The sequence below is a fragment of the Nonomuraea sp. NPDC049725 genome (genome assembly GCF_040674795.1).
In the GTDB taxonomy this organism is placed as follows: Bacteria; Actinomycetota; Actinomycetes; order Streptosporangiales; family Streptosporangiaceae; genus Nonomuraea; species Nonomuraea ceibae.
Genome location: NZ_JBFANJ010000011.1, coordinates 225,973 through 336,159 on the forward strand (window position 1 = coordinate 225,973; position 110,187 = coordinate 336,159).

Below are 110,187 nucleotides of genomic sequence, written 5' to 3' on the forward strand. Positions count from 1 at the left end.
AGCTCGCCGGCCACCTCGCCGAGCAGGCGCTCGAGGTGCTGTTGCGGGAGCGGCAGCGCGCGCATCGGGGGATCGGCGAGCTCGGTGAAGTCCAGGTGCACGCCGCCGAACGGGAACCGGGGAGCCGGGACGGGGCCGGTGCATGCGGCTTCGAAGCGTCCCAGCAGGCCCCGGTAGCGCAGCAGCTCGAGGATCTGCCCGCCGAGGCCACCGGCCTTGGGGGTGTCGCGGCGCCGCGGCTGCCGCTCCAGCACCAGCGGCCGCACCCCGGCCAGGCGCAGCTCGGCGGCCAGCATGAGACCGGTCGGCCCGGCGCCCACGATGACCACCTCAGCGTCCCTTGACGGATCGTCTTCCGCGAGCCGGGCGGCATCGTGTTGCTCTGTCATCCCTGACCTTTCGATTCGTCGCGTGACACGTAGTCCTTGAGCCGCCCGAGGCCCGGGCGGGCCACCGTCGTGCGGTCGAGCCCTCCCGGCGAGGGTGCGTACGGCAGGCCGGCCAGGTCGTCCCGGAGGCTCTTCAGGCCGGTCGCGCGGATCGCCACGGCCTCGTACGGCACCGCCGTGCCGCCCAGGCGCAGGTCCAGCGAAGGACGTCCACCCACGTGCCCCCTCGACCGGGCGATTTCGTACGAATCGAGGATCAAGTACGGTGAACACCCGGAACAACGTCGAACATCGGAAGATCACCTTCAGTGGGAGTGAACGGAGCAGGTCAGGCGTGGAGCTGCGTGATATCGAGATCTTCCTGACCCTGGCCGAAGAACTGCATTTCGGCCGCACCGCCGCCCGGCTGTGCCTGTCGCCCGCTCGCGTGACCCAGGCGATCCAGAAGCAGGAACGGCAGGTCGGCGTCCCGCTGTTCGAGCGCACCAACCGCACGGTCCGGCTGACGCAGGTCGGGCGGCAGCTCCGCGACGACCTCCGGCCGCTCCACGCCGGGCTGAAGGAGAGCGTGGAGCGCGCCCAGCTCGCCGGCCAGGGCATCACCGGCACGCTGCGCGTCGGCATGCTTCCCCTCAACGCCTACGACCTGCGCCCGTACTGGGACGTCTTCCGCCTCCGCCACCCGCGATGGCAGCTGCGCATCCACAAGACCCAGCTGGGCGAAGCCTTTCCCGCGCTGCGACGGGGAGACATCGACGTCCTGGTGACCTGGCTCCCCGTCGACGAACCCGACCTCACCGTGGGGCCGGTCCTGTTCGCCGAGCAACGCGTGCTGGCCGTCGCCGTCGACCACCAGCTCGCCCCGCGCGCGTCGGTCTCCCTGGAGATGGTCTCCGACTTCCAGCACCCGAACGCCGACAACGGCCCCGGCTACTGGTACGACGCCTACGCCCCGCGCCTGACCCGGCGGGGCCGCCAGATCGAGCGCGGCCCCGTGGTGCGCGACGCGGAGGAGGCCATGACCCTCGCCAGCATGGACGGGCTCGTCGTGCTCTTCCCCGCCCACGTCACCCGCTACTGGGCGCGACCGGACATCACGTACCTGCCGGTCACCGATCTGGAGCCGCTGCCGTACGCGCTGGTGTGGCGCAGCGAGGCCGAGAGCGAGCACGTCCGCGCCCTGGCCGGGATCATCCGCGACCTCGGCCCTCTCCCGCAGGTCCCGGCATGATCCGGCACCTGCTGATCGCCGGGCTGTTACCCCTCAACGTGCCCGCCCAAGCCCCGTCGCTCCACGTGATGACCTGGAACCTCTGCGCGGGCACGAACAGCAACTGCCCCCTCTTCCGCCGCACCACCGCCGAGCTGGCCTGGCACGTCGCCGTGCTGGCGACCAAGGCGGACGTGATCTTCCTCCAGGAGTTCTGCACCGGCGCGGACGGCGACCTGAAGCGGGAGCTGGAGGCGCGTACCGGCAGGGCGTGGAGCGTCAAGTCGGCCGGGCTGGCCCGCCCCGACGGCTCCCCGTACCAGTGCCACCCGGATCGGAACGGCAGGCCGCGCGGGACGCAGAGCGTCACCCTGGCCGTGGCCGAGCGGAACGCCCGCTTCGGCGTGCACGCGCTGAGCTCGCCGCCGTGGAGTGCCCGGAGGTACGCGGTCTGTACGGCCGACCGGGCGTGGTGCACCGCGCACTTCTCGTCCGGCGCGCACTACGACGACAATCAGAAGGGCGCGCCCTACCGGCACAAGCAGCTCCGTGAGCTGTTCGAGCTCGGCCGGGGCGTCGTCGGCGGCGACCTCAACCTGGTGCCGCGCGATGCCGCCACCGCCTACAGGGGCCGCGACGAGTGCGACCCGCGTAAGCGGTGGACCTACGTCACCCGCAAGCGGAAGATCGACTACGTGTTCGCCGGCGACGGCCGCATGCGCGGGTGCTTCGTCGACTACGCCAGGAAAGGCTGGTCGGACCACGTGCCGCTGCACGCGTGGGTGGCGCGGTAGTCACCGGTCCTAGGGGTGATCGGGAAGGCGCTCAGCATGACGGCGAACCCGTGGGGATCCGAGCGCGTACGACAGGGCCACGCCGAAGCAGAGGGACAGCGAGATGCCCAGGAGGAGGTCGGTCAGGGCCGCGGCGAACCCCATGCCGATGGCCAGGCCGCAGGAGAGACCGAGGATCCAGTTGGGGGAGTTCTTCGTGTTCGTCATGGCTCACATCCTTCCGCGGGGGCCGCGGCCGGAGTAGAGACGTAGATCATCGGCACCGTATGACATCTGTCAGCCGAAGGCGCGGAGGAAGGTGTCGGTGGCGGCGCGGGCGAGCTCCCGCAGGGCCGTGTCGGCGATCTGCCGGGTGCCCATGTGGGAGCGCGCCTCCAGCGGCCCGATGAGCAGGGCCAGGAAGTGCTCGGCGGCCTGGTCGGGGTCGGTGGCGCGGAGTCGGCCGGCGAGGATGAGCCGCGCCAGCCGGTCGGCGAGGGCCTGGCTGAGGCGGTGCGGGCCGCTCTCGACGGCGAGGTCGAGGATGTCGGGGAAGTGGGTGAGCTCCGCGTACAGCAGCCGCCGCAGTGCGCAGGAGCGGTCGTCGGCGTGCAGGCGCACCAGGTGGTGGCCGACCTCCTCAAGGGTGGCGCGAAGGTCGGGACCGGGCTCGGCGAGGGGTTGCAGCGCGGCCAGCCGCTGGTCCAGCACGCTCTCGGCCGCGGCCTGGATCGCGTGCCGGAAGAGGGTCGCCTTGTCCGTGAGGTGGTTGTAGACCGTGGGTTTGGCCACCCCGGCCTCGTCGGCGATCTCCTGCACGCAGGCCTGGGCGTAGCCCTGACGGGCGAACACGGTGAAGGCGCCGTCGAGGATGGCCTGCCGTTTGTCGATGCGTCCGCGCGTGGTGACCATGCCTCGATTGTACTCATGGGTTCAACCGTATGAACGTAAGAGTTGCGATGGACCAGTCGGATAACTACTTTGAACCCGTGAGTTCAATTTCTGCTCCCGGCCGCCGCCTGGACCGGCCCCTTCTGGCGCTGATCGGTGTCGTCCTGCTCGGCGGCCTGCTGGGCATCCTCAACAGCACGATGGCCGCGGTCGCCACCAACACGCTGGCGAGCGCCCTGGACGCCTCGCTCGCCACGGTCGGCTGGGCCTCCACCGGCTTCCTGCTCGCCGTCACCGCCACCATCCCCTTCACCACCTGGGCGGTCGACCGCTATGGCGGACGGCGGCTGTGGCTCACGGGCCTGGCGGTGTTCGTCGCCGGATCGCTGGCCGCCGGGCTCGCCTGGAACGCCGGCAGCCTGATCGCCTTCCGCACCCTCCAGGGCGTCGGTGCCGGGATCCTCGACCCGCTCGTGCTGATCCTGCTGGCCCGCGCGGCCGGGCCGGCGCGCGCCGGGCGCGTCATGGGCCTGATGGGCGTGGTGCTGTCACTCGGCCCGGTCCTCGGGCCGATCGCGGGCGGCGCCGTGCTGGGCGGCCTGTCGTGGCGGTGGATGTTCCTGCTCAGCGTGCCCCTCGGCCTGATCGCGTACCTGCTGGCCGCCCGCGTGCTGCCCGCCGACCCGCCGGCCGGGCGGCGCCCGGCGGTCCGGCTCGACGCCCTGGGGCTGGCCCTGCTCGCGCCGGGGTTCGCCGCGCTCGTCCTGGCGCTGTCGCAGACGGCCGAGCACGCGGCGTTCACCGTCTGGCAGGCGCTGCTGCCGCTGGCCGCGGGCATCGTCCTCATCACCTGCTACGTGCTGCGCGCGCTCCGCTCCCGCCGCACGCCACCGCTGATCGACGTACGCCTGTTCACCAGCCGGGGATTCACCGCCGGCGTCACCATCATGGGACTCGGCGGGCTGGCCAACTTCGCCACCCTGTTCGCGCTCCCGCTGTACCACCAGCAGGCGCACGGCCACGGTGTGCTCGCCGCCGGGCTGCTGATGGCGCCGGCCGGTCTGGGGGGAGCGATCGCCATGCCGCTCGCGGGACGGCTGTCCGACCGGATCGGCGCCCGGAGCCTGGCCGCCGCCGGCGCGCTCGTGGCCGGGCTCAGCGCGCTGGCCTTCACCAGGATCGACGCCGGCACCGGCCAGGCGTGGCCGGTGCTGGCGGCGCTGACCATCGGCCTGGGCATGGGCTGCTTCAGCGCGCCGACGATGGGCTCGCTGTACCGGACCCTGCCCGGACCCCTCGTCGCGCAGGGCAGCTCGGTCCTCTACATGCTCAACCAGCTCGGCGCCGCACTCGGCATCGCCCTGGTCACCCTCGTCCTGCAGACCTCCGGCGACGTGATCACCGGCTTCCACAGCCTCTTCTGGCTCGTCAGCGCGCTCATCGCGGCCGTGCTCGCCGCGACCCTGCTGCTGCCCGGCCACGATCCCGCCCCCACCGCCCACCCGGAACCCGTCACCCCAGCGAAGGCGTCCTCATGACCAGCACCCCGAAAACCATCGTGATCAGCGGCGGCACCGACGGCATGGGCCGCGCCCTGGCCGCCGCCTACCTGGAACGAGGCGACACCGTCGTGGTCATCGGCCGCGACGCCGCCAAGGCGGCCGCACTCCCCGGAGCCCACGTCATCGCCGCGGACCTGAGCCTGGTCAGCGAGAACAGGCGAGTCCTCGAAGAGATCAACGCCCGCCACCCCGCCGTGGACGCGCTGGTGCTGTGCGCCCGATACTTCCGGTCGACCCGGTTCGTCACCGCCGAGGGCATCGAGGGCGTCTTCGCCCTGGAGTACCTGAGCCGGTTCATCCTCAGCCACGGCCTGACCGCGCGAGCCGCCGCCCCGCGCGTCATCGTCAACGTCTCCGGGCCCGGCGTCCCGATCGGCCGCATCCACTGGGACGACCTCATGCTCGAACGCGGCTACGACGGGATGGCCGCCCAGATGCAGGCGGGACGGGCCAACGACCTGCTCGCGGTCGCCTACGCCGCCCGCCACGCGACCGGCGGCACCCGGTACGTGCTGATCAACCCCGGCCCGGTGGCCTCCAGCTTCGCCGGTGAGTACGACCCGCCCCTCGCCGCCCAGGTCGCCGCGCTCAAAAGGCACGGCCGGCCGGTCGGCGACGGCATCCAGCCGATCGTCGCCCGCGTCGATGCCCCGCCGGCGGCGCCGGTGACCGCGTTCGCGCGCTTCGACCCCATCAGCCTGGACGGCCCCGCCTTCGACCCCCACGCCGCGGCCCGGCTGCACGACCTGACCCGTCGCCTGCTGGCCTCCCTGGAAACCTGACCCCGAGGACGCTCTCCTGGGACCCGCACACCCGGCGCGACGAAGCCGAGCGCGCTCTGACGGGCCCGCCGGAGGCCGAGACCCATGCCGATTAGGCTTCCGTGCCGTGCCCGTCTGTACGTGTGAGACCGACTCACAGGAGGCTGACACGATGCGGAAACTGATCTTCGGCATGAACCTGAGCCTGGACGGCTACATCGCCGCGACCGGCGACGACATCGGCTGGAGCGGGCCGCCGAACGACGAGCTGTTCCAGTTCTGGCTCGACCACGAGCGGGCCAACGACCTGGTGCTGTACGGGCGCAAGCTGTGGGAGACGATGAGCGCCGCCTGGCCGACCGGCGACCAGCAGCCCGACGCCACCCCGGCGCGGATCGAGTACGCGCGGAACTGGCGGGACACGCCGAAGGTGGTGTTCTCCTCGACGATCGACAAGGTCGACTGGAACACCCGGCTGGTCAGAGGCGACGCGGTCGCCGAGATCGCCCGGCTCAGGGCCGAGGACGGCGGCCAGATGGGCATCGGCGGCGCGACGCTGGCCGGGGCGGCCATGCGGGCCGGGCTGATCGACGAGTACGTCCTGGCCACCTACCCGGTGCTGGTGGGCGGCGGCACGCCGTTCTTCACGGCGCTGGACAGCTGGGTGAACCTCAATCTGGTGGAGACCCGGACGTTCCCCGGCGGCGTGACGCTGACCCGGTACGAGACGAGGCGATGAGCACGGGCCGGATCCTCGGCCCGTGAACGGTGTGTGCTGGGCCCGCGTCCTATGACAGCGCCGGGGGCAGGCCCAGCCACGGCTTGCCGGTGGCGTCGAACCCGGTGAGCTCGGCGATCTTCCCGTCGACGACGCGCAGGACCGCGATGGCGAACAAGCGGTGCTCCGGGTCGCCGGGGGCGCGCAGGTACAGCGCGGCGGCAGGCATGCGGTTGACCGTCGTGGCGATGCCGCGCCAGTCGTCGTGGCCGCGCCGGAAGAGCCCGCTGGAGACCCAGCCGTCCACCGCCTCCTTGGCCGACCTGACCACGGTGCCCGGGTCGGGCAGCATCGCGAAGCGCAGGTCGTCGCGGAGCAGCGACGTCAGCCCGTCCAGGTCGTTGCGCTCATGGGCGTCCAGGTACGACTTCACCACGCCGCGCTCGTCGTCCGACAGCTCGTGGGTGGCGGGGCTCCGCCAATCGAGGCGGCGGCCGGGCAACCGCTCGCGCATCGTCACACGGGCCCGTTGCAGCGCGCTGGTCACCGACGCGACGGTCACCCCGAGGGCGCCGGCGGCCTCCGACGCCGGCCGGCCGAGGATGTCGCGCAGGATGAACACCGCCCGCTGCCGCGGCGGCAGGTGCTGGACGGCGACGATGAACGCCAGCTCGATCGTCTCCCGCGCCACCACCGCTTCCTGCGGGTCCTCCGGGAGCATCAGGTCCGGGTACGGCTGCAGGCACAGCGGCTCGGAGTCGGGGTCCGGCAGCTCGGACGGCACGGGCACGCGGGCGCTGCGCCTGTCGAGGAAGTCGAGGCAGGCGTTCGTCGCGATCCGGTACAGCCAGGTCCGCAGCGCGGCGTCGCCCTTGAACGACTCCCGCTTGCGCCACGCCCGCAGGAACGTCTCCTGCGTCAGGTCCTGGGCGTCCTCGTAGTTCGCGAGCATCCGGTAGCAGTGCACCTGCAGCTCACGCCGGTGGCGCTCCGTGACATGGGCGAACCGTGTCGTGTCGCCTGAGCGGGCCGCCGCGATGAACGTGGCCTCGTCGGCGCCGAGCGGTCTGGCGTCGGTCATGGTCGTCAATCCTTCCACCGGTGCGATAGGGGCTACCAGGACTGACGACGTGGCGGAGGATTTCTGATCGGTCGCACCGGGCCGTCCGCCGGGCCCTCGCCTAGCCGGTGCGCTCGCCGGTGCGCGCCGAGCGGGTCGCGTGCAACGAGGCCAGGAGCCGCAGCCGGTCGGCGTCGGCGCTGCCCGGCTCGGCGGTGTAGACCAGCATGACCGGGCCGGGGCTGCCGGGCAGCGGGTAGGTGTCCCAGTCCAGGACGATGTCGCCGACCTCCGGGACCCGGAAGGTCTTGGCGCCGCTGACCGACTCGCGCACGTCGTGCCGGGCCCACAGCCGCCGGAACTCGGCGCTGCGGATGCTCAGCTCACCGACGATCGCGGTGGCGCGCGGATGGGTGGGGTCGGTGGCGACGGCGGCGCGCATCATGCCGATGTAGTCCAGGGCCTGCCGCTCCCAGTCGGGACAGCTCCGCTCGCCGGTCAGCGTGCCGTCGAACATCAGCAGGAGCATGTTGAGCCGGTCGCGCGGGCAGTCGCCCGGGTCGCCGAGCAGCGCCTCGGCCATCGGGTTCCAGTCGAGCAGGTCGAGGTGCCGGCCGAGCACGACCGCCGGGGTGTCCATCACCCGCAGCAGCCGCCGGGTGCTGTCCGGCACCCTTTCCGGCCCCCGGTCCACTCGGGCGGGCGCGGGCCGGCGGGCGGCGCGGGCCAGGGTGAACAGGTGCCGGCGCTCCTCGTCGGCGAGGCCGAGCGCCCCGGCCAGCGCGTCCAGGACGTCGTCGGACGGGCGCACCTCGCGGCCCTGCTCCATCCGCTGGTAGTAGTCGGTGCTCAACCCTGCCAGCAGGGCCAGCTCCTCCCGCCGCAGCCCGGTGACCTTGCGGCGTCCGCCCGGCTCCAGGCCCACGTCGTACGGACTCAGCCGGTTGCGGCGGGCCCGCAGGAAGTCCCCGAGCTCACGGGCGTACAGGTTGGTCATGCCGCAAGTCTGCCGCCTGACCGGCCTCCCAAGGTAGGTCCCGCGGTCCTAGGCAACCGGGAACGACGGAGGCGGCCCGCGTTACCCCTAACGTCGGCGGTCGACCGCACCGAGACCTCCAGGAGCAGCAGATGACCGGATGGACCGCTGATCGCATCCCCGACCAGCACGGCCGGATCGCCGTCGTGACCGGCGCCAACTCGGGCCTCGGCCTGGTCACCGCCACCGAGCTGGCCCGCCGCGGGGCCCGTGTCGTGCTTGCCGTCCGTAACACCGTCGCCGGTCAGGAGGCCGCCCGCCGCATCGGCGGCGACGTCGAGGTGCGCGAGCTGGACCTGGCCCGCCTCGACTCGGTACGCGCGTTCGCCGCGAAGCTGGCCGCCGACCACCCGGCGATCGACCTGCTGGTCAACAACGCCGGCGTGGTGCTGCTCGGCCCCCGCCGTACCACCGCCGACGGCTTCGAGCTGCACCTCGGCACCAACATGCTGGGCCACTTCGCGCTGACCGGCCTGCTGCTCGGCAACCTGGCCGCGGCCGCCCGCCCGCGGGTGGTCAGCCTCAGCTCGATCACCCACAGGAACGCCCACCTCGACCTCGACGACCTGATGTTCGAACGTGACTATCGAGCCGCTCCCGCCTACGGCCGGTCCAAGCTCGCCACCACGATCTTCGCCGTCGAGCTGGACCGCCGCCTGCGCGCCGCCGGATCGCCGATCATCAGCACGCTGGCCCACCCCGGCCTCACCCGCACCAACCTCACTCCGCGCGCCTGGGAGCACCGCGGCCGGCTCGGGCAGGTGATCGCGCGGCTCGGCCTGGTGGTCACCCAGCCGGTGGAACGCGGCGCGCTGCCGCAACTGCGCGCCGCGACCGACCCCGGGGTGCGGGGCGGCCAGTTCTTCGGGCCGTCCGGGCCCTGGGAGACCCGCGGCCCGGTCGCCGAGGCCCGGCTCAGCCGCGAGGCGGCCGATCCGGCCGTCGGCAGGTGGCTCTGGGAGGCGGCCGGGCGACTGACCGGCGTCACGTACCTCTGAACCAGCCGAGACGCGGGCGAACGCCGGGCGGCGGCCATCCGATCAGCGCCCCGAGAGGCCGGGGCGTCGTGGGGGACGGTCAGGGCCGGATGCCGTCGAGGGCGAGGCGGAGCAGGCGGAGTGCCGCCGGCGGATCGCCCTCGGTGGCCTGGGCGACCGCCTCCACCAGGGCGAGCAGGTCATCCGGGGAGACTCCGGGGCGGACGGCGGCTGCCGCGAGGGCGCGATCCGTCAGCGTCACGGTCGCCTCCCGCATGACGGCGTGGCAGGTGTCGCCGGCCGACGGGCCGGCGCCCGCCCCGGCGGCCAGCGAAGCGGGCAGGCCGCGGGTGTTCACGGCGGAGATCGTCAGCTCTTCCAGCCAGGTCACGAGTCCCGTCCGGGGGTCGCCGGCGGCCAGCTCGCGGGCGCGCAGGCGAAGCCGCTCGACCTCGTCGCGGAAGACCTCCTCGAGCAGCGCCTGGCGGGAGGCGAAGTGCCGGTGCAGGGTCGCGGAGCCCACGCCGGCCTCACGGGCGATCTCCTCCAGGGAGACCTGCGCCCCCTCGCGGGCGACGAGAGCCGCGGCCGTCGCGACGAGCCGCTCGTGGTTGCGCTGCCAGTCCGATCGCTGCGGCGTGGCCTTGGGGTTCGCCATGAGGACACCCTTTCATCTGGACAACCGGAGGGCCACCCCATATGTTGGGTGGCACGAAGTGGGGTGCCACCCCATATCGATCCCTGGAGGAGTGCCGTGCCTGAATCGTCATCGTTCGTGCTGGTCACCGGAGCGACCGGCAAGCAAGGAGGCGCCGTGGCCCGCGCGCTGCTTCACGCCGGCGTCCCCGTTCACGCCCTGGTGCGGGACCCCGGCTCCGAGCGTGCCGTCGCCCTCGGTGCTCTGGGCGCCGTCCCCGTGCGCGGCGACCTCGACGACGTCGCGTCGCTGAAAGCGGCGCTCGACGGCGCCCGCGCCGTGTTCTCGGTGCAGACCTATGATCCCGCCGACCCGACGGGCGACTCCGAGGTCCGGCACGGGCGCAACCTCGTCGAGGCCGCCCGGGCGGCGGGCGTCGGGCACGTGGTGCACACCTCGGTGTCGGGCGCGGGCACCGTCGACGTCGAGCGTTTCGACGAGCGGCGCTGGGGCGCGCACATGCGGCACTACTGGCGCGGCAAGGCCGCGGTCGAGGACCTCGTACGCGGCGCGGGCTTCCCTCGGTGGACGATCCTGCGCCCGGCCACGTTCATGGAGAACTTCGTCCGGCCGTCGTTCTACTTCGCGGACCTGACCTCGGATCGGCTCCTCGTCGGGGTCGATCCCGACGTCCCGCTTCCCTTCGTCGCGGTCGGCGACATCGGGGCGGCCGCCGCCGCGGCGTTCGCGGAACCCGGGCGTTTTCACGGCGTCGAACTCGAACTCGCCGGTGACGTGCTGAGCTTCCGCACCGCCGCCCGGGTGCTGTCGGAGGCCCTCGGCACCACGATCGAGCTTCCGGCCGGCCCGGAGCAAGCCCTCGCGGACGGCCTGATGACCGGGCTCTTCCAGGCGCAGCAGTACATGAGCGCACATCCGGCACCGGCGCGCCCCGAGTTCGCCGCGGACCTGGGGATTCCGCTGACCGGCTTCCACCAGTGGGCGCGGTCCGTCATCGCGGCAGGAGCCTGACCGCAATCGTCCTTAGCCTCCCGGCATGGAGATGACCGAGCAAGGTCCCGAACCCCGGGGCGAGAACACTGTCAACGGATTCGTCGTCGTCGACGGAGCCGAATCCTTCATCGACTTCCTCGTCGCGGTCTTCGACGCGACGGAGCGGGAGGAGGCCCGCACCCCTGACTTCCACGCCGCGGACGGAACGCTGATCCACGCCGAAGTCAAGATCGGCAACTCGTTGATCATGGTCGCTGACCGCAAGGCCGATTGGCCGTTCACCCCGGCCCTGACCCAGGTGTACGTCGCCGACCCCGAGGAGACGATGCGCAGAGCGGTCGCACGCGGCGCGACCGTCGTCACGCCGGTTTCCCCCTTCTACGGCGGATACGGCATCGCCCGGTTCCTCGACCCCTGGCACAACCTGTGGTGGCTGTTCTTCCCGGCGGCGGAGACCGGCCCGGCGGACGGGGAGGAGCCGAGCTGGGAGGAGCCCGCCGAACCCGGCCCCGTGTACGCGACGCTGCTCGAGGCGATGGCCACCCTGGCCGCACCAGCGCGATCCAGCCGGCGTTCGTCGGCGGGGGAGTGACCTTGTAGGGTCGCCGGGGGCGCATCACGGGTGAAGGGGCAGAACCGGCGTGAACGTGGGTGTCGTCGGTCAGGCGGCAGGGCTGTTCGCCGTCACGAACGTCGACGACCTCGTGATCCTGGCGTTGTTCTTCGCCCGGGGCGCCGGGAGCCCGGGTGCGGCGGCGCGGGTGGTGGCCGGCCAGTACCTCGGGTTCCTGGGCATCCTGGCCGTGGCCGTGGTCGCGGCCTCCGGCGCCGCCCTTCTGCCCGAGCCGGTGCTGCCGTATCTGGGTCTGCTGCCGCTGCTCCTGGGCCTGAAGGCGGCCTGGCAGGCGTGGCGGAGCCACCGCGACGGCGAGGACGAGGGGCCCGGGGAGGCGCCCGCCGGGGGGCCGAGGGCATGGGAGGTGGCCGCGGTCACCTTCGCCAACGGCGGCGACAACATCGGCGTGTACGTGCCGGTGTTCACCACCGCCGGGGCCGGCTCGACGACCGTCCACATCGTCGTGTTCCTGGCCCTGGTCGCCGTATGGTGTGCCGTCGGCCGGTTCTTCGCCACCCGGCCGGTCGTCGCCCGGACGCTGAGCCGGTGGGGTCACGTACTGCTGCCGCTCGTGCTGTCAGGCATCGGCGTGGCGATCCTCGTCGAGGGCGGCGCCTTCGGCCTGTAGGCCCCGCGCGCCGCCGTCCCGCGCGCCGCCGTCCCGTGGTCCGTCGAGCCGGGTGAGGAGGTCGTCGAGGGTCTGGCCGAGGGCCTGGGCGTTGGCCGGGGTGAACCAGGTGGTGCGGACGCGTTCGTTGCTGCCGTTCGGGGTCTCGTGGTCGGCCGCGAGCTGGTGCAGGGAGCGGGTCCGGTCGCTCAGGGAGCGGCCGACGCCCTGGAAGAGGCCGCGCACGTAGCTGTCGGCGGCCTCGGGGGCTATGCCGTGGCCGGTGGCCCACGACGCGATCGTGGCGAGGTAGGAGTAGTGGGCGGTCAGCGTTCCCGTCAGTGCGGAGAAGACGTTGAAGGCCGCCTCGTCCCCGACCGGGAGCACCCCGCCCAGCCGCGCGAAGAGGTCGTCGACGACCGGGTGCGCGGGGTGCGTCACGGTGACGGAACGGCGCTCGCGGACGGCGGGCAGGGGGATGGCCCGTACCAGCGGGGCGCCGGTGGCCAGCGTCCGGCGCAGGTCGTCGTTGCCGACCCCGGCCATCACGTTGACCACGACCCTGTCGTCGCCCACGGTCAGGCCGGCCAGCGCTTCGTGCCGATCGTCGCGGCGCACGGCGATGATCACGATGTCGGAGCGGTCCAGCACCTCCTGGTTGCCGGCGCACACCCGTACGCTCTCGTAGCGCCCGGACAGCTCGGCGGCCGTGCGAGCTCCCCGTGGGGAGAGGAACACCTCGGGAGCGTCGCCGGCCCCCTCGCACAGGCCCGTCACGATCGCCCGGCCGATCTCACCCACTCCGATGACGCCGACGCGCTTCATCGTGCCTCCTTCTTCCGTACGGGTCAGCGGCGGACGCGGTAGCGGAGGTGAGTGGCCTCCGGCGTGTCGATCACCCGGACGACGTCCAGCTCCACGCGCGACGGCAGCACGTCGAACAGCCGCCGGCCACCGCCGAACAGCACCGGGACCAGATGGACCCGCACCTCGTCCAGCAGCCCGGCCTCGATCGCCAGCTGCGCCGTGCGGGCGCCGATCACATGCACGTGCCGGTCCCCGGCGGCGGCCTTGGCCTGCGCCATCGCGCTCTCGATCCCGTCGGTCACGTAGGTCACCAGCGGATGGCGCGCCACGGACGGGCCGGGCGGCCGACGACTGACCACGAAGACCGGGATGCCCTGACCGTGGTGATCACCGCCCCAGTGATCGGCCTGCTCCGCGGTACGCCGTCCCGCCAGGACCGCCCCGGCCGCCGCCATCTCGCCGAGCACCTCCCCGGCCGGACCGGACCGGCGGAACTCCCCGTCCGGCGTGAGGCCCCACTGGTGCAGCCGCACGAACCCGTCGCCGCCCGGGTTGCCCGGTTCGTCGTTCGGGCCCGCGATGTACCCGTCGAGCGACATCGACATGTCCAGCACCGAAACCGGCATGACCCTGCTCCTGTTCGTCGGAGGCATCCGGACCCGGCCGACGCTAGTCGAACCCCCGATCGAACCGATGGAGAATTCTCGCCCCGACGCGCAAGAATCTTGCGCGCTGAACCTAGGCCGGGCGAGGCGCGCAGACCGGCACCGGCCGGGTCGGCACGCCGCGGGACGTCGCCGAGACCGTGCACCGGCTCGCCTCACCCGGTGCGGGCCACGTCACGGCCCAGGTCGTCCAGGTGAACGGCGGAGCCGAGCGTGGCCGCCGAGCCGCCGCGCGACGGCGCCGACGACATCCAGGACGCCTGGCTGCGGGAGCTGCCCGGCATCCCTGGCTCAGGGTGTGTGACGTGACGTTCGCGTACGTCCATGCCGCTTCCCGTCAGGCCAGGGGGAGTTCTGTCATGGCGTCCGCCAGCTGCCCGGCAGTGTCTCCGGCGGCCCACACGTGCCCGTCGGGGCGCATCAGCACGGCGGCCGTGGGCCAGGGCAGCTCGGTCTCGTACAGCTGGAGGTCCGCGCTCACGGCGAGGTCCTTCAGCGCCGGGGTGGCCTCCTGGGTCAGCAGCACCGGGCGGCCTTCGCGCAGCAGGCGCAGCTGCTCGCGGGTGGCCGGGAGGCGCCGGCCTGCCAGGGGATGGGCGCCCGGGTAGCGTACGGCCAGCGCGGTCAGCGTGTCGGCCAGCTCGGCCGCCACGTCGGGATGGGCGCGCAGCAGGTCCGCCATGAACCGGCGCAGGGACAGGCCCTCCTCGGTGGTGGCGGTGATCAGGGCGGTCTGGGCCTTGGTATGTTCGACCAGGGACTCGCCGACGGGGTGGCGTTCCTGGTGGTAGGTGTCCAGCAGGGACGCCTCCGCCCGGCCCCGCTGGACCGCGGCCAGCTTCCAGCCCAGGTTCATCGCGTCCTGCAGGCCCACGTTCAGCCCGACGCCGCCCGCCGGGAAGTGCATGTGCGCGGCGTCGCCCGCCAGGAACACCCGGCCCTTCCGGTACTGCGCCGCGAGCCGGGTGGCGTTGCCGAAGCGGGACAGCCACACGGGGGAGTGCATGCCGAAGTCCGTGCCCGCGATCCGCTGCGTCGTCTCCCGCAGGGACTCCAGGGTCGGGGCGAAGGTTGACGGGGCGTACCCGGTGACGCGGTAACGACCGCCGGGGATCGGCGCCACGATCAGCGCGCCGTGCGCGTTGTGCCAGGTGCCCGGCCGTTCCGGCGGCTCGGCCAGCTCGACGTCGCCGAGGAAGCCGAAGATGGTCGAGTCGGTGCCGGGGAAGCCGATGCCCGCCGCCTGGCGTACGGTGCTGCCCGCGCCGTCCGCCCCGACCACGTGGTCCGCGGTGATCTCGTACGCGCCGTCGGGCCCGCTGACCCGCAGCGTCACGCCCTGTTCGTCCTGGCTCAGCCCGGTCACCCGGTGCCCGCGCCGGATCACCACCCCGAGGGCCAGGGCGTGCTGTTCGAGCAGTTCCTCGGTGCGCAGCTGCGGGTGCGCGAGCATGAACGGGAACGGCGTGGCCAGCTCCCGGAAGTCCAGGCGGGCGGGCAGCATGCCGAAGTGCCCGTCCGGCACGGGCAGCCCGCCGTCGAGGAAGGCCTGTTCCTGCCCGCGCATCGCCAGCACCTCGATCGTGCGCGGGTGGATGGCCAGCGCCTTGGAGTGCGGGCTGCGCTGCTCGGCCCGTTCCAGGACCAGCGGTCGCCCGCCGCCCAGGGCCAGCTCCGCAGCCGTCCACAGCCCGACCGGGCCCGCGCCGACCACGACGGTGTCGTGTGCGTTCACAGTGATCACTCTCCGTTGCGTTGAGGTGTGGCGCGGGCGTGGTCGTGGATCGGGGTGACCGCCCCGCACGTGTTACATACTGGTAGTGCGGTTACAGCCGGATGAGAGGAAACCGAGATGGCGTCAGCGCGACAGATCGCTGGTCCGTGCCAGGCGTGGCCGGAGGACAGCGCCTTCATCCGTGAGGTGCTCGACCGCATCGGCGACAAGTGGACGGTGCTGACCATCAGCACCCTGAACGCCGGCCCGCTGCGCTATTCCGACCTGCAGGCGAGCATCCCGGGAATCTCCCAGCGGATGCTGACCCAGACGCTCAAGCATCTCGAGCGCGACGGCCTGATCACCCGGACCGCGTACGCCGAGGTCCCGCCGCGAGTGGAGTACGAGCTGACGAAGCTGGGCCGGTCGCTGATCGACGCGGTGACGGCAATGGCCGGCTGGGCCGCCACCCATCACGGCGAGATCGCCCGCAACCGGGCCGCCAGCGAGCTCATCGGAGTCGGCCGGGGCAGATCCGGCCGGCTCCGCGACGCCTGATGTGGCATCAAGGGGGCCATTTCCCTCACCTCACTCGTAGTGCGTAACACCATCATGAGTGAGTAAGAGAGGGCCTACAAAAGGCACATTCAGGTGCGTGGCACCGCCCCCCAGGCGCCACGCCTCCCGTCTACAGGTGAATCAGATGGATCAGCGGCGCACCTGGTAACGCAGGTGAAGCACCCGGTTGCCCTGGACCACCACGTCGGGATCCTCCAGCAGGTGCTGCGCGTGGACCGACCCGAAGTAGCGCTTGCCGGACCCGAACACCACCGGCACGACGTCCATGCGCACCTCGTCGACCAGCCCCGCGGCGAGCACCTGGCCACCGACGTCGCCGGCGGCGACCTCGATCACGCGGTCGCCCGCCAGCTCCTGCGCCTTGGCCATGGCCGCCTCGACGCCGTCGACGAAGTGAAACGGCGCCGCCGGGTCCCAGCCCTCGGGCTGCGGCCGGTGCGTCACGACGACCACGTGGTCGATGCCGCTCGGCGGCTTTCCGTCCCAGCCGTCCGTCAGGTCGAAGACGTGGCGGCCGACGATCGTGACCCCGATCCGGTCCCAGTACGCCTTGGTGTAGTCGTAGGACGTCTGCGACACCTTCAGCTCGCCGCTCTCGTCCAACGGGACGTCACCGCTGGTCAACCAGTCGAACAGCGGTCCGGGTTGGTCGTTCTCGTCCGCGATGAAGCCGTCCGCCGACACCGAGCTGTACATGACCACCTTGCCCACGGGGCCCCTCCTCCATTTTGGGTGCCCTCAAATTAGCGTGCCGTGAGCCGCCGCTCTTGTAAGAAATCAATCGGCCGGCAGCGGCCAGCCGTCCAGCGCGTGGCCGGGATGCTCGCGCAGGAACCGCCGCCGCACCTCGACGTACCGGGTCGGCGTGAGCCCGGTGAACGCCCGGAACTCGTGGCCGAAGTGGGCCTGGTCGAAGTAGCCTGCGCCACCGGCGAGCTCGCCCCAGTCGATCGGTCCGGCGGGGTCGATCGCGAACACGGTGGCGGTGAAGCGGTGGGTGCGGGCCAGCCGCTTCGGCGTGACGCCGATGACCTCCTTGAACCGCTGCGCCAGATGCGTGCTGCTGACACCGGCCGCCGCGCTCAGGTCGCCGATCGCCACCGCCCCGCCGGCCGCCGCGATGACGCCGCTCGCATGGCGGACCAGCCCCAGGCCGGTGGTCTCGCGCAGCCGTCGCGTCAGCGCCTGTTCGAGCAGCGTCAGCATCTCGCCCGGGCCGTCCGCCGTGGCCAGCCGGTCGCGCAGCTCGGCGACGGCGGGCCGGCCCCAGACCTGCTCCACCGTCACCGGCCGGTCGCACAGCTCGGCCGCGGGCATCGGCAGGAACGGCGCCAGCCCCCACGGCTTGAAGTGCACGCCGACGGACCGGGTCCGCGGCGGGTAGCCGAACTCCAGCGCGCGGGTGGGCATGGTGACCACGCAGCCGTCGGCGTACTCGGCCGTCCCGAGGTCGGCGCCGGCGCGGATGCGGAACGGCGCCCCGAGGTTGACGATGAGCAGCGCCGCCGGCATCGGCGGCAGCGTCAGCCGGGCGTACGGCGACGCGCCCTCCAGGTAGTAGAGGTCGTCGATCAGCCTGTCCAGCGGCGGACGCGGCACTCTGGACACGTACTCCACGCCCACAGTATCGCCGACGCTGTCCGACCGGGCGCGATGAGTTCCGCCGCCGAGAACGGTCCACCCCATGACCCTTGAAGGACGGGCCGGAACCACCGGGCCGAGCGGTAACCAGAGGAGGACCCTCATGGGCAAGGTCTTCAGCCACATGACGATGTCGCTGGACGGATACATCGCGCAGCCGGATGACCAGGTCGCCGAGCTGTTCGACTGGTACGAGGCCGGGGACGTGGTCGTGCCGAACCCGAACGAGGACATCTCGGTCAAGGTCGACGAAGCGGGTGCGGCGGCATGGCGGGACCTCACCGAGAACACCGGCGCGCTCGTCGCCGGCCGCCGCCTGTTCGACATCGCCGGCGGCTGGAACGACAGGCATCCGGCCGGCGCACCCGTGGTCGTCGTCACGCACCGGCCCCCGGCGGACGCCGCCGGGAAGTGGCCGGCGACGACGTTCGTCGACGGGGTCGAGGCGGCGATCCAGCGGGCGAAGCAGATCGCCGGCGACCGGAACGTCACGATCGCCAGCGCGAACGTGACGCAGCAGGCCCTCGCCCTCGGCCTGGTGGACGAGGTGTGCGTGAGCCTCGTGCCGGTGCTGTTCGGCGAGGGGATCCCGTACTTCTCCAAGCTCGAAGGCGGGCATCTCCTGCTCGACGACCCGATCGTCATCCAGGGCCGGCGCGCCCTGCACCTGCGCTACCCGGTCCGTCGCTGAGCGCGGCGCGCCGAGCCTCGCTCCCGTCACTTCCTCCAGTTCTCGCCCGGCGCCCGGCCCGGGGAGGGCTTGCCGACGAGGGTGATGGGGGCGAAGAAGCAGCTCCTGCCGATCGCCATGCACAGCGTCACGAGCGCCTTCTCGTCGTAGTGCGCGGACGCCCTGGCGAACAGTTCGTCCGGGACGCGCTCGCCGGACGGGTTCGGGGTGAGAATGGCGTCCACCAGCTCCAGCGCGACCAGCTCCGCGCCGGTGAAGTAGTGGGGCGCGTCCCGCCAGCTCGCCACGGCGGTGATGCGCTCCTCCGGCTCCCCTTCCTCGCGAAGATTGCCCGACTGCACGACCGTGTGGTACGTGCTGCCGATGAGCTGGCCGATCCGGAGCTGGGCCAGCAGGATCGTGGTCCGCGGGACCGAGCCGTTCTCGGCGGCTTTGGTCATTCCTCCGGCGATCGCCCCCAGCTCGGGCACGAACTTGCTCGGATCGGAGAGACGCGATTCGGGACCGCTCGGCGCGGTCGTGGCGTGTTCGGTCATGACGAGGTCGTCCTCTCGGCTATGGGGGTTTCCGGATCTACCACTGGCCGGGCCGGTAGGTGCCGGGGGCGGGCTGCGCGGTGATGATGTTCATGCGGTTGAAGGCGTTCATCACGGCGATGTGCGCCACCAGGGCGGCGAGCTGGTCCTCGTCGTAGTGCCTGGACGCCTCCGCCCACGTCTCGTCGCTGACGCCCCCGGCGGCGTCGGCGACGCGGGTGCCCTCTTCCGCGAGTGCCAGGGCGGCCCGCTCGGCGTCCGTGTAGACCGGCGCCTCCCGCCAGACCGGGACCAGGTTGATCCGCAGGGAGGTCTCTCCCGCGTGCTCGGCGTCCTTGGTGTGGATCTCGACGCAGGGCGCGCAGCCGTTGATCTGGCTGATGCGGAGCGCCACCAGCTCCTTCGTGAGCGGCGGCAGGGACGAGTCCGTGACGACCTTGCCCGCCGAGATGACGTACTTCGCGGCCTTGGCCCCGACCGGGTTCTCGGCGTAGTTGAAACGGCTCTCCATGACGATCTCCTCGCTGCTTCGGTTGTTACATCTCAGAGACGAAGGAGCCGGGACGCCCGGGACGACCGGCCGGCATGACGCACGTCACATCGGGGAGCCCCCGGAACGTGTCCCCAGCCCGGTCGGAGCCCTAGAACAGGTTGCCGGAGCGCTGCCCGATGGCGCGCTTGCGGCGGAAGTAGTCGTTGATGACGACGCGGTAGAGATCGGCGTCGTCACGCGCCCAGTCGCGCATGAACTCGCAGCCCAGGGCGAGCGAGGTGACGGGCTGCGCACCGGCCTGGATCATGCGCTGGACGGCTGTCTCGTGGGTGACGGGCGAGACCCCGCCGACGGCGTCGATGACGGGGTAGACCTCGAAGCCTTCGCGGAGCATGTCCAGAGTGGGAAAGGCGAGGCAGACCTCCGTCCACAGGCCCGCCATGATGATCTTCTTTCTGCCGGTGGCTTCGACCGCCGCCCGGAAGTCCGGGTCCTCCCAGGAGTTCACGCCTGTACGGTCGATCTCCGTGACCCCGGGAAGCTCCCGGGTGATCTCCTCGATGGTCGGCTGGTTGACGCCCATGCCGACCGCGACGGTGCTCAGTACGGTCGGGACCCGGTAGGCGTGGGCGAGCTTGGCCAGCGTGACGGCCCCGAGGTTGATCTCGTCCCGCGTCGCGGACCCCACGGTCGCGTACTGCCCTTCCTGGAGATCGATCAGGACGATGGCACTGTTGCGCGGGGTCAGCAGGTGGTCCTGGCGCGGATCGCGGATGGGTTCTGGGGCGGTCTAGGGCGGGCTGCTCTGCGGTGACATCATTCCTGTCCTCACCTACGGACCTCAAGGGCACCGGCCACGGACCCGGCACGCCAGTGCCGCACCTGCCAACTTCACCCGTTCCCGGCTCCCGAACGCGTTATGGCCGCGCACCGGTCGTGAGACCGTCATGTTTCGGGATGCTGAGGATGCCGGGCGTGCGTCCCCGGCATACCGCAGACATACCGCTCGTCCGTATCGTCCCCTCCACATCGACCCAGGAACGAAAGGGACATGAGAATCATGCGGCTATCGGTCGGAATCATCGCTCTGACAGTCTCCGCCGGACTGCTCGCGGGAGCCCAGCCGGCGAGCGCCGCCACGACGCAGGCAGCAGCGGCGTGCAGCGTCAGCCCGGGCATCCCGTACAAGGACGGCGCGCACGTCGAGGGCACGGTCACGTGGGTCGGCGACTGCGGGCAGATGACGCTGAAGGTGCAGCGCAAGCGGTGGTACGGCTGGCAGACCATGAACTCGGACACCTGGACCAAGGACTCCGACAAGAAGGTCGGACTCCCGGCGAGATGCGGTGACGGCACCTACGACTGGCGCGTCTGGGTCTACGCGGAGAAGGCCGGCGGCTTCACCAACAGGAGCAGGAGGATCACCTGCTGATCCCGGGCTCGTGAGGACCTTGCGGGGCGCGCATCAGGCGTGGCCCCGCATTCACGTCTCCGGCGGCGTTTCGCTTAAAAGCGGAACATCTTGGCGAATCGGCCCAGCAGTACGGGGTCGCCCTCGGCACGCAGGCTGCCGTCGCGGAGCAGCTCATCCGGGGTCTTGCCGCCACCCATCAGTTCGCGGACGGGGTGGCCGCTCAACCGCTCGATGACGAGGTCGGGGGCCGGGTGCGGGCCGATGCCGACCTCGAGTTCGCCATCGCTGACCTGCAAGCGGAACGTGAAGTCACCCAGGCGGATCTCGTAACCGGCCGTGACCTCCCGGGCTGCCTGCGCCCGGAATGCTGTACGGAACGACATGGCGACCGATTCGGCGGTGACGAGCTCGCCGGGGCGGGGCTCGGTGAGGGTCCGCGCGCCCCAACGGCCCAGCGCGATCAACGCGGGTTCGAGGTCGCGTCCGTAGTCGGTCAGCTCGTAGACGACGGCGCGATCGGGGTACGGGAGCGCGTGACGGGTGACCAGCGCCGCCTCTTCCAGCTGCTTGAGGCGGGCCGACAGGATGTTGGTCGGGATGGCCGGCAGGCCATTGCGCAGGTCCGTGTAGCGCTGGGCCCCGGTGAGCAGGTTGCGGATGACCAGCATGGTCCACCGTTCGCCGACCATCTCCATCGCGCGGGCCAGGCCGCAGAACTGTCCGTACTCCCTCGGCGCCATGGTGGCAATCCTAACCCAATACTTCAGTTGACAAAGCGTACTTTCAAAAGACAAGCTTGCAGCCCACGGGGTTGCGAAGCATCCCCGCTGGAGAATGGAGAAGCGCATGTCCTTCCAGGCCTACCTCGACAACATCGAGGACAAGACCGGACTTACCCCTCGTGAGTTCATCGCTCTGGCGAAGGAACGCGGCTTCGACGCCCCGTCCGTGAAGGCCGGAGTGATCGTCGACTGGCTGAAGCAGGACTACGACCTCGGGCGCGGGCACGCGATGGCGCTGGTGCACGTCATCAAGAAGGGGCCGAAAATCGACGCCAAACACGTCGGCAGCTCGGGCTCCCACCGCGACGCGTCCGACACGCTTTGGCTGGACGGCAAGGACAACCGGCCTTGACGAGCCGGATGAACATCGCACCGGGCGGTGTCCGGAACCGCCACACATGACGGAACTCGTGGCTGTCAGGGGTACACGTGAGCAGCCTGGGAACCTGCGGGACGATCTTCCTGTCTTACGGATCATGCGCAAGATCGCGACCGCGGCACTCGCCGGTGCCGGCATCCTGGTCCGGCATCGAGGACTGCGACGTCCTCACAGCGGTTTCCGAAGCGAGAACGCTGGCGAAAGGCGAGAAGTGGGTCCCGACCATGAAGGTGCTGCGATCGGGCGCCGCGCAGGTGACCGGGGTGAAGCTCGGCAACCCGCAGCAGGCGATCACGTCGTTGGCCAAGCGGGTCGGCCGATCGTTGGCCCCCATCGGCCAGACGTACCCGTCCCGAGGCCGTCACGGTGAGAACTCCTTCGGCGCCCCGGGACGGTATGTGGTCTACCAGGTGGCGCCTCACCTGGTGGACGCCGACTTCGTCGTGGAGTGCGACGGGAAGCGCCTCGGCTCGGGACACGCCACCTCCTGGCAGCACGGCGACGCCGGCGGAACGGCAGAGTGCGGCGCCAAGGCCGGGGACCGGAGCCGCATCGCCCGCATGGCGATCGAACTGGCCTGCTAGCGGCTCAACGGCCCCGCGAGGTCGGCCCGGGGGCGGTAGGTGACCAGGCAGTTGCGGCCCGGATGGTTGATCACCATGTGTGCCCGCTCGATGGGTTCGTCCCGAGCGTCCGGCGGCGGCGAGAGCTCACCACCACGCAGGATCGTGTGGAGCAGCGCGCCGCTCTGCGCCATCGTGTACGGCTTGCCGGGGCACAGGTGGGCGCCGAGCCCGAACGGCAGCCAGCTTCCCGGCGCCGGGCGCGTGTCGAGGAAGCGTTCGGGCCTGAAGGCCGAGGGCGCGGGGAAGTGACGGGCGTCGTGATGCAGCGAGCGCAGGTGGACCAGCAGCGTCGTGCGCGGCTCGATGACGTAGGGACCGAGCCGGCAGGCGTGCCGGGTGACGCCGAGGGGCTTGAAGGCGACGGGCGGGCGCTGCCGCAGCGCCTCGCAGGCCACGGCGGTGGCGAACGCCTCGCCGTCGCCGGCCAGCGCCTCCGCCGTCAGCCGCGCCAGCGCCTCCGGGTGCCGCAGCAGCCGTTCCACGGTCCAGGCCAGGCCCACGGCGGTGGTCTCGTGCCCGGCCAGCAGCAGCGCCATCATCTGGTCGCACAGCGCCGCGTCGGTCAGCTCTGACCCGGACGGGGTCCGCGCCGCCATCAGCGAGCCGAGCACGTCGTCCCCCTGCCCGGCGGGGTCGCGGCGGCGGCGTTCGATCTCCGCGCCGATCAGGCGGACGCACCGCTCACGTAGCCGGTGGAACGATCGCCATGCCGCGACCGCGCCCGTACGCCGCATCATGTAGCGGACCTGCGTCGACGGCGCGTGCAACCGCGCCCGCAGCGCGGCGAACGGCGCACGCCAGGACGCCAGCCGGTCGCCTTCGACGCCGAGCAGGACGCCCAGGAAGATGTCGAAGACCGTGTCGCTCAGGTGGGGCAGCAGCTCGAAGGGGACGCCCACCGGCCATGAGGCCATCGACCGGCTCACGGCGGCCGACATGAGGGCGCGGTGCCGTTCGAGAGCGCTGCCGCGCAGCGGGGGAAGGAGAAGCTTGCGGACCTGGAGGTGCTGCGACCCTTCCAGCGCCAGGATCGAGCGCGGACCCGCCGCCAGGTCGAGCGGGCCGCCCTCGAACGGGGCCAGCAGCCGCTCCCTGGCCGAGGACGCCTGCCTGACGTGGTCGGCATCGCGCAGCATCGCCACGCGCCCGACGCCGGGGTTCCACATGGTGAAGATCGGGCCGTACCGGTCGAAGGTCCGCTCGATCCAGGTCTCGCCCTGGCGCTGATACTCCAGCAGCGCCCGGATCCCGAGCCGCGCGGGGCGCATCTGCGAGGTCATGCGCTCAGGAAGCCGGGGCGAAGATCAGCGTGGCGTTGTGGCCGCCGAAGCCGAACGAGTTCGACACCACCGCCCCGGACGGGAGCGGGACCGGCCGGCGCACCACGTCGATGTCACAGCGCTCGTCCGGTTCGTCGAGGTTGGCCGTGGGCGGGATGGTCAGCTCGGTGAGCGTCAGCACGCTCGCCACCGCCTCGATGGCCCCGGCGGCGCCGATGGCGTGGCCGGTCACGCCCTTGGTGGAGGTCACCGGCGGGCCGTCCGGCCCGAACAGGCGGGCGATCGCCTGGGCCTCGGCCAGGTCGTTGAGCTGGGTGCCGCTGCCGTGGGCGTTCACGTGCGCGACCGCGTCCGTGGTCAGACCCGCGTCCGCGAGCGCCGCGCGCATGCTGCGGTACGCCCCCTGCCCCTGCGGGTGGGGAGCGGTCAGGTGGTGGCCGTCGGAGGTGCGGCTGTATCCGGCCAGTTCGGCATGGACGCGGGCGCCGCGGCGCAGCGCGTCCTCCAGCGGCTCCAGGACCAGGAACGCCGCCCCCTCGGCCAGGACGAACCCGTCCCGGGCGGTGTCGAACGGCCTGCTGGCCCGTTCGGGCTCGGCGGTGCGCCGCGACAGGGCCCGGCAGCGGTCGAAGGCCAGCAGCATGGTCGCCGTGATGCACGCCTCGGCCCCGCCCGCCACCACCAGGTCGGCCGAGCCGTCACGCAGCAGGCGGGCCCCCTCGCCGATGGCGTGGGCGCCGGAGGCGCACGCCGTCGCCACCGTGAAGCTCGGCCCCAGGAGACCGTGGTGCATGCTGATGGCGGCGGCCGGCGCGTTGGCCATGATCATGGGGACGAACCGGGGCGGCGGATTGCCGCGCCCCGGCTGACGGCCGTCCAGCATGCTCCGCTCGTACGTCTCGGTGCCGACGAAGCCCGTGCCCGTCACCACGGCGCGACGCTCAGGAGGCGCGGTGATCGCACCGGCGTCGGCCAGCGCGTCACCGGCCGCGCACATCGCCAGCAGCGCCACCCGGTCGAGCTGGCCCGCCTGCTTCGGGGTCAGGTAGCCGGCCGGGTCCAGGCCGCCGATCTGGCAGGCGAAGTCCACCGCCAGCCCTTCGGTGTCGAAGGAGGTGATCGTCCGCGCGGTGGAGCGCCCGCCGAGCAGCGTGTTCCACAGCTCCTTCGGGTTAGCGCCGGCCGGGGTGCGCACGCCCAGGCCCGTCACCGCGATGCGCGTCCGTGGCGGCATCAGGCCCGCTCTCCGGCGAGGTGGCGGGCCTGGTCCAGCACGTCGGCCACGGTTCGCACGTCCGCGAGCGTCTCGCGGGGGATCGGCCCCCACACCTCCTCCAGGGCGACGTGGATCTCGGCGAGGTCCAGGCTGTCGGCGTCCAGGTCCTCGCGCAGCCGGGCCTGCGCCGTGATCAGCCGCGGGTCCGTCTTCAGGACCTGCGCGCAGGTGTTCCGCACCACGGTCTCGATCTCGTCGTCGCTCACGGTCCCACTCCCGTCGCTCGGCCAGGGCGGCCACATCCGGGCCAGTCTCGGCGACGGGGGCGGCCTGCCAGGCAGGACACGGCGGGTGCGGAGCGGAGTTGATCGAATTTTGGCGGTGCGGGACGAGGCGGCGCGTCACACGCCGTGATCAACGGGGTCGTTCCTATCCTGACCGTAGTTGATCTAGAGGAGGCCGCCATGGGGGCGCCGTTGTACGCGCAGGTCACGGACGTGGCGCTGTATCTGCCCGGCACCAGCCTCACCACGACCGAGCTCGAGGACCGGCTCGCCGGCCTCAATCCCGGCGTGCCGATCCCGCGCAAGCTGATCGAGTGCGTCACCGGCGTGAGCAGCCGCCATGTGGCGGACGCGGACCAGCGGGCCCGCGACCTCGCGGTGACGGCGGCCCGCGAGCTGCTGGCGCGCACCGGACACCCGCCGGCGGCGCTGGATCTGATCATCTTCGCGGGCGTGTCCCTGGACGCGGTGGAGCCGGCCACCGCGCACATGGTGGCGGCCGAGCTGGGGGCGGGCTGTGCCGCGTTCGACGTGCGCAACGCCTGCAACAGCGTGCTGAACGCGATCGAGCTGGCCGACACGCTGATCACCGCGCGCCGCTACCGTACGGTCCTGGTCGTCTGCGGCGAGGTGGCGACCAGCGCCATCCGCTGGCGCGTGGGCTGTGAGCAGGAGTTCCGGGCCGCCATCCCGTCCTACACGGTGTCGGACTCCGGGGCCGCGCTGCTGCTCGAGGCCGCGGCCGTCCCCGGGATCATGGGGCACCGCTTCTGCGCCGTGCCGGAGTTCTGGCCCGCGGCGGTCATGCCGTTCCGGCGGCTGGAATCAGGCGGGCACGTGACCGGCCCGTTCACCGTCGACGCCGTGGGACTGGCCGTGGCCGTGCACAAGCTCGACCTCGACGTGCTGACGCAACCGCTGCGGGAGCACGGCGTCGGCTGGGACGACCTGGCCGCGATCTGCGTCCACCAGGCGTCGCTGCCGTCGCTGCGCTCGTTCTGCGAAGGCGCGGGCATTCCCCTGGACAAGGTCGTCGTGACCATCGCCGAGCACGGCAACCTCGTCGCCGCCACCCTTCCCGCGCAACTGCACGAGGCGGCGCGGAGCGGGCGGGTGCGGCGCGGCGATCTGGTCGCCCTCGTCGGGGTGGCCAGCGGCCTCAGCGCGGGAACGGTGCTCCTGCGCTGGTGAGCGGCCGGCCGCGCCGCCGTACGTCAGGCGAGGCCGCCCACGGGCTGCCCGTGGAAGCGGCCGCCGTAGCAGCTGAGACGGGTCGGGCTGGTGGCGCTCGGCACCACCACGCCCGAGCCGAGCAGGCAGTCGGCCATCGAGACCGCCTGGATCGGGGTCGCGGACGCGGCGGTGGCGCCGGCGAAGGGCAGCGCCACGGCCACCGCGAGGATGCCGAGTGCCATCGTGATCCGCGCCATGACGTGCTCCGTTACGTAGAGTGACGACCGATGTGTGTGCTAGCTACCGCATCGAGCGGCGTTTGAAACGAGGTCCGGAACGCCACTCCTTCGTGCTGCTTCGGCCGCGCCGACCGATGTGCAGTGAGTGATCGTGATAGTACGGAAAGTGTTGAAGGGTGCCGCGGCCGCATGCGTGGCGCCCGCGAGCACGCGTACGTGGCCGGACCATCAGAGGATCGACGTGGACAAGCGCACCCTGCTCCTGCTGACCGTGACCGCCGCGGCCGTCGGCATCCTCCCGGCCACGGCCGAGACCGCCGAGGCCGGCACGCCCCGGCCCTCCACGCCGCCCGCCGCGCAGCTCACCACGCCGGCGAGCCCGCCTGAGAGCACGCCTGAGAGCACGCCGCCGGACACGGTGGCCTCTCCGGTGCTGCCGGCGGCGCCCGAGGGGCCGCCGCCGGGCGCGGACGCCGCCGGGGACCCGCCGCTCATGAGCTTCTGCGTGACGCTGCAGGGGCAGGCTCTGGTCACGGCCGGGATGACGTTCATGACGGGCGGCGGCGTACAGAACGTCCCGCTCCTGGCGGTGGCCCCGTGCCCGGCCGGCAACACCGCCGCCACCCCCCTCCCGTAGCTCGACCCACCGGCACGGAGAGGTGTGCTCATGCCGCTCGGCACCGTCCGCCGTCGCAGCCGCGACGTCCCCGCACCGGGCACGGCCCGCCGGGGCGGCAGCCGCCGCGGCGCCGTCCTGGCCCGCCTGGGAGCCGCCTCGGCCGCGCACGCCCGGCTGGTCGTGGCGGTCTGGCTGGTGCTGGCCGCCGCCGCGGCCGCCCTGGTGCCCGGCCTGCTGCAACGGCTGAGCCCGCCCCCGCTGGAGCTGCGGGGTTCGGCCTCGGCCGAGGCCGCCGCCTTGATCGCCCGCAGCTTCCCGCACCAGGGCGACGAGCAGCTGGTGCTCGCGTTCGACTCCGCGACGCTCCGCTCCCGCGACCCGCGCTACCAGCGGGCGGTGGCGGCGGTGGTGGAGGCGCTGCACGCCCGCCCGGACATCGGCGGCCTGCAGCCGCTTCCCTCGCCCGCCCAGGTCAACCCCCATCACGCGTACGTGATGGCCGGCGTGCACGGCGACGAACGCGCCCGCCAGCGGAACCTGCCCGGCCAGATCGCGACGGCCGCAAGGGCGGCCCGCGACGCCTCCGGCGGGACGGTGACGGTCGCGCTGGTGGGCGTGAGCCCGGTGTTCGCCGAGCTGATCCGCGCCGACCTGGACGACCTGCGCCGGATGGAGCTGGTGACGGTTCCGCTGATCCTGTTCCTGCTCGTCGTGGGACTCGGGGCGGCCGGGGCCGTGGCCGTGCCGCTGCTCGTGGCGGGCGGCGCGGGGCTGCTCAGCCTGGGGGTGCTGGCGCTGGGCGGCGCCGCCATCGGGATCGACTCGACGCTGCTGACCGCGACCGTGACGATCTGCCTGGCCCTGGGGCTGGACTACTGCCTGCTCATCCTGCTGCGCTACCGCCAGGGCCGCCGGGAGGGCGGCGGGCCGCGCGAGGCCGCCGCTCACGCCGTCGCCACGGCCGGCAGCACCGTCTGCTGGTGCGCGACGATCATCATGATCACCGCCGCCTGCATGCTGATCATCCCCGCGCCGGCGGTGCTCAGCATGGCGCTGGCGGCCGTGCTGGCCGCGTTCCTCACGCTCACGGCGGCTCTGACCCTGGCTCCCGCGCTGCTGGTGCTCCTCGACCGGCGGCTGGAGCCGACGAAGCGGCTCTGGCGGCGTGCCCGGCGGGACGACCGCCCGCCCGCCTGGCTGCGCATGGCCGGGCACCTCATGCGCCGCCCCGGCCGGTACGCGCTCGCCGCCGCCCTTCTTCTGCTGCTGGCCGCCGTCCCCGCGCTGGACCTGCGCCTGGGCCTGCACTTCGACCGCCACACCCTGGCCAGGACCGACGTGGGCCACGGGCTCGCCCAGATGGAGGACGACCACCTCGCCAACCTGACCCTGCTGGCCCTGCCCCACGCACCCGGCGCGGGCCCGGTCGATCCCAGTGCGCTCACCGCCGCCCTCGAACGCGATCCGCGCGTGACGATGACCGGCGCCATCGACAACGGCCGGGACCTCACGCTGGTCACCATCGCCGGCCGCGGCGCCCCCGACAGTACCGACGCCGCCGACCTGGTGCGCGACATCGGCCGGACGGCCCAGGAATCGCTGCCCGCCGGCCAGCGGGTGCTCATGACAGGGGCGGCGGCCATGCTGGCCGAGGTCTACGACGAGATGCGCGGCCGCGCGTGGCAGGTGATCGCGCTGGTGCTGCTGGCGTCGTTCGTCCTGCTGCTGATCACCTTCCGCAGCCTGCTGATCCCGCTGAAGGCGATCGCGATGAACCTGCTGTCCGTGGGAGCCACCCTCGGCCTGGTCACCCTGTGCTTCCAGGGCACGGGCTCCACCGGTGACATCAACGCGGCGGTGCCGCTGCTGGCCCTGACCGTCGTGTTCGGCCTGTCCATGGACTACGAGGTGTTCCTGGTGCACCGCATCGCCGAGCACTACCGGCGCACCGGTGACAACACCGCCGCCGTGCTGCACGGCCTGCGGCACACCGCCCGGCCCATCACGCTCGCCGCCGCCATCATCGCCGTCACCTTCGCGGGTCTGCTGTTCACCCACCGGCACGACTTCCAGCAGGCGGGATTCGCCGTGGCCGTCGCGATCATCATCGACGCCACGCTCATCCGCATGGTCCTCGTCCCCGCGCTGATGCGCCTGCTCGGCCACCGCAACTGGTGGCTGCCCCGGCCGCTGGCCCGGCTGCTGCCGCCCCTGAGGCCGGTTGACGGCCCGCCGACCGGCTGACGCGCCCGCGCGGCTGGCAAGGTATCGGCACCTGTCGTGCTATTTCTGTAACTGATCAGTTACCCACTGCCAGGAGATGAGATGTTCACCCTGCCCGCCAGCGGACGGATCCGCAGCACGGCCCTCCCGGCCGCCGCCGCCGTCGTGTCCCTGCTCGCCGCCACGCCCCAGGTGGCCGCGCACACCGGCCAGAAGCTGGTGACCTGCACGGTCAGCACCACCCCCGGCCGGCCGATCACCCTCGACCCGCCCGTCAGCATGACCGTGCGCCGCATCACCGCCCGCGCCACCCTGGCGCTGACCCACTGCACCTCGCCCAACGGCGCCCACGCCCGGCTGCGCTCGGGCTGGCTGACCGCCCACGGCACCGGCCTGGGCTCGTGCACCAACGTCGACGACATCAGCGCCACCGGCCGGATCACCTGGTACGACGCCGACAAGCGGCCCGCCGGCACCTCCGTGATCAAGCCCGATCACTCCGCCATCGAGGCGGCCAGGAGCGTCAAGAGCTACAACCCCGGCGACATGCTGCTCGGCGGCAAGGTGACCAAGGGACGGCTGGCCGGGGCGTCCGTGGCGGGCAGCGCCATCCCCACCTCCGACATCACCACGTGCACCACCACCGGCATCGCCGCCGTGACCGGCACCGGCAAGATCTCCTTCATCGCCTGACGGCGGCCCCGCCCACCGGCGAGCCAGGACTGCCGCCCACGCCGACGGCGGCAGCCAGCTCCCCCACCGCCGCGTCAAGAAGCCCGGCCAGGCGCTCCGTACCGCCGAGCGAGCGCGACCAGAGGCCGGAGAACACCACCGACCCGCCGCCGTGCACGATCGCCATCACGCCGCCGCCGAAGTCCAGCGTCGGCGGCACCGCGAAACACCGGTCGACCGGCAGGCTGTCACCGGCGGCTATGGCGCTCACCACCAGCCCTCCGGCGGCGCCCCGCAACAGCAGCCGCTCCATCGCCCGGGAGCCGATCACCGCGCCCGCCCCCCAGGCCAGCAGGGGAGAACGCAGCAGGTAGCGGTCGTGGCGATACCTCGACAGCCGCTCGAAGCCGGTCTCCGCCATGACGCGGCGCAGGCGTCCCCGGGGGCACGGTTCCCCGCAGGGCAGGACGACCGGCACGCTGATGCAGCCGTTCCCCAGGCCGCCGTCGTGCAGCCGCCCGCTCAGGTTGAGCGGGAAGGAGATCGTGAGCCCCCGGCGGGCCGGCCGGCCGCGCTCCCAGTGACGCGGGTTCCACGAGCGCAGCGCGCCTGTCAGGACGGTCAGGGCCACCTGCGTGAGGCTCGCGCCGGTCTCGGCCGCGATGGCGGTCAGCGGCGCGGCGTCGCAGTGGTGGACCCGCAGCCGGGTGCCGCCGCCGGCCGTGGTGGCCGGCGGGCGCAGCCGGGCCGACCGCCCCGCCAGCCGCGCCCCGGTCGTCATCAGGCGCAGCCAGCGGCCCGCCGCCGGTTTCGCGGGCGCCCGCGAGACCGGCGTGGACAACGGCTTGCCCAGGAGAACGGCGTTGACCGTCCGCGCGGCGCCCACCCCGTCCTGGAAGCCGTGATGCACCCGGTAACACAGCACGTGCTCGTCGTCGCGATGCCCGTGGATCACCATCAGCGTCCACAGCGGCCGCCGAGGATGCAGGGGCAGCTCGCGGACGGCGTCGATCACCGCCTGCCGCACGTCCGCGCCCGGTGGCACCCGGCGGTGCGCCACGTGGTGCGCCGGGTCGAAGGCCGGGTCCGGCTCCCAGCGGGCGTGCCGCCCGGCGCCGGTCAGCCGGTAGGTGAGCACCGGGGCCCGGGCGGCCGTCTCGGCGGCCAGCCGGCACAGCTGCGGGGCGGACGGAACGGGACCCGGCAGGCGCGCCGCCAGCGCGATGTGCAGCAGCGGATCGCGGTCCGTGCCGAGCCAGGACAGGAACGCCAGGTCACCTCCGTCCAGCGGGATCGGCGCGCCGGGCCGCCGCCCCACCGGGGCGTCAGGGAGCCGGGGCCGGCTGCGCACGGTGGGCCAGCTCCGCGGCCTCGGCGAGGGTCATCGACATCCGGAAGTCGAACAGGTCGACGTGCAGCTCGTGCCGGCCGAGCGCGGTGTGCAGCTCGATCAGGGCCATGCTGTCGGCCTGGAGATCGTCGAAGGCGGTGTCCGGGGTCACGTCGGCGAGGTCGAGCGCGAAGATCTCAGCGCAGTACCGGCGGATGAGGAGCAGGATCTCTTCTTTCGGCACGGGTCGCCACCTTTCCGTTGATCTTCAGGTTTTCAGCATCTCGCGGACGCCCGCGGGCCGTGCCGTCCCGGCTCCGCGTGTCCGGTCAAGAACGGTTGTTGCCTTGGGAAGCCAGCAGCGGCCCCAACCGGGCGGCCTCGTCATCGCCGACGCGCAGCCGCCGGGCGTCGGGACTGGACACGGCGGCGACGGCCACGTCCGCCGCCATCATCCGCTCGGCCAGTGTCAGCGCCGCCTCCGACGGCATGGGCGCGAAGCCGTACGCGCTGAGCAGCGGCACCGCGCCGTGGCGGGCCACGAAGCCGGTGTCCGCGATCGTGCCCCACGCGGTGGCGTGGCCGGGAAGCCCGAGGTGGCGGCGCCGTCGGATCAGCGCCTCCACGAACACGTTGCCCGCCGCGTACGCCGCCTGCCGCGCCCCGCCGTAGGTGCCGCTGATGGAGGAGAACAGCCAGACCAGGTCCAGGTCCCGGCCTTCCAGCAGTCGATGGAGCACCAGCGCGCCGGCCATCTTGCAGCCCAGCACGTCGGCCATGTGCCGGGCGGTCAGCTGCCGCACCTCGCTCAGGGTGGGCGCCATGGCGGCGTGCACGACGCCGCGCAAGGGATGCTCGCCCGCGTCGACGCTCTTCAGCACCGCCGCCATCGCGGCCAGGTCGGTGACGTCGGCGGCGTGCACGCTCACCCGCGCCCCCAGGGCGCGGAGCCCGGCCGCGACGGCGGCGGCCTCGGGCGCCGCCTCGCCCCGGCGGGAGACCAGCGCGAGCCGGCGGGCGCCGCGCTCGGCCAACCGGCGCGCGGCGGCGGCGCCGAACCCGCCCACGCCCCCGATCACGAGATAGGCGCCCTGCGGGTCCGGGCGCAGCTCCACGGCCCGCGGCCGGGCCCGGACGGGCCCGTCCAGCGGGTCGAACGACAGCGCGACCGCCGCCGCGCGCCGCTCCGCCCACACCTCACCCACCCGGGCGGCGGGATGGACGTGGTACGGCGGCACCGGGTCCAGGCCGTCCCGTGCGGCGTCCATGACCTCGTGGAACAGCCGGGGATCGGGCGGGCCGGCGGCGTCGAGGCAGGCGTGCCGCCCGGCCGGGGCGAGCATCGCGCGCCAGCTCTCCGGCACGGCTCCGGCCAGCACGTCGGCTCCGCGCCCGCCGGTGCGGGCCAGCACCCGCGCGACCACGTCCGGATCGGCGGCGTCCACGACCTCATGGGAGCCGAGCCGGTCCAGCAGGTCCCGCTGCCCCGGATGCCGCGCGAGCGCGACGACTCGGGCGCCCTGCCGGAGAGCCAGGTGCAACGCCGCGAGGCCGGTGGCGGTGGCGTCGTGCAGCACCAGCGTGCTGCCTGCCGACAGCCCCACCGCCGCCAGCGCCCGGCGCGCCCGCATGACCGGCCCCGGCCTGACGGCGGCCTCGGCGAAGCCCATGCCGGCGGGAATCTCCCGCACCAGCCGGGCGGTGGTGCTCAGGTGGGAGCCGGGCGCGCCGCCGCCCACCCCCACGACCCGGTCGCCGACGGCGACCTCGCGCACCCCCCGCCCCACCGCCGTGATCCGGCCCGCGCACGTCCACCAGGTGTCCGGCCCGCTCCACGAGACGGCCCGAGCCTCGATGACGACCGCGCCGGGGCCGGGCGGCCGCGCCGGTTCGGCCCGTGTCCAGTACGGCGCCCGGCCCAGGTCGTCGAAGCCCAGGACGCAGGGGCCGGTTCCCGTGTCGAGGGGCTCGTACGGCATCTCCCGCACGACGAAGCGGCCCCGGCGGGTGAGCGCGACCTCGCCCTCGCCCGGCGGGGACAGCAGCTCGCGGGCCAGCCGCCGGGCGTCGGCCGCGAGGTCGCCGGTGCGGTGCAGGCTGATGCGCGGAACCCGTAGCCGGGCGTCCTCACCGGCCAGGGCGCGGGCGGCGCCCCACAGCACCGCGTCGGCGGGGACCAGCGGCTCCTCGGGCGCGGGCAGCGCGCCGCTCGGGCGGGTCACCACGGACAACGACCGTTTCAGCCCGGCGGGAAGGTCGTCGCAGGCTAGGGCGATCGCCTTGAGGACCAGCATCCGTTCGACGGCCTCGTCCAGCCGCAGGCGCGGCTCGTCGTCGCTCCCGGCGCCGTCGGTGCGCTCGGCCGCGACGAGGACGACGCCCACCGCGCCGGTGGGCGGCCCGGAGGCCAGCAGCGTCCGCCAGCGGCCGGGATCGGGCGTGCTCAGCACGGCCACGGCGCCGCCCTGTCCCGCCGCATGCCCATCGGCGGTCAGCAGGCGGGCCACCGCCTGCGCGAACGGCAGCTCACCGGCGTCCTCGGCGGCGACGATCCACCGCGTCCCGGTCGGCGGCGGCGCCGCCGCGGCCCGCGACCGGCTCCGGGGGAGTGGGCGGGCGGCCAGCGTGATCGACAGATCGTCGCGGGCGGGACCGCTGTCGTCGCCGGTCTGCACGACGCCGGTGAAGCCGCACGCGCCGAGCAGCGGCGGCCACTGCTCGCGCGTGAGCAGCAGGCTGTCGGGCCGCAGCCGGTGGTCCGCCATGGGCCAGAAGCTGTCCAGCGCGCCGAAGATGCCGATCATCAGGCGCGGGTCGTGCGTCTCGACGGCCAGGAGGTGCCCGCCGGGTGCGAGCAGGCGGCGCACCCGTTCCAGGGCGGCGCGCACATCGCGGGCGGTGTGCAGGGCGTTGGCGGTGACCACCACGTCGTACGCGTCTTCGGGGAAGCTCTGAGCGGCGGGGTCCTCGTCGAGGTCGAGCCGCCGGTAGTCGACGAAGTCGTAGCAGGCGAACCGGCGGCGGGCGGTGGCGTGGAACAGCGGCCACACGTCGGTGAAGGTGTAGCGGGTCAGGTGCGGCGGCAGCAGCGGCAGCAGCGCGGCGGTGGTGCCGCCGGTGCCCGCGCCCACCTCCAGCACGCGCAACGGCCGGTCGTCCGGCAGGGCCGCGACGATGCGGCCGAGGAGCGCCCGCGCCACCTGGTTGGCGAACCGGCTGAGCGGGGCGGTGTCGTAGAGCTGCCGCAGCAGTTCGCCGCCGCCGTCGCGGCTCAGCAGCTCGCGCGGGTCACGTTCGCCGCGCAGCACGTCAGGCAGCTCCCGGCACATCCGGCTGACCAGCAGCACCTCGGTGGAGAAGGCCGGATGGTCGCGCAGCAGGCCCCGGGCGAGCTCGCCGGGGTCGGCCGGGACGCCGAGCCGCCACCGCCCGCCGGGACACGCCCGCGCCAGGCCGTCCGCCTCCAGCATGGCCAGCGCGGTGTTGACCAGCCGGACGTGCCGGGGCAGCATCCCGGCGGCGACCAGGTCGTCCACCGTGAACGGCTCGCCCTGCCGCCCGGCCAGCGCGGCGAGCGCGGCGGCGAGGTGGTCCGCGACAGCGCGGAAGGCGCGCGGCCGGAACCGGTCATAACGCGCGTCCCGCCACGATCGGCGCACCCGGTCGAGGTCGTCGCCCGCCTCCTCCAGGATCACCCGCGGGGAGGGCAGCGGGCACGTCCCGTCCCCGCCCGCCGGGTCCGGAGCCGCACGCAACTGGGTGTGATGCCGCAGGATCGGCACCTGGTCATGATCCGATGGGCTTCGCACGCGGCTACTGTGAGTGACGGGGTGGTGGCATTCAAGGCGCAACACCGGCCCGGGGAGTCATTGCCTGTTCTGATCCACTTCTTGCCCGGACGTGGCGCGTCGCGCGCCGATCTCCCGGCCTCCGATGAGCGAGGCTGATCGGCAGGACCACCGATCAAGGGGGAGGCTCGATGACGTCGCGGGCGCGGGTAGCGGTGACGGGACTGGGCGTGCGCACCGCCGCCGGAGCCCACCCCAAACACCTGTGGGACGCGCTGATCAGCGGGCGCTCCACAGCACGGCGCATCACCTCCTTCGACACCAGCGGCCTCGGCGTCGACGTCGCCTGCCAGGTCGGCGACCTCGACACCGCGCCGTACCTGACTCCCCGGCAGGCCCGCCACCTCGACCGGGTGAGCAAGCTGGCCGTCTGCGCGGCCGCCGACGCGTTCGACGACGCCTTCGGGGCCGACGACGCCATCCGGACGCCACCGGAGCGGCGGGCCGTCGTGACCGGCATCGGGTTCTGCGGGGTCGAGACCTACGAGGACGGCATGCTCGACGTCCGCCACCCGGGGCGCGGGAACCCCGGCCCTCTCCACGTCCTGAAGATCATGAGCAACGCGTCCGCCTCGGCCATCGGCCTGCGACACCGCATCCACGGGCCCAGCATGTCCGTGACCACCGCCTGCGCCTCCGGCGCGCACGCGATCGGGGAGGCCGTGCGGCTGCTGCGCGACGGCTCCGCCGACCTCGTCGTCGCCGGCGGGGCGGAAGCCTGCGTCACCCCGACCATCCTGCAGGCGTTCGACCAGTGCCGGACCCTGTCGCGGCACACCGCCGAACCTCAGCGCGCCTGCCGGCCGTTCGACGCCGGACGCGACGGCTTCGTGCTGGCCGAAGGGGCCGCGTTCCTGATCCTGGAGACGCTCGACGGAGCCCGCGCCCGTGGCGCGCACGTGCACGCCGAGCTCGCCGGCTACGGGCGCACCAACGACGCCCACCACCTGCTCGCCCCGGCCCCCGAGGGCGAGGGCGCCTACCGGTGCATGCGCGCGGCCCTCGGCGACGCCGGGCTGTCGCCCGGCCAGGTCTCCCACGTCAACGCGCACGGGACCGGCACCCAGCTCAACGACCTGACCGAGGCGCAGGCCATCACCCGCCTGTTCGGGCCGCACGGGGTGCCGGTCACCGCCGTCAAGGCGGTGACCGGCCACGCGCTCGGAGCGGCGGGCGCCATCGAAGCGGTCGCCGCCGTGCTGACGCTCGCCCACGGGACCGTCCCGCCGACGGCCAACCTCGGCACGCCCGACCCGCGCTGCGAGGTCGACGTGGTGCGCGAGGCCCGGCCGCTGCCGGCGGGAGCGGTGCTGTCGAACTCGTTCGGGTTCGGCGGCCACAACGCCTCCTTGATCATCGCTCCCGTGACCTGAGGACACAGCACCATGCCCACGACCGCAGATCAGCCCACGACCGCCGCACGGACCACGGCGGTGCCGCTGACGGTCAACGACCGCTTCCTGCTTCGGCTGGCCCACGAGGCGGACCCGGCCAGGGACGCCGACCTGCACCTGGGCGTCGCCGTGCGCCTCCCGGGACCGCCGCCCTCCGGCCACCGCTTGCACCGCCTGATCGGCGACGCCGCCGTCCGGGCCCGCGCGCTGACCTACCGGCTGACGGGAACGGGCCGGCGGGTGCGCTGGGAGCCCGACCCCGCGTTCGACCCCGCCCATCACGTACGGCACCACCACGCCGCGCCCGGCCAGGACCCGTGCCAGGCGGTCGGCCAGGCGTTGCGCGAGCACCCCCTGCCCCGGTCCAGGCCGCTGTGGAGCCTCGTGGTCGTCGAGGGTCACGCCGCCGACGAGCACCTGCTGTGCTACCGGGCCCACCACGTCTTCCAGGACGGGCTCTCCGTCGCCCGCACGATCAGCGCGCTCGCCCTGGGCCGCACGCTGCCCCCGCCCGCCGCCGCCCCGGGCGGCGGACGCGGGCGCCCCGGCGGCGCCGCCATCCGCCAGGCCATCGGTGACATCGCCCGCTTCGCCTCCGCCACCGAGCCCTGGCATCCGCCGGCGACGGACGCCCCCGCCACCCGGCACCTCGGCTCCGTCAGCCTCGACGCCGGCGCGTTCCGCGACATCGCCCGCTCGACAGGGACCAGCTTCGCCCAGATCGCCGCGGCGCTCCTGGCCGGCGTCGTCAAGGAGTGGACGGAGGCCGGTCCCGCCCCGGCCGGCCCGCTCCCGCCCGAGCCGCGCCGCCCCCTCGGGCAGCCGGTGCTCTCCTTCCCGATCGGGCGGCGCGATCGCCGCCACGACGACGGCCTGGGCAACCACGCCGTCCTCATGCCCATCCGGCTGCCGAGCGCCGAACCCACCCCCCGTACCCGCCTGCGAGCCGTCGCCGAGCAGACCGGTCTGGCCGAACTGGCCCGACACCGGCGCGGCCCGCACGCCTCCGCGATGTCCGCCACCTTCAGCCACGTACTGGCCCGCCTGGCCGCTTCCGCCGCGCGCCGCCCGCTGCGTGACAGCCTCGGCCTGACGCTCCTCCACGGCGCCACCGCGCTCCCGCCTGCCCACGAGATCTTCGCCGTGCCCTCGCTGCTGCCCGGCGCGGGAGGTCAGGTCGCCGTCCTGCCCGGCCGGCGGACGGTCTCGTTCTCGTACGCCTTCGACGCCCGCCTGCCCGGCCTCGGCCACCTGCCCGCGCTGGTGCGCCAGGCCCTGGCCGACCTGCACGCCGACGTCGTCCCCTCCCGCCCCTGACACGACCGACCACGCCGATCACCGATCAAGGAGAACGCGTATGGAGCTGTCCGGGACGACCGCCCTGATCACCGGAGCCAGCGGCGGCCTCGGCCAGGCCATCGCCCACGCGCTGGCCCGCCACGGCGTCCGCGTGATCCTCACCGGCCGCGACACCGCCGTCCTGACAGCCCTGGCCGACCGGCTGGGCGGGCGCGCCATCGCCGCCGACCTCACCGACCACGACAGCCTCACCGCCCTGATGCGGCAGGCCGGTCCCGTCGACATCCTCGTGGCCAACGCCGGCGTCATCGCCCCCGCCGCGATCACCGACCACACCACCGGCGACATCGACACCTACCTGGCGCTCAACCTGCGCGCCCCCATCGTCATGGCGCGCACGGCCGCCGAGCACATGATCGCCAACGGGCGCGGGCACATCGTCCTCATGAGCTCGCTCGGCGGCAAGATCTCACACGCCCGGTGCGCCCTCTACAACGCCACCAAGTACGGGCTGCGCGGGTTCGGGCACGCGGCCCGGGCCGATCTGGCGCCGCACGGCGTCGGCGTCTCGGTCATCTGCCCCGGACTGATCAGGAACGCCGGCATGCTCACCCGCGCACCGGCGCCCCTGCCCTCCTGGATCGCCGCGATCGGCACGCGGACGCCGCAGCAGGTGGCGCGGGCCGTCTGCCGCGCCATCCGCACCAACGCCGCCGAGGCCGACGTGGCGCCCCTGCTGATCCGCCTGGTGGCGCACCTGGGCGGCCTGTCCCCGGCACTCGGCGCCCACCTGCAGCGCCTCGGCCGGGCCGACTCCTACGCCGACACCGTCGCGAGAAGCCTGGCCGCCACCGGCGCCCCGCGATTCCTCTGAACGGCCGACGAGGCTCGCGTCCGTGTCACGGCCGGTGAGCTACGGGTCAGGTCAGGGTGTCTTCGACCTTGATCTGGCCGTTCTGGACGACCCATTTCTGGTTGGGGTGGTTGAGGCAGGTCCAGAGGCGGACGTCGGTGTTGTCGGCCCGGCTGTTGGTGGCGTCAAGGCACACCTGGCGGGGCGCGGCCGAGGCGGCCGGGGCGGTGGTGACGGTGAAGGCCAGGGCCACCGTGGCGACCGCGGACGTGGCCAGCAGGCGGGCGACGGGACTGATATGCCGGAGCGGTGACGCCTACCTGTCCGCCCACGTCCCGTCATCCGGCCGAGCCGCACGTACGAACCAGAGCTGTGACATATCACGGAGAAAGCCGCTTATGGGATCTGATGATGCAAGAAGCGCAGATGCAGAGCCTGATCGACACATTGGCGACGCATGAGACCACATCGCAGGCCGAAGACCACGACGCCCGGAACGGGGACGACTCTCGGAATTGACAGCTCCGATGCCCCGCGACGCCGAATGGTGTGCGGGATCGGCCGCCAGAACCGTTGCCGGCGCGTTACCTTGTCCGCACAGACAGCCGACCCGCGAGGAGGCCGTTCTCGTGCCGGAGAGCGACGACAAGGGGCCGGGGAAACTCGCCAAGGTGATGCTGTGGATCGGCGCGCTGCTCACGGCGGTCGTCACCGCCTGGCTGACCGACGCGTTCAGTCTCGTCCTGCGGCCGGCCGACCTGGTGAGCGCGGCCAGGCCACCGCTGCTGGTCACCGTCCTGCCCGGCACCGGTGACGAACAGGACCTGGCCGTCGCCTCCCGGCCCACCGCGCCCCGTGACCGCGCGGTCTTCCTGAGCGGGCGCTTCGGCGACCGGGCGTTCGACGACGTGGTGGCCACCCTGAAGGGCGCGTGGGTGGGGGAGAAGGAGATGCGGGTGGTCTTCGAGTCCCAGCGTGACCTCGTCCGCGTCACCGACGTGCGGGTCAAGGAGGTCGCCCCCAGGCAGCCGATCGTCACCGGCGCCTTCGTCGAGCACCCACGGCAGGGCGGGCCGGAGAACCCGCAGCTCACCGTCTCCCTCGACGCGCGGGACGCGTTCTTCACCCAGGCGGGCAAACCCGGCCGCCCCTACTTCGGACCCCACAGCCTGTCCCTGAAACGAGGCGACCAGGCCGAGCTCGGCCTGGAGATCAGGGCGCGGAAACACAGCCACACCTTCGTGCTGGAGGTCGAGTACGTCGCGGCGGGGACCGGGAAGGCGGAGACCATCACCGTGAAGGACCCCGCCGGCCGGCCCTTCCGGGTCACCGGCGCTCCCACGGCCTACACCGCCTACAGGACGGTCTACCGCAACACCGGCGCCGGGCTGAAGGTCGTCACCGGGCGGGCGGCCTGCCGCCTCTTCCTGCCGGGGCGGGCATGCACGTCCGCGCGCTGATCGCCGTCCTGCTCGTCCTCGCCTGCGCCGCCGGGAGCGGGAACGCCCGGCAGGCGCGTCCCGCGTTCACCGCCGCCTGGAGCGCCGACCTGGGCGAGATCGGTGTGCACGGCATCAGTCTCGACGTGCCTGTGGGCACGGTCGGCGGCCGGCCCCTGGTGGCGCTGCCGTCGACGCGGCCGGCCGCGATCCGGGTCCACGACGCGGAGACCGGCGCGATCCTGAGGACCTTTCCGCTCGCCCGGCCGTACCACCCGCTGGACGACCACATGGGCTTCGTCGGAGAACTGCTCGCGGTGAGCATCTCCGAGGGGGCCGCGGAGAGGGTCACGGTCGTCGACCCGGTCACCGGCCGGACGCGGTGGACGCGGCTGCTCCCGTCCGCGGACGCGCCGATCCTCGACTACCTGACCAGGACGGCCATCACCCCCACCGGCATCGTGTGGGCGTCGGGCGCCGGCCTGCACGGGCTCGACCCGGCCTCCGGCCGCGACATGTGGGCGGCGCCGTGGCCCGACGGGTGCCCCCACTTCCGCCTGCTCGAATCCGAGGTCGCCGTCCTCGTCCAGGACTGCCGAGGCCGGTCGCCGGCCCTGCACGGTGTCGACCCGCGCGCCGGACGGCTCACCTGGACCCGTCGCATCCGGGACTCGGGTGAGGAGCTCGTACAGATCAAGGTCTCCTCCACCCGCCTGATCATCGCGCGGGAGCCCGGGCACGTCACCGTCCTGGACGCGGACGGCCGGCTGGTGGCTCGGTCGCCGATCACGTTCCCGGAGGTTGGGGGGCCGACCGTGATCCACGACGCCGAGCTGACCCTGCTGGTCCGCAGTGTGAACGGCCGCCGGGAGACGACCGCGACGCGCACCCGCGACGGGCGGGTGCTCTGGCGCCGGTCGCTCAGGCCGCGCACGTCGCCGGGCACCGCCGAGGGATACCTGGGGAACGCCGACCACCTGACGGCCACTCACGCGATGGGCGCCACGACCACCGAGCTCACCCCCCGCATGATCGAGGTCGTCTCGCGGGCGGACGGCGCCCGTGACGTGCTGCCCCTGCCCGTGAGCGAGCGCGCGAGCAGGATCGTCGGCAGCACCTCGCGCGACCTGCTGGTGTTCGAGAAGCACCCCGGCGGCGACCGGGTCACGGCCTACACCTTCCGCGACGGGCGGGGCGCCTCCTCGCCGCTGGCGGTGCCGCCGGAGCGTTGGCCTGACGCGTGCGCGCTGCTCGACCCTGCGGTGCTGCCCGGGTACATGCCGGTTCCGGGCACCGTGGAGCACCTGGGGGTCCGCTGGCCCAAGCCGAACGTGTGCGAGTTCCTCCCACCCGACGACGCGGGGGCGGTGGTGCGGGTGGCGGTCTCCTGGGTCGCTGCGACGGACGCGGACGCGACCCGGCTGGCCCGTACGACCCTCGCCGCGGATCCGGACGCCCAGCGGCTGGGGGAGGGGGCGTACCTGAGGTCCAGCACCGGCAACGACGACCTGCGTACGTTCGCGTGGGTCACCGGCGGGCGAGCGCTGGTGGACGTCCGGGCCGCGGGTGACCCGGCGCTGACCCGCCGCGCCGCCCTCGCCGTGGCTTCCTGCCTGAACGCGGTCGGCCCAGGCAGAGCTGGTTGCCCTCCGGGGCGCCCATCACGATGAGCCTGCCCCTCACCGGCCGGACGGGTCACCTTGTTCCCCTATACGCTGCGCCTGCAATCCCAGCGAGCATGCCCAGGACTTCTTCTTTCCAGACGTTCGCATCCTGGCGTGGTCTCGGTTGCGGTGCAGGTGGCTTGATGTTCACGGTTTATGGCCCGTTCACCGCTGGCGGAGGCGCGACGGGGCTCCGATCCTGGTGGGACCCACGATGCCGTGGTGAAGGGCCATGTGAAAGAGGAGCAGGATGTCGAACGACCCGCTGGTTGAGACCGGCCTGGACGAGCTGACCCCGGTGGGGGCCGACCTGGACGGCGCCGGCCCGTACGATCTCGGCGTCGACGCGGGCGGTCGGCTGCTGGCGGAGACCGCTGCACTGGTGGCGGGGCACACCGGGGAGGTCGTGCACGGCCCGGTGGCACCGGCGAGCGTCGGCACCGAGCGCATCCGTGACTGGCTGGCCGGCTTCGACTTCGCCGAGGCCAAGCCCGCCGACGCGGTGCTCGGCTCGGTCATGTCGGCGCTGCGGAAGTGGACCGTGCACACCACTCACCCGCGCTACTTCGGCCTGTTCAACCCGTCGCCCACCTGGTGGGGCATGGCCGGGGACCTGATCGTCGCGGGGGTGAACCCGCAGCTCGCCGCCTACAGCCACGCGCCCGCCGCGACCGAGATGGAGCGGCACGTGCTGCGCCTCCTGGCGAACGGCCTGGGCATGCCCTCGGACACCGACGGGAGCTTCACCGTCGGCGGGGCCGAGGCGAACCTCACGGCCGTCATCGTCGCGCTCACCCGCCGTTTCCCCGAGTACGGCAGCGCAGGGCTGCTCGGTCTGCCCGGCCGGCCGGTGTTCTACGCCTCGGCGGAGAGCCACCTGGCGTGGCTCAAGATCGCGCACATGACCGGGCTGGGCCGCGACGCCGTCCGCCTGGTGCCGGTGGACGCCGCCCTCAGGATCGACCTCGACCGGCTGCGCGAGGCGTACGCGGCGGACGTGGCCGGCGGCAGGATCCCCTTCATGATCGTCGGAACGGCGGGCACGACCGGGGCGGGAGTGCTGGACCCCTTGGCCCCGCTCGCCGACCTGGCCGCGGAATGGGGCCTGCACCTCCACGTGGACGCGGCGTGGGGCGGCGCCGCCGCGCTGTCCGACCGGCTGCGGCCCCTGCTGGCCGGCATCGAACGGGCCGACAGCGTCACCGTCGACGCGCACAAATGGCTGTCCGCCCCGATGGGCGCCGGGGTCTTCCTCACCCGCCATCCGGCGGCGCTGGCCGCGAGCTTCCAGTGCAGCACCGGCTACATGCCGGCCGAGGTCGACGGCACCCACGACCCGTACACCACCAGCGTGCAGTGGTCGCGGCGGTTCATCGGGCTGAAGGTGTTCCTGCACCTGGCCGTGGCCGGGCTGCCCGCCGTCGCCGAGCAACTGGAGCGTGACGTACGGCTCGGTGACCTGCTCGCGCGGCGCCTGGCCGAGCGCGGCTGGCAGCGGATCAACCAGACCCCGCTCCCGCTGGTCTGCGTGGTGGACCCCGAGGCGGACGCGGCGGGGGAGGAGCGGAGCGGCAGATGGCACGCGGAGGTGGCCGGTCACGTGGTGCGCGGCGGCCAGGCGTGGGTGAGCCCGGTCCGGCTCGACGGCCGCAGCGCGATCAGGCTCTGCGTGACCAGCTACCGCACCACCGCGTCGGACCTCGACCGCGTCGTGGCCGCCCTCGACGCGGCCCGCGCCGCGACGAGCCTCACGTAGCCGCCTGTCGTACGAGGTCCGGCCCGTTGCCGGTGTGAGATCCCAGCTCCGGTAAATACGTTGCGGGGCCGGAACTCGGAGGGGCATGCTGGGTCGATCGAGCGGCGGAGAGCGCTGCCTGGACTAAGGAGGGCTGACGGATGGCCATCACTGCGCTGCGGCATGTCCGCATCAGTCCCACCTCTTCGTTCAGGAGCACACCCGTTGTCTTCCGAGTACGAGGCCTCTGACCTCTACTTCTCCAAATCCGCCCGCGACGGGTCCCAGCCGGATCCGGCCACAGCCTTCGCCTTCACGTTCCATGCCGTCGACGAGGAACTGGGGCCGGACCAGCGGTGGTCCACCTGGCTGGAGGTCGAGCGCGGCTCTCGCGGCCCCGAACCACGCCCCTCGTGGGTCGTGACGGACCAGGCCGCGATCGACACCGAGCTCGGCATCCTCAAGACCGGCAAGGAAGCCGACGTCTTCCTGCTCGAACGGGCCGTCGAAGCCATCGGCGACAACCCGGCGAAGTCCTCGCTGCTGGCCGCGAAACGGTACCGCACCGACGAGCACCGGGCCTTCCACCGCAGTACGTCGTACGTCGAAGGCCGCCGCACCCGCAACAGCCGCGACGGCCGGGCGATGGCGAAGAAGACCACGCACGGCCGCGGCGTCGCGGCCGGCCAGTGGGCGTACGCCGAATGGGACGCCCTCAACCGCTTGTGGAAGGCCGGCGTCCCGGTGCCGTATCCCGTGCAGGTGGACGGCACCGAGCTGCTGATGGAGTTCATCGACGACGGCGAGGGCGGTGCCGCGCCCCGGCTGGCCCATGTCCGGCCGTCGAAGGAGCTGCTCGGCGTGTATTTCGAGCAGCTCCGCAACGGCATGCGTGAACTGGCCCGCGCGGGCCTCGCGCACGGCGACCTTTCGCCGTACAACGTCCTCGCGCAGGCCGAGCGGATCGTGCTGATCGACCTGCCCCAGGTCGTCGACATCGTCGGCAACCCGAAGGGCATGGACTTCCTGATGCGCGACTGCCACAACATGGCCACCTGGTTCACCGGCCGCGGGCTCGAGGTCGACGAACAGGAGCTGTTCGCCGACCTGCTCACGATGGTGTTCTGATCGCCTTCTGCACGACGGGCCTCAGCAAAATCTACAATGTAAAGGGATCGGGTAGGTGGCCAAACCATGACAAAGTCACAAGATGACCACAACCCCACTCATCAAAAGCGTCTGGGTATTTCACCGAACGGGTCAGCGGTGCCCTGGCCGCCGGATCGGAGAGGTCGCCGCCTACGACGTCCCCCTCTTGCCCGAGTACCAGGTGGCAGGACGACCGACCATTGATCGCAGCTTCCTGTTGCTCGATCACGGTATTCAGTTGACCAGGCCCGTCGCGTTCGAGGGCCCGGTCGAGGGTTGGTGGTACGTCGACCTGGTCGAGGTGGAACTGACCGAGGCGGGGCTTGTCGTCCACGACCTCTACGTTGACTTTTTGGTGCCACCCGGTGCTGATCGTTACTACATTCTGGACCTCGACCAGCTTGCTGATGCCCTCCATCAAAACCAGATTACGGCCGGTCAGTGCGCCACGGTCCTCAGCAGAACGCAACGCTTCATCGACCGGCACCTGCGTGCGAACGAGGAAGCCTCCGTCGATCCTCCGCAGCAGTTTCCGCCAGCCGACATCGCCGTGCTTGAATCGCTTCCTTGCTTCTTCGAATCATTCGTCCCGAATCAATCCTCAAGGGACGCACTTCTCGACGGCTGAGGAGCGAGTACTGAGGGCAGCGCTCCGGTGTAGATCTACGGGTGCCGGCGGAGTCCCTGGTCCGTCCGCGCGCGCGTGACCTTCTGCGCGCAGCTCGTTCAGGCCGTGGTGAAGGTGAGTGCGCCGGGGAGGACCGCGAAGACCGATCGCAGTTCGGCCGCGAGCGCCGCGTGGGTGGGGGTGCCGGGTTTGGCTGTCCAGGCCCGCAGGGCGGCGTGGAAGGACGCGACCACCAGGTCCAGGGCCAGCCTCGGCCGTGGGTCGGCAGGGTTCAGGCCCAGTTTGCGCTGCAAGGTCGCCTCGACGGCGGCGCTGGTGCGGTCGCAGTACTGGAGCCCGTACGCGGTGATCGACGGCGTGCGCTCGGCCAGGTCCCGGCTCTGACGTACGCGGGTCACCCAGGCGCCGCCGTCGTCGAGGCGTTCGAGCGCCGCGAGCAACGCCTCCTGCAGCATCTCCAGGACGGGCGCGTGGCCGAAGGACAGGCGCTCGACGTCGTCCCGCAGGCCGTCCCACAGCGCCTCCAGCGGGGCGGAGGCGACCTGTTCCTTGCTGGCGAAGTTCCGGAAGAAGGTGCGTTTGGAGACCTCGACGGCGTCGCACAGTTCGTCGAGGGTCACGCCGTCGAAGCCCCGCTCGGTGAAGAGGGCGAGGGCCGTGTCGACGAGCGCGGTTCTGGTCCGGAGCTTCTTGCGTTCCCGCAGGGAGAGCGTTTCCGGCGCGGAGAGGGAGGCGGTGTCGGCGGTCATCGTTCAAGTGTAATGGGAGCGCGAACGCCCTCGATAGGCTTATGCTCCTGAGTAGCACTTTGAGTTGATGTCTCATGAAGGGATCGCCATGCGCGCTCTGATCGTCGATCGTTCCGCCCCCGGTGGCCTGCGGGTGGGGGAAGTGCCCGAGCCTGTGCCCGCCGCGAACCAGGCGTTGGTCCGGGTCACGGCCACCTCGTTCAACTACGGCGAGGTCAGTCACGGCATCGAGGCAGCCGCCGAGGGGACGGTGCTCGGCTGGGACGCCGCCGGAGTCGTCGTCCGGGCGGCGGCGGACGGGTCGGGCCCGGCCGTGGGGACCCCCGTCGTGACCCTCGACGAGGGTGGCGGCTGGGCCGAGGTCCGCGCCGTGCGTACCGACTGGATCGGCGTGGCGCCCGAGCGCGCGGAGCCGGGCGCGCTGAGCACCATCCCGGTCGCGGCCGGCACCGCGCTGCGCGCGCTCCACCGGACCGGGCCCCTCCTGGGGCGCAGGATCCTCGTCACCGGCGCCACCGGTGGAGTCGGCCGCTACGCCGTCCAGCTCGCCCGGCTCGGCGGCGCGCACGTGATCGCCTCCACCGGCGACCCCGCCAGGCACGGCGAGGCGCTGCGCGCTCTGGGCGCGCACGAGGTGGTGGCCGGTCCGGCCCAGGCCGGCGGCGGGCTCGACGGCGTGCTCGACATGGTGGGCGGGGCGCAACTCGTGGAGGCGTTCGATCAGCTCGGTGAGGGGGGCACGCTGGTGGCGGTCGGGCACTCCGCGGGTGAGGGTGAGAACTTCCCGTTCGGCGCCCTGTTCAGCGGGCCGGGCCGGGACGATCGCTCGATCGTCACGTTCATGCTGCTGTTCTGCGACGGGCTGGACAGGGATCTGACCTGGCTGGCCCAGCAGGTCGCGGACGGAGTGCTGAGCCCCGAGATCACGTGGCGCGGCGGCTGGAACGACGCGTCCGAGGCGGTGGGGGCTCTCCTGGAGCGCCGGCTGCACGGCAAGGCGGTGCTCGACCTCACCTGACGGCCCTGCCGTCCCCTTGAACGGCGGTGTGACATCCGGCGCATCACGGCTGCGGCTTCCCTGGTCAGGCTCCCGGCCGACTGAGGATCAGGTCGGCGGTGGCGGCCAGCCGGTCCGCGCGTTCGCCCGGCAGTGCGCCGCCCCCTGAGACGTATGCGGTGTACGCCTCGAACTGCGCGGTGCCGCACAGGGTGAGGGCGAGCGTGTACGGCTCGACGCCATGCGGCAGCTCGCCGGCCTTCTGGCATTCGGTCAGGTAGTGGGCCACCTGGTCGAGCGCCAGGTGGGGGCCGGTGCCGTTCTCGCGGTTGGTGGCCTGGTAGGCGGCGAACAGCTCCTGGTCGGCGGCGGCCCCGGCCACCAGCGGTAGCGACGCCGCGTAGAAGGCGATGCCGCGCTCCAGCAGATCGATGATCACGGTGCGCATCGGCCGCTGCCCTGGCGGGGTGGCGGCCGCCTGCCAGGCCCGCAGTTCCGGCAGTTCCTGTGACAGCAGTGCGATCAGCAGGCCGATCTTGCCGCCGAAGTTCTTGGTGATGCTGCCCTCGGCAGCGTCCGCGGCGTGGGCGATCTCGCGGGTGGTGAGCCTGGCCAGGCCGCGTTCGCGCAGGAGCCGGGTGGCGGCGTCGAGGATGCGCTGTCGTGCGGGTGGAGCCATGGGGGATTTCTCCAGGTTGACAAGTGTGGTGAGTGCGCACCACAGTACTGGAGACGAAATGAGGTGCGTGCGCACCTCACTATTGTTGGAGAGCCTGTGAGTGTTTCCCCCCTCGTCAGCGCCGCCGTGCGCCCGCCGCGCGTGCTCGGATACTCGCTGATCCTGGGCCTGGTCTTCGCCGCGGCCTGGCTCGGCTTCACCGCGGTCAGGGCCCGGGACGGGCGCATGCCGATCACCGACTGGCTGGATCCGATGCTCGCCGGCACGACTCTGCTGGTCATGCTGGGGGCGATGGCGGCCCTGATCGCCCTGTGGCCGCAGCTGCCCGCCACCCGGCTGCGCACCGCGGTCGTCGCTCTGCTGATCGTCTCCGAGTGGGTCTACCTGGCCGGGGAGATCCTGTCCAACACCCTCACCGTTGGCGAACCGCCGTCCGACGTCGGCGGCCTGCTGGAGATCGCCGCCGGAGCCGCTGCCGCGGTGGCCCTGGTCATGGCTGCCGTCGCGCTGTCGGGACCGGCCTGGCGCCAGAACCGTCCGGCGGCCGCGGCCGTCACCCTCGCCGCCGTGCTCCTCGCCCTCGGCATGACCTGGTGGTTCACCCACCCGATCGACCAGAGCGCCCCGGGGACGCCGTCGTGCGTCCCCGGGAACGCCCTCTACAACGCCTTCCACCGGGCGAGCTGCTGATCACCGGGTAGGTCGCCCAGCTCGACGGAGCTCTTGACGCCGAGGGCCGTGCTCGTGATGTGGGCGGCCCGGCTGACGGAGGCGGTGGTGGCCGGGCGGCGCCCCGACCGGCCGGTGGTGGCCGGTCGGCCGGGGCGGTGGTGCGTCTTGCCTGCCCACGCTGTCGAGGAGGGCCGGAGCTTGTCCTCGATCAGCGCAGATGCCGGGCGAAGAACCCGGCCGCGTCCTCCCCGGCGAACTGCGGGACGCCGGTGTGCCCGCCCATGTTGGCGTGCAGCGTCTTCTCCTTGGAGCCGAAGGCGTCGAACAGGTCCAGGGCCGCCTGCCTGTCGTTCCCTTCGTCATCCCACTGCAGCAGGACATGCAGCGGAATGGTGACCTGCCGGGCCTCCTCGAACATGGTGCGCGGCACGAAACTCCCGGCGAAGAGGCCGGCGGCCACGATGCGCGGCTCGACCACCGCGAGCCGGATGCCGATGGAGATCACGCCCCCCGAGTATCCGACGGGGCCGCCGATCCCGGGCAGCGACAGGAGGGCGTCCAAGGCGGCCTGCCATTCCGGGACCGCCCTGTCGACGAGCGGGAGGACGAGGGCGTCGATGATCTCGTCGCTGACCGGCTCGCCGGCCTCCATGGCCCGGCGCAGGTCGGCGCCTGCCTGCTCGGCGCCGGCCAGGCGGGGCCGGTCACCGCTCCCGGGGAGCTCGATGGTGGCCGCGGCGAAGCCGCCCGTCACGGCGCTCCGGGCCCGCGCCACCAGCCGGGGGTACATCCTGTCCAGTCCGAGCGGGGGGTGGCCGAGCAGGATCAGCGGGACGGGTGCGGGCGCGGACGAGGGCGTCCACAGGAAGCCGGGGATCTCATCGAGGGTGAACGCGCGTTCGACGATGCCGTCGTCGAGGCGCTGCTCAGAGGTGAATCGCATGGTCGTGCCCTTCGGGAGTGCTCTTGAACGGCGCTCCCGGACGACCTATCGCCCGGCCGTGACCCCAGAGGGGAGCACCCATGTCGATACTGTGTCCACGGGTACCACCTCCTCGTTGTCTCGCACGGCCTCCAGAAAGCTAGCAGTGCCCGCCGCGGTCCGCCAACGGGTTTTCGCGAAGACGGAGAGCCGCTGAGGCGGGGCTGGCGGAGGCATGGCGGCGCATCGCCGGTGATCCAGTGGACCCCCACGGCCGGCCGTCCCCTGACGCTCGAGGAGCACGGGCGGCCTACTGCGGGCGGGTCCAGGAGTCGGCGGTGTCGGCCAGTTCGTCCAGCGCCGCCTCGACCCGATCCTTGTCACCGGTCGTCAGGTAGTCGATCTGCAGGCCCGCGTAGGCGGCGTTGAGCAGGGTGGCCTTGCGCAGCGCCGCCTCCTCGGGCACGCCGTGCGCGCGTAGCACGTCGGCCACGAACTCGGCGCGGTCGCCGAGCATTTTGGGCACGTACGGGCCGGACAGGCGGCCCGCGGCCGAGAGGCCCTCGATCTCGTGCAGCAGCCGGACCATCGGCAGGTCCTCGCGCAGGTGCCAGGCCCACGAGGCGCGCACCACGTCGCCCAGGCCCAGGCCGCCGCTCGTCCCGGGGTCGGGCAGCGCGCCCACGCGTCCTCTCTGGCGCTCGTCGAGGTGCGCGAGGATGGCGCTGATCAGCTCGTCCTTGCCGGCGAAGTGGTGGGTGAGCACGTAGGTGCTGTGGCCGAGCGCCTTGGCCAGCGGGCGCAGGGAGAGCTGGGCGATGCCGTGCTCGGCCAGGTAGCCGACGATCGCGTCGAGCAGCTCCTCGCGGCGCTGTGGATCGCGGGGCCTGGCCACGTCCGCCTTCCTTTCGCTGGGCAGGCGACCAGTCTATTCACATGACGACTGTTTTGCTCAGTTAACATGACGGTCGTTATGCTAACGGCTCCTCGCCGTCGAACGCCTTCTCGGAGGTGCCCCATGCCCCCACCCGCGCCGGGACCCTGCCGTCCGCCAGGGGATTCCGGGCATCCTCGGCGGCGGGGGATCCTGGTGGCGCTGTGCGCGGCGCTCCTCGTCATGAGCGTCAGCGTGATGGCGGTGACGATCGCGCTGCCGTCCATCGCGGTGGACCTGCGCGCCACCACCTCACAACTGCAGTGGATCACCGAAGCCGCCGTCCTGGCCCTGGCGTCGCTGCTGGTCGCGATGGGCGCCCTGGCCGACCGAGTCGGCAGGCGGCGGGTGCTGCTGGCGGGAGTGGCCGTGTTCGCGCTGGCCTCGGTCCTGGCCGCCCTCTCCCGGACGCCGGAGCAGCTCATCGCCACCCGGGCGCTCCAGGGCGTGGGCAATGCGATGATCACCCCGGCCACGCTGGCGATCGTCCGGGCCGTCTTCCCCCGCGCGGAGCTGCCCAGGGCGCTGGCCGCCTGGGGCGTCGTCGCCAGCCTCGGCGTGGTGCTGGGGCCGCTGACGGGCGGGCTGCTCGTGGAGGGCTTCGGCTGGCGTTCGCTGTTCGTGGCCAACGTGGCCGTCCTGGCGGTCGCCGCCCTCGCCATCGCGTACGTGGTCCCGGCCGACGCCCGGCCCCGCCGGGGCGCCACCGGCCGGCTGGACGTGATCGGCGCGCTGCTGGTGTCGGGGGCGTTCGTGGCCACGGTGCACACGGTGATCGAGGCCCCGCACCGGGGGTGGCTCGGCCTGGCCACCCTGGCGGAGGCGGCCGGGGCGGTGGCGCTGCTGTCCGCGTTCGCCGTGCGTCAGCGGCGGGCGCGGCATCCGCTGCTCGACCTGGGCATGGTGCGCGCCCGCTCGTTCTGGCCGGCCGCGCTCGCCGCCGCGACCGGGTTCTTCGCGCTGATGGGCGTGCTGTTCCTGATCACCCAGTACCTGCAGGACGTACGCGGGCACTCCCCGTCCCAGGCGGCGCTGCTCCTGCTGCCGGTCGCGGTGGCGCAGCTCGGGGTGGCGCCGCTGGTGGCCAGGGTGGTCGCACGGCGTGGCGTACGGTCCACGGCGGCGGCCGGACTGCTGGTGCTGGCGGGCGGCGCGGCGCTGATGGCGGCCGGGATCCGATCCGGCCAGTACGCCGCCGTGATCGCGGGCCTGGCCGTGCTGGCCGCCGGCAATGCCGTCACGGTGAACGCCTGCGCCACCGCCATGCTGGGCTCGGCCCCCGCACACCGTGCCGGGTCGGCCGCGGCCGTGAACGAGACGGCGTTCAAGGTGGGCGGAAGCCTGGGCGTGGCCGTACTCGGTGGCTTGACCGCCCCCCACTTGGCCGCACGGCTGCCCGCGCATCAGGCCGCGTCGATCTCCGGCGCCCTCGACGCGGCCCGCCACCTGGGCGGGACGGACGGCGCCCGGCTGGCCGCCGCGGCGACCGGCGCGTTCACCGACGCCTTCGCCCAGGCCGCCACCGTCACCGCGATCCTCGCCACGGCCGTCGGCGCCCTGACCGCCCTCCTCCTGCGCGATCCTCCAACCACGAAAGGACACCACGGCTCATGAACAGGATGACCGAGCACTTCACCACCGTCCGCGGCCTCCGCCTGGCCTGGTTCGACTCCCACCCCGCGACCGGCGGCGCCCGTGGTGGTGGGTCCGAGGGCGGGGCGCCGGTGGTGCTCGCCCTGCACGGGCACTTCGGCCGGGGCCGCAACTTCGCGCCGCTGGCCGCCGCCCTGGCGCCCCGCTACCGCGTGATCGCCCTGGAGCAGCGCGGTCACGGCCACAGCGATCGCGGCGACGGCGACTTCAGCCAGGACGCCTACGTGGCCGACGCCGCCGCGTTCCTGCGCGGGCTCGGCCTGGGGCCGGTCGTGGTGCTCGGCCACTCGATGGGCGGCGTCACCGCCTTCCAGCTCGCCGCCCGCCACCCCGGCCTCGTACGGGCTCTGATCGTGGAGGAGGCGGGCGCGCTCAACCGGCGACCCGAGATTCCGCACCCCGTCCTCGACGTGACCGGCTGGCCCCGCCGCGCCCCCACCCTGGACGCCCTGCGCCGCGCCATCGAGGCCCAGGGCATCCCGGACGCGAGCTACTTCCTGGAGAGCGCCGTCGAACACCCCGACGGGTGGGGGCTGCTGTTCGACTGCGACGACATGATGGCCTCGCAGGAGGCCCTGATCGGCGACTGGTGGCCCGGCTGGCTCGGCTCCGCCTGCCCGGCCCTGCTGATCCACGGCCTGGACAGCTTCGTCCTGCCCACCGCGATGGCCCGGCAGATGGCCGAGCGCCGTCCGGGCACCGTGCTGCGCGAACTCGCCGGCTGCGGCCACTGGGTGCACGACGACGCCCCGGCCGCCTTCGCCGCGACCGTACGGGAATTCCTGGACACCGCCGCAGGCGCCTGACCGCTACCCGCGCGTCCGGGCGGACGGGGCCGCGGCCAGGGCCTGGGCGCGGGCGCGTTCGATGTCGGGGACGTGGGTCTCGGCCCATTCCCGGATGGCGCGCAGGGGAATCAGCAGGGACCGGCCGAGGTCGGTGAGGGCGTACTCGACATGCGGGGGATTCGCGGGGATCTCCGTGCGGGAGATCAGGCCGTCGTACTCCATCGCGCGAAGCGTCTCGGTGAGCGCCTTCGGGGTGATGCCCCGGATGTGCGCCTTGAGCTCGGTGAAGCGCATCGGCCTGTCGTCCAGCGCGTTGACGATGAACACCGTCCAGCGCGCCCCGATCCGATGCAGAACGGTGCGACTGGGGCAGGTCGCGGCCATGATGTTGTAGGCCTTGCCCATGCGCGGCTCCCGGTAGCGTTGTAGATACCGGTATAGAATCTATACCGTCCCGGGTTGTGTCCCATCCCGATCACACGGCCCGTCCACCGGCAGCCCGGCACCGCCGCTTCCTCGCAGCGATCACCATCGACTCGATCGGCACCGGCGTCTTCGTCCCCGTCTCGATGCTGTACTTCCTGGCCACGACGCCGCTGACGCTGGTGCAGGCGGGCGCGGCGCTGACGACGGCGGGGCTGCTGGCGCTCCCGGCGGGCCCGCTGGCCGGAGGACTGGTCGACCGCTACGGCGCCAAGCCGGTCCTGCAGGCGGCGAACCTGGCCCAGGCGCTCGGCTTCGCCGGATATCTGGCCGTGGACCAGCCCTGGCAGATCGTCGTCTGCGCCTGGTTGAACAGTGCCGGGCGGGCGGTGTCCTTCAGCTGCTACGGCGTCACCATCACGGCGCTGGCCGAGCCCGGCCGGCGGGAGCGCTGGTTCGGTCTCCTCGGGTCGGTGCGCAACCTTGGCTACGCGCTCGGCGGCCTGCTGTCCGCCGTCGCGGTCGGCGTCGGCACTCCAGGCGTCTATGCCGGGATCGTGATCGTCAACGCCTCGTCCTACGTCCTCGCCTACGTCCTGATGCGCGCCGTGCCGGACGTCCGTCCCGAGGCGCGTCAGGACGCCGCCGGAGGCTGGGGGCGCGTGATCCGGGACCGGCGGTACCTGTTGCTGGTCGCGCATCAGCTGTGCTTCGCGATCTCCCTGTTCGCCCTCAACATCGCGATACCGGTCTACGCCGTGGACGTGCTGGACCTGCCCGGCTGGACCGCCGGCACGGTCTTCACGCTCAACACGCTGATGGTCGGCTTCGGGCAAGGACTCGTCCTCGGGTGGCTGCGCGGGCGGATCCGCAGCCGCGTCCTCGCCGCCGGACACGCCTGCTTCGCGGCCGGCTACCTGCTGTTCCTCGCCGCCGGCCACGTGGACGCGCTCGCCCTCGCCGTCGGCCTCGTGCTGCTCGGCGCGGCCGGTTACACCTTCGGTGAGCTCCTCGGCGGCCCCGTCACGGCGACCGTCGCCGCGGAGAGCGCCCCGGACGCTCTCCGCGGCCGCTACCTGGCCCTCCACCAGCTCGCCGTGACCGTCGCGGGAGCGCTCGCCCCGGCCGCGCTCGCCGGACTGCTGTCCGCCGGGGCGGCGGCGATCTGGCTGACCCTGGCCGGCGTGAGCGTCCTCGGAGCCGTGCTCGCCACGACGATCGGCAGCGCGGTCCCGGCGGCGCGGACCCGCATCGGAGGCTCCTAGTCGCCTTCGGCGCTGTGGGGGCGTACCCGGCGGAGGGTGACCAGCACGAGCCCGGCGATGCCCAGCAGGACGGCGGCGCTGATGACGGTCACCACGGTCATGCCCGCCACGAACGCCTCCCGGGCGGAGACGACCAGGTTCGTGCCGAGCGGGCCCGGCAGGTCCTGGGCGATGGCGGCGGCGGTGGCGAAGCTGTCGCGAGCCGCCGTCGCCGCCGCGGGCGGCAGGCCCTCCGGCAGCGCGATCCGCGCGCTGTAGACGGCGGCGCCGAGGGTGCCGAAGACGGCGATGCCCAGCGAGGCGCCGAGCTCGCCGCAGGTCTCCTGCATCGCGGAGGCCGACCCGGCCCGCTGCGGGGGCACCGAGCCGACGATCAGATCCGTGCTGAGCACGAGCAGCGGGTTGATGCCGATCGCGACGACGACTCCGCCGGTGATGAGCAGCGCCAGGCCGGACTGCACGCCGAGGAAGGCGAGCGAGCCGTAGCCGGCCGCGGCGATCACGAGCCCGGCCGCGATCACGCGGGCGGGCGGATGCCGGCGCGCGATCAGTGGCGCGGCCATCGACCCCAGGATGGTGGCGGCGGCCAGCGGGATGAACCACAGCCCCGCCGCGAACGGTGACAGGCCCTCGACGAGCTGCAGGTACTGCGTGAAGTAGAACGTGAACGCGTACAGCGTCACCATGCCCAGCAGCATGCTCGTCAGCGCGCCGGTGAAGCGGCGGTCGGCGAAGAGCCGCAGATCCAGCAGCGGGCTGGCGAGCGACCTCTGGCGGCGGACGAACACCACGCCGACGGCCGCGCCCGCCGCCACGAACAGCAGGGGTACGACCTGCGGCCCGTCCTTGGCGATCTGCTTGACGCCGTGGACGACCGGCAGGATCGCGGCCAGGGACAGCGCGGCGCTGATCAGGTCCAGCCGCCCGGCCGAGGGATCGCGGTACTCCGGCAGCAGCCAGGGCCCGCAGACCAGCAGCAACAGCATCACCGGGACGCCCAGCAGGAAGACCGACCCCCACCAGAACCGCTCCAGCAGGGCGCCGCCGACCGCGGGCCCGATCGCACCGCCGAGGGAGAACGACATCAGCCAGATCGCGATGGCCATGGACCGTTGCCGGGGATCGGGGAACATGTTCGTGATGAGCGACAGCGTGGAGGGGGTGAGCGTCGCGCCAGCGAGACCGAGCAGCGCGCGGGCCACGATCAGCATCTCCGGGCTGGTCGACAGGGCGGCGAGCACGGAGGCGCCGAGGAACGCGGTCGCGCCGATGAGCAGCAGCCGCCGCCGGCCGACCCGGTCGCCCAGCGTGCCCATCGTGATCAGCACACCGGCGATCATGAAGCCGTAGATGTCGGTGATCCACAGCAGCTCGGTGCCGGTGGCGCCCAGGTCCGCGCCGAGCTGGGGGAGGGCCATGTAGAGGACGGTCATGTCGAGCGCGAGCAGGATCGTCGGCAGCGCGAGCACGGCCAGCCCGATCCAGGCGCGCGTGCCGGCCCGCGCGGAGGGTTGTGCGTGTGTCAGCATGCCGCCACGGTGCACGAGGCCGGTTGTGATCCGGTTCTGAACGGGTTCCGGCTGTGGCGGCTAGCGTGTCGGTATGCGGTTTCGGGTGCTCGGCCCGCTGGAGGTGCGGACCGACGACGACGTGCCGGTCAAGGTGCCGGAGTCGAAGGTGCGGCTGCTGCTGGCGATCCTGCTGAGCCACGACGGCCGGCCGGTGCCGGTGGACGCGCTCGCCGAGCACCTGTGGGGCCCCGCACAGCCCAAGGACCCCGCCGCCGTGCTGCGTACGAAGGTGGCGCAGTTGCGGCGGGCACTCCAGAGCGCCGAGCCGGGCGGCCGGGACCTGGTGGAGTGGCGCGCCGGCGGCTACGCGCTGCGGGCCGCCGCCGGCGCGGTCGACGCCCGCGCGTTCGCGGCCCTGGCCGCGCGGGCGCGAGCGGGCGCGGACCCGCAGGCCAGGGCGGCGCTGCTGGCGGACGCGCTGGAGCTGTGGCGGGGCGAGCCGTACGCCGGCTTCTCCGCCGAGCCATGCCTGCAGGGCGCGATCGCCCAGCTCGCCGAGCAGCGGCTGACCGCGATCGAGGAGCGCGCCGAGGCCGAACTGGAGCTGGGCCGGCCCGCGAAAGTCCTGGACGAGCTGGCCGAGCAGGTCCGGCGGCACCCGCTGCGCGAGCGGCTGCGCGCCTGCCACATGCGCGCGCTCTACCAGGCCGGGCGGCAGGGGGAGGCCCTGGCCGACTACCACGACCTGCGCGTACGGCTCGCCGACGAGCTCGGCGTCGACCCGTCACCCGCCGTGGCCGCCGTCCACCAGGCGATCCTCCGGCAGGACGCCGCGCTGGAGCCGGCCCGCCCCCGCACGGACCTGCCGGTTCCACTCACCGAGCTGATCGGCAGGGACGAGGAGATCGCGCGGGTCGCGGAGCTCGTGCACGCCGGCCGGCTGGTGACCCTCACCGGGCCGGGCGGCGTGGGCAAGACGCGGCTGGCGGTCGCCGTCGCCGACCGGCTGGCCGCGGCCTTCCCGGGCGGGGTCCACCTGGTCGAGCTCGCGGCGCTGGACCATCCCGCGCACACCGGCGCGCCGCCTGCGCCCGCCGACGTGGCCACCCTGATCGCCGCTGCGCTCGGGCTCACCGGGGCCACGGGTCCCGGTTCGCGTGGGCAGCCCGTCCCGCCCACGGACCGGATCGTCACGGCCGTACGCGAGCGCCGGACGCTGCTGGTGCTCGACAACTGCGAGCATGTGGTCGAACCGGTCGCCGAGATCGCCGGGCGGCTGCTGGCCGGCGCGCCCGGGCTGCGCGTCCTGGCCACCGGCCGGGAGCCGCTCGGCCTCTCCGGCGAGCGGCTGCACGTGGTGGCCCCGCTGGCCGTGCCGGAACAGGACGCACCCCTCGCCGGCATCGCCGGCGCCGACGCGGTGCGGCTGTTCGCCGCCCGCGCCGCGGCCGCCGGCGGGTTCGTCCTGGACGAGACCACCGCCCCGGCCGCCGCCGCGATCTGCCGCCGGCTCGACGGCCTTCCGCTGGCGCTGGAGCTGGCCGCCGCCCGCGTCCGGTCGCTCGGCGTGGCGGAGGTCGCCCGGCGGCTCGACAGCCGCTTCCGGCTGCTGACCCAGGGACGGCGCGACGCGCCCGCGCGGCAGCGGACCCTCCGCGCGGTGATCGACTGGAGCTGGGAGCTGCTGACCGAACCCGAACGGGTCGCGCTGTGCCGGCTCGCCCTGCACCCCGGCGGCTGCACCCTCGACGCGGCCGAGGCGGTGTGCGCGACCGGCGGCATCGCCAGTGAAGAGGTGATGGACGTGCTGGCCAGGCTGGTGGACCGGTCACTGCTGGTCGTGGCCGGCCACCGCTACCGGCTGGCGGACTCGGTCGCCGCCTACTGCGTCGAACGGCTCACCGAGTCCGGCGACCTGGCCGCCGCCCGCAGCCGTCACGCCGCCTACTACACCGAGCTCGCCGAACGCGCCGACGCGCACGTACGCGGCCCGGACCAGGAGCGATGGCTGGCGCTGCTGGACGCCGAAACCGTCAACCTGCGGGGCGTGCTCGACGACGCGGTCCAGAGCGGCGACGGCGCGGCGGCACTGCGGCTGGCCACCGCGCTCGCCTGGTACTGGATGCTCCGGGGTCGGCTGGAAGAGGCGCACCGCGCCTTCACCCACGCGCTGCCGCTCGCCTCCACCGGGACCGGCAGGGCCTGGCACGCCGCCCTGTCGGTGATGACCGGCCACGACGCCGCGACGACGATCGGTGACCCGCCGCCCACGGACGAGCCGATGGCGCTGTGGGTGCTCGGCTCCAGTTTGTTCGGGAGCGGTGACCTGCCCGGGAGCGAGCGGCTGACCCGGCGGGCGCTGGCCGCGTTCGAGGCCCGCGGCGACGAGTGGGGCGTCGCCGCGGCCCGCAACACGCTGGCCTGGCACCACCTGGCCCGTGGACGGAGCGATGCCGCCGAAGGCGACGCGCGGCTCAGCCTGGCCGCCTTCGACCGGCTCGGCGACCCCTGGGGGCAGATGCTGGCCGTCGAGAGCCTGGCCGCGGCGGCCGAGGCCACCGGGCACTACCGGCGGGCCGCCGGCCTGTACGAGCGCAGCCTCGGCATCGCCGAGCGGCTCGGTCTGGCCGCCGAGATCTCGTTCAAGCTGTGCGGGCTGGCCGACGTCCACCTGTCCACGGGCGAGCACGAACAGGCCGGCCGGCTCTACGAACGGGCCAGGCGGCTGGCGGCCCGCGAGTCGGTCAGGCTGGCCGAGACGTACGCCCTGATCGGGCTGGGCCGGGTCGCCCGCCTGGCCGGCCGCCTCGAAGCCGCCGACGAGCACCTGCGTGCGGTGCTCGAACGACACCGGCGGCACGGCCACGAGCCGGGCATCGCGGCGGCGGCCATGACGGAGCTCGCCCTCACCACCCACGCTCGCGGGCACGCCGAGGACGCCCTCGCGCTGCACGACCAGGCGTGCCGCGCCGCGCGGGCCGGCGGCGACCCGCGCACGCTCGCCCGGGCCCTGGAAGGCCGGGCCGGGACGCTCGCGCACCTGGGGGATCACCGCGCCGCCGCCCGGCTGCTCGACCGCGCCGCCGAGGTCAGGGCCGCCGCGCCCCTGTCACCCGCCGACCGCGAAGCCGTCGAGCGGACCACGGCGGCCGTACGCGCCGCGCTGGGGCCTGCCACGTCCTGATGACGAACGCCCGGCTCCAGGCGTCAGGAGACCTTCCACGTCACGGGCTCGGCTCCCTCGGCGGTGGGGGAGAACGTGACGGTGACCGGCCTGTCGCCCCGGCTGACGAGGTAGACGCCGCACTGCCGGACGCTCTTGCCGGGCTTCACCATGCCGTAGGGCACGGAGGATTCGCAGCCCTTGGGGCCGTTGCTGCCGATCGCGATGAGCGTGAGCCTGGGCACGGTGCCGCCGCTCTCGGTGCGCAGGACGACCGCCTTGTCCATGCCCGGGTACAGCTTGGACGTGCCGTTGTTGCGGTACTCCAGCGTGACGAAGTACGCCGTGGCGGCCTTCTGCCGGGCGTTCAGGTCGTAACCGGCGAGCGCGTCGGCGCCGGCTCTGCGCACGCGCTTCGGCGTGACGGTCAGCGGCACGTCCCTGCCCCGCGTGTCCTTCCACGTCACCTCGGCCGGCTTGCCGGCGGGCAGCACGCCGCCGCCCAGGTCGCCGCCCTCGACCTTCCAGATCCGGGTGCCGGACTCGTCGGCGTAGGAGACGGCGGCGGGCTTGGCGTCCTGGGGGAGCATGACGACCCGGCACTCGGTCGCCGCCTGGCCGGCCGTCAAGGTGCTGGGGGCCTTCGTGCGGTTGCACGTCTCCAGCGGGCCGGCGCCGGGAGAGGCCAGGGGGTTGCCGGCGAAGAACGAGACCGGCCGGCCGGCGGTGCCGTCGGCGAGCGCCAGGCGGAAGTTCCTGACCGCCAGGGCGCTCTTGACCGTGCCGGACCCGGTGTTGGTGATCGACACGGTGAGATAGTGCGGCACCATCCCCTGCACGTCGTCGTCGAGCCGCACGCCCTTGAGGTCGTCGACCGAGCCGCGCTTGAGCCCGGCCGGGTGGAGCGTCAGCTTGTGCGCCTTGTCGTCGTCCCGGTCGGTGTAGCCGGCTCGCCGCGGTGTGGTGTCGAGCGTCAGCGGCGTCCCGGCGGACGCGGCCTTGTCCGTCTCCGGCTTGCCGCCGCTGGCGCCCTCACTGATGGCGGGGCCCCCGCAACCGGCTAGGAGCAGGGCGAGAACGCCCGCTCCGGCGATGGCGCTGGTCCGTCGGCTGACGCGCTGCACTGTAACTCCCGTCACGCTGGTGGTCCTTCGCGACTCCCGTCGCATCGGAACCACCCTAAACGCCGCACGGGAACGGGCGGCGGTCCGCACGCGATGCGCGATGTCGGGACACCGGGTGCCGTGCCGGGCCGACGGCGGCCCGGCACCTTCACACCGCCGTGCCGCCTAGCCTTGCGGCTTCTCCGCCGGGCAGCGGGTGCCCTGGGCGGGGACGGTCCGCGAGATCAGATAGTTGTCCATGGCGACCGTCGTGCACTCGGACCTGCCGTAGACCCCGTGGCCCCAGCCCTCGTACGTGAGGAGGGTGGCCTTGGGGCCGAGCTGCCGGGCCACGTTGGCCGACCACTCGTACGGCGTGGAAGGGTCGTGCACGGTGGTGGTCACCAGCAGCGGGGCGCTGCCCCGGTACCGCAGCGGGTGCTGCGGGTTGTTGACCGGGTGACCCTGGCAGATCGGCATGTCGCCCATCGGCATCGGGTTGTACCGCATGTCCGGCGCCACCGCGTTGGAGGCGCGCATCACGTCGGCGTACTCGCGGTAGCCCCGCAGTGTCAGGTTCCAGTCCGAGCACAGGATCGCGGTGGGCAGCTCGGCGTGCTTGCCGTTCACGGGCCAGTTGCCGGGAGGGCCGGGCATGTCGTCCGGCACCGGACCGCCGTCCAGCGCGCGCAGCACCTCGGCCTCCAGCCGCCAGGCGGGCCCCTCGTTGAGGATCACGCCGAGCCACAGCAGGTTGTGGCCCTTCACCGGACGGCCGTCGCCCGGCCACAGCAGCTCGCCCCGGTCGGCCTTTTCGAGCAGTTTCTTCCACAGCGCCCGGACGTCGCGACCGTGCAGGACGCACTCGCTGTCGCGCTCGCACCAGGCGGCGAACTCGTCGAAGCTGTCCTGAACGGCGGCCGCCTCGCTGACCTGGAACGCCTTGGCGTCCAGGCTGTGGTCCATGTTGCTGTCCAGCACCATGGCGCGGACGCGGTGAGGGAACAGCTCGGCGTACATCTGCTGGGCCAGCGTCCCGTAGGAGACGCCGTACGAGGTCAGCTTGTCGTCGCCGAGCGCGGCGCGGATGGCGTCCATGTCCCGGGCCACGTTGACCGAGTCGAGGTGGTCGTACACGGGGCCGGTGAGCTTGCGGCAGTCGGAGCGCAGCCGCGCGTCGTACAGGAACCACTTGAGGTAGTCGGCCTGGCTGGTCATGACCGGGTACGGCATCTTGTTGTACACCGAGGCCGAGCACGTCACCGAGCCGCTGCGGGCGACGCCGCGAGGGTCGAAGCTGACGATGTCGAAGCGCCGCTGGATGTCCTCGCTGAAGCCGGACGGCCGCAGGATGCCGTTCACGCCGGAGTTGCCGGGACCGCCCGGGTTGCTCAGCAGGGAACCGATCCGCGCGGACGGGTCGGTGGCCTTGCGGCGGGCCAGGGCCAGCTTGATCGTGGGCCCGGAGGGCTTCGACCAGTCGACGGGCACGGTCAGCGTGCCGCACTCGACTGTGGGTTCCTCCTCGCACGGCCCCCAGGTGATGCCGCGCTTGCCGACGGCATCCGTGACGTCCTGCCCGGTCACCGCCGCGCCGGCCGTCCCCGCCATCGGGACGGTTAACAGCGTCGTCATCATCATGAGGGCGGTGGCGAGCAGGGGAGTTCTTCTCAGCACATTGCTCCTATCCTCGATCGGCGCGTCGACCGGCACGCGGAGCTGCTCGCACGGCACATGATCGGCCCTGACCTCGCCGTACCGTCGCGCCTCAGTGACCCGTGGCGGGGCCGTTGACACGCCTCTCTTCGATCATGACTCTCGAATCTAACAGGCAACCGCCGCATCGTGGGCAGATCCCTCGCATTGGGACGAATATGGCGCGAAAGGTGGGCTGGGCGGCGCGGCGGGTGCGAGCAGGCCCATTGTTCGGCATGCGCCCAGGCAGCGTTCGCACAAGGCGCACCACCGTCGCGGCGGCACGGGTATGGACGGCTTGATGCCGTTCCCGCCGCAAGGAGCAGTGTGATGCCCAGGACGACCTCGGACCTCATCGTGGAACGGCTCCTGGAATGGGGCGTCGACACCTGTTTCGGGATCTGCGGCGATGCCGTCAACGGGTTCTTCGAGGCTCTGCGCACCCACCCGGAGATGCGGTTCGTCCACGTACGGCATGAGGAGTACGCCGCGATGGCGGCGGTCGGGTACGCCAAGTTCACCGGCCGCCCGGCCGCCTGCGTGGCCACGTCGGGGCCGGGCGCGCTGCATCTGATGAACGGCCTGTACGACGCGAAAATCGACGGCGCGCCGGTGCTGGCGATCACCGGCATGACCTACCACGACCTCGTCGGCACGCATTTCCTCCAGGACGTCGACAACGACAAGGTGCTGGAGCCGGCCTGCGTGTTCAGCGAGCGGGTGATGGGGCCGGCGCACGCGGTCGCGGTGACCGACCGCGCGGTGCGGGCCGCGCTCCAGCGCCGCGCGCCCGCGCACCTGACGATCCCCATCGACATCCAGTCCTGGACCGAGGAGCAGGACACGGCGTCGGAGAAGAACGTCCCCGGCCACACCTCCACCGCCGGCCAGCGTCATGTCCAGGTGCCGGCCGAGGACGACATCATGCGCGCGGCGGAGCTGCTCAACTCCTGCGCCCGCGTGGCCGTCCTGGCCGGGGCGGGCGCCCGGTTCGGCGCCGGGGAGCTGGTGGAGCAGGTCGCCGAGACGCTGGGCGCGCCGATCGCCAAGGCCGGGCTCGGCAAGGACGCCGTTCCCGACGACAGCCCGTGGTGCACCGGCGGCATCGGCTTCATCGGCACCCGCGCCTCCCAATGGGCGATGGAGAACTGCGACGGCTTCCTCATCGTGGGCAGCAGCACGCCGTTCTACGACTTCTGGCCCGAGCCCGGCCAGGCGCGGGCGGTGCAGATCGACGTGGCCGGGGACCGGATCGGCATGCGCTACCCGGTCGAGGTCGGGCTGTGCGGCGACGCCGGGGCCACGCTGGCCCGGCTCCTGCCCATGCTGCGGGTGCGCCAGGACCGCTCGTTCGCCCAGCAGGCCCGCGAGCTCTACGACGAGTGGTGGCGGCTCCAGCAGCGACGCGCCGCCGACCCCGCGGTGCCGATGAAGCCGCAGGCGGTGACCTGCGCGCTCAGCGAGCTCATCCCGGACGGGACGATCCTCACCGGGGACGCGGGGACGGTCAGCTCCTGGGGGTCGCGGGTGATGCTGCGCCGTGGCATGCAGTTCTCGTTCTCCGGCACGTTGTGCTCGATGGGCTCTGCTCTGCCGTACGCGGTCGGCGCCCAGATCGCCTACCCGGACCGGCCCGTGATCGCGGTCGTCGGCGACGGCGGCCTGACGATGTGCCTGGGGGAGCTGGCCACGCTCGCGCAGCACCGGCTTCCGGTCAAGGTGATCGTCCTGCGCAACGACACGCTCGGCCTGGAAGTCTGGGAGCAGAACGCGTACCTGGGCAATCCGCAGTACGCCTGCGACCTGTCACCCGTCGACTTCGTCAAGATCGCCGAGGGCTGCGGGCTGAAGGGGTTCCACGTCGCGGAAGGCGGCCGGGTGCGTGACGTGCTCGCGCAGGCCCTCGCCCACGACGGGCCGGCGCTCGTGGAGTGCCTGGTGGACCCGTACGAGCCGCCGTTCGGGGAGACGGTCAAGCCGTCCCAGGTCGCCAAACTGGTTCAGGCGTACGCGCGGGGCGAGAAGGCCGCCGCCCCCATGGCCGCCAACCTGCTGGCCCCGGGCCGTCCCGCCCTCTCCCCGGGCGTCGCCCGGCACGGCGACGACCTCGGCGCGTACACCCGCCCCTGACCAGCCCGCCGGCCGGTTTGAGGGGTTACCAGGCCGCGTGGATCTCCGGCAGGAATCCCAGGGCGCCGGGGGACGCGGGGCGGATCAAGGGGGTGATCCGCCCGTCGTCGACTCTGCTCAGCGGCTCCGCGTTCCCCGCGAGCAGCAGATGCTTGCCCGTGCCGTCGTAACGGATCAGGTGCCAGCGCGCGCCCACGTCGCCGTCGTGGCTCCTGTCCAGCAGGGTGCGAATCTTGCGCCCGTCCGGGACGGAGTGCTCGTCAAGGGTGTAGCGATGCGGTCGTGGTCCGTCGGACAGCCGGACGTGGCCGATCAGCATGCTGCGTCCGTCCGGGCTGATCGCCGAGGCGGTGGCGTCGTTCCCCGGGGCTATGACCTGACTGGCCGCGAGGGTGGCGCCGGAGGCGGCCGTGTCCAGGACCCGGGCCTCGGACTTGACCACCAGGCCGAGCGTGCGGCGATCGGCCGCCCAGGAGAGGCTCTGGATCTGCCCTGCGCCGGTCGTCCAGGTTCGCGTCTTCCCCTGGGGCAGGTCGACGACCGTGAGCTGGGCCCCGGGGCAGAAGCGCAACGTCTTCCCTTGGCCGCACACCTTGCCGTCGAGGCTGTAGGCAAGTCGCGTGCCGTCGGCGGTGACGGCGAGGGAGCTCGCCGTCGTACCGGTCACCTCGGGGATCACGTCGGTGACCACCTCGGCCGGTTCGCCGTGTCCGTCGACCCGCGCTCGGTGGAACCTCGTGCTGCTCGCCTGTGTCTCGCGGGACCGTACGCTCTGGGCGATGTAGAAGGTCGCACCGTCGCCGGCGCCCGCGAGCAGGTAACCGCCGGGCTCCCGGAAGCCGCCCTCCGGGGCCGGGGGGCGTCTGCCGCTCGCCGGTGAACCTGCTCATGACGGACCGGCGCCGGTGCACCATGCGGCAGCCGTTCACCACGCTCGCCCGGAGGTAGGGCAACACTCGATCATGGTGCGTCAGCCGGCTCCATCGGCGGTGCAGCGCTGTGAAGGCGTCCTGGACGACGTCCTCGGCGGTTTCCTGGTCACCCACCAGCAGGAACGCCAGCCGGACCAGGTGCAGCCGGTGAGCCAGGAACAGCTCGGCCACGACAGCCTCGTCCGTGGCCGCAGCGGGCGGCACTCCCTGCGGCGGCGGTGCCGCATCTGCCACCGCTCGTTGAATCGCGAATCGCATACCTCTTCCATGCATAGTCGCTGTGCAGGTTGCCTGGTGAGACGAAGGTCATACCGCCGAGAAGCGGTTCACCGCCTCGACCACGGGCGCCGCGCCGTCCTCCGCCGAGACCCGGGCCGCGAGGGCCTGGGCCCGGCGCCGGTAGGCCGGGCCGGTGACCGCTGTCGTGAGCGCGGCGGCCAGCCGCGCGGGCGTCAGGCGGCGGAACGGGATCGCGGCCGGGGCCACGCCGAGTGCCACCAGCCTGGACGCCCAGAACGGCTGGTCGTTCATGACCGGCACGGCCACGGCGGGCACCCCCGCCCGCACCCCGCTGCCGGTGGTGCCGCTGCCGCAGTGGTGTGCGACGGCGGCCACCCGGGGGAACAGCCAGTCGTGCGGCACGTCACCGACCGCCAGCACCTCGTCGGAGAGGCGCCCCCGCAGGCCGGTCTGCAGCACGCCGCGCAGCCCGGCCCGCCGCAGCGCGCGCACGGCCAGCTCCGTGTACTGCTCGGCCCGCGTGCCGGCCAGGCTGCCGAAGCCGACGAAGACCGGTGCGGGCCCCGACGCCAGGAAGTCGAGCAGCACCCGATCCGGCCGCCAGCCGCGCGGCCGGGGCGGCCACCAGTAGCCGGTGACCTCCAGCCCCGGCCGCCAGTCGGCCGGACGCGGCAGCACCAGCGGGCTGACCCCGTGGAAGACCGGCCAGCGCCTGCTCTCCCGCTGCCGGTAGACGGCTCGCGGGGTCATCGGGGGCAGCCCCAGCCGGGCTCGCGTCCTCGTGCTCAACCCGGCGAGCGCCGGCCCGGCGGCGGGCGACTCGAACGCGAGCCGGGCCGCCCTGCGGTTCCCCCACCGGCCCAGTGAGCGCCGGAACGGGCTCGTGACCGGCGGGAAGTCCCCGGTCGGGTCGACCGGCTGCAGGTACACCCCCATGCTGGGCACGCCCATCGCCTCGGCGAGGTGATACCCCGGCGTGCCCGCCAGGCCGAGCAGGAGCAGGTCGGCCTCCTGTCCCGCAAGCCCGGCCAGGCCCTCCACGAGCTGCTCGCCGTACTCCTTGACGGCGCTGATGGAGAAGCGGCCGGTCAGCGCGCGGAGCGGGTCCCCGGGAAGCGGCAGGTACCCCAGGCCCGCGTCCGTCACCAGCTCCGTGTACGGCTCGTGCGCGGCGATCGTCACGTGGTGCCCGGCCTCGCGTAACCGCACCCCCAGCCCCGCGTACGGCCCCACGTCCCCGCGCGTTCCGACGCCGATGATCAGAACCCGCATTGGATCCCCCCGTCTCCCTCGTTTGTCATACAGTCGCATGATAAAAGGACGCGACGGTTTTTACCATGCAGTCGCATGAGAAAGTGGTGGAACATGCCGAAGATCGTCGACCACGATGCCCGGCGGCGGCACATCGCCGAGGCCGTGCACCGCGTCATCCACGACAAGGGCATGGAGAGCGTCAGCTTGAGGGAGGTCGCCGCCGAGGCCGGCGTGTCCATGGGGACCGTCCAGTACTACGTCACGACGAAGGACCAGATGCTGCTGCTGGCGCTGGAGCGCCTCGCGAGCTGGATCGGCGAGCGGGTCGCCGCCGTCGCCGCGCGGCAGTCCACGCCGCTCGACGTGCTGCGGGCGACCGTTCTGGAGCTGCTGCCCCTGGACGAGGAGCGCAGCTACCTGAACCGCATCGGGCTGGCGTTCCAGGCGAGCTCGATGGTGTCCGAGAACCAGGCGGCCGCGATGCGGGCGGGGTATGCGTCCCTGCTGTCCTATCTCGCCGGGCAGATCAGGGCCGCCCAGGCCGCCGGGCAGCTCGCCGCCCACCTGGACGCCGGGAAGGAGGCGAGCATCCTGTACGCCTTCGCGCAGGGCATCGTGAACGCCACCCTGGTCGGGCACTACACGCCCGAGGACGTCGCGGCGCTGCTCGACCACCAGCTGGCACGGCTCGTGGCCGGTTGGACTCCGGACTCCACGTAGGCCCCGTCGTATCCGTGGCCTCGCTCAGGCGCCGCCCGGCCGGGTCAGGCCCGACTCATAGGCGGCCATCACCAGCTGAGCCCGGTCACGCGCGCCCAGCTTGGCGAGGATGCGCCCGACGTGGGACTTGACGGTCAGCGGGCTCAGGACCAGTCGCTCGGCGAGCTCGTCGTTCGACAGCCCCGCCGCGATCAGCACCAGCACCTCCCGCTCGCGGGCGGTGAGCTCGCCGACGCGGCCGGCCACCGCGAGCCCCACGTCGGGCATGCTGACGACGCGGGCGATCAGCGATCGCGTGGCGCCGGGCGACAGCAGCGACTCCCCGGCGGCCACGGTGCGGATGGCGTCGAGCAACTGGACGGGCCGGGCGCTCTTGGCCAGGAAGCCGCTCGCGCCGGCCCGCAGCGCCCGCACGACGTTCTCCTCGGTCTCGAACGTGGTCAGCATCAGCACCCGCGTGGCGGTCAGGTCGCCGTCGGCGCAGATGCGCCCGGTCGCCTCGATGCCGTCGCCGTCGGGCATGCGGATGTCCATGACGACCACGTCCGGGCGGCTCGCCCGCGTCGCGTCGACGGCCTCGGCGCCGGTCGCGGCCTCGCCGACCACCTCCATGCCGTCCGCGGCGGCCACGAGCTGGGCGAAGGCGCCACGCACCAGGTCCTGGTCGTCGGCGAGAACCACGCGGATCACTGGGTACGGTCGTCCTTCCAGGGGAGCACGGCCACCACCCGGAACCTGTCGTCCTCGGTGGCGCCCGCGGTGAGCGAGCCGGAGACCGCTCGCGCGCGTTCGGTCATGCCCAGGATGCCGTAGCCGGCCTCTCCCCGCGCGGGCCGGTTGTCGTTGGCGATCAGCAGGCGCAGGTCGCGGGGGGAGTAGGAGATCTCCACCTGTACGTCGCTGCCGGGCGCGTGCCGGGCGGCGTTGGTGAGCGATTCCTGGAGGATCCGGTACGCGGACAGTCCCACGGCCTGCGGCACGGCGGGCGGCGGCTCACCGGTGGTGCGGACCCGCAGGGCGAGCCCGGCGGCGCGGGCCCGGTCCATCAGCTCCGGCACCTCGTTCAGGCCGGGGACAGGCGCGGCGTCGTCCGCGCCAGGGCCGTGACCAGTGCCGTGACCAGCGCCGTGACCTGTGCCGTGACCTGTGCCGCGCAGCACGCCGAGCGTGGCCGACAGGCCGCCCATGGCCTCCTGGGCCGCCTCGTCGATCACCTCCACGGCCTGGGCCAGGCTTTCCGCGGTGCCCAGATGGCGTGCCACGGACGCCTGCACGCCGATGACCGAGATGCTGTGGGCCAGGATGTCGTGCAGTTCGCGGGCGATGTGCAGGCGTTCCTCCATGACCCGGCGCCTGCCTTCCTCCTCCTGCTCGCGCTGGAGACGCCGGGCCCGCTCCACGGCCGCCGCCGCCGTCTCCCTGCGCGCCCGGACGACCTCCGCCGCCACCAGCGCGAAGCCGATCCAGCCGAACGCCCCGACGGCCCCGGCCGGACCGAGCGGGCCCGCCCAGAACGCGACCGCGCCCAGCAGCCCGGCACAGGCGGCGCCGATCACCACGCCGCGGATCCGCGAACCCGCGGACACGGCGGTGAACAGGGCCACCATCAGCGCGGGTATCAGCGGCTCGTGCGGATAGCCCTGCGTCACGTACGCGATCAAGGCGGCGAACGAGGCGACGAGGACCGTCAGCGGCCACCGGCGCCGCACCGTCAGCGGCGCCACCACGGCCACGGCCAGCGCCACGGCCAGCGCCGACGGCGGGCCGCTCTCCACGCTGATCGCCATCAGCGCCGCGCCGAGCAGCGCGGGGGCGGCCAGCGGGCTCAACCACTTCACGAGCGCTTCACCCGCCCATCATGGCGCGACCGGCGCCGGGGCGTCGTCCTCCCCAGGTAGGCATCCCGCTGCTCCCACGGGAGGAACGGCAGGTGCCGACCGTGGTCGGCTGCGCCGGACCGCCCGGCAGGGAGAGCGTTGCCCCATGCTTCGACCAGTGGAAACAGTGTCCAGGGAGACCAAGCCGCTCGACGGCGTGTGGCGCTTCCTGGTGGACAAGGACCGAGCCGGGCGGCATGAGCGGTGGTGGGCGGCCGACCTGCCCGGCGCGCTCGACATCCCGGTGCCGTCCAGCTACAACGACCTCTTCCCCGACCCGGCGATCCGCGATCACGTGGGGGACGTCTGGTACCAGACCGTGGTGCGGCCGCCGGCCTCGTGGGAGGGGAAGCGGGTGGTGCTGCGGTTCGACGCGGCGGCGCACCTGGCCACCGTCTGGGTGGGGGAGAAGGAGGTGGTCACGCACCGGGGCGGGTTCGTCCCGTTCGAGGTGGAGGTGACGGACCTGCTCCAGTACGGGAGTCCGAACCGTCTCACCGTCGCGCTCAACAACGAGCTCAGCCTGTCGGCCATGCCGCCCGGCCGGCAGTACCGCACCCCGGCGGGGGCGACCGCGCAGGCCCTGACCGGCGACTACTTCAACTACACGGGCCTGAACCGCCGGGTGTGGCTGTACGCGACGCCGCACGAGCACATCCAGGACGTCACGGTGCGGACGGATCTGGACGGCCCGGACGGCCTGGTGAGCTACGACGTGTTCACGTCGGCGCCCGGCGCGGTGACGGTGCGGCTGCTGGACGCCCAGGGCACGCAGGTCGCCGCCGGCTCCGGCCACGCGGGCGAGCTCGTCGTCCCCCGGGTGCGCCGCTGGGAACCCGGCGAGGGCTACCTCTACCGGCTGGAGATCGGCTACGGCGAGGACGTCTACGAGCTGCCGGTCGGCGTCAGGACCGTGGCCGTACGGGGACGCGAGTTCCTGATCAACGGCAGGCCGTTCACCTTCCGGGGCTTCGGCCGCCACCAGGAGAGCCCCCTCCGCGGGCACGGCCACGACGACGTGGTCATGGTGCACGACTTCGCGCTGCTGGACTGGATCGGCGCCAACTCGATCAGGACCGCGCACTACCCGTACGCCGAGGAGGTGCTGGAGCACGCCGACCGGAACGGCATCGTGGTCATCGCCGAGCAGGAAGCCGGGATGATCAACCTCGCGATGGACTTCGGCCCGCGTACGGGCCCGGAGCCGCGGACGTTCGGCCCCGACGGGTTCGGCGCCGACGCGCGGGAGGCGTGCGTGACGTCGGTCCGCCGGCTGATCGAACGCGACAAGAACCACCCGAGCGTGGTCATGTGGTGCCTGTCCAACGAGCCGGACTCGGCGGCCGACGGGGCGCGGGAGTTCCTGGAGCCGATCGTCGAGCAGGCCCGCGAACTGGACCCGACCCGGCCGGTGTGCTTCACCAACGTGTTCCTCGCCCCCGCCGACCAGGACCGGGTCACCGACCTGTTCGACGTGATCTGCCTCAACCGCTACTACGGCTGGTATCTCGACGGCGGCGATCTCGCCTCCGCGGAGCAGCGGCTGGTGCGGGAGCTCGACCAGTGGGCGGCGCGGCACGACAGCCCGATCCTCATCACCGAGTGCGGCGCGGAGGCGCTGCCCGGCGCGCACGAGGTGGCGGCCACGATGTGGACGGAGGAGTACCAGAGCGAGGTCCTGGAGATGGTCGCGCGGGTGGCCGGCGCGCACGAGGCCGTGGTGGGCCAGCACGTGTGGAGCTTCGCCGACTTCCGCACCCGCCAGGAGATCATCCGCCCGGAGGGCAACCGGAAGGGGGTCTTCGACCGCGACCGGAAGCCGAAGGCCGCCGCGTACGCCCTCCGCAGGCGGTGGCGGTCGTGAGACGCCGCCACGTCGTCGGCTACGGGCTGGGGGAGGCCGCCAACCAGGCGGCCTTCGCCACCGTCACGCTGCTCCTGCTGTCCTATTACACCGACGTGGTCGCGATGAACGCCGCCGTCGCCGGGCTGGTCCTCATGCTCGTCAGGATCGCGGACGCCTTCTTCGACCTGTTCGCCGGGCGGCTCATGGACCGCACCGACACGCGGTGGGGCAAGTTCCGGCCCTTCCTGCTGGGCGGCGGGATCGCGCTGGCGGTCACCAGCGTGCTGCTGTTCACCGTGCCGGAGACGGGCGCGGGGTTGCGGATCTGGTACGCGGCCGGCACGTTCGCGCTGTTCGGCCTGGCCTTCGCCTTCAGCCAGGTGTCGCTGGGGTCGATGGCGGCGGCGATGACCCAGGACTCCCGGGAACGCGACCGGCTGGCGATGGTCCGCTCGATGTCATCGTTCTTCGTCTATCTCCTACTTTATGCGGTCATCGCCCCTCGGTTGGAGGGCGTGGCGGACCAGGGCCGCGCGTACCTGCTCGTCGTGGCCGCCGCCGCGGTGATCGCGGTGCTGCTGTTCGCCGGCGCGTTCGCCCTGACCGAGGAGACGGTCAGCCGCGCCGAACCCCGCATCACGCTGCGGCAGAGCCTCGCCGCCGTCCGGGCCAACCAGCCCCTGCTGGTCCTGTGCGGCAGCATGCTGGTGATGCTCGTCGGCTTCGAGACCTTCAACTTCGGCATGCTGTACTACGCCCGGTATCTCGCGGGCGGAGTCGACACGTTCACCGTGATGGCCATCGCGATGGCCGTCGGGCAGGGCCTGTTCAGCTGGCTCACGCCCAGGTTCAGCCGCCGTTACGGCAAGCGCGCCACCTACGTCGGCGCCGGGCTGGTCGCCGCCGCAGGTTATCTGGCGATGCCGGCCGTCGACCCGTCGCGGATGTGGCTGGTGCTGATCGTGCTCGGCGTGGCCTCGTCCGGCACTGCCGTGCTGCAGACCGTGATGCTGTCCTTGCAGGCCGACACGGTCGAGTACGGCCAGTGGCGCTCGGGCCACCGGGCGGAAGGCGCGATCTACGCGTTCTTCTCCTTCGCCCGCAAGGGCGGCAACGCCGCCGCCGCAGGGCTGGCCGGCCTCGTCCTCGCCGGGACCGGGTACGCCGCCAACGCCGCCGTGCAGCCAACCGGAGCTGAAGGGGGCATCCTCGCGCTCGTCGGCCTGATCCCCGCGGCGGGCTTCGCACTCGCCGCGGCCTGCATGGTCTTCTACCGGTTCAGCGAACGTGACTACCGGCGGGCCGTCGCCGCCATCGCCCGATCGGGACAGGAGGAGCGGCCGTGGCTCTCGCTCAAGGGCTCCTGATCGCCGGAATCCTGGTCAGCCTCATCAGTCTCGGGCAGACCGTCTCCCACCTGTGGGACGACGCCTACCTCGTGCCCGAGGCCAAGGACGGCGTCAAGCACGCCCAGTTCCACCTGCAGCGCGAGGCCGTGGGCGACCTGGGGCACATCGCTGTGATGCTGCTCGCCATCCTCGCCCCCGCAAGTCAGCGCGGCCCGCTGCTGTGGTGGATCCTGGCCGCGACCATGCTGTCCTACTACGGCGCCTACTGGACGGGCCACCTGCTGATCGGCGTCGGGGCGCCGCACTGGTACGCCAGGAGCGTCCACCTGGTCGTGACCGCCTGCGGCGCCCTGGCGCTCGCCCTGTCCTACGGCGCCTACCACTGAGCGAACCGCCGGCCCACCCGCTCGCCACGATGAAACCCCTGCTCGCTGAAAAGCGAAGGAGTCAGGCGTTCTGCAGAACGCGCCGGAGCTGGGCGGCGTAGGCACGCGGGTGGGTGGTGTTGCCGTTGTGGCCGCCGGGGAACTCGGTGACCTCGGCGCCGAGCAGCGTGGCCAGCTCCTGCGCGCAGCGAAAGTCGAAGACCGTGCGCGGGGTGGTGCGGCCGACGGCGGGGACGATGCGGGCAGGGGTGTGCGCCAGCTCGCCGACCGGCAGGGTGTCGTCGATGACGGCGGTGAAGTCGTGCTCGATGAAGAAGCCGAAGTTGGCGATCCGCCCCGAGGTCATGGGCTGCGGCGTCAGGCCGGGCTCGGCATCGGGATGGGCCGGGTCGATGCCCAGGACCTCGGCGACCGCCTTGAGCGCCGGTGGGAGCCCTTCCTCGCGGTAGAGCTGCTGGATCTCGGCCAGCTCGGCCTCATGGCGGGCGCGGTCCGGGGCGGGCAGCAGGCGAGGCGCGACCGGCTCGTGCGCGATGAGGGTGCTGAGTTGGCCGGGGTGCTGGACGGCCAGGTGAAGGCCGATGACCGCGCCCAGGCTGCAGCCCAGCATGGCCGCCGGCTCGTCGGTGAGCGCGGCCAGCAGCCGGTGGACGTCGTCGGCGTGCTCGGCCATCGTCACACCGTTGCCGGGGTCGTCCAGGGTGCTGCGGGACAGGCCGCGCCGGTCGTAGGTGATCACGGTGTAGGCGTCGGCGAGCTGGTCGACGAGGTCGGCGCTGCGTCCGGCGTCGCCCTCGCCGCTCTGGGCGATCAGCAGCGTGGGGCCGTTGCCGCGCATCTCGTAGTAGAGCCCGGCGCCCGGGACGGGCAGGTAGCCGGTTGTCGTGGTCATGGGAGGGTCCTTTCGCCTCGGCTCGCGGTCACCATATTCCATCATTTTTGATACATCAAAACTGATGCATCGTTTTGGATGTAATCTCGGTCACGTGAACGGAGTGGACCTGTTCCTGCTGGGACGCACCCTGATGAAGATCGGCGAAGAGGCCCTGCCCACCGAAGGGCTGGGCGACCAGCCCGGGAGCACCCGGAGCGTGCTGATCGTGGTCAGCGACATCCGCGCGCACCCCGGCAGCGCGATCAGCGAGATCGTCACCCGCACCGGCCTGCCGCAGAGCGCCGTGTCGGCGGCGGTCGCCCGGCTGCGGGAGGCGGGCGCCGTCGTCACGGAGCCCGACGCCCGCGACCGCCGGCGACTCCGCGTCCGGCCCGCCCCGGAGCTCTCCAGCCGCGTGGAGCAGGTCCGCTCGACCGCCATCGACGCGGCCTTGGCCAGAGCGCTGGGCAGCGACGACCCGCACCGGGTCGCCGAGATCACCGCCCTCCTGGAGGAGCTCGCCCGGCACCTGTCCCCCCAGGCGCTCAGCCGTTTGCGCGACTGACCAGTGCGGGCCGCTTCCCCCGGGCGATCAGGGCTGCTGGGTGATGTTGACCATCCAGGTGATGCCGAACCGGTCCACGAGCGAGCCGGCCTCGTCGCCCCACAACTGCTTCTCCAGCGGCAACGTCACGGTGCCACCGGCGGACAGCCGCTCGAAGTGGTCGCGAAGCACGGCGTCGTCGCCACCGAGGAAGACCGCGACGCTGTTGCCGGGAGTGTGGAGCATCCCGTCCCGGACGTCCCAGCCCATCAGCGTGTAGCCGTCCGGGGTGCGGAGCGTGGCGTGCATGATCCGGTCGGCGGGGGCGTCCGAGGAGCCGAAGTCGGCGTACGTGCCCATCTCCAGCTCACCGCCCAGGACGTCCCGGTAGAACTCCATCGCCTGCCGGGCGTTCCCGTTGAAGGCGAGGCAGGGGTTGAGCTGAGATCCCATGTGATGATCCTCCGAATGCGTGGGTTGCGGGAAAGCCTCGCAGCGAATCACGACATCCTGTGTCGCGTATTCGCGCACGTTCTCCCACGCGCGGCCCGTCCAGGGCGAGAGCGCGGCGGAGGTACGGTTCTCGACCTGATCAGGCAGGACGTCGAGCTGATCCTGCATGAGTTCCGGGGTGAGAGGTCACCCACACGGCCCCGTGCTCCTCGTGGGTAGAAGTTAGGCGCCGGCGACGATCTGGTCTGGCAGGATGGCGGCGTGCATGCCGGGGTGCAGATCGGGCGTCCCGCGGTCCGCGCGCTGCGCGCCGCGGCCTTCACCGCCATCTGCGTGCTGGCCTCGGCCGCCCTGCACATGCTGGTCGGCGGCACCTCCATCAGGCCGGGCGCGCTCGTCGTCGCCGTGGCGGCGACCTGGACGAGCGCCTACGCGCTGGGTTCGCGCCAGCGTGGCCGGCCGACGCTGCTGGCCCTGTGCGGAGCCTCCCAGTGGGGACTGCACCAGCTGTTCGCCGCCGGTGAGCAGACCGCCTCGGCCATGCAGGCGATTCCGCAGAGCGGTCACGACCACGGCACCGGGTTCGGCATGCTGCTGATCCACGTCGCGGTCGCCCTCGCCTCGAGCTGCTGGCTGGCGCGCGGCGAGAGCGCGCTGGCGTGTGTCCTGCACCTGGCCGCCGTCGGGATGACCAGGTATTGGCGCCTGCTCATGGCGGCGCTCGCCGTGCCGGCCGGCCCGCCGGTCACCACGCGTCCCCGCCTCACACCGGCCTGGCCGGACACGGCCCGGCGCATCCCGGCGGCCCTGGTCCGTGCCGTCTCCCGGCGCGGGCCACCGGCGCTCCGGCTCTGCGGCTGACGCACGCCGTACGGCCATCTCTGACATTTCCTCGACGCTTGCCCGGCGGGCGCGCGGCGATCACGCCGTGCCCGGGGCGGGCGTCCGTTCCCTCGCCCGGCATGCTGCTGGGCCCCGCATCCTTCGGAGTCCCTTTTGGCTCACCTGTACACGTTCATCCGGCGGGCTGTGGCCGCGGCAGCCGGTGCCGCCCTGGTGCTGTCGCTGACCGCGCCTGCCGCGCTGGCACACGACCGGCTCAAGTCCAGTTCACCCGCCGACAAAGCCAAGATCGAGCGCCTGGAGATGATCGAGCTCGAATTCACCTCACGCATGACCATGCCGATCGTCGTCCTGGAAGGACCCGGCGGCAAGCCCGTACCGATCAGCAAGCCGCGGGCGGAGGGCACGACGGTGTCCGCTCGCCCTGAGGGGGAACTCGCGGACGGCCGGTATCGGATCGCCTGGCGGGTGGTCTCCTCCGACGGCCACCCCATCGAGGGCGAGCTGCGCTTCACCCTCGCCGCGCCACCGACCACGGAGAGCCCCACCCCCAGCGCCTCCGACGCGTCGGAGGCGCCCTCGCAGCCGGCGCCATCCGTTGCCCCTCCTTCCCCTGCCGAGGCGCAGCCCGCTGCCGCCGAGGACAGCGCGGGCGTGCCCGGCTGGCTGCTGATCGCCGCCGTGGTGCTCCTGCTCGCGGGGGCGGCGGTCTTCCTCGTCGGCCGCCGCAACCGGAGCTCCGGCCCGGGCGGCACCTGACCGGCACCCTGACTGGCACCCTGGCCGGTTCCGGTCAGCCGGTGACGACCGGACCGGCCACCGGCAGCCGGCTGCGCCGATCCAGGTGACGGACGGCCGCCGCGGAGGCGAACCCCGCGGCGGCCAGCAGCACCCATGGCAGCCCGGCCAGCCCGACGGAGCGGCCCGCGTCGACCAGGGCGCCCGCGACCAGGTTCCCGGCCAGGATGCCCACACCGGACAGCAGGTTGTACAGCCCGTAGTAGGTGCCGACGAGCCGTTCTCCCGCCATGTCGGCGATGGTGGCCATCTCGAACGGGAAGGCGATCAGCGTTCCGATGGTGAGCAGCAGCGTGCACGCCACCAGCGGCAGCAGCGCCCACCCGGTGGGCAGGGCCAGGCCGGCTGTCATGGCCGGGTACAGGAACGCGGCCCCCATGAGCGCCAGGCCGCGGCTGATCGCCTGCCCCCGGCGCCAGCGGGCCGAGCACCAGGCGGTCAGGCGCACCTGAGCGGCGATGCCCAGCAGTGCCGACAGCGCGTACAGGACCATGACGCCCGTCTCGCCGCCGCCGAGCCGGGCCACTTCGAGCGGCAGGGCCAGATACATCTGGTACGACAGCGCGTACGAGGCGATCATCGCGGCGGCGAACGACACGAACGTCCGATCGCCGAACGCCCGGCGCCAGTCGCTCAGCACCGGCGGCCGTCCGGTCACGGGCGCACGCCGGGCCGGCAGCCACACGCCCTGCAGCACGGTCAGCACCGCGAAGATCCCCGCGGCGGACAGGCACACGGCGGTGAATCCGGCGTTCAGCAGCGCGATGCCGACCAGCGGGCCGAGCAGGATTCCGCCCTGGTAGAACACGTTGAACACGGCGAACGCGGCCACCTTGCGCTCGCCTGCCTCGCACGCCAGGCAGGCGCGCGCCGCCGGGTTGAACAGCGCCCCGGCGAACCCCGTCACAGCCGCCGCGACGAGAAGCCAGGGCAGCGAGGTGCTCAGCCCGAACAGGGCGAAGCCGACGGTACGCAGCCCGCACCCCAGCATGATCAGCGGTTTGTGCCCGAGCCGGTCCGCCAGGGTGCCGCCGATCAGGAACAGGCCCTGCTGGCTCATGTTCCGCAGGCCCAGGACGAGCCCGATCGTCCAGGCGGCCAGACCGGCGCCGGCCGACAGGTGCTGGGCGAGGTAGGGCATGAGCATGTAGAAGCCGAGGTTGATGCCCGCCTGGTTGATCTGCAGGAGCTGGACGGGCCGGTCGAAGGAGCGGAACTCCGCCAGCATGCCCCTCATCGGGTGCCCGCCAGCGGATCGGTCACGCGGGTGCAGCGCGTCCAGCGGTGCACCTCCCGCTCGGACGGCGCGTGCACCACGTCCGGTTCGTCGGCCGGGACGGTCCCGAGCAGGCCGTGAGCCCGGCAGTAGGCGTCGTCGAAGACGGTGTTCCAGTAGCGCCAGGGCCCGTCGGGAAGGACGGCGACGATGGTCCGGCCGGGCTGGGTGCGGGCCAGCCAGCGGGCCACGAGGGTGACGGCGCCGGTGCTCCAGCCGCCCGAGACGTAGTGCTGGGCGGCCAGCGTCCGGCAGGCCCAGACCGCTTCGGCCGGGGCCACCCAGTGGATCTCGCTGAAGGCGTCGTAGGCGACGTTGCGCGGATGGATGCTGGAGCCGAGCCCCCGCATCAGGCGCGGCCGGGCGGGCTGGCCGAAGATGGTCGAGCCCACCGTGTCGACGCCGACGAGCCGCAGGTCCGGGAAGTGGCGGCGCAGGACGCCGAAGATGCCCGCGCTGTGCCCGCCGGTGCCGACCGAGCACACCAGCGTGTCGATCTGCGGCAGCTGGTTCAGCAGCTCGTGGGCCAGCCCGGCGTAGGCGTCCACGTTGTCCGGGTTGTTGTACTGGTCGGGACAGTAGGCGCCTGGATTCTCGTCCAGCAGGCGCCGCACCCGTTCGCGGCGGGCCTGCTGCCATCCACCGGCGGGGTGCGGCTCGGTGACGATCTCCAGACGTACGCCGTGGGCGGTGAGCAGCCGGCACATGAGCGGCTCCATCCCGGGATCGCCCACCAGGACGACCGGATGGCCGAACACGATGCCGGCCAGCGCGAGGCCGAGCCCGAGGGTTCCGCTGGTCGACTCGATGACGGTGGCGCCCGGCCGCAGGTCTCCCCGTGCTCTCGCCTGGCGGACCATGTGCAGGGCGGGGCGGTCCTTGATGCCGCCGGGATTGAAACCTTCGAGCTTGGCCCAGAACCCTCCGCCGCCCGGCACGAACGGCTCGGAGATGAAGGCCAGCGGGGTGTTTCCGACCGAGAGAGAAAGTGTGGAGAATCCGATGGGCCGCGCCTCTTTCGGGCGCGCGAAAATCGCTGGTGATGACATGGGTACGATCCCCGAAGTGAATGGCAATGGTTCACGACATACCGCGAACAATGACGGACAGTTGACGACTCAAGACGTCGCGTGTCCTATATGCGCATCACGCAGAGATCTTCCCGATAGGGCGCGGTAAGGCGGATTGTTGCTTCTGGGGGTCCGGCGACCGAGGCGGCGGCGGGAGGGTGAGAGACGGCGGCGGCCGAGTGCGCGGGCGCGCCGGCCGGTGGGCTCGCCGGGCTGACCGCCGAGCAGTTCTGCTCCGTGCCGTGCTGGTGTCCCACCGGTAGCTGACGATGCCGGCAGTGCGCGTCGTGATCAGCGGTGACGACGCCCGCATGGGCGCTGTGGCCGGCCTGCTCGGACAACTCCACGGCCGCGCACGCGCCGCCGTGGGCGAACACCGCACCGAGGACCATGACGATCACGAGCAGCGCGTGCCCCGCCAGTCGCCCGGCGGCGGAGGTGGCCGGGCGGCGTGAACGAGCCGTTCGTGTCGCGAGCATCACCGGTGATGATGCCCGGAAAGCCGCCCGGCGCGCCCGGCGATCGCAAAGCTTCAGGTAAAACTCCCGCGGCCATCGCCATATCCCTCCGACATCGGAGAAGGTCGTCGGGCAGAAAGAAAATATCCGCTGCCGACTGCGAATTCCCGCCGATATGAGGTGGGAACGGCCCTGGACCACGGAGAACGCGAGGCGACGTATCCTTCCCCCGTGGGGCTGCGGTTCAAGACGCGCGAATCGGACTCGGCATGGGTCGACACCGTGTGGACGTGCACGAGCGAGCAGGTCACCGCGATGACGTCCGTAGCGGGCGCGCGCTGGGGCCTGGTGTTCTGGGAGCACGCCGGCCGGTCGTACGCGGGCATCACCGGTCCGGAGACCCGGACCGGCACGGCGCCGGTGCCGGAGGGCGCCACCTTCACCGGCATCGAGTTCGCCGTGGGCACCTCGCTGCGGGCCGTGCCCACACCGGCGCTCGTCGACGGCGGCATCGAGCTTCCCGACACCTCGCGCCGGACGTTCCGGCTGGACGGCACGCGCTGGGAGAGGCCCGGCCCCGACGACGCCGAGGCTCTGGCCGGACGCCTCGTCCGGGCCGGGATCGTGGTCCGTGACCCGCTCTGCGCCGAGGTGCTGCGGGGTCACCGCCCCGCCGTCTCAGGGCGCACGGTCGAACGCCGGTTCCGCTCCGCGACCGGCCTGACGCAGGGCGCCGTCCGGCAGATCGAGCGCGCCCGTACGGCGGCGCACCTGCTGACCGCGCGCGCCCCGGCCGCCGACGTCGTCGCCAAGCTCGGCTACTGCGACGAGCCGCACCTGGCCCGGGCCCTGCGCTCCTACGTCGGACGCACCGCCAGGCAACTGCGCGAGGGCGCCGGCGGCGAGATCGCCCTCGACCTGGATCAGCGCCGGACGTCGTAGACCAGCTTCAGGATCCCGTTGGAGTAGCTCTCCGATTCGCGCAGCGTCAGCATGTTCTTGTCCCGATCGGCCCGGCCGAACAGGCTCTTCCCGGCGCCGAGCAGCACGGGGAACACGAGCAGGTTGTACTGGTCGATCAGATCCGCGTCCGACAGCCGCCTGGCCAGCTCCGCGCTCCCGTGGATGAAGATCGCGCCGCCCTCACCCTTCTTGAGCGCGGCGACGTCCTCGGCCGAGCGCAGAATCGTCGTCGGCCCCCACCCGTCGACGATCGCGTCGTCGGACAGCGTGGCCGACACCACGTACTTGGGCAGCTCCTTGTAGGCGGCGTGGTCCTGCGAGCCGGGCCAGACCGCTGAGAACGCCTCGTAACTGCGGCGACCGAACATCAACGCCGTCGTTTCGGCGAGCTCCTCACCCTTCAGCGACCACGCTTCGGGGACGAAGTCGAGGTCCTTGAACACCCACCCGCCGCTGCGGTGCTCCTCTCCCGGCCCGCCGCCGGGCGAGTCCACGACGCCGTCGAGCGACATGAAACCGGTGTAGACCAACTTACGCACTGTGCTGTCTCCTCATACGCGGGCGAACTGCCGGGTCCACACGGTAGACCACGGCTGCGGTCGCCGTCTTGAACGAAACCGACAGCGGAGCCCGGCCGCGTACCTGACCACCGCCGGGCCCGGGCGGATGTCCGGAATGTGCAAGGGGTCCGGTCTCTCCGGGGAAAGACGCCGCCGGCCCCTCCGGGATGGGATTCGGGCAACCGTACGGACGGATTCGAGGCGCTGCCGCGCGGACTGGAGCGGATCGACGTTGAGGGCACGACCTGAGGAGCGGCGTACATGAGCGGAGAGTTCGCGGGGCGGCGGGCGTTCGTGACCGGGGGCACCTCGGGGATCGGCGCGGCCACGGCCGTGCTCCTCGCCGAGCAGGGCGCCGAGGTGATCGCGCTCGGACTGCCGCCCGCCGACCCCGCCGACCTGCCCGCCCACCCACGCGTCCGCGTCGTGGAGCACGACGTGCTGGACCGCGCCGGGCTGAGCGGCCTGCTGTCCACGGGCGGGCCGCTGGACGTCCTGGTGAACTGCGCGGGCGTCAGCCACGACCGCGAGGAGTACGACCTGGCCCGCTGGCAGCGGGTCATCGAGATCAACCTCACCGCCACCATGGTCGCCTGCGAGGCCGCCCGCCCGTCCCTGGCCGGGAGCGGCGGCGCCATCGTGAACGTCTCGTCCATGTTCGCCTTCTTCGGAAGCCGGGACCGGCCCGCCTACAGCGCGAGCAAGGGCGGGGTCTCCCAGCTCACCAGGTCGCTGGCGGCCGAGTACGCCTCCGACGGCATCAGGGTCAACGCCGTCGCCCCCGGCTTCGTGATCACCCCGCTGGCCAGGGGCGTCCTCGACGACCCCCGGGCCACGGCGCAGGTCCTGGCCCGCATCCCGGCCGGGCGCCTCGGTCGGCCAGGTGAGGTCGCCTCGGTGGTGGCGTTCCTGTGCTCGGCGGCGGCCTCGTACGTCACCGGCGCGGTCGTCCCCGTGGACGGCGGCTACCTGGCGGTGTGACCGCCACCGCCCGCTCGCGCTAGTGCGCTGACAGGGCCGCCTTCCCGAGCGCGGCCCGCGCGTCCGTGACGGGGTCGCCGTGCCCCACGCACGCCACCTCCGCGTCGAGGTCCGCTAGCCGCCGGAACGAGCGGAGCATCTCGTGGCGGTCCATGTTGAACACCCCGGGCATGACCTGCCCGTCGACGTGCGCCACGGTGTCGCCGGTGAACAGCACCCCCGCCCGGGGCAGGTGCACGGCGATGCTGCCGGCGGTGTGCCCGGGGGTGGCGATCACGCGGGCGCCGCCGCCGAACGCGATCAGGTCGCCGTCCTCCAGCTCCCGATCCACCCGGCACGGCGGGGCCGGCGGCAGCAGGTGGGCGCCGAGGCTGCGGTGCAGCGCCCGCTCCTCGTCGGTGAAGTTCGGCGGCGGCGTCGGCACCTCGCCCCTGATCACCGGCGCCTCCGCCCGGTGGGCCAGCACCTCCACCTCGCCCCACGCCGCGACCGCCGCCGCGCCGCCGCAGTGGTCCTCGTGGTAGTGGGTGAGCACGACCCGGCGTACGGCGTCCGTACGCAGGCCAAGCCGGCCGATCGCCTCGGCGATCTCGTCACCGCTGGTGGCGATGCCCGTGTCGACCAGCGTGAGCGCGCCCGCGTCGTTCCACAGGTACGCCTGCCCGAACGCAAGCCGCAGCAGGTGCAGCTCCGGACGGATCTCCACGATCTCCACTGTTCCGCCTCCCCACGCCGCGAGCAGCCTTCCTGCGTCGCGACGACCAGGTAACCCGGTCGGCGCCGTCCGCGTCCAACAGCCATCCGCGCCGGATTGACAACTGGTGGTTGTCAATCCATGCTCCTGGCGTGGACGCGAACATCTCCGGCATGCGCGCCTTCGTGGTGACCGCGGAAGAGCTGCACTTCGGCAGGGCGGCAGCGCGCCTGTTCGTCACGCAGCAGGCGCTGTCGAAGCGCATCCGCAGACTGGAGGAGGGGCTGGGCGCCGCCCTGTTCGAGCGCACCACCCGCTCCATCCGCCTGACGGACGCGGGGCGGAGCTTCCTGCCTGCGGCGGCCGAGGCGGTGGCGGCCTTCGACCGGGCCGTCGAGGCGGTCCGCGAGGCCGCCGACCCGGTCCGGGTGGACATCTACGACGAGCGCTTCACGCCGCTGCGCCTGGTGCGGGAGGCCAGCGAGCGCGACCCCCGGCTGCGGGTGGAGCTCAGCATGCGGCAGGGGCTGGCGGTCGCGCTGCCCGCGCTGCGCAGGCAGGAGATCGACGCGGCCTTCGGGCGGGTGCACGACCTGCCCGGGCCGTGGCCGCCGGAGCTGGCGTACCGGCTCGTGCGCGTGGAGCCGCTGGCCGCGTTCGTACCGGAGGACCACGCGCTCGCGGGACGGAGCGAGCTGCGCCCGGCGGACCTGCGGGCGGGCGGCATCGCCATGCCGGACCCGGCGGGCGCCGAGGAGTGGCGCGGCTACCTGGAACGCCTCGCCGCCAGGCTCGGCGTGCCGCTGCGCTTCAACGTGCCCGCGATCGGCGTGCGGCACCTGGTGGAGCAGTTCCTGGGCGAGAAGAGCGCCGTCGGACTGGGAGAGATGAGCATCGACGCCGCCGGGAGCGGGCTGCGCCGGATCCCGATCGTCGAGCCGACGCCTCTGCTGCCGTGGTCGGTGGTCTGGCACCGGCGCAACCCCCGCCCGCTCCTGCGCTCCCTGCTCGCCCAGCTCCGGCCCGCCCGCCTGCCCGACCCGGCCGACCCGCGCCAGTGGGTCCCCGAGATCGACCACGTCGCGCCGGGGCAGCCGGGGGCTGACCAGGGGAGTTGACCTCAACTTCGGTTGAACTGATGGGCTGTTCGCCCTCGGACCCAAGACCAGGGAGAGCGAGCAGCATGGACCTCACCACAGACGCGTCCCCCGGTTCGGCCGTCAGGGACCGGCCGTCACCGCTGACACTTCCCGTAGTCCTCGCCGGCGTCGTCCTGGTGGCGATGTCCATCTCGGGAACCGCGGTCGCGCTGCCGAGCATGGGACGTGATCTCGATGCCTCCGGATCGGCGTTGAACTGGGTCGTCGCCGGATACAACCTCGCCTTCGCCGCGATGACCCTCGTCGCGGGCTCGGCCGCCGACCGCGTGGGCCGCCGCCGGGTGTTCCTAGTCGCGGCGCTGGTCTTCGCGGCCGGGTTCCTCGTGACGGCGCTGAGCCCGGCGATCGTCGTCACCGACCTCGCCCGGATCGTCTCCGGCGCGGGCGGGGCCGGGATCATGGCGGCCGGCGGCGCCATCCTCGCCTCCAGCTACGACGGTGCCGCCCGTAACCGCGCCTTCGCGCTGATGGGGACCATGGCGGGGATCGGCATCGCCATCGGCCCCACGCTGACGGGCTTCCTGATCGCCGCCACCGGATGGCGGGGCAGCTTCGCGGTCTTCACGGCGATCGGCCTGCTGATCGCCCTCGGCTCGATCCGGACCCGCGAGTCACGAGCCGACAGCGCCGGCCCGATCGACCGGGCGGGCAACGCGCTGTTCGTCGCCGCGCTGGCCCTGCTCATGTTCACGCTTCTGGAGGCGCCCGCGCTCGGCTGGACCCACCCGGTCATCCTGGTCACCGGGGTCACCGGCCTGGCCTCGTTGGCGATCTTCAGCGCCGGGCAGCGGCGTAGCGCCGCACCGGTGCTGGCCCCTTCGCTGGTGGCCAACCGCGGCTTCCTGGGCTGGAGCCTCGCGACGCTGACCACCTCGATCGGGTTCCTCGGCGTGCTGGTCTTCCTGCCCACCTACCTCCAGGCGACGGGCGGGTTCTCCCCGGCAGCCGCAGGAGTGGTCATGCTGCTGCTGACGGCTCCCGTCCTGTTCACGCCCATGGTCGCGGTGACCCTGGTGAACAGAGGGGTCGCCGCCCGCCTGCTCATCATGGTGGCGCTGGTGCTGGTCGTGGCCGGGAACCTGCTGCTCACCGGGCTGAACGCCGACGACACGGTCACGGCTGTCGCGGCGCCGCTGCTGATGATCGGCATCGGCATGGGGGCCTCCTTCGGCATCACCGACGGCCAGGCCATGGCCCTGGTCCCGGCGGACATCGTCGGCATGGCCACGGGGTTCCTCAACACCCTGCGCGGTGCGGCCGAGGCGCTCGTGATCGCCGCGTTCGGCGCCTCGCTCGCCGGCCTCCTGACGGTCAGGCTCGGCGACGTCGGCGACGCCGCCGCGGTCAGCGCCGGGCGCCTGGCCGGCGGAGCCGGGGCGGCCGCGCAACTGGACGCGTTCACCTGGGCCTGGGAGGTGACCCAGCTCGGCGTCGCCCTGCTCTGTCTCGTCCTGTCGATCGTCGTGGGGGTGCTGCTCCTCCGCGCCCCACGCTCGCACCATCACACCTGATCACCCCTCCCTCGAAGGAGAGACGCCGTGCGCGCCAGTCCGGACGATCCCCTCACCATCGGCGAGGTCATGCGCCGGACCGGCGTGCCCGCCTCCGCGCTGCGCTTCTACGAGCGCAAGGGGCTGATCTTCAGCGAACGCGGCACCGGCAACCAGCGGATCTTCTCCCGCCACATGCTGCGCCGGATATCGCTGATCATCGTGGCCAAGCGGCTGGGCATCCCGCTGTCGGACGTCGCCGACGTCTTCGCCACCCTGCCTGCCGACCGCGCCCCCACGCACAGGGACTGGCAGCGGGTCTCCCGGGTGTGGAAGAAGCAGCTGGAGGAGCGCCGCCGGGCCCTCGAACGCCTTGAGCACGAGCTCACCGGGTGCATCGGCTGCGGCTGCCTGTCCATGAGGGCCTGCCTGCTCCTCAACCCCGACGACGCCCTCCAGGGCAGCGGGCCCGGGCCGGTACGGCTCCAGCAGTCCGGCGCCCCTGATGGCCCGGCTCAGCCGCGGCGGATCGCGCCGGTCCCGTAGGCGAGCAGCACCACGAACGCGGCCCCGAACAACACCCCCGCGGCCGCCCACAGCGGGTTTCCGGTGAGCGCGCCGAACAGCACGGCCAGCACCGCCTGTGCCAGCCCGGCGCCGAGCACGAACGCCACCGCGTCGCGCGGCCCGATCGGCCCACGCCGGACCGCCCACCACAGCGCGCCACCGCCGGCCACGGCACAGTACGCCGGCAGGGACGGCCACGGCACCCGCGAGAGGGCCAGCAGTTGCAGGACGAGGAACAGCGCCACGAACACGACCGCGCCGAGTCCGGCCGCCCACCTCGGCCGACCGGCCCCCGCGGCGGGGTCCGGCCGCGCCGATCGGCGCGCGACCGCCGCCACCGCGCACAGCGCCACCGCCGCCCCCAGCACCACCACGGCGTGAACGGCGAACGTCGAGACCGGCTGGGTGCGCACGTCCTCGCCGATGATCAGGAACCGCCCGGCCCCCAGTGCGGCGACGAGGACGCCCAGCACCCACGTGACCGGCAGCGGCAGCCACGGGCGTCCCGCCTGCCGGGTGAACACGTGCTCGGTCAGCAGGATCGGGGTCAGCACGGAGAAGAGCCCGTGCCACGGCACGATGAACACGAGCCACGGGATCCGCAGCCCGGCCACCAGGCCGTACGCCGCCCAGGTGTCGTCCTGGACGCCCAGCGGGTGGTACAGCGACTCCGTGAGCAGGCCCTCGTTGTAGAGCCCGTACACCATGCCGAGGCAGAACAGCCCGGGCAGGCCGATCCGGGCGCGGACGGCGACCTCCCGGATCACCAGCACCGGTATCCCGTACAGGACGAGGACGTAGGCGGCGAACGTGCCCGGCGCCAGGAAGCCGATCAGCGAGGTGGCCCCGCTGAGCACCTCGGCCAGCAGCGGCGCGGACACCAGCAAGAACAGGACCGGCGGCCACACGCGGCCGTTCAGCAGCGTAGGAACCTTCATGGCGCCGACGTTAGGAGTCGCACCGGCGCCCGCGCGTCCCCCTCAGGCCATACGGGGTTCGGCCGCCGGTACGCCTCAGGTCGTACGCCGGTGCCGTGGCAGGGGGCGGAGGCTCACGCGGACCAGCTGCGGCGCGCGTTCAGGGTGGCGGGTTCGAAGCCGGCCAGCCGTTTGTAGTGCAGGGCGATCTCCTCGCGTTCGGAGAGAGGCAGAACCGCTTCGATGTCGGCGAACCCGTGGGGGGCGCGCTCGTGGGCCAGGCGCAGGATGATCTCGGGGCCGTCCTGGCGGTTGGCCAGCACGATGCGGTTCGTGACAGGGCGGCGCTCGTCCTCGTAGAACTTCAGGCCCCGGCCGGTGGCCAGGGCGTAGGCGAGCACCCGGGCGTCGATGACGGCCTGGGTGCCGCCGTTGGACCCGGTGGGATACATCGGGTGAGCGGCATCGCCGATCAGGGTGGCGTCGCCGGTCGACCAGCGGGGCAGCGGGTCCCGGTCCACCAGCGGGTACTCGTACACCTTCGTCGCCGCGGCGACGAGCTCGGTGATGTCGAGCTCGTCGCAGTGCCAGTCCCGGACGTGGGGGAGGATCTTGTCCACGCTGACAGGCTGGTTCCAGTCGCCGCGCGGGGTCGATTCGGGGGCCTGGTGCTGGACGGCCCAGTTGATCAGCTGGTTCCCGTCCTCGTCGGGCGCGATCGGGTAGATGACGATCTTCGTCGCCCCGTCACCTGCCATGATCATGGATCGGCCGGTCATGAACGGGGCCCGGTAGGTGGTGCCGCGCCACAGCACGTGCCCGCCCCACAGAGGTTCGCCCTCGCCGGGGAACAGGGCCTGCCGCACGCTGGAGCGGATGCCGTCGGCGCCCACGAGCAGGTCGGCGTCATGGTGGAGTCCCGTCACGGGGGAGCCGGTGACGACGGCGCCGGCGCCCAGGCGTTCGCGGACCGCTCGCAGGAGCATGAGCTGCAGGCGGCCGCGGTGGATGGAGTACTGCGGCCAGGCGTAGCCGGCCTGCCGTCCGCGCGGCTCGCTCCAGATGCGCTGGCCGTACCGGTTGATGAAGGTCAGGTCGGCCGTCTCGACGCCGATCTCCGCCAGGCGATCGCCCAGGCCGAGTTCGATGAGCTCGCGTACGGCATGCGGCAGGATGTTGATGCCCACGCCCAGCGGCTGGATGTCCTCGACGGCTTCGTGCACGACCACGTCGGTGATCCCGGCGGCGTGCAGGCTCAGGGCCGTGCTCAGCCCGGCTATCCCGGCGCCGGCGATCTTCACGCGCATGGCTCGGCCTCCCGCGGGCGAGGCGTGGGTGGTGGGGTGGTGCTCATGACGTGCCTGCCGTCAGGAGCAAGGAGGAGACGTCGAGCTTCTCCTTCAGGTAGCCGAACTCGAGCATGAGGTCGGCCACCCGCTGGAGCCGGTCCTTGTCGACCGAGGTGGAGTAGCCGCCCAGGCGCATGAGGTCGGCCGTCGCCTTGTCGATCTTGGTGTACTTGAGGATGGCGGCCTTCGCGTCGGCGGAGTTCGAGATGGCCGTGGTCGTGGCCTGCTGCAGGCCGCGCTGGAAGGCCGCGACGGTCTTGGGATGCTGCTGGGCGAACTGGTCGGTGACCACGTAGCCGGCCATCGGCCACTTGGCCGTCGCCGCGGTGAACAGCTCCGACAACTGGCGGGCGCCGCTGTCCTTGGCCGCCGTCTGCCAGAAGGGCTCGGGCAGGACGGCGGCGTCCACGAGCCCGCTGTCGAGGGCGCCGGCCATCTGCGGGAAGGGCTGTTCGACGAACTTGACGTCGTCCGGTGCCAGCCCGGCAGTCTTCAGCAGTGCGCTGACCGCGAGGGTGGCGACGTTGTTGAGGGTGTTGACGCCGACCTTCTTCCCCTTGAGGTGGGCCAGCGTCGTGATGGGGGAGTCGCGCTTGGTCATGAGGACGAAGTTGCCGTCCTGGGCGACGTAGGCCTCGCCGATGACCTTGGGCTTGGCCACGCCGAGGCCGGCGGCGAGCATCGCCGAGACGTAGTTGCTGTGCAGGACGTCCAGCTTGCCGCTGAGCAGGTCCGGCATCGCGGCCGCGCCGCCCTGGATGATCTCGACCTTGACGGTGAGGCCCTGCGCTTCGAAGTAGCCCTTGTCGATGCCGATCTGGATGGGGGCGACTTCCGGCAGGGGGAGCATGCCGAGGGTGATGGTGCTCTTCTCCAGCCCGGCCTTTCCGGTGGTCGGGTCACCGCCGCAGCCGGCGGCAACCACGGCGATGACGGTGAGTAAGAGCGCGCGAATGCGCATGCGACAGCTTTTGGGTCCGGACATGAACGCTCCAAAGAAGGGGGAAAACGTCAGATGGCCAGCAGTTCCATTGGGCGACTTTGCCATTCGGGTCGTCTTTTCGCGACACGATTTCGGCGACGATTATTGTGTCGGCGGACGTGGCGGGGTGCCGGTCAGGTGGTGGTGTGCGCGGGGTGCCGGCTCAGGGCCCGGCGTTCCAGCAGGAGGAAGGCCTGGTTGAGGAGATAGCCCAGGACGCCGAGCAGGACGATGGCGGCCCACATGCCCGGCAGGTCGAAGGCGCGCTGCGCGGCACGTAGCTGGAAGCCGATGCCCTCGGTGCTGAAGAACTCGGCGATCACCATGAGGATGAGCGCGAGCGACAGGCTGACGCGTAACCCGGCGAGGATCTTGGGCGCCGCCGAGGGCAGCAGGACCCGCAGCAGCCGCTGCGTCCGGGACAGCTTGAAGACCTGGGCGGAGTCCAGGTGGAGCGGGTCGACGTTGCGGGCGCCGTCGGCGGCGTTGATCAGGACCGGCCAGATGATGCCGCAGGTGATGGTCGCGATCTGCATGCGGGTGCCGGTGGAGAACAGGGCCAGGAACATGGGCAGCAGAGCCGGTGGCGGCAGCGCGCGGCCGAACTGGATGATCGGGTCGAGGAACCTGGACAGCAGCGGAGACCGGCCGAGCGCGATCCCGGCGAGGACGCCGATGATCCCGGCCAGCGCCCATCCGGCCAGCAGCCTGGAGAGGCTGTGCGGAGCGTTGTCCAGAGCCATGGCGCTGAGCCAGAGCCTGCTGGGAGGGCCGTCGAACCACAGCTCCCGCATGCGCTGGGCGATCGCCGTGGGCGGCGGGAAGTACGGGTGCCGCATGAGCCGGGTGGTCAGTTCCCAGACGCCCAGGATGACCGGGACGAGCCACAGCCGCGCCAGGGCGGCGAGCAGCGCTCTGATCATCGCTCCGCCCTCGCCGCGGTGTGCCAGGGCAGGAGGCGCCGGGAGGCGAGGACGAGCAGCCCGTTGGTGAGCAGGCCCAGCGCTCCGGCCCAGATGGTGGCGGCGATGGTCAGCCGCAGGCCGTCCGGGCTGCTCTCGGCCAGGATGATGAAATGGCCGATGCCGCGCGTGCCGCCGGCCAGCAGCTCGGTGCTCACCGCCAGGATGAGGGCGATCGCCGCCGCCACCCGGATCCCGGTCGCGATGAACGGCGCCGCGCTGGGCAGGCTGACCCGCCACAGCACCGACAGCGGGCCGAACCCGAAGGCCCGCAGGGTGTCCTTGGCGACCGGGTCGGTCTCACGCAGGCCGTAGAGGGTGTTGAGGAGGATCGGCCAGGCCGACGCGTACACGATCATCGCCACCTTCATCTCCAGGCGGTCGGCGAAGACGAAGGCGGCCAGCGGGATGAGCGCCACCGACGGGATCGGCCGCAGGAACTCGATCACGGGACGCAGCGCCCGTTCGAGCGGCGGGAGGCTGCCGAGCAGCACTCCGGCGGGGACGGCGAGGGCCACGGCGGCCAGCAGCCCCAGCGCCCAGCCGGTGAAGGTGGCCAGGACGTCGGCGAGGAAGCCGGCGTCGCCGGCCAGCGCGGCGGCGGTGACGAGAATCGTCGAGGCGAGCGGGAACTGCAGGGGAGACACCAGGCCGAGCCGGCCTGCGACCTCGGCGAGGCAGACCACGCCGGCGACTCCCGCGACACCGCAGACCACGACGCTCTGAAAAGGGCGCGGGGGGATCAGACCCACGATAACGCCGTCGCACTATTCGTGAAGGATGACATTTCAGCTCTCCCGAGGAAGTGTCCAACCGGATAGGTGAGCAGGGCAGGTGTCAGCGTAACCCGAGTCGACCGTCGCGCTCCTCGTGCGATTTGTACATTTTTGCGCGGTCCGTAAATCGTTGTGACTCTTGGAGTATGAGCAGTGGAATTTCGGATGTGCTCAAATGCGCGCATCGCAGGACCGTGACCGTCATGCCAGGGTTGTGGCGAAAGTTCGGTGGGGGAGGGAAGGCGGCAGATGCGTACCTGGAGCGTGGCCGAGCGGCACTCTGTCCCCAAGGATCGGCAAGGCGGGGCAGGGGAGGACCGGCTGGTGGTCCTGCACGACAGGCACGGTGCGCTGCGCTGCGTGGCGGTCGTCGACGGGGCGACGGACAAGAGCGGACGGGACTACGGCGGGTTGAGCGGCGGAGCTCGTGCCGCCGAGCAGGTGGCCGGAACCTTGGCCCGCTTGCCGGCGGACGCCGGACCGGAATGGGCGGTCCGGGAGATCACCGCCGACCTGGCCCGATTACGCGCCCGGTGGGGGATCGCGAACGACGACCTGGTCGCGCCCTGCGCGGTGGCCGCGGTCATGCTGCCGCAGCAGGAGGTGGTGTGGCGGGTGGGTGACGTCCATGTCGCGCTGGCCCGCAGCGCGGAGGAGGACGCGCCCAGGCCGGACGGTGGGGCGGAGCTCGGGCCGGCATCATGCTGGGAGCGTCATGACGGGGACAAACTCCTGGACCGGGTGCTCGCGCAAGCCAGGGCGGCCTTCCTGCACTGCCTGCTGGCCGGCGACGGTGACGTCAGCACGCTGGCGGCCGAAGATCCCGGCCGGGCTCTGATCCTGCCGCTCCTGCGGCGGCAGAGCATCCTGGCCAACCGGGCAGGCCCTTACGGGTACGGGGTGCTGGACGGGCGGCGGGTGCCCGAGCGGTTCATCGACATCTTCCCTCTGGACGGCGTCGACCAGGTGGTGCTGGCCTCGGACGGCTACCTGAGCGCCGAACCCAGCCTCGCCTCGGCCGAGCGCCGGCTGGCGGCGTCCGTGGCCACCGACCCGCTGCGGATCGACGAGCACCCGGCGACCAAAGCGGTCCGGCCTGGTGCGGACAGCTTCGACGATCGGACCTACGTCCGCCTGATCCGGCATCCGGGGTAGCCGGCCATTGCCGGCCCGTGGACCCGGCGACCGGGCATCGGAGCTGCGAGCAGGCGGGGCGGGTGGCGGAGCGTGCCGGGCCGCCGCCGAACCGGCTGGTGAGGCGTTCGCGCTGGTCGGCGCGGGTGGCGTAACACTGGCGTAACGGGCGGCGGTTAGCGTGGCCGACATGGACCGCAGCGGAAAGGCGGCCGGTGCCCCGGCCGCGGAGTGGGGGTCGTCGCGGCCCCGGGCCGAGCGCGCCCGGCGGGTGGCCGACGTGCTGCGGCAGCAGATCACGGAGGACCGCTTCGGCGGGGCGCTGCCGGACGAGCGAACCCTCGGCCGCCAGCTGGGAGCCTCCCGCAACGCGGTTCGTGAAGCGCTCGGCCTGCTCCGGCAGGAGGGCCTGATCACCCGGCGGCGCGGGGTGGGCACCACCGTGGTGATGCCCAAGTACGGGCACGGGCTGGACCGGCTGGCGGGCCTGGCCGAGACGCTGGCCGGCCACGGCACGGTGACCAACGAGGTGCGGGTGGCCGAGAAGGTGGCGATCCTGCCGGACGCGGTCGCCGCCCGCCTGGAGGTGCCCGCCGAGGCGGGCGGGGTGCGCCTGGAGCGCTTGCGGTGGCTGGACGGCCTGCCGCTGTCGCTGGACACCAGCTATCTCACCGCCGACGTCGGCGCCGCGGTGCTCGCCGGTGATCTGGTGCGCCGGGACGTGTTCGGCCTGATCGAGGAGACCACCGGCAGCCGGCTGGGCCGCGCCGACGTCGCGGTCCACGCCGTGTGCGCCGACCCGGACACCGCGGCGCTGCTGGGCATCGCGGCCGGGGCGGCGGTGTTCGCCCTGGAGCGGCTGACCCGGCTGGCCGACGGCCGCGCCGTCGACGCCGAGTCCATCCGCATCCGCGCGGACCGCATGACCCTGCGCGCGACGCTGCACCGCGGCCTGCCACCGGCCACGGCCTGACCACCCCGCTTCTTCCTGGAGATCGTCTTGTCCGTGCCGTGTTCCACGCTGCCGTGCCGGCCCCACGTCCGGGGCGGTCGGTGATGGCCGGGCTGAGCCTGCCGGTGCTGGTCGCGCTCGGCCTGGCCGGGCTGGTCGGCGGGGTGGGGATCACCGCCGTGGGGCCCGGCGGGGTGCTGCCGACCATCGCCCTGTTCGCCCTGACCGATCTGGCGCCGGCCCAGGTGGCCGGCACCGCCATGGTCACCCACGTCGCCACCGGGGCGCTGGCCACCGCCGCCTACACCCGCTCCGGGCAGCTCCGAGACCCCCGGACCCGGCGCACGGCGCTGATCCTCGCGGCGGCGGCCCTGGCCGGCGCCCCCTTCGGTGTGCTCATCAACACGCTGGTGTCCAGGCAGGTGTTCGGCGGGGTGCTGGCCGTCTTCGTGGCGGGCGTGGCGGCCCTGATGTGGTTGCGCGAGCGCCGCCGTCCGGCGGAGACCCGGCCGCACCCGTCACCCGGCGCGGTGGCCGTACTGGGGCTGGCCGTGGCCGTCGCGGCGGGCGTCGTCGGCGTCGGCGGGCCGATGCTCACCGTCCCCCTGCTGGTCGCCCTGGGCGTGCCCGTGCTGGAATCCCTCGCCTGCGCCCAGGCCCAGTCCATCGCCATCGCCGTCGTGGGCAGCGCGGGCTATCTCGCCCACGACGCCGTCGACTGGCCGCTGGCCGTCCTGGTCGGCGTCCCCGAGCTCGCCGGTGTCCTGCTGGGCTGGAAGATCGCCCGGGCGCTGCCCGCCCGCACGCTGAAGTACGCGCTGCTCGTGACCCTGCTGGCCCTCGCCCCCTACCTCGCCCTGCACGGCTGATCCGGGGCCCGCGATCGTACGGCCGGCCTACGGGGGCCTTCCGCCGGCGTACGGGAGAACTACATCAGCTTGCCGGAGGTCAGGATGAGGTCGGCAGGGCAGGTGGCCGGGTCGGTTCTGCGGAGGTGGATCCGGAGGTCCTGACCGGGGGACATGTCGTCCGTCTTGACCTGGAGGGGTAAGTGGGCGGAGTGGAGTTCGCCTCGGAGAGGAGGGACGGGCCCGGTGATTTCGTAGCTGGTTTTCGCTTCCGGGCATCCGGCAAGCTGAAGGCGGATGACGGTGTTTCCGCCGCAGTAGGCCAGGCAGTTGACCCGGTATGTCGTGTCCGTTCGGGAGCGGCTGGCGAGTCGCAGGGTGTAGTGGTCGGTGCAATAGGCGAAGCCCAGAATTGGCCCGCATTCGCGAGTTTTGGCCGGTTTGTCGCCCTTCAGGTATTCGATATCCATGTACCCGGTGGCCGCCCGGGGGATCGTGGCTATTCCCATGATCACGGCGAGAAAGACGACGAGCGCTCCCAGGGCCTGGAGGAGCCGGAGCGCGGGACGGATGAACCGCATGAAACCGGGCAGCGACTTGTTGGCCATCGTGGCGCCCACCAGCGCCGCGACGCCGCCGATCGCTTGCATGACCTTGCTGGAATCCTCGTAGGAAACGCCGAACCACGTCGGCAGGCACGTGGCGCCGGCCAGAAGGCTGCCCAGGAGAGTGAGGGCGCCGGCGGACAACACATGCCGTCTCTTCCCGGCGTTTTCCGCAGCGTCGCGTTTGAACGCGGAGAAGGCGAGGACCGCCCCCGAGAGGACGAGCATGAGAATGCTGGTCACGCAGACGACATGGTCGGCGACCACGGCAAGCTGGAAATCCATGCCACCGTCCCGTCCACACCCAGAGGAAAGGAGACACCGAACCCGAACCCGTTAAGGGGAATGTACTGGGTGAGGAGCGGCTTGGCGATGGGCGACGCCTCACGCTGCCGGGCTACGCGGACTGAACCGCTTCGCGCACTCCGGCCGGCGAGATGCGCCAGGGAGCGCCGTGGCCGGGGAGAACCCAGGACGCCGGCAGTCCGGAGATCCGGTCGAGGGAAGAGAGCGCTTCGGCCGGGTCGTCGGTGAACGGCGCGGGCTGCGGGCCGCCGCGCCCGGTGAGGACGTGCCGCGTGGTCAGCGCGTCGCCGACGAAGAGCGCATCGGCGATCGGGACGTGCACCGCCACGCTCCCCGGCGAGTGCCCCGGCATGCCCACGATCACCGGGTTGCCGGGCAGGTCCAGGACGTCGCCATCGGCGATCGTGGTGACCTCGCTGACGTAGCGGGTGCGCAGGCCGTTCTTGCGGATGGCGTAACCGAAGAACCCGAGCGTCGGGCCGAGACGCATGGGACCCCATGCCGTCTTGGGCTTTTCTCCCGTACGGGTGCGGGCCGCGTCGGCGGCATGCACGAACACCGGTACGCCGTGGGCGCTGCGCAGGCGCTCGGCGAACCCGATGTGGTCGGAGTCGCCGTGGGTCAGCACCAGCCCGCGGATGTCGTCGACGGACTTGCCGAGGGAGCGGAGTTCGCGCTGGAGCTCCCGCCAGTGGCCGGGCAGCCCCGCGTCGATCAGCGTGATGCCCTCGTCGGTGTCGACGAGGTAGCACGCCACGACATCATTGCCGAGGCGGTGCAGGTGCGGTGCGAGCTTCATGGGCTTCCCAACGTTGACGGTCACTCGAGCGCGCTCTCTTTGGAGAGCATTGCCCTGTTGTGAGAGCAATGCTCTCGGTTTGGCGTGCTCCCTGTCAAGAGCACTGATCTCCCTCAGGTGAGGCACCGGCGCGCAGGGGGCGCTGGGTGTGATCATCGGCCCTGACCGCGCCGGACCGCCTGCGTGACTGGTCAGCTCACCTGGGCGATGACGTCGTGGAGGTACTGGACGGCGAGCTTTTCGGCGTGGCGACGGGGTACGAGCCCCGCCGCCGCGTTGTCGAGCCACTGCCGGTAGAGATCGACGCAGGCGAGCAGAGCCCGGCCGGCGTCAATGCGGTCGTAGCCGCAGAGGGTGGCCTGAAGGGCACGCGCCTCGTCCGGTGCGATGGATTCGAGGTGGCGGACACCCCGGGGTGACGCACCCACCCGCCGGGCGGCCAGCGGACCCAGCACGGCCTCGCGCAGGTAGCTGAGGAAGCCGATGACCTCGAACAGTTCGCCACGGCCGAGTTTCGTCGCGCCGTAGTGCACCCAGACCCAGAACCGGTCCTCGATCCACTGGAGGTCGAGCGACGAGTCCGCCGGCGGATGCTCCGCCAGGGAGGCGGCCAGGCTGCCGTCCCGGTCCCACAGAACGTCCGGGTCCTCGATCCGCTCGGCGAAGTCGGACGCCCGCACGAACTTGAAGTCGACATGGAGAAGGGGCGGCCCGACGAGCGTGATGATCAGACGCGGTTCGCCGACGTGCTCCCCGGTGAACCCTGCCACCAGGGCTGCCCACGAGCCGATCAGCTCAAGACGCTCCTCCATGACCCGGTCGAACGCCTCGTCGTCGATGACCACGATGAGATCGACATCGGAATAGACGTCGGGGCGCCCCTTGGCGATCGACCCCGCGACGGCAACACCGGCCACTCTCGGATCTTGCCGAATCCGGGGGAGCGCGTCGCTCAGAAAACGGTTGTGCAGGGAGAGAGAGTCCATGACGTGCCTTTCGATACGGACAAAGTCTTCGAACGTACCATGCTGTTGCGCGCGATCCGCAGCGCGGTGACCGCGGCCGAGCGGCGTACCCGGCGGGCCTCGGCGGCGCATCGCGCCCACCTGTGCCGGCCCTCGCCGCCGTGCCGGTCGTCGCCACTGAGATCAACTGGTGGCGAACCAACCACCCGTGGGCGGCATCAAAAGGAGGGATTTCCACGAACCACTGAAGAAACGGGGCGATGAGGATGAAGATGACTCCGCTGGTTGCGGCGCTGGCGGTCGCCGGCGCGACGCTGGTGATCGCGAGCCCGGCAGGAGCCGTTACCGCTCCGTCGGGCACTTTCGGCCCGTACGGCTACGGCGGCGTCAAGCTGGGGATGACGGCCAAGCAGGCCAAGGCCACCGGCAAGATCGTGCTCAAGTGGCGCGGCTACTGCTCCGGCTGGGACTACAAGGCCCACCGCAACGCTCGCGACGAGGTGGGGCTCTACCTCTCCAAGAAGCGCGGCGTCGCCGTCATCTTCGCGCCGGCCGGGGTGCGCACCCCCAAGGGCATCGGCGTCGGCTCGACCCTTCGCCAGATCAAGAAGGCCTACCCCGGCGTCAAGGAGGAACCGAGCGGCTACTACGCCACCGTGCCCGGCAACCGGAAGGCGCACTACTACTTCGGCCTCAACCGGCAGAACAAGGTCGAGCAGCTCGGCCTTGCCCTCAAGAGCCAGGACTGCGTGAACTGACATCCCTCCGATGGCCAGAGGGCCGTCCTCTCAAGGACGGCCCTCCGCGGCCAGGCCCTAGGAGGCCGCAACCGGGACGGCTGACGGGCGCCACTCCCGCCTGAGCAACCCGAACACCCAAGAGTCGGACACCTCGCCGTTGACGATGCAGTCTTCCCGCAGCGTTCCTTCGCGTACGAATCCGATCTTCTCCAGCACCCGGCCAGATGCCACGTTGCGCGTGTCGGCCTCGGCCTGGACGCGATTCAGGTCCAGTGTGTCGAACGCCCACCCCAGCAACGCGTGCGCGGCCTCCGTCGCGAAGCCGTGGCCCCACATCGCATCGTTCAGGCAGTAGCCCAGCGACGCGCTGCGGTAGTCCGGGTTCCATCCGGTCAGACCGCACCAGCCGACGAAGGCCCCGTCGGAGAAACGGTCGATGGCCACCCGGACTCCGGTGCCCTCGTCCGCTATTTTCCGGCATATCGCGATGAAACGCTCGGCGCGGGCCCGTTCGGTCCACGGCGGGGAGTCCCAGTAGTGCATCACGTGGGTGTTGCTGTGCAGCGCGAAGAGGGCGTCCGCGTCGGCGTCGGCGAAGGGGCGCAGGCGCAGGCGAGCGGTGTTCAGCATGGGGGTGGTCAGCGTCACGGGCACCATCCTGTGTCCTCGGCGGGCGGACCGGCCACCGAATATCCGGGCCGGGCCGGGCCGGGCCCGGCCCGTCGTCGTCATGGCCGGGGGCACGTCTCGTGATAGGGCGCACCCGTGACGTGACGCGCCCATTCCGTCCTGCTCAACGGGCTCCCGGCGCGGGCGCACACCGCCGCCGCGACCGCGCCCGGCTCGACGAGCTGCTCGCGCACCGTCCCGTTGCCGTCGAGCACCAGCACCTTCGTACCGTCGGCGGCGAAGGCCAGGGCCTGCACGCCGTACTGGTTGGCGTCGGCCAGCACCCCCAGCGACGCCCGTCCCGCCAGGTCGAACAGCTGCACCCGGTCGTCCCGCGTGACCGCCGCGACGACGTCCTCGCGCGGCGATCTGACCGCGTGCCCGCTGAGGTTCCCCCTGATCGCCTCCCCGGCCGGGCGGCGGGTGGCCACGTCGTAGACGGTCAGGCGCCCGCCCGCGTCCACGACGGCCAGCGACCGGCCGTCCCGGGTGAAGACGGCGTCGGTGAGCGTGATGCCCTGGCCCGCGCCGCCGAACGGGCCGCCGATCGGCCGGCCGGAAGCGGCGTCGTAGAGGCGCTCGGCGTCGGTGGCGACCGCCAGCGTCCTGCCGTCCGGCGCGAACTCCACGTCCTGAGCCCGCCGCACGTCGCGTGACCACAGCAGGCGGCGGGCCTTCCAGTCCCACATCGCCAGCGAGTACGTGCGGGCGGCGCCGTGCTCCGGCCCCTCCACCACCGTGGCCAGCCGCGTGCCGTCCGGGCTGAACGCCAGCTGTTCGGTGGCGGTGAAGGCGGCAGGGATCAGCCTGGCCAGCTCCCGCCGGGCGTTCGCGTCCAGCACGGAGATCGTCCGGGCGCCGCCGACGGCCGCCAGCCGCCCGTCCTGGCTGAGGGCGAGCGCGGTCGTCCCGTCGTCGCCGGCCCGGCGCTGAAGGATCTCGCCCGGCTCGCCGGGCGTCATCACGCGGATCTCTTCACGGCCGTCGGCCTCGACCCTCAGCAGGCGTCCCGGGGTCAGCGCGGCCTTCGCCCAGTACGTCCTCCCTGAGACCAGTGACACGTCGGCGAGGCTCACGGTGACGACCCGGTCCACCAGGAGGTAGCGCAGGACGCGGCCGTCGAAGGCGACCTGGGGGATGGCGCCCGGGGCCAGGGCCTCGTCCGACAGGCCCTCAGGAAGCGTCACCTCGGTGAGGAAGTGGCCTTCCCGCATCCACACCTGGATGTCGTCGCGGGTGGCCGTGGCGAGCAGCCGCCCGTCGGCGCTGAAGGTCACCTCGCCCTGGTTCCAGAGGGTGCCGCGGTCCCCGATCGTGTGCATGACCGAGCCGTCCCTGACCGACGTGATCACCAGGCCGTTCGGCACCGCCTGCGCCAGCCCGCGGCCGTCCGGCGTGAGGGCGAGCGGCCATCCGCACAGGTCGCACCGGCCGGCCGCGCGGCGGGTGGCCTGCGTGGCGAGGTCCGGGACGCGCCGCCGGTCGATCCGGGTGGGCGAGACGGAGGCGGAGGAGTAGACGGCCGTCCCGGTCGGGGTCATGGGGCCGAGCTTGTCGGCGGTTCTGGCGCGGCGGTTGCGTTCCACGTCCCACAGGTAGTCGTCGCGGTCGATGCGGACCACCGCGTACCTGTCCACGCTGCCGTACTCCACGCTGACCGGCAGGTCCACGCCTTGCCCGAGCTCCTTGTCGAACCGCCACGTCGCGATCCGCCGGCCCGTTCGCAGCTCCCACACCCCGGCCTGCGTGCCGGTGGCCACCAGAACCCGGCGGCCGGTCGGGGAGAGCGCGGCGCCGGCCGGGCTGCCGTCCCCGAGCCCCAGCCTGGCTATCCCGCCTTTGGACCTGCCCGTGGTCACGTCCCAGAGCCGTACGGCGTCGCCGCTCACGCTGGCCATCGTCCGGCCGTCCGCGCTGAGCAGGCGAAGGGTGTCGCCCGCCGTCGCCGGATCCCTGAACATGGACACCTCACGCTGCGCCAGCGACGCCGTCAGCGCCGTCCTGGTCCGCGGCGTGCGGTCCAGCCGCCAGGCGGCCAGGCTGAGGTGCATGGCCAGGCGGGGATCGCTGTGCCGGTACGTGTCCGCGACCTGCGCCAGCCGCGCCGCCTCCGCCTTGCCGAGCTGGACGGCGATGCGGGCCGCCTGCTCGTCGGCCAGCCTGCCCTGCTGCACCGCCAGGCCGCCCGCGACCAGCGCGATCGTCAGCAATCCCGCCAGGCTGAGCGTGACGAGGCGGCTGCGCCTGGCCCTGCGCCTGGTCAGTGCGGCGGCGGACTCCAGGAAGTCGCGTTCCGTGGGGGAGAGGGTGATGTTCCTGCGGGCGGTGGCCGCCCACTGGAGGGCGTTCTCCAGGGCCGAGCCCTGGAACAGGTCGCCGTCCCTGCGGCCCGACTGGTCCCAGCGCCGTGCCGCGGTCAGGATCTCCCGGTGCACGGCCAGGCCGTCCCGGTTGGCCTCCACCCAGTGGCGGTAGCGCGGCCAGGCGCGCGGCAGCGCGGGACGGGTCAGCCAGACCGACTCGCCGTCCCGGCCCAGCAGGTACCCGAACACCTCCAGAATCCTGTTCACCGACGAGACCTCGGGCAGCGACCTGCCCTCGACCAGCTCGGCCAGCTCCGCCCGGCACGCCGACAGCCCGCCGCTCTCACCCACCGTGACCAGCCGCAGGAACACCTCCGGCACCAGCTCCCGCTCCTCCGGGGCGAGCATCCCGTACGCGTCCTCGGCCAGCGCCCCGAGGCCGGGATCGGCGGCGCCGATCACTCCGGCCGCCTCCCTGCCGCCCTGCGCGAGCAGCTGGCCCAGATCCGGCCCCCCGCTGACCAGGGAGAGCAGCAGGTCGCGGGCGCTCGGCCGGTGCCGCGGCTCCTTGCTGAGCGCCGCCTCGACCAGCGGGCGCAGCGACTCGGGCAGCACCCCCAGGTCCGGGATGGACGACAGCACCCGGTGCATGACGGCGCCCAGGGTCGCGGCCTCGAACGGGTCCTTGCCGGTCGCCGCGTACAGCATGATCGCGCCCCACGCGAACACGTCGGCGGGCATCCCCGCCCGGTCGCCGGTGAACACCTCCGGCGCCATGTACGTCGGCGTGCCCCGGACCAGGCCGGTCGCGGTCAGCGACATCTCGGCCGTCCTGGCGATGCCGAAGTCGATCACACGCGGGCCGTCCGGGCCCAGCAGCACGTTGTCGGGCTTGAGATCGCGGTGGATCACCCCGGCGTCGTGAATCGCGGTCAGCGCGGTCGCCACCGCCGTCGCCAGCCGGTGCAGGTCACCGCCGGAGAAGCGGCGTCCCTCGGTGACGGCGGCGCGCAGGCTCGGTCCCGCGACGTACTCGCTGACGATGTATGGCCTGGCCCCGTCCAGCCGGGCCTCGATCACTCGCGCCGTGCAGAACGACGCCACCCGCTGGGCCGCCGCGGCCTCCTTCGCGAGCTGGCCGGCGTCCTGGTCGCTGTGCAGCACCTTGATCGCGACGCGGGCGCCGTCCTCCGCGTACCCCTCGTAGACGACCCCCTGGCCGCCCGCCCCGAGCCGCCCGGCCAGCCAGTACGTCCCCAGGTACTGAGGATCCCCGTCGATCAGTATTTCCACGGAGCGTTGGATGTGCGGTCAGCCGGGAAAGTTTGCGCCTTCCGCGTTGTGTGCCGGGGTTTGTCCCCTCGTCGCCACGAGCTGAGCCATCTCCCCGACCGGGGCCGGCCGATCCTCCGCCTGCAACCTTTCGCCGCGCCGGTGGCGTTGGCAACGGTTGAGAGGAGAGCCCATTGAACCGTCATGAAGGCTTCCGCGAGTTCGTGCTGGCCCGCCAGCAAGCGCTGATGCGCACCGCGTACCTGCTCATCGGGGACGCGCACCTCGCGGAAGACCTGCTCCAGAGTGTGCTGGCCAAGGTAGCCAGGCACTGGCCCAAGCTGTCCCGGGAGGGCAACCCCGAGGCATACACCCGGAAAGCGCTGGTCAACCAGTACATCTCCTGGACGCGCCGGGCACGGCCTGAGGTGGCGAGCGCCAGCCCGCCCGAGACGGGCGTGTCCTATGACGAGGCGGTGCTCGACCGGGTCATGCTGCGCCGGGCGCTGGCCGAATTGACCCGCAAGCAGCGGGCCGTGATCGTGTTGCGCTTCTGGGCGGACCTGACCGAGGCGCAGACCGCCGACGCGCTGGGCTGTTCGATCGGCAATGTGAAGAGTCAGACCCATCACGCGCTGGCCCGCCTGCGGGCGCTCGCCCCCGGCCTGGTGGAGGCGCGCCTTGAGGAGGTGGCCCGATGACGAGGTTGCGTGAGGCACTGGACGGCCTGGCGGAGGAGGCTCCGCCGGTGAGTCTGGCGGACGCCGCCATGGCCGGCTACCGGCGCGGGCGACGGGCGAGGCTGGCGGCGGGCACCGTGGCGTTGGCCGCGGCGCTCGGGGTCGTCGCCACGATGGGCACGATCGAGCTCTGGCCGGGCAGCGTCGACACGGCGGCCACCCAGGAGCGGGTGACCGTGCCCGACCTGCCCACGGGCCGAGTGGGACCCGCCGCCTACGCCTACCAGACACCCTGCGAGCTTGACAAGGAGGACCGCGGCCCGGACTGCTCGGCCGTGGAGTGGCGGGTGGTCACCCGCGACGGCAGGACGTACGCGCTGCCGGACGCGCTCACGTCGGTCCGCGGCGCCACCCGGGTCCCCGTCGCGATCAGCAGGGACGGGCGGAAGGTGGCCTACTACAGCCACGACGCCGGCACGCACGTGGTCCGCGACCTGGTCGACGGCGAGGAACTGACCTCGCCCGTGCCGATCCCGGAGAGCCGGATCGGCATCGGCTCGACGCTGGCGATCTCCGACGACGGCCGCTACCTGGCGTTCGACCCGCGCGAGGGAAGCAAGGACCCCGGGCTGCTCATCGACCTGCGCACCGGCAGGACCACGCAGGTTCCGGGCGTGTACGAGGTGGTCGGCGTCAAGGACGGCGTCGCCTCGCTGGTCCGCTACCGCAAGACCGACCTGTGGTTGATGCCGGTCACCGGGGGCGGCCGGCCGGTGCGGTTCGACGGAGTGTTCATCATGTTCAGCGAGCTCGCGCCTGACGACCGCACGGTCGTCGCCGTACGCCACTCACAGTCCGGCTCGCGCGAACTCACCGTGCTCGACGCCAGGACCGGGCGGACCCTGCGGCCGGTGCCCGTGCGCGGCCTGCCGAAGGGCAGCGCCATCGACGGGACCGGCGTGTGGCTCAACCCGAAGGAGGTCACGGTCATCGCCGCCGACCTCAGAGGGCGATACGCCTACGCCGTCGACGTGACCACCGGCCGGTCCCGGCTCGTGGCCGACTACGGGAAATCCTCCTCCCGGACCACGCTCGCCCTGCCCGGCATCAACGGCGAGTTCAAGTAGCGGGTGGTGGCGTGGCGGAAGACGTGCGCGCCTCTGCCTGTTCGACCAGGTGGAACCACTTACCCATCAATGTGGGTTACACCTGTCCGGTCATGTCCCCGACGTGAAGAGGACATGACCGGACTGGACTGCCAAGGCCAGCGAGAGCGCCTATGTCAATCGGTCGTGCCGGCGTGCACGGCGATGATTCGCCAGCCGTGCGTCTCGGTGTACAGCCACGTACGGGTGTAGCGCATCCTGGCCGAGAACGGCGCACCGGAGACGGTCCCTTCGACGGTGCCGAGAAACCACGTCACCCCGGTGTGCCCATCGGCGAGCACGGTCAAGTCCTCCTCGGCCACCTTCGTCAGCACCTGCGTCCGGGTGCGGTGCAGCTCCAGGTCGTCCGCCTTGGTCGCCACGTTCGCACCGAACGTGAAGATCAGCCGATCGTCCAGCAGCCGATCCAGCGCCTCGACATCTCCGGCGAGCTGCGCGGCCTGGAGTCGGCGTTCGGCGTCCCGCAAGTCTTCCATCATGACGCCCACCCTCCCAGCCGGGGTCGTTTCCCCGCCAGGACGTTCACGCTCGGCTGATCTTCGCAGCCCGGTCCAAGGGCCCCGGCGGCGCGGGGGCGGGCTCTCCTGCGGGGCACGGAACTGCTGGGCCGTTTCGGCACAGCCCAGCAGCGGCTCGGGTCAGCCTTCGAAGCATTTATCGGATATTACCTTGCCTGTATTTCTGTCCTTGCATACCTCGCAGTGACGGGTCTTCGTCTTTCCGTCCTCGATTATTTGGCTCGTCTTGACCGTGCAGGTGATCTGCTTCGGCCCTTCTTCCTTCTGGGGTTTGCCGGCCTTCGGCTCGCAGTACTGCTGCTTCCAGTTGCCGTTCTTCGTCTTGCAGAGCCGGCACCGGTTCTTGCTGCCTTCCATCCACTTGCATTTCGGGGCCGCGGCCGCCGCGCACGCGCCGAGTGACGCCGGTGCCGCCGCCGGCGTGCTTTGAGTAGAGCCCCCGGCCCGGACCTGCGGAGTCGCCGACACCGCCGAGGGAGCGATCGCGACCGTCACCAGAGCGCTCGCCGCGAATACTTCCTTGAGCATGAGACCACCCCCTTTTTTTATGTCGCCTCGCGCTTTCTCTTTCCATCGTCACTCCTGCTTCCGGGCCGACGTCAAGTCGCTGCGCAAGATTTCCGAAACCGCTGCCGCGCGGCGGTGCGGGAGTTTTTACGGTCGATTCAAGCTTTTACGCAAACACTGCATTGTGCGGCCTGTCCCCAAGGAGTCGTGGCCTGGTTTTCCCCAGGTACGCACCCTGGTCGAGCATGTTCGCCATCGGAGGGTGGGGGCATGGCGACGTGCCCGGTCAGGCTCGACGCTGACCGGGCACAACTCAAACCTGGGGTCCTACGGGTGGAACTTGGCGAAGTAGTCGGGCGGCAGCTTGTTGAGCCAGGCGTGCGTGACGCCGGTCCAGCCGATGCGCAGGAAGTCGGCCCTGCCGTCCCCGTCGAGGTCGGCGAAGTGGATGTCCTTGACCGGCACCTCCGCGTCACCGGCTATGCGCCCGATGTCGCGATACTTCCCGCCGGCGCCCTTGGCTCCTTCGTTGATCCAGGCCCTGGCGCCGCCCTTGGCGGTGATGAGGATGCGGTCGGCGCGCCTGTCGCCGTTGATGTCGGCGTAACGGATCTCGCGGGGGTACTTGAGCGCGCCGCTGATCTTCTGGGGCGGGGCCCAGCCCAGGTATTTGCGCTCGCCCTTGACCTGGAAGTCCCTGTTGTACCACGCGGTCGCCGTACCGTCGGGCTTGAGCAGCAGGTAGTCGTCGCGCCCGCCTCCGGTGACGTCCGCGAAGCGGATCCTCGTGTTGGGATCGATGGTCAGCTTGTCCCCTTCTGAGCCGTTGGAGAAGACGTTCGCCACGCCGTCGTACTTCTTCATGCACATGCGCTGCCCGGCCGGGGCGCCGGCGTTCCACGTGCGCACGTCCACCTGCCCGGTCAGCCATACGGTCAGGCAGTCGGGGAAGCCGTCGCCGTCCACGTCGGCGAAGCGCAGCATGTTGCCGACCGCGCCGCCGGGCGGCTTGTAGGAGTGGGTGCCCTCCACGAACGGCACCCACTTGCTCCCCGAGGGCCCGCTGTTCCACCAGAACCGGAAGTTCTGGTTCGTGTCCACGGTCACGAACTCGGCCTTGCGGTCCTGGTTGATGTCCACCATCCAGAACCTGTTGCTGGAGGGGAACTGGGTCTCCTGGATGACGCCGCGGTCCTCCCAGCCGGTGCCCAGCTTGTCCGACGTCGGCACGTGCAGGCCGGGGCCGTGGTCCACGAGACCACAGGGATTGCTGCCCGCGTTCGCCGCCATCGCGTGGGGCTTGCGGATCCAGTTCTTGCCCATGGCCTCGCGGGCCGCCTTCACGAACGCCTCGCCGATCTTGCGGTAGCCGGCGGCGTTCGGGTGGACGTTGTCGGAGCCGATATCGGACAGGTCCAGCCCGGTGGTGTCGGCGTACCCGACCCGCAGTCCCTGGCCGGCCAGCCGTCCGGCCAGCTCGGCGATCTGGGCGGTGAACGCCTCTCCGCGCCGGTTGGTGGCCGGGTCGCCGAACGGCTGCATGCCGGCCACCAGCACGGTCACGCGCGAGTCGTCCTCGATGACCTGCTTGATCAGGGATTCGAGCCGGCCGATCGCCCCGCCCATCTCGTGGTCATAGATGACGTCGTTGCCGCCCGCGATGAGCGTGATGAGGTTGGGCTGGTACGTCTTGACAGCGCACCGCGCCTTGTCGGCGATCTGGTTGATCTTGTATCCCCGCCAGCCTTCGACGTCGCGGTCGGGCATGGTCCCGACCCGTACGGATCCGACCCAGTCCACCTTGGGGGTGGTGTCCTGGGCGGCGGCCGCCGCCGCGCCCTTGGCCTCGAAGAGGTCGCTGAACCCGTGGTCGGCCACGTCTCTGTAACCGTTGCCGTCCGGGCTGCCCTCACCGAAGGTGCTGGACGACCCCAGCCCCATCACCCGCAGGGAGTCCGCGGGTTCGCCGTCGCCGCCACCGTCGTCGCCGCCACCGTCGTCGTCACGAGGCGGGGTGTTCGGGTCCGGCATCCCCGGCGGCAGGATGTTGGTGTAGATGTTGAAGTCGAAGGGCAGCTCCTCCTCCTCGTAATACTCGCCGTTGGCGACGAGCCGGCGGTCGGCCTTGGCGAGGTCGCGGGCGAATTCGTTGCCCTGGTCCTTGAGGGCGAGGGTGGCCGAGCCCCAGTCGTGTGCTGCGAGCTTGTCGCGCAGCGCGTTGGAGGGGAAGCCGCTCCAGCTGATCAGGTCCGGCTCGTGCCAGCGCCCCTCGTGGTTCTCCGGCTGCTCGCCCTTGTCGGCGAACCGGAACGAGTGCGTGTCGCCGCCCTGCAGGTGGTAGACGATCTTCGGGTGGTCGCCGTCCATCTCGATCTCGGCAGGCTCCCTGACGACGTAGCTGCCGTGCTGGGAGGCGGCGACGTACTTGACCTCGTTGTCCTTGGTCCAGACCACGATGTGTTCCCAGTCGTGGACGTGCCCGTTGTGTACGAGGGTGCCGTCGTTCTTCTGGTCCTTCTGGAAGTACAGCGCGTACTTGTGCGCGCACCAGCCGTTGGCGTTGCACCGGGTGCGCGCGTACATGTTGCTGTTCTTCAGGTCGGAGGCGTCGTGGCACGCCCCGTTGCGTGCGCCGCCGAGCTTCAGCCCCGGGTTCATGGTGCCGTCGTGGCCGATGGCCACCGACGGGTAGCAGCCGTCGTTGTCATAGTCCAGGAGCGGCCGGAACTTCAGGTGGGCGGCGCTGGCGCTCTCCGCGATCTCGGGAGGGGGCGGCTCGGCCCACGCGGGCGCGGTGACGCCCACGATGCCGAGGCCGGCGACCAAACCCATGGTCAGGGCATGGGCCGCGAGCCTTAACGATCTTCTCATGAATGCTTCCCCTCAGCATTGGCATGCCGGCCGTCGATGACCGGATCGACCTTCGCCTGGCCAGGGTCCACCACCGGCGCGATCTTCCAACAGACCACCTGCTGTCCATTTTGTGGTCAGAAGGGGGCGTCCTCCTGGGGCATCAAGACGGACGCCTGCCGGCGTCCCCGCCGAGACCGTCGTCGGCAGGGGCAGCATCACCTCCACCCGCGTCCCCCGCCCCGGTTCGCCGGTGATGACGCAGATGCCGCCCAGCTCCGCCGCCCGCTCCCGCATCGAGGAGAGCCCGACGCCGGGCCGGTGGGACTCCGGCAGGCCACGCCCGTCGTCGGTGACGGTCACCCGCAGCACGCACCGCTCCCGGCGCAGCGTGACGGTAACGGTCTCGGCGCCGGCGTGCCGCCGGATGTTGGTCAGCGCCTCCTGGACGATCCGGTAGACGGCCACCTCGACGGCCGCCGGCAGATCCGACAGCGCCCCCTCGACCCGCACCGGCACCTGCGGCCCCGCCAGCTCACGCAGCGCCCGGGCCAGGCCCAGGTCGTCGAGCGCGGGCGGGCGCAGCCCGTGCACCAGCTCGCGGACGTCACCGGCCACCGCGTCCATGCCGGTACGCAGATCCTGCAGAAGGGCGTCGGCCGAATCGGGCGAGTCCTTGAGCCGGCTCCGCGCGATGTTGATGATCATCGCCATGCTCGACAAACTCTGGCCGAGCCCGTCGTGCAGATCGCGGCGCAGCCGGCGGCGCTCCTCCTCGCGGGTGCTGAGGATCCGTTCGCGTGAGCGTTGCAGGTCGGCGGCCATGCGCACGGCGTGCGCCACGTCGGCGGCATACGGGGCGAGCGTGGCCAGCACGCGCTCGTTGTGCGCGGCCGGGAAACGCCGCGGGCCGGGCGCGCCCACCAGCAGGCGGCCGACCTGCTCGCCGTGCCAGACCAGCGGCACCCGCCGCGGCGCGGCGCCGACGCGGCCGTTCTCGACGTAGCGCGGCTCGCCGTCGGCGACCTCGACGGCCACGCCCTCCACCGCCAGCCCGTCCTTCAGCACCGCCACGACCGACGTGAGCGCCTCGGCGGGATCACCACGCCGGATCGCCTGGGTCAGCCGCTCGGCCAGCAGCGCGGGGTCACCGACCCTGCCGTACAGCAACCGGCCCACCAGCCGCCGCAACGCCATCGCCGTGTAGATGAGCGTCCACCCGACCATGATCATCACCTGAAGACACGGGCTCAGCGCGAGCGTCGCCCACGGGATCAGCGTCGCCATCCGGCCTCTGCCTCTCCTGGAGCTGGACGCATAGTGCACGCCTTCGGATGGATGAATCGTCATAAAGGCCGCTCGCTGTCACGCGAGGGCGAGGTGCCGTGCTCCCGGGACGCCGCTCCGCCATTCGGTGTCCGTCATGCGCAGTACGCGCCGTCCGATCCAGCCGTAGGCGGCCAGGTGCAGCAGGGCGCCGGTGGACTGGGCGACGGGCGTCTGGTCCATGGTCAGGAACGGCACGAGGGTGCCGGCCAGTGCGGCGGCCGGGACCCACCAGGGCACGGACTTGACCTTGGCCAGGGTCACCAGCAGCGCGGTCAGGGCGAGGTGCAGCGCGAAGCCGGGCAGGAGCATTCCGTACACGAAGCCCGGCAGGCTGTTGGCCTGCTGGGTGACCGCTTCGGCCTGGGCGTCGGGCAGGGTCTGGGCCAGGGCCAGGTCGTAGAAGTCGGTGGTGAACAAGGTCAGCCCGAGTCCGGCGCCGATCAGCCCGGCGGCGGTGGCTATCCCGCTCGTCATGGGGGCGCGCCGGCGCAGGAGGTGTCCCAGGGCCAGGACGACCGGGATGAGGCTGAGCGCCGCCCAGATGTAGAGCAGGGCGCTGACCTGGACCGCCGTCGCGCTCGTACGGAAGACGGCCGGATCGTGCTCGGCCCCCGGCGGAGAGGTGAGGAAGGCCAGGAACTCCAGCACCGGCCAGGCGAACAGGGCGATTGCGGCGGCCACCCGCCGGAACGCGTCAGGATCCTTCATCATGCTGCCAGCCAACCGGCAACCGGTCCCGGGCAGCCCGGGGCCCTGGTCCCCGATGCCCGGGAGGAATGTCCCGGGCGCCGGGGCTTGAAGCGCGGCGAGCGGTCCGGCGTAGACGCCGGGCACGGCCATCAGCGGCGCACCCCCGGCTCGCTGATCTCTACGCGACCGGCCCCCTTCTGATGTCCGGTCAGCCCATCGAGATGAGGATGGGCGCGACGTATCGGCTGCGGTCGCCCGGGTGCCGGTCGGCGCCGTGGACCATCGTCGGCAGGGCCGACGGTCCTTGCACGGGCCCCAGCCCGGTGAGCCACGGACGCAGGCCCGGGTAGGCGTCCAGCAGATCGATCCGCACGTCGCGGTCGGCGCCGTGCGCGGCGGCCAGGATGAGCTCGCGGGCGGCCTCCTCCGAAGGCGCGACCACGGGACCGATGACACGGTGGGGGCCGGCGTTCCAGGCCACGGAGAAGCCGCCGTCGGCCATGACCACGCGCTCCGCCATGGACAGCAGGGCGGACAGCGCCTTGCTCCGGTCGGCCCCGGTGATCTCCGCGTCCAGGGCGATCAGCGCGGCGTGGTCGTCCGGTGTGACCACGCGGACGGCGGCCGACGACGCCGTCTCCCGCATCGGCCCCGTGGTGATCGTCAGGCTTCCCGTCGGCCGGAAGCCCAGCCGCTCGTAGACAGGGCGCCCGAAGCGGGTCGCGGTCAGCTCCACGACGCGGTCCCCGGCAACCTCCAGGGCATGCTCCATCAGCCGGGTGCCGAGCCCCTGCCTGCCGTACCTGCCGGCGACGATCATCATGCCGACGCCGGCCAGCGCATCGCCGTACGGACTCACCACGACGCACCCGGCCAGCCCGTCCCCGTCCGCCGCGTCGACGGCGTAGACCTCGCCCGCCTCGAACATCAACCGCCACTTGGCCTCGTCGGTGGCCCAGCCGCGATCGGCTTCGAGCCGCCGGCACAGGGGCAGGTCCTCCGGACCAAGACGTCGAATATCACTCACAGGCTGAGAACCTACATCCCCCGGTTTCGCCATGAAGGCCGGGCCCGGCGGGACGGGCCTGGTCTGCACGCTGCTGCTCTGTTCCTGGAGGCGGGTTCGTGCTGAGCGACGGTCATGCGGGGGCGTCGCCGAGGTCGAGGGCGAATCCGCCGGTGGCCAGCTCGGTCAGGAACGGTACGGGGTCCACGAGCTGCTCGAT

112 protein-coding genes and 1 pseudogene (2 of these 113 cut by a window edge) are annotated in these 110,187 nt (G+C 72.4%); 51 read left to right on the forward strand and 62 right to left on the reverse strand.

From position 1 onward, the window contains the following. Together AB0J53_RS28260 and AB0J53_RS28265 are read right to left on the reverse strand one after the other, a co-directional pair. Window positions 1–329 carry the start of an FAD-dependent monooxygenase gene (locus tag AB0J53_RS28260; protein ID WP_364177816.1) on the reverse strand. Its footprint begins 1,186 nt before the window's first position, so 329 of the gene's 1,515 nt are visible here — the first part of the coding sequence; its start codon is at window positions 327–329; the stop codon falls past the left edge of the window. Between the two features lie 56 nt (window positions 330–385). Beyond that, on the reverse strand, window positions 386–607 hold the full coding sequence (locus tag AB0J53_RS28265; protein WP_364177819.1) for a hypothetical protein: 222 nt from the start codon (window positions 605–607) through the stop codon (window positions 386–388). Window positions 608–723: 116 nt separating this feature from the next. On the opposite strand from AB0J53_RS28265, the gene AB0J53_RS28270 reads away from it, so the two are divergent. Beyond that, entirely contained in the window at window positions 724–1,620 is an 897-nt protein-coding gene (locus tag AB0J53_RS28270) for a LysR family transcriptional regulator (RefSeq protein ID WP_364177822.1), read from the forward strand. Continuing rightward, entirely contained in the window at window positions 1,617–2,393 is a 777-nt protein-coding gene (locus AB0J53_RS28275) for an endonuclease/exonuclease/phosphatase family protein (RefSeq protein WP_364177825.1), read from the forward strand. The genes AB0J53_RS28270 and AB0J53_RS28275 overlap by 4 nt, the downstream gene beginning before the upstream one ends. Before the next feature lie 9 nt (window positions 2,394–2,402). Here AB0J53_RS28275 and AB0J53_RS28280 read toward each other — a convergent pair whose 3' ends face one another. Then, complete coding sequence (locus AB0J53_RS28280; protein WP_219509169.1) at window positions 2,403–2,600, reverse strand: hypothetical protein; 198 nt, start codon at window positions 2,598–2,600, stop codon at window positions 2,403–2,405. 69 nt (window positions 2,601–2,669) lie between these two features. After that, the gene (locus AB0J53_RS28285; protein ID WP_364177828.1) at window positions 2,670–3,284 is read right to left on the reverse strand and encodes a TetR/AcrR family transcriptional regulator; all 615 of its coding nucleotides are present in this window, start codon (window positions 3,282–3,284) and stop codon (window positions 2,670–2,672) included. Between the two features lie 77 nt (window positions 3,285–3,361). Between AB0J53_RS28285 and AB0J53_RS28290 the strand changes: the two genes are divergently transcribed. From AB0J53_RS28290 to AB0J53_RS28300, 3 genes are all read left to right on the forward strand, one after another. Beyond that, window positions 3,362–4,801 carry a DHA2 family efflux MFS transporter permease subunit gene (locus AB0J53_RS28290; protein WP_364177831.1) on the forward strand — a complete coding sequence of 480 codons (1,440 nt, stop codon included), beginning with the start codon at window positions 3,362–3,364 and terminating at the stop codon, window positions 4,799–4,801. Continuing rightward, on the forward strand, window positions 4,798–5,607 hold the full coding sequence (locus tag AB0J53_RS28295) for an SDR family NAD(P)-dependent oxidoreductase (RefSeq protein WP_364177834.1): 810 nt from the start codon (window positions 4,798–4,800) through the stop codon (window positions 5,605–5,607). Before AB0J53_RS28290 ends, AB0J53_RS28295 begins: the two co-directional genes overlap by 4 nt. Window positions 5,608–5,758: 151 nt before the next feature. Continuing rightward, entirely contained in the window at window positions 5,759–6,325 is a 567-nt protein-coding gene (locus AB0J53_RS28300) for a dihydrofolate reductase family protein (protein ID WP_364177837.1), read from the forward strand. Between the two features lie 49 nt (window positions 6,326–6,374). Here AB0J53_RS28300 and AB0J53_RS28305 read toward each other — a convergent pair whose 3' ends face one another. Together AB0J53_RS28305 and AB0J53_RS28310 are read right to left on the reverse strand one after the other, a co-directional pair. Further along, window positions 6,375–7,385 carry an RNA polymerase subunit sigma-70 gene (locus AB0J53_RS28305; protein WP_364177840.1) on the reverse strand — a complete coding sequence of 337 codons (1,011 nt, stop codon included), beginning with the start codon at window positions 7,383–7,385 and terminating at the stop codon, window positions 6,375–6,377. 100 nt (window positions 7,386–7,485) lie between these two features. Further along, on the reverse strand, window positions 7,486–8,361 hold the full coding sequence (locus AB0J53_RS28310; RefSeq protein ID WP_364177843.1) for a helix-turn-helix transcriptional regulator: 876 nt from the start codon (window positions 8,359–8,361) through the stop codon (window positions 7,486–7,488). Between the two features lie 131 nt (window positions 8,362–8,492). Here AB0J53_RS28310 and AB0J53_RS28315 point away from each other — a divergent pair, with 131 nt between their 5' ends. Then, entirely contained in the window at window positions 8,493–9,398 is a 906-nt protein-coding gene (locus AB0J53_RS28315; RefSeq protein ID WP_364177846.1) for an oxidoreductase, read from the forward strand. 79 nt (window positions 9,399–9,477) lie between these two features. Here AB0J53_RS28315 and AB0J53_RS28320 read toward each other — a convergent pair whose 3' ends face one another. Continuing rightward, window positions 9,478–10,035, reverse strand: a complete 558-nt coding sequence (locus tag AB0J53_RS28320) for a helix-turn-helix domain-containing protein (RefSeq protein ID WP_364177849.1) — start codon at window positions 10,033–10,035, stop codon at window positions 9,478–9,480. 96 nt (window positions 10,036–10,131) lie between these two features. Here AB0J53_RS28320 and AB0J53_RS28325 point away from each other — a divergent pair, with 96 nt between their 5' ends. From AB0J53_RS28325 to AB0J53_RS28335, 3 genes are read left to right on the forward strand one after another with little or no spacing between them, the layout of a single operon-like run. Next, window positions 10,132–11,046, forward strand: coding sequence for an NmrA/HSCARG family protein (locus AB0J53_RS28325; protein ID WP_364177852.1), 915 nt, complete (start codon window positions 10,132–10,134; stop codon window positions 11,044–11,046). Window positions 11,047–11,071: 25 nt separating this feature from the next. Continuing rightward, a complete protein-coding gene (locus AB0J53_RS28330) occupies window positions 11,072–11,620 on the forward strand; it encodes a VOC family protein (protein ID WP_364177855.1) in 549 nt (182 codons plus the stop codon). Window positions 11,621–11,669: 49 nt separating this feature from the next. After that, window positions 11,670–12,272 (forward strand): cadmium resistance transporter, encoded by a 603-nt coding sequence (locus tag AB0J53_RS28335; protein ID WP_364177858.1) that lies wholly within the window; start codon window positions 11,670–11,672, stop codon window positions 12,270–12,272. On the opposite strand, the gene AB0J53_RS28340 is transcribed toward AB0J53_RS28335, so the two are convergent. The 4 genes from AB0J53_RS28340 to AB0J53_RS28355 all read right to left on the reverse strand — a co-directional run bounded on the left by AB0J53_RS28340 (window position 12,222) and on the right by AB0J53_RS28355 (window position 15,458). Continuing rightward, on the reverse strand, window positions 12,222–13,076 hold the full coding sequence (locus AB0J53_RS28340; protein ID WP_364177861.1) for an NAD(P)-binding domain-containing protein: 855 nt from the start codon (window positions 13,074–13,076) through the stop codon (window positions 12,222–12,224). The two genes, AB0J53_RS28335 and AB0J53_RS28340, sit on opposite strands and share 51 nt — an antisense overlap. 23 nt (window positions 13,077–13,099) lie before the next feature. Beyond that, the gene (locus AB0J53_RS28345; RefSeq protein ID WP_364177864.1) at window positions 13,100–13,684 is read right to left on the reverse strand and encodes a dihydrofolate reductase family protein; all 585 of its coding nucleotides are present in this window, start codon (window positions 13,682–13,684) and stop codon (window positions 13,100–13,102) included. Window positions 13,685–13,878: 194 nt separating this feature from the next. Beyond that, complete coding sequence (locus AB0J53_RS28350; protein ID WP_364177867.1) at window positions 13,879–14,007, reverse strand: hypothetical protein; 129 nt, start codon at window positions 14,005–14,007, stop codon at window positions 13,879–13,881. Between the two features lie 53 nt (window positions 14,008–14,060). Continuing rightward, window positions 14,061–15,458 (reverse strand): FAD-dependent monooxygenase, encoded by a 1,398-nt coding sequence (locus AB0J53_RS28355; RefSeq protein WP_364177870.1) that lies wholly within the window; start codon window positions 15,456–15,458, stop codon window positions 14,061–14,063. Between the two features lie 117 nt (window positions 15,459–15,575). Here AB0J53_RS28355 and AB0J53_RS28360 point away from each other — a divergent pair, with 117 nt between their 5' ends. Next, complete coding sequence (locus AB0J53_RS28360; protein ID WP_357593883.1) at window positions 15,576–15,995, forward strand: helix-turn-helix domain-containing protein; 420 nt, start codon at window positions 15,576–15,578, stop codon at window positions 15,993–15,995. 150 nt (window positions 15,996–16,145) lie between these two features. Here AB0J53_RS28360 and AB0J53_RS28365 read toward each other — a convergent pair whose 3' ends face one another. Continuing rightward, window positions 16,146–16,727, reverse strand: coding sequence for a dihydrofolate reductase family protein (locus AB0J53_RS28365; protein ID WP_364177873.1), 582 nt, complete (start codon window positions 16,725–16,727; stop codon window positions 16,146–16,148). A gap of 66 nt (window positions 16,728–16,793) precedes the next feature. Further along, complete coding sequence (locus tag AB0J53_RS28370) at window positions 16,794–17,633, reverse strand: helix-turn-helix domain-containing protein (protein WP_364177876.1); 840 nt, start codon at window positions 17,631–17,633, stop codon at window positions 16,794–16,796. Between the two features lie 127 nt (window positions 17,634–17,760). On the opposite strand from AB0J53_RS28370, the gene AB0J53_RS28375 reads away from it, so the two are divergent. Beyond that, the gene (locus AB0J53_RS28375) at window positions 17,761–18,348 is read left to right on the forward strand and encodes a dihydrofolate reductase family protein (protein ID WP_364177879.1); all 588 of its coding nucleotides are present in this window, start codon (window positions 17,761–17,763) and stop codon (window positions 18,346–18,348) included. 26 nt (window positions 18,349–18,374) lie between these two features. Here the strand turns inward: AB0J53_RS28375 and AB0J53_RS28380 are convergent, their stop codons facing one another. The 3 genes from AB0J53_RS28380 to AB0J53_RS28390 all read right to left on the reverse strand — a co-directional run bounded on the left by AB0J53_RS28380 (window position 18,375) and on the right by AB0J53_RS28390 (window position 20,152). Further along, window positions 18,375–18,884 (reverse strand): carboxymuconolactone decarboxylase family protein, encoded by a 510-nt coding sequence (locus tag AB0J53_RS28380; protein ID WP_364177882.1) that lies wholly within the window; start codon window positions 18,882–18,884, stop codon window positions 18,375–18,377. A 37-nt stretch (window positions 18,885–18,921) separates the two neighbouring features. After that, complete coding sequence (locus AB0J53_RS28385) at window positions 18,922–19,395, reverse strand: carboxymuconolactone decarboxylase family protein (RefSeq protein WP_364177885.1); 474 nt, start codon at window positions 19,393–19,395, stop codon at window positions 18,922–18,924. A 130-nt stretch (window positions 19,396–19,525) separates the two neighbouring features. Next, a complete protein-coding gene (locus tag AB0J53_RS28390; RefSeq protein ID WP_364178175.1) occupies window positions 19,526–20,152 on the reverse strand; it encodes a hydrolase in 627 nt (208 codons plus the stop codon). A gap of 285 nt (window positions 20,153–20,437) precedes the next feature. Here AB0J53_RS28390 and AB0J53_RS28395 point away from each other — a divergent pair, with 285 nt between their 5' ends. Continuing rightward, window positions 20,438–20,809: a hypothetical protein gene (locus tag AB0J53_RS28395; RefSeq protein ID WP_219509134.1), complete on the forward strand. Its 372-nt coding sequence runs from the start codon at window positions 20,438–20,440 to the stop codon at window positions 20,807–20,809. A 74-nt stretch (window positions 20,810–20,883) separates the two neighbouring features. Here AB0J53_RS28395 and AB0J53_RS28400 read toward each other — a convergent pair whose 3' ends face one another. After that, the gene (locus AB0J53_RS28400) at window positions 20,884–21,531 is read right to left on the reverse strand and encodes a helix-turn-helix domain-containing protein (RefSeq protein WP_364177888.1); all 648 of its coding nucleotides are present in this window, start codon (window positions 21,529–21,531) and stop codon (window positions 20,884–20,886) included. A 106-nt stretch (window positions 21,532–21,637) separates the two neighbouring features. Here AB0J53_RS28400 and AB0J53_RS28405 point away from each other — a divergent pair, with 106 nt between their 5' ends. Next, window positions 21,638–21,925: a DUF4287 domain-containing protein gene (locus AB0J53_RS28405; protein ID WP_219509132.1), complete on the forward strand. Its 288-nt coding sequence runs from the start codon at window positions 21,638–21,640 to the stop codon at window positions 21,923–21,925. A 251-nt stretch (window positions 21,926–22,176) separates the two neighbouring features. Continuing rightward, window positions 22,177–22,536, forward strand: coding sequence for a hypothetical protein (locus tag AB0J53_RS28410; protein ID WP_364177891.1), 360 nt, complete (start codon window positions 22,177–22,179; stop codon window positions 22,534–22,536). On the opposite strand, the gene AB0J53_RS28415 is transcribed toward AB0J53_RS28410, so the two are convergent. From AB0J53_RS28415 to AB0J53_RS28425, 3 genes are read right to left on the reverse strand one after another with little or no spacing between them, the layout of a single operon-like run. After that, on the reverse strand, window positions 22,533–23,858 hold the full coding sequence (locus AB0J53_RS28415; protein ID WP_364177893.1) for a cytochrome P450: 1,326 nt from the start codon (window positions 23,856–23,858) through the stop codon (window positions 22,533–22,535). The two genes, AB0J53_RS28410 and AB0J53_RS28415, sit on opposite strands and share 4 nt — an antisense overlap. Window positions 23,859–23,862: 4 nt before the next feature. After that, a complete protein-coding gene (locus tag AB0J53_RS28420) occupies window positions 23,863–25,092 on the reverse strand; it encodes a beta-ketoacyl-[acyl-carrier-protein] synthase family protein (RefSeq protein WP_364177896.1) in 1,230 nt (409 codons plus the stop codon). Next, complete coding sequence (locus tag AB0J53_RS28425) at window positions 25,092–25,340, reverse strand: phosphopantetheine-binding protein (RefSeq protein WP_219509125.1); 249 nt, start codon at window positions 25,338–25,340, stop codon at window positions 25,092–25,094. Before AB0J53_RS28425 ends, AB0J53_RS28420 begins: the two co-directional genes overlap by 1 nt. A 198-nt stretch (window positions 25,341–25,538) precedes the next feature. Between AB0J53_RS28425 and AB0J53_RS28430 the strand changes: the two genes are divergently transcribed. Then, window positions 25,539–26,549, forward strand: a complete 1,011-nt coding sequence (locus tag AB0J53_RS28430; RefSeq protein ID WP_364177899.1) for a 3-oxoacyl-[acyl-carrier-protein] synthase III C-terminal domain-containing protein — start codon at window positions 25,539–25,541, stop codon at window positions 26,547–26,549. Window positions 26,550–26,572: 23 nt separating this feature from the next. Here AB0J53_RS28430 and AB0J53_RS28435 read toward each other — a convergent pair whose 3' ends face one another. Then, window positions 26,573–26,788 (reverse strand): hypothetical protein, encoded by a 216-nt coding sequence (locus AB0J53_RS28435; protein ID WP_219509123.1) that lies wholly within the window; start codon window positions 26,786–26,788, stop codon window positions 26,573–26,575. Window positions 26,789–27,011: 223 nt separating this feature from the next. On the opposite strand from AB0J53_RS28435, the gene AB0J53_RS28440 reads away from it, so the two are divergent. From AB0J53_RS28440 to AB0J53_RS28450, 3 genes are all read left to right on the forward strand, one after another. Then, window positions 27,012–27,407, forward strand: coding sequence for a hypothetical protein (locus AB0J53_RS28440; protein ID WP_364177903.1), 396 nt, complete (start codon window positions 27,012–27,014; stop codon window positions 27,405–27,407). 30 nt (window positions 27,408–27,437) lie between these two features. Further along, a complete protein-coding gene (locus tag AB0J53_RS28445; RefSeq protein WP_364177906.1) occupies window positions 27,438–29,633 on the forward strand; it encodes an MMPL family transporter in 2,196 nt (731 codons plus the stop codon). A gap of 81 nt (window positions 29,634–29,714) precedes the next feature. Continuing rightward, the gene (locus AB0J53_RS28450; RefSeq protein WP_364177909.1) at window positions 29,715–30,305 is read left to right on the forward strand and encodes a hypothetical protein; all 591 of its coding nucleotides are present in this window, start codon (window positions 29,715–29,717) and stop codon (window positions 30,303–30,305) included. Here the strand turns inward: AB0J53_RS28450 and AB0J53_RS28455 are convergent. From AB0J53_RS28455 to AB0J53_RS28465, 3 genes are all read right to left on the reverse strand, one after another. Beyond that, window positions 30,295–31,635: a wax ester/triacylglycerol synthase domain-containing protein gene (locus AB0J53_RS28455; RefSeq protein ID WP_364177912.1), complete on the reverse strand. Its 1,341-nt coding sequence runs from the start codon at window positions 31,633–31,635 to the stop codon at window positions 30,295–30,297. The two genes, AB0J53_RS28450 and AB0J53_RS28455, sit on opposite strands and share 11 nt — an antisense overlap. Further along, entirely contained in the window at window positions 31,610–31,858 is a 249-nt protein-coding gene (locus tag AB0J53_RS28460) for an acyl carrier protein (RefSeq protein WP_219517033.1), read from the reverse strand. The genes AB0J53_RS28455 and AB0J53_RS28460 overlap by 26 nt, the downstream gene beginning before the upstream one ends. Before the next feature lie 85 nt (window positions 31,859–31,943). Further along, window positions 31,944–35,423, reverse strand: a complete 3,480-nt coding sequence (locus tag AB0J53_RS28465) for an SDR family NAD(P)-dependent oxidoreductase (protein ID WP_364177915.1) — start codon at window positions 35,421–35,423, stop codon at window positions 31,944–31,946. A 170-nt stretch (window positions 35,424–35,593) separates the two neighbouring features. Between AB0J53_RS28465 and AB0J53_RS28470 the strand changes: the two genes are divergently transcribed. From AB0J53_RS28470 to AB0J53_RS28480, 3 genes are read left to right on the forward strand one after another with little or no spacing between them, the layout of a single operon-like run. Further along, entirely contained in the window at window positions 35,594–36,835 is a 1,242-nt protein-coding gene (locus AB0J53_RS28470; RefSeq protein ID WP_364177918.1) for a beta-ketoacyl-[acyl-carrier-protein] synthase family protein, read from the forward strand. A gap of 12 nt (window positions 36,836–36,847) precedes the next feature. Then, complete coding sequence (locus tag AB0J53_RS28475) at window positions 36,848–38,173, forward strand: wax ester/triacylglycerol synthase domain-containing protein (RefSeq protein WP_364177921.1); 1,326 nt, start codon at window positions 36,848–36,850, stop codon at window positions 38,171–38,173. A gap of 40 nt (window positions 38,174–38,213) precedes the next feature. After that, window positions 38,214–39,029, forward strand: a complete 816-nt coding sequence (locus AB0J53_RS28480) for an SDR family oxidoreductase (protein ID WP_364177924.1) — start codon at window positions 38,214–38,216, stop codon at window positions 39,027–39,029. 46 nt (window positions 39,030–39,075) lie between these two features. On the opposite strand, the gene AB0J53_RS28485 is transcribed toward AB0J53_RS28480, so the two are convergent. Beyond that, window positions 39,076–39,261 carry a hypothetical protein gene (locus AB0J53_RS28485; RefSeq protein WP_364177927.1) on the reverse strand — a complete coding sequence of 62 codons (186 nt, stop codon included), beginning with the start codon at window positions 39,259–39,261 and terminating at the stop codon, window positions 39,076–39,078. Window positions 39,262–39,637: 376 nt separating this feature from the next. Between AB0J53_RS28485 and AB0J53_RS28490 the strand changes: the two genes are divergently transcribed. From AB0J53_RS28490 to AB0J53_RS28510, 5 genes are all read left to right on the forward strand, one after another. Continuing rightward, complete coding sequence (locus AB0J53_RS28490) at window positions 39,638–40,468, forward strand: hypothetical protein (protein WP_364177930.1); 831 nt, start codon at window positions 39,638–39,640, stop codon at window positions 40,466–40,468. Continuing rightward, window positions 40,450–42,117 carry a PQQ-binding-like beta-propeller repeat protein gene (locus AB0J53_RS28495; RefSeq protein WP_364177933.1) on the forward strand — a complete coding sequence of 556 codons (1,668 nt, stop codon included), beginning with the start codon at window positions 40,450–40,452 and terminating at the stop codon, window positions 42,115–42,117. The genes AB0J53_RS28490 and AB0J53_RS28495 overlap by 19 nt, the downstream gene beginning before the upstream one ends. Window positions 42,118–42,361: 244 nt before the next feature. Further along, window positions 42,362–43,867, forward strand: a complete 1,506-nt coding sequence (locus AB0J53_RS28500) for a pyridoxal-dependent decarboxylase (RefSeq protein ID WP_364177936.1) — start codon at window positions 42,362–42,364, stop codon at window positions 43,865–43,867. 204 nt (window positions 43,868–44,071) lie between these two features. Further along, on the forward strand, window positions 44,072–44,974 hold the full coding sequence (locus AB0J53_RS28505) for an RIO1 family regulatory kinase/ATPase (protein WP_364177939.1): 903 nt from the start codon (window positions 44,072–44,074) through the stop codon (window positions 44,972–44,974). Window positions 44,975–45,056: 82 nt separating this feature from the next. Then, window positions 45,057–45,623 (forward strand): hypothetical protein, encoded by a 567-nt coding sequence (locus AB0J53_RS28510; protein WP_364177942.1) that lies wholly within the window; start codon window positions 45,057–45,059, stop codon window positions 45,621–45,623. Between the two features lie 98 nt (window positions 45,624–45,721). Here AB0J53_RS28510 and AB0J53_RS28515 read toward each other — a convergent pair whose 3' ends face one another. Next, a complete protein-coding gene (locus AB0J53_RS28515; RefSeq protein WP_364177944.1) occupies window positions 45,722–46,372 on the reverse strand; it encodes a TetR family transcriptional regulator in 651 nt (216 codons plus the stop codon). A gap of 88 nt (window positions 46,373–46,460) precedes the next feature. Here AB0J53_RS28515 and AB0J53_RS28520 point away from each other — a divergent pair, with 88 nt between their 5' ends. Further along, entirely contained in the window at window positions 46,461–47,390 is a 930-nt protein-coding gene (locus tag AB0J53_RS28520) for a zinc-binding dehydrogenase (protein ID WP_364177947.1), read from the forward strand. 64 nt (window positions 47,391–47,454) lie between these two features. Here AB0J53_RS28520 and AB0J53_RS28525 read toward each other — a convergent pair whose 3' ends face one another. Next, window positions 47,455–48,048, reverse strand: a complete 594-nt coding sequence (locus AB0J53_RS28525) for a TetR/AcrR family transcriptional regulator (RefSeq protein WP_364177950.1) — start codon at window positions 48,046–48,048, stop codon at window positions 47,455–47,457. Window positions 48,049–48,144: 96 nt separating this feature from the next. Here AB0J53_RS28525 and AB0J53_RS28530 point away from each other — a divergent pair, with 96 nt between their 5' ends. Beyond that, window positions 48,145–48,738 (forward strand): hypothetical protein, encoded by a 594-nt coding sequence (locus AB0J53_RS28530; protein ID WP_364177952.1) that lies wholly within the window; start codon window positions 48,145–48,147, stop codon window positions 48,736–48,738. Between the two features lie 190 nt (window positions 48,739–48,928). Here the strand turns inward: AB0J53_RS28530 and AB0J53_RS28535 are convergent, their stop codons facing one another. Both AB0J53_RS28535 and AB0J53_RS28540 read right to left on the reverse strand, forming a co-directional pair. Then, window positions 48,929–49,663, reverse strand: coding sequence for an alpha/beta hydrolase (locus AB0J53_RS28535; protein WP_364177955.1), 735 nt, complete (start codon window positions 49,661–49,663; stop codon window positions 48,929–48,931). A gap of 289 nt (window positions 49,664–49,952) precedes the next feature. After that, complete coding sequence (locus AB0J53_RS28540) at window positions 49,953–50,537, reverse strand: TetR/AcrR family transcriptional regulator (RefSeq protein WP_364177958.1); 585 nt, start codon at window positions 50,535–50,537, stop codon at window positions 49,953–49,955. Between the two features lie 123 nt (window positions 50,538–50,660). Here AB0J53_RS28540 and AB0J53_RS28545 point away from each other — a divergent pair, with 123 nt between their 5' ends. Together AB0J53_RS28545 and AB0J53_RS28550 are read left to right on the forward strand one after the other, a co-directional pair. Then, entirely contained in the window at window positions 50,661–52,190 is a 1,530-nt protein-coding gene (locus tag AB0J53_RS28545; RefSeq protein ID WP_364177960.1) for an MFS transporter, read from the forward strand. Continuing rightward, window positions 52,187–53,035, forward strand: coding sequence for an alpha/beta hydrolase (locus AB0J53_RS28550; RefSeq protein WP_364177963.1), 849 nt, complete (start codon window positions 52,187–52,189; stop codon window positions 53,033–53,035). The genes AB0J53_RS28545 and AB0J53_RS28550 overlap by 4 nt, the downstream gene beginning before the upstream one ends. Before the next feature lie 3 nt (window positions 53,036–53,038). On the opposite strand, the gene AB0J53_RS28555 is transcribed toward AB0J53_RS28550, so the two are convergent. Then, the gene (locus AB0J53_RS28555; RefSeq protein ID WP_364177966.1) at window positions 53,039–53,422 is read right to left on the reverse strand and encodes a helix-turn-helix domain-containing protein; all 384 of its coding nucleotides are present in this window, start codon (window positions 53,420–53,422) and stop codon (window positions 53,039–53,041) included. Between the two features lie 56 nt (window positions 53,423–53,478). Between AB0J53_RS28555 and AB0J53_RS28560 the strand changes: the two genes are divergently transcribed. Continuing rightward, the gene (locus AB0J53_RS28560) at window positions 53,479–54,705 is read left to right on the forward strand and encodes an MFS transporter (RefSeq protein WP_364177969.1); all 1,227 of its coding nucleotides are present in this window, start codon (window positions 53,479–53,481) and stop codon (window positions 54,703–54,705) included. Here the strand turns inward: AB0J53_RS28560 and AB0J53_RS28565 are convergent. Then, a complete protein-coding gene (locus AB0J53_RS28565; protein ID WP_364177971.1) occupies window positions 54,702–56,234 on the reverse strand; it encodes an MFS transporter in 1,533 nt (510 codons plus the stop codon). The two genes, AB0J53_RS28560 and AB0J53_RS28565, sit on opposite strands and share 4 nt — an antisense overlap. 73 nt (window positions 56,235–56,307) lie before the next feature. On the opposite strand from AB0J53_RS28565, the gene AB0J53_RS28570 reads away from it, so the two are divergent. Beyond that, window positions 56,308–59,400 (forward strand): BTAD domain-containing putative transcriptional regulator, encoded by a 3,093-nt coding sequence (locus tag AB0J53_RS28570; protein WP_364177974.1) that lies wholly within the window; start codon window positions 56,308–56,310, stop codon window positions 59,398–59,400. Between the two features lie 23 nt (window positions 59,401–59,423). Here the strand turns inward: AB0J53_RS28570 and AB0J53_RS28575 are convergent, their stop codons facing one another. Beyond that, window positions 59,424–60,518: a hypothetical protein gene (locus AB0J53_RS28575; protein ID WP_364177977.1), complete on the reverse strand. Its 1,095-nt coding sequence runs from the start codon at window positions 60,516–60,518 to the stop codon at window positions 59,424–59,426. A gap of 150 nt (window positions 60,519–60,668) precedes the next feature. Next, entirely contained in the window at window positions 60,669–62,159 is a 1,491-nt protein-coding gene (locus AB0J53_RS28580) for an alpha/beta fold hydrolase (RefSeq protein WP_364177979.1), read from the reverse strand. Window positions 62,160–62,507: 348 nt separating this feature from the next. Here AB0J53_RS28580 and AB0J53_RS28585 point away from each other — a divergent pair, with 348 nt between their 5' ends. Then, complete coding sequence (locus AB0J53_RS28585) at window positions 62,508–64,307, forward strand: thiamine pyrophosphate-dependent enzyme (protein WP_364177982.1); 1,800 nt, start codon at window positions 62,508–62,510, stop codon at window positions 64,305–64,307. Window positions 64,308–64,332: 25 nt separating this feature from the next. Here the strand turns inward: AB0J53_RS28585 and AB0J53_RS28590 are convergent, their stop codons facing one another. The 3 genes and pseudogenes from AB0J53_RS28590 to AB0J53_RS28600 all read right to left on the reverse strand — a co-directional run bounded on the left by AB0J53_RS28590 (window position 64,333) and on the right by AB0J53_RS28600 (window position 66,751). After that, window positions 64,333–64,986, reverse strand: a complete 654-nt coding sequence (locus AB0J53_RS28590) for a hypothetical protein (RefSeq protein WP_364177985.1) — start codon at window positions 64,984–64,986, stop codon at window positions 64,333–64,335. Between the two features lie 226 nt (window positions 64,987–65,212). Continuing rightward, a pseudogene (locus AB0J53_RS28595) lies at window positions 65,213–65,512 on the reverse strand (sigma factor); the annotation flags it as partial. 33 nt (window positions 65,513–65,545) lie between these two features. Then, window positions 65,546–66,751: a glycosyltransferase gene (locus tag AB0J53_RS28600; RefSeq protein ID WP_364177988.1), complete on the reverse strand. Its 1,206-nt coding sequence runs from the start codon at window positions 66,749–66,751 to the stop codon at window positions 65,546–65,548. 75 nt (window positions 66,752–66,826) lie between these two features. Here AB0J53_RS28600 and AB0J53_RS28605 point away from each other — a divergent pair, with 75 nt between their 5' ends. Continuing rightward, window positions 66,827–67,453: a TetR/AcrR family transcriptional regulator gene (locus tag AB0J53_RS28605; RefSeq protein ID WP_364177991.1), complete on the forward strand. Its 627-nt coding sequence runs from the start codon at window positions 66,827–66,829 to the stop codon at window positions 67,451–67,453. A gap of 24 nt (window positions 67,454–67,477) precedes the next feature. On the opposite strand, the gene AB0J53_RS28610 is transcribed toward AB0J53_RS28605, so the two are convergent. After that, on the reverse strand, window positions 67,478–68,143 hold the full coding sequence (locus AB0J53_RS28610) for a response regulator transcription factor (protein WP_219516947.1): 666 nt from the start codon (window positions 68,141–68,143) through the stop codon (window positions 67,478–67,480). Further along, a complete protein-coding gene (locus AB0J53_RS28615; RefSeq protein WP_364177993.1) occupies window positions 68,140–69,291 on the reverse strand; it encodes a histidine kinase in 1,152 nt (383 codons plus the stop codon). Before AB0J53_RS28615 ends, AB0J53_RS28610 begins: the two co-directional genes overlap by 4 nt. Window positions 69,292–69,448: 157 nt before the next feature. Between AB0J53_RS28615 and uidA the strand changes: the two genes are divergently transcribed. The 3 genes from uidA to AB0J53_RS28630 are packed head-to-tail and all read left to right on the forward strand — an operon-like array spanning window position 69,449 to window position 72,911. Continuing rightward, a complete protein-coding gene (uidA, locus tag AB0J53_RS28620; RefSeq protein WP_364177996.1) occupies window positions 69,449–71,194 on the forward strand; it encodes a beta-glucuronidase in 1,746 nt (581 codons plus the stop codon). Next, window positions 71,191–72,543: a glycoside-pentoside-hexuronide (GPH):cation symporter gene (locus AB0J53_RS28625; protein WP_364177998.1), complete on the forward strand. Its 1,353-nt coding sequence runs from the start codon at window positions 71,191–71,193 to the stop codon at window positions 72,541–72,543. Before uidA ends, AB0J53_RS28625 begins: the two co-directional genes overlap by 4 nt. Continuing rightward, window positions 72,519–72,911, forward strand: a complete 393-nt coding sequence (locus AB0J53_RS28630) for a hypothetical protein (protein WP_364178001.1) — start codon at window positions 72,519–72,521, stop codon at window positions 72,909–72,911. The genes AB0J53_RS28625 and AB0J53_RS28630 overlap by 25 nt, the downstream gene beginning before the upstream one ends. Before the next feature lie 61 nt (window positions 72,912–72,972). Here AB0J53_RS28630 and AB0J53_RS28635 read toward each other — a convergent pair whose 3' ends face one another. Next, window positions 72,973–73,803 (reverse strand): alpha/beta hydrolase, encoded by an 831-nt coding sequence (locus AB0J53_RS28635; RefSeq protein ID WP_364178004.1) that lies wholly within the window; start codon window positions 73,801–73,803, stop codon window positions 72,973–72,975. Between the two features lie 94 nt (window positions 73,804–73,897). On the opposite strand from AB0J53_RS28635, the gene AB0J53_RS28640 reads away from it, so the two are divergent. Next, entirely contained in the window at window positions 73,898–74,350 is a 453-nt protein-coding gene (locus AB0J53_RS28640) for a helix-turn-helix domain-containing protein (RefSeq protein ID WP_364178007.1), read from the forward strand. A 27-nt stretch (window positions 74,351–74,377) separates the two neighbouring features. On the opposite strand, the gene AB0J53_RS28645 is transcribed toward AB0J53_RS28640, so the two are convergent. Continuing rightward, window positions 74,378–74,782 (reverse strand): VOC family protein, encoded by a 405-nt coding sequence (locus AB0J53_RS28645; RefSeq protein WP_364178011.1) that lies wholly within the window; start codon window positions 74,780–74,782, stop codon window positions 74,378–74,380. Window positions 74,783–75,043: 261 nt separating this feature from the next. On the opposite strand from AB0J53_RS28645, the gene AB0J53_RS28650 reads away from it, so the two are divergent. Together AB0J53_RS28650 and AB0J53_RS28655 are read left to right on the forward strand one after the other, a co-directional pair. Next, on the forward strand, window positions 75,044–75,643 hold the full coding sequence (locus AB0J53_RS28650; RefSeq protein WP_364178013.1) for a hypothetical protein: 600 nt from the start codon (window positions 75,044–75,046) through the stop codon (window positions 75,641–75,643). Between the two features lie 168 nt (window positions 75,644–75,811). Continuing rightward, window positions 75,812–76,384: a copper resistance protein CopC gene (locus AB0J53_RS28655; protein ID WP_364178016.1), complete on the forward strand. Its 573-nt coding sequence runs from the start codon at window positions 75,812–75,814 to the stop codon at window positions 76,382–76,384. Window positions 76,385–76,418: 34 nt separating this feature from the next. On the opposite strand, the gene AB0J53_RS28660 is transcribed toward AB0J53_RS28655, so the two are convergent. The 3 genes from AB0J53_RS28660 to AB0J53_RS28670 all read right to left on the reverse strand — a co-directional run bounded on the left by AB0J53_RS28660 (window position 76,419) and on the right by AB0J53_RS28670 (window position 79,248). Further along, the gene (locus AB0J53_RS28660) at window positions 76,419–77,651 is read right to left on the reverse strand and encodes an MFS transporter (RefSeq protein WP_364178019.1); all 1,233 of its coding nucleotides are present in this window, start codon (window positions 77,649–77,651) and stop codon (window positions 76,419–76,421) included. A 5-nt stretch (window positions 77,652–77,656) separates the two neighbouring features. Further along, window positions 77,657–78,748 carry a PLP-dependent cysteine synthase family protein gene (locus tag AB0J53_RS28665; RefSeq protein WP_364178022.1) on the reverse strand — a complete coding sequence of 364 codons (1,092 nt, stop codon included), beginning with the start codon at window positions 78,746–78,748 and terminating at the stop codon, window positions 77,657–77,659. An 86-nt stretch (window positions 78,749–78,834) separates the two neighbouring features. After that, window positions 78,835–79,248, reverse strand: a complete 414-nt coding sequence (locus AB0J53_RS28670) for a hypothetical protein (RefSeq protein WP_364178024.1) — start codon at window positions 79,246–79,248, stop codon at window positions 78,835–78,837. Between the two features lie 210 nt (window positions 79,249–79,458). On the opposite strand from AB0J53_RS28670, the gene AB0J53_RS28675 reads away from it, so the two are divergent. After that, window positions 79,459–80,169: a helix-turn-helix domain-containing protein gene (locus AB0J53_RS28675; RefSeq protein ID WP_364178027.1), complete on the forward strand. Its 711-nt coding sequence runs from the start codon at window positions 79,459–79,461 to the stop codon at window positions 80,167–80,169. On the opposite strand, the gene AB0J53_RS28680 is transcribed toward AB0J53_RS28675, so the two are convergent. Next, window positions 80,151–80,729: a dihydrofolate reductase family protein gene (locus AB0J53_RS28680; protein ID WP_364178030.1), complete on the reverse strand. Its 579-nt coding sequence runs from the start codon at window positions 80,727–80,729 to the stop codon at window positions 80,151–80,153. The genes AB0J53_RS28675 and AB0J53_RS28680 overlap by 19 nt on opposite strands. Before the next feature lie 282 nt (window positions 80,730–81,011). Here AB0J53_RS28680 and AB0J53_RS28685 point away from each other — a divergent pair, with 282 nt between their 5' ends. Continuing rightward, the gene (locus AB0J53_RS28685) at window positions 81,012–81,731 is read left to right on the forward strand and encodes an SDR family NAD(P)-dependent oxidoreductase (RefSeq protein ID WP_357592255.1); all 720 of its coding nucleotides are present in this window, start codon (window positions 81,012–81,014) and stop codon (window positions 81,729–81,731) included. Between the two features lie 19 nt (window positions 81,732–81,750). Here AB0J53_RS28685 and AB0J53_RS28690 read toward each other — a convergent pair whose 3' ends face one another. Beyond that, window positions 81,751–82,437 carry an MBL fold metallo-hydrolase gene (locus AB0J53_RS28690; RefSeq protein ID WP_364178033.1) on the reverse strand — a complete coding sequence of 229 codons (687 nt, stop codon included), beginning with the start codon at window positions 82,435–82,437 and terminating at the stop codon, window positions 81,751–81,753. Window positions 82,438–82,577: 140 nt separating this feature from the next. On the opposite strand from AB0J53_RS28690, the gene AB0J53_RS28695 reads away from it, so the two are divergent. The 3 genes from AB0J53_RS28695 (at window position 82,578) to soxR (ending at window position 85,621) form a co-directional block, all read left to right on the forward strand. After that, the gene (locus AB0J53_RS28695; RefSeq protein ID WP_364178035.1) at window positions 82,578–83,543 is read left to right on the forward strand and encodes a LysR family transcriptional regulator; all 966 of its coding nucleotides are present in this window, start codon (window positions 82,578–82,580) and stop codon (window positions 83,541–83,543) included. Between the two features lie 65 nt (window positions 83,544–83,608). Then, window positions 83,609–85,096 (forward strand): MFS transporter, encoded by a 1,488-nt coding sequence (locus AB0J53_RS28700; RefSeq protein WP_364178038.1) that lies wholly within the window; start codon window positions 83,609–83,611, stop codon window positions 85,094–85,096. Window positions 85,097–85,123: 27 nt separating this feature from the next. Further along, window positions 85,124–85,621, forward strand: coding sequence for a redox-sensitive transcriptional activator SoxR (soxR, locus tag AB0J53_RS28705; protein ID WP_364178041.1), 498 nt, complete (start codon window positions 85,124–85,126; stop codon window positions 85,619–85,621). On the opposite strand, the gene AB0J53_RS28710 is transcribed toward soxR, so the two are convergent. From AB0J53_RS28710 to AB0J53_RS28730, 5 genes are all read right to left on the reverse strand, one after another. Next, the gene (locus AB0J53_RS28710; RefSeq protein WP_364178044.1) at window positions 85,591–86,580 is read right to left on the reverse strand and encodes a hypothetical protein; all 990 of its coding nucleotides are present in this window, start codon (window positions 86,578–86,580) and stop codon (window positions 85,591–85,593) included. The genes soxR and AB0J53_RS28710 overlap by 31 nt on opposite strands. Before the next feature lie 113 nt (window positions 86,581–86,693). Beyond that, the gene (locus tag AB0J53_RS28715; RefSeq protein WP_364178047.1) at window positions 86,694–87,866 is read right to left on the reverse strand and encodes a flavin-dependent oxidoreductase; all 1,173 of its coding nucleotides are present in this window, start codon (window positions 87,864–87,866) and stop codon (window positions 86,694–86,696) included. Between the two features lie 43 nt (window positions 87,867–87,909). After that, on the reverse strand, window positions 87,910–88,869 hold the full coding sequence (locus AB0J53_RS28720; protein WP_364178050.1) for an ABC transporter substrate-binding protein: 960 nt from the start codon (window positions 88,867–88,869) through the stop codon (window positions 87,910–87,912). A gap of 155 nt (window positions 88,870–89,024) precedes the next feature. After that, entirely contained in the window at window positions 89,025–89,813 is a 789-nt protein-coding gene (locus AB0J53_RS28725; protein ID WP_364178053.1) for an ABC transporter permease, read from the reverse strand. Beyond that, window positions 89,810–90,604, reverse strand: coding sequence for an ABC transporter permease subunit (locus AB0J53_RS28730; protein WP_364178056.1), 795 nt, complete (start codon window positions 90,602–90,604; stop codon window positions 89,810–89,812). The genes AB0J53_RS28725 and AB0J53_RS28730 overlap by 4 nt, the downstream gene beginning before the upstream one ends. A 273-nt stretch (window positions 90,605–90,877) precedes the next feature. On the opposite strand from AB0J53_RS28730, the gene AB0J53_RS28735 reads away from it, so the two are divergent. From AB0J53_RS28735 to AB0J53_RS28745, 3 genes are all read left to right on the forward strand, one after another. Continuing rightward, the gene (locus tag AB0J53_RS28735) at window positions 90,878–91,783 is read left to right on the forward strand and encodes a hypothetical protein (protein WP_364178059.1); all 906 of its coding nucleotides are present in this window, start codon (window positions 90,878–90,880) and stop codon (window positions 91,781–91,783) included. Between the two features lie 169 nt (window positions 91,784–91,952). After that, window positions 91,953–92,735, forward strand: coding sequence for a GntR family transcriptional regulator (locus AB0J53_RS28740; protein WP_364178062.1), 783 nt, complete (start codon window positions 91,953–91,955; stop codon window positions 92,733–92,735). Window positions 92,736–92,788: 53 nt separating this feature from the next. After that, on the forward strand, window positions 92,789–93,583 hold the full coding sequence (locus tag AB0J53_RS28745; RefSeq protein ID WP_364178065.1) for a sulfite exporter TauE/SafE family protein: 795 nt from the start codon (window positions 92,789–92,791) through the stop codon (window positions 93,581–93,583). Between the two features lie 59 nt (window positions 93,584–93,642). On the opposite strand, the gene AB0J53_RS28750 is transcribed toward AB0J53_RS28745, so the two are convergent. The 3 genes from AB0J53_RS28750 to AB0J53_RS28760 all read right to left on the reverse strand — a co-directional run bounded on the left by AB0J53_RS28750 (window position 93,643) and on the right by AB0J53_RS28760 (window position 96,369). Next, window positions 93,643–94,452 (reverse strand): hypothetical protein, encoded by an 810-nt coding sequence (locus AB0J53_RS28750; protein WP_364178068.1) that lies wholly within the window; start codon window positions 94,450–94,452, stop codon window positions 93,643–93,645. A 112-nt stretch (window positions 94,453–94,564) separates the two neighbouring features. Then, entirely contained in the window at window positions 94,565–95,272 is a 708-nt protein-coding gene (locus AB0J53_RS28755) for an MBL fold metallo-hydrolase (RefSeq protein WP_364178070.1), read from the reverse strand. 191 nt (window positions 95,273–95,463) lie between these two features. Continuing rightward, window positions 95,464–96,369: a nucleotidyltransferase domain-containing protein gene (locus AB0J53_RS28760; RefSeq protein ID WP_364178073.1), complete on the reverse strand. Its 906-nt coding sequence runs from the start codon at window positions 96,367–96,369 to the stop codon at window positions 95,464–95,466. A 140-nt stretch (window positions 96,370–96,509) separates the two neighbouring features. On the opposite strand from AB0J53_RS28760, the gene AB0J53_RS28765 reads away from it, so the two are divergent. Then, complete coding sequence (locus AB0J53_RS28765) at window positions 96,510–96,995, forward strand: hypothetical protein (RefSeq protein WP_364178076.1); 486 nt, start codon at window positions 96,510–96,512, stop codon at window positions 96,993–96,995. A 57-nt stretch (window positions 96,996–97,052) separates the two neighbouring features. Here AB0J53_RS28765 and AB0J53_RS28770 read toward each other — a convergent pair whose 3' ends face one another. Then, entirely contained in the window at window positions 97,053–97,625 is a 573-nt protein-coding gene (locus AB0J53_RS28770; protein ID WP_364178079.1) for a GNAT family protein, read from the reverse strand. An 80-nt stretch (window positions 97,626–97,705) separates the two neighbouring features. Further along, complete coding sequence (locus tag AB0J53_RS28775) at window positions 97,706–101,242, reverse strand: serine/threonine-protein kinase (protein WP_364178082.1); 3,537 nt, start codon at window positions 101,240–101,242, stop codon at window positions 97,706–97,708. A 173-nt stretch (window positions 101,243–101,415) separates the two neighbouring features. On the opposite strand from AB0J53_RS28775, the gene AB0J53_RS28780 reads away from it, so the two are divergent. Then, window positions 101,416–101,922, forward strand: coding sequence for a SigE family RNA polymerase sigma factor (locus AB0J53_RS28780; RefSeq protein WP_364178084.1), 507 nt, complete (start codon window positions 101,416–101,418; stop codon window positions 101,920–101,922). Continuing rightward, window positions 101,919–103,028: a hypothetical protein gene (locus AB0J53_RS28785; RefSeq protein WP_364178087.1), complete on the forward strand. Its 1,110-nt coding sequence runs from the start codon at window positions 101,919–101,921 to the stop codon at window positions 103,026–103,028. Before AB0J53_RS28780 ends, AB0J53_RS28785 begins: the two co-directional genes overlap by 4 nt. A gap of 155 nt (window positions 103,029–103,183) precedes the next feature. Here the strand turns inward: AB0J53_RS28785 and AB0J53_RS28790 are convergent, their stop codons facing one another. The 7 genes from AB0J53_RS28790 to AB0J53_RS28820 all read right to left on the reverse strand — a co-directional run. Then, window positions 103,184–103,546, reverse strand: coding sequence for a nuclear transport factor 2 family protein (locus tag AB0J53_RS28790; protein ID WP_357593979.1), 363 nt, complete (start codon window positions 103,544–103,546; stop codon window positions 103,184–103,186). 159 nt (window positions 103,547–103,705) lie between these two features. Continuing rightward, window positions 103,706–104,113 (reverse strand): hypothetical protein, encoded by a 408-nt coding sequence (locus AB0J53_RS28795; protein WP_364178090.1) that lies wholly within the window; start codon window positions 104,111–104,113, stop codon window positions 103,706–103,708. Between the two features lie 306 nt (window positions 104,114–104,419). Then, window positions 104,420–106,924: an NPP1 family protein gene (locus AB0J53_RS28800; protein WP_364178093.1), complete on the reverse strand. Its 2,505-nt coding sequence runs from the start codon at window positions 106,922–106,924 to the stop codon at window positions 104,420–104,422. A 51-nt stretch (window positions 106,925–106,975) separates the two neighbouring features. After that, window positions 106,976–108,229, reverse strand: a complete 1,254-nt coding sequence (locus AB0J53_RS28805) for a sensor histidine kinase (RefSeq protein WP_364178096.1) — start codon at window positions 108,227–108,229, stop codon at window positions 106,976–106,978. Window positions 108,230–108,307: 78 nt separating this feature from the next. After that, window positions 108,308–108,982 (reverse strand): hypothetical protein, encoded by a 675-nt coding sequence (locus AB0J53_RS28810; protein ID WP_364178098.1) that lies wholly within the window; start codon window positions 108,980–108,982, stop codon window positions 108,308–108,310. Between the two features lie 187 nt (window positions 108,983–109,169). After that, a complete protein-coding gene (locus tag AB0J53_RS28815; RefSeq protein WP_364178101.1) occupies window positions 109,170–109,988 on the reverse strand; it encodes a GNAT family N-acetyltransferase in 819 nt (272 codons plus the stop codon). 112 nt (window positions 109,989–110,100) lie between these two features. Beyond that, window positions 110,101–110,187, reverse strand: the end of a protein-coding gene (locus AB0J53_RS28820; RefSeq protein ID WP_364178104.1) for a saccharopine dehydrogenase NADP-binding domain-containing protein. 924 nt of this gene lie beyond the right edge of the window; only the last 87 of its 1,011 coding nucleotides appear in the window; its start codon lies off the right edge, out of view — the gene reads right to left on this strand; the stop codon is at window positions 110,101–110,103.

What these genes read in the sequence shown, in the direction of transcription:
- AB0J53_RS28275 (WP_364177825.1), top strand. Translation starts at nt 1,617, where the DNA reads ATGATCCGGCACCTGCTGATCGCCGGGCTGTTACCCCTCAACGTGCCC.
- AB0J53_RS28280 (WP_219509169.1), bottom strand. Translation starts at nt 2,600, where the DNA reads ATGACGAACACGAAGAACTCCCCCAACTGGATCCTCGGTCTCTCCTGC.
- AB0J53_RS28285 (WP_364177828.1), bottom strand. Translation starts at nt 3,284, where the DNA reads ATGGTCACCACGCGCGGACGCATCGACAAACGGCAGGCCATCCTCGAC.
- AB0J53_RS28295 (WP_364177834.1), top strand. Translation starts at nt 4,798, where the DNA reads ATGACCAGCACCCCGAAAACCATCGTGATCAGCGGCGGCACCGACGGC.
- AB0J53_RS28300 (WP_364177837.1), top strand. Translation starts at nt 5,759, where the DNA reads ATGCGGAAACTGATCTTCGGCATGAACCTGAGCCTGGACGGCTACATC.
- AB0J53_RS28305 (WP_364177840.1), bottom strand. Translation starts at nt 7,385, where the DNA reads ATGACCGACGCCAGACCGCTCGGCGCCGACGAGGCCACGTTCATCGCG.
- AB0J53_RS28310 (WP_364177843.1), bottom strand. Translation starts at nt 8,361, where the DNA reads ATGACCAACCTGTACGCCCGTGAGCTCGGGGACTTCCTGCGGGCCCGC.
- AB0J53_RS28315 (WP_364177846.1), top strand. Translation starts at nt 8,493, where the DNA reads ATGACCGGATGGACCGCTGATCGCATCCCCGACCAGCACGGCCGGATC.
- AB0J53_RS28320 (WP_364177849.1), bottom strand. Translation starts at nt 10,035, where the DNA reads ATGGCGAACCCCAAGGCCACGCCGCAGCGATCGGACTGGCAGCGCAAC.
- AB0J53_RS28330 (WP_364177855.1), top strand. Translation starts at nt 11,072, where the DNA reads ATGGAGATGACCGAGCAAGGTCCCGAACCCCGGGGCGAGAACACTGTC.
- AB0J53_RS28340 (WP_364177861.1), bottom strand. Translation starts at nt 13,076, where the DNA reads ATGAAGCGCGTCGGCGTCATCGGAGTGGGTGAGATCGGCCGGGCGATC.
- AB0J53_RS28345 (WP_364177864.1), bottom strand. Translation starts at nt 13,684, where the DNA reads ATGCCGGTTTCGGTGCTGGACATGTCGATGTCGCTCGACGGGTACATC.
- AB0J53_RS28350 (WP_364177867.1), bottom strand. Translation starts at nt 14,007, where the DNA reads ATGCCGGGCAGCTCCCGCAGCCAGGCGTCCTGGATGTCGTCGGCGCCG.
- AB0J53_RS28360 (WP_357593883.1), top strand. Translation starts at nt 15,576, where the DNA reads ATGGCGTCAGCGCGACAGATCGCTGGTCCGTGCCAGGCGTGGCCGGAG.
- AB0J53_RS28375 (WP_364177879.1), top strand. Translation starts at nt 17,761, where the DNA reads ATGGGCAAGGTCTTCAGCCACATGACGATGTCGCTGGACGGATACATC.
- AB0J53_RS28380 (WP_364177882.1), bottom strand. Translation starts at nt 18,884, where the DNA reads ATGACCGAACACGCCACGACCGCGCCGAGCGGTCCCGAATCGCGTCTC.
- AB0J53_RS28385 (WP_364177885.1), bottom strand. Translation starts at nt 19,395, where the DNA reads ATGGAGAGCCGTTTCAACTACGCCGAGAACCCGGTCGGGGCCAAGGCC.
- AB0J53_RS28395 (WP_219509134.1), top strand. Translation starts at nt 20,438, where the DNA reads ATGCGGCTATCGGTCGGAATCATCGCTCTGACAGTCTCCGCCGGACTG.
- AB0J53_RS28400 (WP_364177888.1), bottom strand. Translation starts at nt 21,531, where the DNA reads ATGGCGCCGAGGGAGTACGGACAGTTCTGCGGCCTGGCCCGCGCGATG.
- AB0J53_RS28405 (WP_219509132.1), top strand. Translation starts at nt 21,638, where the DNA reads ATGTCCTTCCAGGCCTACCTCGACAACATCGAGGACAAGACCGGACTT.
- AB0J53_RS28410 (WP_364177891.1), top strand. Translation starts at nt 22,177, where the DNA reads ATGAAGGTGCTGCGATCGGGCGCCGCGCAGGTGACCGGGGTGAAGCTC.
- AB0J53_RS28415 (WP_364177893.1), bottom strand. Translation starts at nt 23,858, where the DNA reads ATGACCTCGCAGATGCGCCCCGCGCGGCTCGGGATCCGGGCGCTGCTG.
- AB0J53_RS28420 (WP_364177896.1), bottom strand. Translation starts at nt 25,092, where the DNA reads ATGCCGCCACGGACGCGCATCGCGGTGACGGGCCTGGGCGTGCGCACC.
- AB0J53_RS28430 (WP_364177899.1), top strand. Translation starts at nt 25,539, where the DNA reads ATGGGGGCGCCGTTGTACGCGCAGGTCACGGACGTGGCGCTGTATCTG.
- AB0J53_RS28435 (WP_219509123.1), bottom strand. Translation starts at nt 26,788, where the DNA reads ATGGCGCGGATCACGATGGCACTCGGCATCCTCGCGGTGGCCGTGGCG.
- AB0J53_RS28445 (WP_364177906.1), top strand. Translation starts at nt 27,438, where the DNA reads ATGCCGCTCGGCACCGTCCGCCGTCGCAGCCGCGACGTCCCCGCACCG.
- AB0J53_RS28450 (WP_364177909.1), top strand. Translation starts at nt 29,715, where the DNA reads ATGTTCACCCTGCCCGCCAGCGGACGGATCCGCAGCACGGCCCTCCCG.
- AB0J53_RS28470 (WP_364177918.1), top strand. Translation starts at nt 35,594, where the DNA reads ATGACGTCGCGGGCGCGGGTAGCGGTGACGGGACTGGGCGTGCGCACC.
- AB0J53_RS28475 (WP_364177921.1), top strand. Translation starts at nt 36,848, where the DNA reads ATGCCCACGACCGCAGATCAGCCCACGACCGCCGCACGGACCACGGCG.
- AB0J53_RS28480 (WP_364177924.1), top strand. Translation starts at nt 38,214, where the DNA reads ATGGAGCTGTCCGGGACGACCGCCCTGATCACCGGAGCCAGCGGCGGC.
- AB0J53_RS28495 (WP_364177933.1), top strand. Translation starts at nt 40,450, where the DNA reads ATGCACGTCCGCGCGCTGATCGCCGTCCTGCTCGTCCTCGCCTGCGCC.
- AB0J53_RS28500 (WP_364177936.1), top strand. Translation starts at nt 42,362, where the DNA reads ATGTCGAACGACCCGCTGGTTGAGACCGGCCTGGACGAGCTGACCCCG.
- AB0J53_RS28510 (WP_364177942.1), top strand. Translation starts at nt 45,057, where the DNA reads ATGACCACAACCCCACTCATCAAAAGCGTCTGGGTATTTCACCGAACG.
- AB0J53_RS28515 (WP_364177944.1), bottom strand. Translation starts at nt 46,372, where the DNA reads ATGACCGCCGACACCGCCTCCCTCTCCGCGCCGGAAACGCTCTCCCTG.
- AB0J53_RS28520 (WP_364177947.1), top strand. Translation starts at nt 46,461, where the DNA reads ATGCGCGCTCTGATCGTCGATCGTTCCGCCCCCGGTGGCCTGCGGGTG.
- AB0J53_RS28525 (WP_364177950.1), bottom strand. Translation starts at nt 48,048, where the DNA reads ATGGCTCCACCCGCACGACAGCGCATCCTCGACGCCGCCACCCGGCTC.
- AB0J53_RS28535 (WP_364177955.1), bottom strand. Translation starts at nt 49,663, where the DNA reads ATGCGATTCACCTCTGAGCAGCGCCTCGACGACGGCATCGTCGAACGC.
- AB0J53_RS28545 (WP_364177960.1), top strand. Translation starts at nt 50,661, where the DNA reads ATGCCCCCACCCGCGCCGGGACCCTGCCGTCCGCCAGGGGATTCCGGG.
- AB0J53_RS28550 (WP_364177963.1), top strand. Translation starts at nt 52,187, where the DNA reads ATGAACAGGATGACCGAGCACTTCACCACCGTCCGCGGCCTCCGCCTG.
- AB0J53_RS28555 (WP_364177966.1), bottom strand. Translation starts at nt 53,422, where the DNA reads ATGGGCAAGGCCTACAACATCATGGCCGCGACCTGCCCCAGTCGCACC.
- AB0J53_RS28565 (WP_364177971.1), bottom strand. Translation starts at nt 56,234, where the DNA reads ATGCTGACACACGCACAACCCTCCGCGCGGGCCGGCACGCGCGCCTGG.
- AB0J53_RS28570 (WP_364177974.1), top strand. Translation starts at nt 56,308, where the DNA reads ATGCGGTTTCGGGTGCTCGGCCCGCTGGAGGTGCGGACCGACGACGAC.
- AB0J53_RS28585 (WP_364177982.1), top strand. Translation starts at nt 62,508, where the DNA reads ATGCCCAGGACGACCTCGGACCTCATCGTGGAACGGCTCCTGGAATGG.
- AB0J53_RS28600 (WP_364177988.1), bottom strand. Translation starts at nt 66,751, where the DNA reads ATGCGGGTTCTGATCATCGGCGTCGGAACGCGCGGGGACGTGGGGCCG.
- AB0J53_RS28605 (WP_364177991.1), top strand. Translation starts at nt 66,827, where the DNA reads ATGAGAAAGTGGTGGAACATGCCGAAGATCGTCGACCACGATGCCCGG.
- AB0J53_RS28635 (WP_364178004.1), bottom strand. Translation starts at nt 73,803, where the DNA reads ATGACCACGACAACCGGCTACCTGCCCGTCCCGGGCGCCGGGCTCTAC.
- AB0J53_RS28645 (WP_364178011.1), bottom strand. Translation starts at nt 74,782, where the DNA reads ATGGGATCTCAGCTCAACCCCTGCCTCGCCTTCAACGGGAACGCCCGG.
- AB0J53_RS28660 (WP_364178019.1), bottom strand. Translation starts at nt 77,651, where the DNA reads ATGCTGGCGGAGTTCCGCTCCTTCGACCGGCCCGTCCAGCTCCTGCAG.
- AB0J53_RS28665 (WP_364178022.1), bottom strand. Translation starts at nt 78,748, where the DNA reads ATGTCATCACCAGCGATTTTCGCGCGCCCGAAAGAGGCGCGGCCCATC.
- AB0J53_RS28670 (WP_364178024.1), bottom strand. Translation starts at nt 79,248, where the DNA reads ATGCTCGCGACACGAACGGCTCGTTCACGCCGCCCGGCCACCTCCGCC.
- AB0J53_RS28685 (WP_357592255.1), top strand. Translation starts at nt 81,012, where the DNA reads ATGAGCGGAGAGTTCGCGGGGCGGCGGGCGTTCGTGACCGGGGGCACC.
- AB0J53_RS28700 (WP_364178038.1), top strand. Translation starts at nt 83,609, where the DNA reads ATGGACCTCACCACAGACGCGTCCCCCGGTTCGGCCGTCAGGGACCGG.
- AB0J53_RS28710 (WP_364178044.1), bottom strand. Translation starts at nt 86,580, where the DNA reads ATGAAGGTTCCTACGCTGCTGAACGGCCGCGTGTGGCCGCCGGTCCTG.
- AB0J53_RS28715 (WP_364178047.1), bottom strand. Translation starts at nt 87,866, where the DNA reads ATGCGCGTGAAGATCGCCGGCGCCGGGATAGCCGGGCTGAGCACGGCC.
- AB0J53_RS28720 (WP_364178050.1), bottom strand. Translation starts at nt 88,869, where the DNA reads ATGCGCATTCGCGCGCTCTTACTCACCGTCATCGCCGTGGTTGCCGCC.
- AB0J53_RS28725 (WP_364178053.1), bottom strand. Translation starts at nt 89,813, where the DNA reads ATGATCAGAGCGCTGCTCGCCGCCCTGGCGCGGCTGTGGCTCGTCCCG.
- AB0J53_RS28735 (WP_364178059.1), top strand. Translation starts at nt 90,878, where the DNA reads ATGCGTACCTGGAGCGTGGCCGAGCGGCACTCTGTCCCCAAGGATCGG.
- AB0J53_RS28740 (WP_364178062.1), top strand. Translation starts at nt 91,953, where the DNA reads ATGGACCGCAGCGGAAAGGCGGCCGGTGCCCCGGCCGCGGAGTGGGGG.
- AB0J53_RS28750 (WP_364178068.1), bottom strand. Translation starts at nt 94,452, where the DNA reads ATGGATTTCCAGCTTGCCGTGGTCGCCGACCATGTCGTCTGCGTGACC.
- AB0J53_RS28755 (WP_364178070.1), bottom strand. Translation starts at nt 95,272, where the DNA reads ATGAAGCTCGCACCGCACCTGCACCGCCTCGGCAATGATGTCGTGGCG.
- AB0J53_RS28760 (WP_364178073.1), bottom strand. Translation starts at nt 96,369, where the DNA reads ATGCGCCGCCGAGGCCCGCCGGGTACGCCGCTCGGCCGCGGTCACCGC.
- AB0J53_RS28765 (WP_364178076.1), top strand. Translation starts at nt 96,510, where the DNA reads ATGACTCCGCTGGTTGCGGCGCTGGCGGTCGCCGGCGCGACGCTGGTG.
- AB0J53_RS28785 (WP_364178087.1), top strand. Translation starts at nt 101,919, where the DNA reads ATGACGAGGTTGCGTGAGGCACTGGACGGCCTGGCGGAGGAGGCTCCG.
- AB0J53_RS28790 (WP_357593979.1), bottom strand. Translation starts at nt 103,546, where the DNA reads ATGATGGAAGACTTGCGGGACGCCGAACGCCGACTCCAGGCCGCGCAG.
- AB0J53_RS28795 (WP_364178090.1), bottom strand. Translation starts at nt 104,113, where the DNA reads ATGCTCAAGGAAGTATTCGCGGCGAGCGCTCTGGTGACGGTCGCGATC.
- AB0J53_RS28800 (WP_364178093.1), bottom strand. Translation starts at nt 106,924, where the DNA reads ATGGGTTTGGTCGCCGGCCTCGGCATCGTGGGCGTCACCGCGCCCGCG.
- AB0J53_RS28805 (WP_364178096.1), bottom strand. Translation starts at nt 108,229, where the DNA reads ATGGCGACGCTGATCCCGTGGGCGACGCTCGCGCTGAGCCCGTGTCTT.
- AB0J53_RS28810 (WP_364178098.1), bottom strand. Translation starts at nt 108,982, where the DNA reads ATGATGAAGGATCCTGACGCGTTCCGGCGGGTGGCCGCCGCAATCGCC.